Annotated in this window: 114 protein-coding genes and 3 pseudogenes (1 of these 117 running past the window's edge); 75 read left to right on the top strand and 42 right to left on the bottom strand. The window is 37.3% G+C overall.

Annotated features, from left to right (window positions below; all coding sequences use genetic code 11):
* From CVT18_RS07515 to mrdA, 11 genes and pseudogenes are all read left to right on the top strand, one after another.
* Positions 1-1,127, top strand: the 3' portion of a protein-coding gene (locus tag CVT18_RS07515; RefSeq protein WP_107824398.1) for a diguanylate cyclase. 130 nt of this gene lie to the left of the window's left edge; 1,127 of the gene's 1,257 nt are visible here — the last part of the coding sequence; its start codon lies beyond the left edge, outside the window; the stop codon is at positions 1,125-1,127.
* Positions 1,124-1,909 (top strand): TatD family hydrolase, encoded by a 786-nt coding sequence (locus tag CVT18_RS07510; protein ID WP_107824397.1) that lies wholly within the window; start codon positions 1,124-1,126, stop codon positions 1,907-1,909. Before CVT18_RS07515 ends, CVT18_RS07510 begins: the two co-directional genes overlap by 4 nt.
* Before the next feature lie 65 nt (positions 1,910-1,974).
* A complete protein-coding gene (locus tag CVT18_RS07505) occupies positions 1,975-3,186 on the top strand; it encodes a lytic transglycosylase domain-containing protein (RefSeq protein WP_084040887.1) in 1,212 nt (403 codons plus the stop codon).
* 127 nt (positions 3,187-3,313) lie between these two features.
* Positions 3,314-4,030, top strand: a pseudogene (locus CVT18_RS07500) (septal ring lytic transglycosylase RlpA family protein); the annotation flags it as partial.
* Between the two features lie 15 nt (positions 4,031-4,045).
* Complete coding sequence (gene hisB, locus CVT18_RS07495) at positions 4,046-4,621, top strand: imidazoleglycerol-phosphate dehydratase HisB (RefSeq protein ID WP_199907366.1); 576 nt, start codon at positions 4,046-4,048, stop codon at positions 4,619-4,621.
* Positions 4,618-5,106 carry a KdsC family phosphatase gene (locus CVT18_RS07490; protein ID WP_087584728.1) on the top strand — a complete coding sequence of 163 codons (489 nt, stop codon included), beginning with the start codon at positions 4,618-4,620 and terminating at the stop codon, positions 5,104-5,106. Before hisB ends, CVT18_RS07490 begins: the two co-directional genes overlap by 4 nt.
* Positions 5,097-5,624, top strand: coding sequence for an LPS export ABC transporter periplasmic protein LptC (locus CVT18_RS07485; protein WP_021090489.1), 528 nt, complete (start codon positions 5,097-5,099; stop codon positions 5,622-5,624). The genes CVT18_RS07490 and CVT18_RS07485 overlap by 10 nt, the downstream gene beginning before the upstream one ends.
* On the top strand, positions 5,597-6,073 hold the full coding sequence (gene lptA, locus CVT18_RS07480) for a lipopolysaccharide transport periplasmic protein LptA (protein WP_103628619.1): 477 nt from the start codon (positions 5,597-5,599) through the stop codon (positions 6,071-6,073). The genes CVT18_RS07485 and lptA overlap by 28 nt, the downstream gene beginning before the upstream one ends.
* On the top strand, positions 6,070-6,681 hold the full coding sequence (gene yihA, locus CVT18_RS07475) for a ribosome biogenesis GTP-binding protein YihA/YsxC (RefSeq protein WP_103628618.1): 612 nt from the start codon (positions 6,070-6,072) through the stop codon (positions 6,679-6,681). Before lptA ends, yihA begins: the two co-directional genes overlap by 4 nt.
* 1 nt (position 6,682) lies before the next feature.
* Positions 6,683-7,174: a hypothetical protein gene (locus CVT18_RS07470; protein WP_103628644.1), complete on the top strand. Its 492-nt coding sequence runs from the start codon at positions 6,683-6,685 to the stop codon at positions 7,172-7,174.
* Positions 7,171-9,009, top strand: coding sequence for a penicillin-binding protein 2 (gene mrdA / locus CVT18_RS07465; protein ID WP_107824394.1), 1,839 nt, complete (start codon positions 7,171-7,173; stop codon positions 9,007-9,009). The genes CVT18_RS07470 and mrdA overlap by 4 nt, the downstream gene beginning before the upstream one ends.
* Before the next feature lie 220 nt (positions 9,010-9,229).
* On the opposite strand, the gene queC is transcribed toward mrdA, so the two are convergent.
* The gene (queC, locus tag CVT18_RS07460) at positions 9,230-9,943 is read right to left on the bottom strand and encodes a 7-cyano-7-deazaguanine synthase QueC (protein ID WP_107824393.1); all 714 of its coding nucleotides are present in this window, start codon (positions 9,941-9,943) and stop codon (positions 9,230-9,232) included.
* A gap of 24 nt (positions 9,944-9,967) precedes the next feature.
* Here queC and ybeY point away from each other — a divergent pair, with 24 nt between their 5' ends.
* Positions 9,968-10,411 carry an rRNA maturation RNase YbeY gene (gene ybeY / locus CVT18_RS07455; RefSeq protein ID WP_103628615.1) on the top strand — a complete coding sequence of 148 codons (444 nt, stop codon included), beginning with the start codon at positions 9,968-9,970 and terminating at the stop codon, positions 10,409-10,411.
* Here ybeY and CVT18_RS07450 read toward each other — a convergent pair.
* The 5 genes from CVT18_RS07450 to mobB are packed head-to-tail and all read right to left on the bottom strand — an operon-like array spanning position 10,408 to position 14,890.
* Positions 10,408-11,391: a ferrochelatase gene (locus CVT18_RS07450; RefSeq protein ID WP_107824392.1), complete on the bottom strand. Its 984-nt coding sequence runs from the start codon at positions 11,389-11,391 to the stop codon at positions 10,408-10,410. The genes ybeY and CVT18_RS07450 overlap by 4 nt on opposite strands.
* On the bottom strand, positions 11,392-13,314 hold the full coding sequence (gene metG, locus CVT18_RS07445; protein WP_103629397.1) for a methionine--tRNA ligase: 1,923 nt from the start codon (positions 13,312-13,314) through the stop codon (positions 11,392-11,394).
* A 15-nt stretch (positions 13,315-13,329) separates the two neighbouring features.
* The gene (locus tag CVT18_RS07440) at positions 13,330-13,548 is read right to left on the bottom strand and encodes a hypothetical protein (protein WP_103629396.1); all 219 of its coding nucleotides are present in this window, start codon (positions 13,546-13,548) and stop codon (positions 13,330-13,332) included.
* Complete coding sequence (locus tag CVT18_RS07435; RefSeq protein WP_234410305.1) at positions 13,548-14,411, bottom strand: class 1 fructose-bisphosphatase; 864 nt, start codon at positions 14,409-14,411, stop codon at positions 13,548-13,550. The genes CVT18_RS07440 and CVT18_RS07435 overlap by 1 nt, the downstream gene beginning before the upstream one ends.
* On the bottom strand, positions 14,411-14,890 hold the full coding sequence (gene mobB / locus CVT18_RS07430; protein ID WP_103560611.1) for a molybdopterin-guanine dinucleotide biosynthesis protein B: 480 nt from the start codon (positions 14,888-14,890) through the stop codon (positions 14,411-14,413). The genes CVT18_RS07435 and mobB overlap by 1 nt, the downstream gene beginning before the upstream one ends.
* A gap of 120 nt (positions 14,891-15,010) precedes the next feature.
* Between mobB and CVT18_RS07425 the strand changes: the two genes are divergently transcribed.
* Entirely contained in the window at positions 15,011-15,490 is a 480-nt protein-coding gene (locus CVT18_RS07425; protein WP_103629394.1) for a hypothetical protein, read from the top strand.
* Here CVT18_RS07425 and CVT18_RS07420 read toward each other — a convergent pair.
* From CVT18_RS07420 to gltX, 3 genes are read right to left on the bottom strand one after another with little or no spacing between them, the layout of a single operon-like run.
* The gene (locus tag CVT18_RS07420) at positions 15,411-17,048 is read right to left on the bottom strand and encodes a lytic transglycosylase domain-containing protein (protein WP_103629393.1); all 1,638 of its coding nucleotides are present in this window, start codon (positions 17,046-17,048) and stop codon (positions 15,411-15,413) included. The genes CVT18_RS07425 and CVT18_RS07420 overlap by 80 nt on opposite strands.
* A complete protein-coding gene (locus tag CVT18_RS07415) occupies positions 17,026-17,319 on the bottom strand; it encodes a YggT family protein (protein WP_107824391.1) in 294 nt (97 codons plus the stop codon). The genes CVT18_RS07420 and CVT18_RS07415 overlap by 23 nt, the downstream gene beginning before the upstream one ends.
* 8 nt (positions 17,320-17,327) lie before the next feature.
* Complete coding sequence (gene gltX / locus CVT18_RS07410; protein WP_107824390.1) at positions 17,328-18,623, bottom strand: glutamate--tRNA ligase; 1,296 nt, start codon at positions 18,621-18,623, stop codon at positions 17,328-17,330.
* 145 nt (positions 18,624-18,768) lie between these two features.
* On the opposite strand from gltX, the gene mscL reads away from it, so the two are divergent.
* The 6 genes from mscL to CVT18_RS07380 all read left to right on the top strand — a co-directional run bounded on the left by mscL (position 18,769) and on the right by CVT18_RS07380 (position 24,114).
* Positions 18,769-19,176, top strand: a complete 408-nt coding sequence (gene mscL, locus CVT18_RS07405) for a large-conductance mechanosensitive channel protein MscL (protein ID WP_107824389.1) — start codon at positions 18,769-18,771, stop codon at positions 19,174-19,176.
* 98 nt (positions 19,177-19,274) lie between these two features.
* Positions 19,275-19,913 (top strand): Crp/Fnr family transcriptional regulator, encoded by a 639-nt coding sequence (locus CVT18_RS07400; RefSeq protein ID WP_012001401.1) that lies wholly within the window; start codon positions 19,275-19,277, stop codon positions 19,911-19,913.
* A gap of 120 nt (positions 19,914-20,033) precedes the next feature.
* Positions 20,034-20,606, top strand: coding sequence for a cytochrome c3 family protein (locus CVT18_RS07395; RefSeq protein ID WP_107824388.1), 573 nt, complete (start codon positions 20,034-20,036; stop codon positions 20,604-20,606).
* 9 nt (positions 20,607-20,615) lie between these two features.
* Positions 20,616-21,983 (top strand): multiheme c-type cytochrome, encoded by a 1,368-nt coding sequence (locus tag CVT18_RS07390; protein WP_107824387.1) that lies wholly within the window; start codon positions 20,616-20,618, stop codon positions 21,981-21,983.
* Positions 21,984-22,205: 222 nt separating this feature from the next.
* A complete protein-coding gene (locus CVT18_RS07385) occupies positions 22,206-23,318 on the top strand; it encodes a metallophosphoesterase (RefSeq protein WP_107824386.1) in 1,113 nt (370 codons plus the stop codon).
* 1 nt (position 23,319) lies between these two features.
* Positions 23,320-24,114, top strand: coding sequence for a phosphatidylserine decarboxylase (locus CVT18_RS07380; protein WP_107824385.1), 795 nt, complete (start codon positions 23,320-23,322; stop codon positions 24,112-24,114).
* A gap of 437 nt (positions 24,115-24,551) precedes the next feature.
* Here CVT18_RS07380 and ychF read toward each other — a convergent pair whose 3' ends face one another.
* From ychF to rpiB, 6 genes are read right to left on the bottom strand one after another with little or no spacing between them, the layout of a single operon-like run.
* Positions 24,552-25,655 (bottom strand): redox-regulated ATPase YchF, encoded by a 1,104-nt coding sequence (ychF, locus tag CVT18_RS07375; RefSeq protein ID WP_107824384.1) that lies wholly within the window; start codon positions 25,653-25,655, stop codon positions 24,552-24,554.
* The gene (locus tag CVT18_RS07370) at positions 25,655-27,106 is read right to left on the bottom strand and encodes a leucyl aminopeptidase (RefSeq protein ID WP_107824383.1); all 1,452 of its coding nucleotides are present in this window, start codon (positions 27,104-27,106) and stop codon (positions 25,655-25,657) included. The genes ychF and CVT18_RS07370 overlap by 1 nt, the downstream gene beginning before the upstream one ends.
* Positions 27,087-27,692 (bottom strand): DedA family protein, encoded by a 606-nt coding sequence (locus tag CVT18_RS07365; protein WP_021083652.1) that lies wholly within the window; start codon positions 27,690-27,692, stop codon positions 27,087-27,089. Before CVT18_RS07365 ends, CVT18_RS07370 begins: the two co-directional genes overlap by 20 nt.
* Before the next feature lies 1 nt (position 27,693).
* Entirely contained in the window at positions 27,694-28,242 is a 549-nt protein-coding gene (gene apt, locus CVT18_RS07360) for an adenine phosphoribosyltransferase (RefSeq protein ID WP_002939787.1), read from the bottom strand.
* Between the two features lie 20 nt (positions 28,243-28,262).
* On the bottom strand, positions 28,263-28,595 hold the full coding sequence (locus CVT18_RS07355) for a hypothetical protein (RefSeq protein ID WP_002939538.1): 333 nt from the start codon (positions 28,593-28,595) through the stop codon (positions 28,263-28,265).
* Positions 28,592-29,035, bottom strand: coding sequence for a ribose 5-phosphate isomerase B (rpiB, locus tag CVT18_RS07350; protein ID WP_103628126.1), 444 nt, complete (start codon positions 29,033-29,035; stop codon positions 28,592-28,594). The genes CVT18_RS07355 and rpiB overlap by 4 nt, the downstream gene beginning before the upstream one ends.
* A 110-nt stretch (positions 29,036-29,145) precedes the next feature.
* Here rpiB and CVT18_RS07345 point away from each other — a divergent pair, with 110 nt between their 5' ends.
* Positions 29,146-30,531 carry a DUF4139 domain-containing protein gene (locus CVT18_RS07345; RefSeq protein WP_107824382.1) on the top strand — a complete coding sequence of 462 codons (1,386 nt, stop codon included), beginning with the start codon at positions 29,146-29,148 and terminating at the stop codon, positions 30,529-30,531.
* Positions 30,532-30,549: 18 nt separating this feature from the next.
* Here the strand turns inward: CVT18_RS07345 and CVT18_RS07340 are convergent, their stop codons facing one another.
* Genes CVT18_RS07340 through folD form a run of 3 tightly spaced genes read right to left on the bottom strand, consistent with a single transcriptional unit; the run spans position 30,550 to position 32,964 of the window.
* A complete protein-coding gene (locus tag CVT18_RS07340) occupies positions 30,550-31,209 on the bottom strand; it encodes a site-2 protease family protein (protein WP_107824381.1) in 660 nt (219 codons plus the stop codon).
* The gene (lepB, locus tag CVT18_RS07335; protein WP_107824380.1) at positions 31,196-32,101 is read right to left on the bottom strand and encodes a signal peptidase I; all 906 of its coding nucleotides are present in this window, start codon (positions 32,099-32,101) and stop codon (positions 31,196-31,198) included. The genes CVT18_RS07340 and lepB overlap by 14 nt, the downstream gene beginning before the upstream one ends.
* A 2-nt stretch (positions 32,102-32,103) precedes the next feature.
* On the bottom strand, positions 32,104-32,964 hold the full coding sequence (gene folD / locus CVT18_RS07330) for a bifunctional methylenetetrahydrofolate dehydrogenase/methenyltetrahydrofolate cyclohydrolase FolD (RefSeq protein ID WP_107824379.1): 861 nt from the start codon (positions 32,962-32,964) through the stop codon (positions 32,104-32,106).
* Positions 32,965-33,047: 83 nt separating this feature from the next.
* Here folD and CVT18_RS10815 point away from each other — a divergent pair, with 83 nt between their 5' ends.
* The 9 genes from CVT18_RS10815 (at position 33,048) to CVT18_RS07285 (ending at position 40,355) form a co-directional block, all read left to right on the top strand.
* Positions 33,048-33,653: a c-type cytochrome gene (locus CVT18_RS10815; protein WP_107824378.1), complete on the top strand. Its 606-nt coding sequence runs from the start codon at positions 33,048-33,050 to the stop codon at positions 33,651-33,653.
* Positions 33,650-34,933, top strand: coding sequence for a glutamate-1-semialdehyde 2,1-aminomutase (hemL, locus tag CVT18_RS07320; protein WP_103628120.1), 1,284 nt, complete (start codon positions 33,650-33,652; stop codon positions 34,931-34,933). Before CVT18_RS10815 ends, hemL begins: the two co-directional genes overlap by 4 nt.
* A complete protein-coding gene (locus tag CVT18_RS07315; protein WP_012001455.1) occupies positions 34,933-35,214 on the top strand; it encodes an AtpZ/AtpI family protein in 282 nt (93 codons plus the stop codon). Before hemL ends, CVT18_RS07315 begins: the two co-directional genes overlap by 1 nt.
* A complete protein-coding gene (locus CVT18_RS07310; RefSeq protein ID WP_103628119.1) occupies positions 35,195-35,716 on the top strand; it encodes a hypothetical protein in 522 nt (173 codons plus the stop codon). The genes CVT18_RS07315 and CVT18_RS07310 overlap by 20 nt, the downstream gene beginning before the upstream one ends.
* Positions 35,706-36,950, top strand: a complete 1,245-nt coding sequence (locus CVT18_RS07305; protein ID WP_103628118.1) for an MFS transporter — start codon at positions 35,706-35,708, stop codon at positions 36,948-36,950. Before CVT18_RS07310 ends, CVT18_RS07305 begins: the two co-directional genes overlap by 11 nt.
* A 21-nt stretch (positions 36,951-36,971) precedes the next feature.
* Positions 36,972-38,603 (top strand): flagellar hook-length control protein FliK, encoded by a 1,632-nt coding sequence (locus tag CVT18_RS07300; protein WP_180999653.1) that lies wholly within the window; start codon positions 36,972-36,974, stop codon positions 38,601-38,603.
* Positions 38,603-38,863, top strand: a complete 261-nt coding sequence (locus CVT18_RS07295) for a FlhB-like flagellar biosynthesis protein (RefSeq protein ID WP_103628116.1) — start codon at positions 38,603-38,605, stop codon at positions 38,861-38,863. Before CVT18_RS07300 ends, CVT18_RS07295 begins: the two co-directional genes overlap by 1 nt.
* 111 nt (positions 38,864-38,974) lie before the next feature.
* Entirely contained in the window at positions 38,975-39,544 is a 570-nt protein-coding gene (locus CVT18_RS07290; RefSeq protein WP_103576374.1) for a CheB methylesterase domain-containing protein, read from the top strand.
* On the top strand, positions 39,531-40,355 hold the full coding sequence (locus CVT18_RS07285) for a CheR family methyltransferase (protein WP_081370920.1): 825 nt from the start codon (positions 39,531-39,533) through the stop codon (positions 40,353-40,355). Before CVT18_RS07290 ends, CVT18_RS07285 begins: the two co-directional genes overlap by 14 nt.
* Before the next feature lie 49 nt (positions 40,356-40,404).
* Here the strand turns inward: CVT18_RS07285 and CVT18_RS07280 are convergent, their stop codons facing one another.
* The 3 genes from CVT18_RS07280 to CVT18_RS07270 are packed head-to-tail and all read right to left on the bottom strand — an operon-like array spanning position 40,405 to position 43,282.
* The gene (locus CVT18_RS07280; RefSeq protein ID WP_107824377.1) at positions 40,405-41,601 is read right to left on the bottom strand and encodes an MFS transporter; all 1,197 of its coding nucleotides are present in this window, start codon (positions 41,599-41,601) and stop codon (positions 40,405-40,407) included.
* A 1-nt stretch (position 41,602) separates the two neighbouring features.
* On the bottom strand, positions 41,603-42,805 hold the full coding sequence (locus CVT18_RS07275; RefSeq protein WP_103628114.1) for a copper resistance protein NlpE: 1,203 nt from the start codon (positions 42,803-42,805) through the stop codon (positions 41,603-41,605).
* Positions 42,806-42,853: 48 nt separating this feature from the next.
* Positions 42,854-43,282: a copper resistance protein NlpE gene (locus CVT18_RS07270; RefSeq protein WP_103628113.1), complete on the bottom strand. Its 429-nt coding sequence runs from the start codon at positions 43,280-43,282 to the stop codon at positions 42,854-42,856.
* A gap of 80 nt (positions 43,283-43,362) precedes the next feature.
* On the opposite strand from CVT18_RS07270, the gene CVT18_RS07265 reads away from it, so the two are divergent.
* Together CVT18_RS07265 and CVT18_RS07260 are read left to right on the top strand one after the other, a co-directional pair.
* Positions 43,363-44,277 carry an SPFH domain-containing protein gene (locus tag CVT18_RS07265; RefSeq protein WP_103600497.1) on the top strand — a complete coding sequence of 305 codons (915 nt, stop codon included), beginning with the start codon at positions 43,363-43,365 and terminating at the stop codon, positions 44,275-44,277.
* Complete coding sequence (locus CVT18_RS07260) at positions 44,274-44,666, top strand: NfeD family protein (protein WP_103628112.1); 393 nt, start codon at positions 44,274-44,276, stop codon at positions 44,664-44,666. Before CVT18_RS07265 ends, CVT18_RS07260 begins: the two co-directional genes overlap by 4 nt.
* Before the next feature lie 20 nt (positions 44,667-44,686).
* On the opposite strand, the gene CVT18_RS07255 is transcribed toward CVT18_RS07260, so the two are convergent.
* Positions 44,687-44,899 carry a hypothetical protein gene (locus tag CVT18_RS07255; protein ID WP_103628111.1) on the bottom strand — a complete coding sequence of 71 codons (213 nt, stop codon included), beginning with the start codon at positions 44,897-44,899 and terminating at the stop codon, positions 44,687-44,689.
* A gap of 132 nt (positions 44,900-45,031) precedes the next feature.
* Here CVT18_RS07255 and CVT18_RS07250 point away from each other — a divergent pair, with 132 nt between their 5' ends.
* The 3 genes from CVT18_RS07250 to recG are packed head-to-tail and all read left to right on the top strand — an operon-like array spanning position 45,032 to position 49,115.
* Positions 45,032-46,078 carry a dehypoxanthine futalosine cyclase gene (locus CVT18_RS07250; RefSeq protein WP_107824376.1) on the top strand — a complete coding sequence of 349 codons (1,047 nt, stop codon included), beginning with the start codon at positions 45,032-45,034 and terminating at the stop codon, positions 46,076-46,078.
* Positions 46,079-47,308: a M16 family metallopeptidase gene (locus CVT18_RS07245; RefSeq protein ID WP_103628109.1), complete on the top strand. Its 1,230-nt coding sequence runs from the start codon at positions 46,079-46,081 to the stop codon at positions 47,306-47,308.
* A complete protein-coding gene (recG, locus tag CVT18_RS07240) occupies positions 47,298-49,115 on the top strand; it encodes an ATP-dependent DNA helicase RecG (protein ID WP_107824375.1) in 1,818 nt (605 codons plus the stop codon). The genes CVT18_RS07245 and recG overlap by 11 nt, the downstream gene beginning before the upstream one ends.
* Before the next feature lie 71 nt (positions 49,116-49,186).
* Here the strand turns inward: recG and CVT18_RS07235 are convergent, their stop codons facing one another.
* The 4 genes from CVT18_RS07235 to CVT18_RS07220 all read right to left on the bottom strand — a co-directional run bounded on the left by CVT18_RS07235 (position 49,187) and on the right by CVT18_RS07220 (position 52,315).
* Positions 49,187-49,393: an excalibur calcium-binding domain-containing protein gene (locus CVT18_RS07235; RefSeq protein WP_103628107.1), complete on the bottom strand. Its 207-nt coding sequence runs from the start codon at positions 49,391-49,393 to the stop codon at positions 49,187-49,189.
* Positions 49,394-49,475: 82 nt separating this feature from the next.
* Positions 49,476-50,249, bottom strand: a complete 774-nt coding sequence (locus CVT18_RS07230) for an ABC transporter ATP-binding protein (RefSeq protein WP_103628106.1) — start codon at positions 50,247-50,249, stop codon at positions 49,476-49,478.
* The gene (locus tag CVT18_RS07225; protein WP_103628105.1) at positions 50,249-51,256 is read right to left on the bottom strand and encodes a FecCD family ABC transporter permease; all 1,008 of its coding nucleotides are present in this window, start codon (positions 51,254-51,256) and stop codon (positions 50,249-50,251) included. The genes CVT18_RS07230 and CVT18_RS07225 overlap by 1 nt, the downstream gene beginning before the upstream one ends.
* Positions 51,257-51,259: 3 nt before the next feature.
* Complete coding sequence (locus CVT18_RS07220) at positions 51,260-52,315, bottom strand: ABC transporter substrate-binding protein (RefSeq protein WP_103628104.1); 1,056 nt, start codon at positions 52,313-52,315, stop codon at positions 51,260-51,262.
* A gap of 217 nt (positions 52,316-52,532) precedes the next feature.
* Here CVT18_RS07220 and CVT18_RS07215 point away from each other — a divergent pair, with 217 nt between their 5' ends.
* Positions 52,533-54,764: a nitric-oxide reductase large subunit gene (locus CVT18_RS07215; protein WP_021090748.1), complete on the top strand. Its 2,232-nt coding sequence runs from the start codon at positions 52,533-52,535 to the stop codon at positions 54,762-54,764.
* 71 nt (positions 54,765-54,835) lie between these two features.
* Positions 54,836-55,378 carry a DUF1523 family protein gene (locus CVT18_RS07210; protein ID WP_103624045.1) on the top strand — a complete coding sequence of 181 codons (543 nt, stop codon included), beginning with the start codon at positions 54,836-54,838 and terminating at the stop codon, positions 55,376-55,378.
* Positions 55,379-55,837: 459 nt separating this feature from the next.
* Here CVT18_RS07210 and hpf read toward each other — a convergent pair whose 3' ends face one another.
* The 6 genes from hpf to fliW all read right to left on the bottom strand — a co-directional run bounded on the left by hpf (position 55,838) and on the right by fliW (position 63,232).
* A complete protein-coding gene (hpf, locus tag CVT18_RS07205; RefSeq protein ID WP_021090930.1) occupies positions 55,838-56,365 on the bottom strand; it encodes a ribosome hibernation-promoting factor, HPF/YfiA family in 528 nt (175 codons plus the stop codon).
* An 80-nt stretch (positions 56,366-56,445) separates the two neighbouring features.
* A complete protein-coding gene (locus CVT18_RS07200) occupies positions 56,446-56,868 on the bottom strand; it encodes a hypothetical protein (protein WP_072594818.1) in 423 nt (140 codons plus the stop codon).
* Entirely contained in the window at positions 56,868-57,884 is a 1,017-nt protein-coding gene (locus CVT18_RS07195) for a type II secretion system protein (protein WP_234410304.1), read from the bottom strand. Before CVT18_RS07195 ends, CVT18_RS07200 begins: the two co-directional genes overlap by 1 nt.
* Positions 57,881-58,576, bottom strand: coding sequence for a type II secretion system protein (locus CVT18_RS07190; protein WP_103579514.1), 696 nt, complete (start codon positions 58,574-58,576; stop codon positions 57,881-57,883). The genes CVT18_RS07195 and CVT18_RS07190 overlap by 4 nt, the downstream gene beginning before the upstream one ends.
* On the bottom strand, positions 58,570-62,787 hold the full coding sequence (locus CVT18_RS07185) for a hypothetical protein (protein ID WP_159071493.1): 4,218 nt from the start codon (positions 62,785-62,787) through the stop codon (positions 58,570-58,572). The genes CVT18_RS07190 and CVT18_RS07185 overlap by 7 nt, the downstream gene beginning before the upstream one ends.
* 61 nt (positions 62,788-62,848) lie before the next feature.
* Complete coding sequence (fliW, locus tag CVT18_RS07180; RefSeq protein ID WP_054196362.1) at positions 62,849-63,232, bottom strand: flagellar assembly protein FliW; 384 nt, start codon at positions 63,230-63,232, stop codon at positions 62,849-62,851.
* A 112-nt stretch (positions 63,233-63,344) separates the two neighbouring features.
* Between fliW and CVT18_RS07175 the strand changes: the two genes are divergently transcribed.
* Positions 63,345-63,992: an outer membrane protein assembly factor BamD gene (locus CVT18_RS07175; protein WP_021091013.1), complete on the top strand. Its 648-nt coding sequence runs from the start codon at positions 63,345-63,347 to the stop codon at positions 63,990-63,992.
* 8 nt (positions 63,993-64,000) lie between these two features.
* Positions 64,001-66,418: an endopeptidase La gene (lon, locus tag CVT18_RS07170; RefSeq protein ID WP_103628101.1), complete on the top strand. Its 2,418-nt coding sequence runs from the start codon at positions 64,001-64,003 to the stop codon at positions 66,416-66,418.
* A gap of 602 nt (positions 66,419-67,020) precedes the next feature.
* On the opposite strand, the gene CVT18_RS07165 is transcribed toward lon, so the two are convergent.
* Complete coding sequence (locus CVT18_RS07165) at positions 67,021-67,479, bottom strand: methylated-DNA--[protein]-cysteine S-methyltransferase (protein ID WP_103628132.1); 459 nt, start codon at positions 67,477-67,479, stop codon at positions 67,021-67,023.
* A gap of 127 nt (positions 67,480-67,606) precedes the next feature.
* Here CVT18_RS07165 and CVT18_RS07160 point away from each other — a divergent pair, with 127 nt between their 5' ends.
* Genes CVT18_RS07160 through ilvA form a run of 6 tightly spaced genes read left to right on the top strand, consistent with a single transcriptional unit; the run spans position 67,607 to position 76,241 of the window.
* Positions 67,607-70,192, top strand: coding sequence for a bifunctional aconitate hydratase 2/2-methylisocitrate dehydratase (locus tag CVT18_RS07160; protein WP_103628100.1), 2,586 nt, complete (start codon positions 67,607-67,609; stop codon positions 70,190-70,192).
* Between the two features lie 36 nt (positions 70,193-70,228).
* Positions 70,229-71,440 carry an ankyrin repeat domain-containing protein gene (locus CVT18_RS07155; protein WP_103628099.1) on the top strand — a complete coding sequence of 404 codons (1,212 nt, stop codon included), beginning with the start codon at positions 70,229-70,231 and terminating at the stop codon, positions 71,438-71,440.
* Between the two features lie 8 nt (positions 71,441-71,448).
* Positions 71,449-72,195: an SDR family NAD(P)-dependent oxidoreductase gene (locus CVT18_RS07150; RefSeq protein WP_072594826.1), complete on the top strand. Its 747-nt coding sequence runs from the start codon at positions 71,449-71,451 to the stop codon at positions 72,193-72,195.
* Positions 72,196-72,204: 9 nt separating this feature from the next.
* Positions 72,205-73,899, top strand: coding sequence for a Na+/H+ antiporter NhaC family protein (locus tag CVT18_RS07145; RefSeq protein ID WP_107824372.1), 1,695 nt, complete (start codon positions 72,205-72,207; stop codon positions 73,897-73,899).
* A gap of 2 nt (positions 73,900-73,901) precedes the next feature.
* Entirely contained in the window at positions 73,902-75,005 is a 1,104-nt protein-coding gene (gene trmA / locus CVT18_RS07140; RefSeq protein ID WP_107824371.1) for a tRNA (uridine(54)-C5)-methyltransferase TrmA, read from the top strand.
* A 24-nt stretch (positions 75,006-75,029) separates the two neighbouring features.
* Entirely contained in the window at positions 75,030-76,241 is a 1,212-nt protein-coding gene (gene ilvA, locus CVT18_RS07135; protein ID WP_107824370.1) for a threonine ammonia-lyase, read from the top strand.
* A gap of 45 nt (positions 76,242-76,286) precedes the next feature.
* Here ilvA and CVT18_RS07130 read toward each other — a convergent pair whose 3' ends face one another.
* Complete coding sequence (locus CVT18_RS07130; protein ID WP_107824369.1) at positions 76,287-79,478, bottom strand: S8 family serine peptidase; 3,192 nt, start codon at positions 79,476-79,478, stop codon at positions 76,287-76,289.
* Positions 79,479-79,758: 280 nt separating this feature from the next.
* Between CVT18_RS07130 and CVT18_RS07125 the strand changes: the two genes are divergently transcribed.
* The 15 genes and pseudogenes from CVT18_RS07125 to CVT18_RS07065 all read left to right on the top strand — a co-directional run bounded on the left by CVT18_RS07125 (position 79,759) and on the right by CVT18_RS07065 (position 94,576).
* Complete coding sequence (locus tag CVT18_RS07125) at positions 79,759-80,454, top strand: DUF4230 domain-containing protein (RefSeq protein ID WP_084040760.1); 696 nt, start codon at positions 79,759-79,761, stop codon at positions 80,452-80,454.
* A gap of 20 nt (positions 80,455-80,474) precedes the next feature.
* The gene (locus CVT18_RS07120) at positions 80,475-81,398 is read left to right on the top strand and encodes a Dyp-type peroxidase (RefSeq protein ID WP_107824368.1); all 924 of its coding nucleotides are present in this window, start codon (positions 80,475-80,477) and stop codon (positions 81,396-81,398) included.
* A gap of 39 nt (positions 81,399-81,437) precedes the next feature.
* Complete coding sequence (locus CVT18_RS07115; protein ID WP_413784333.1) at positions 81,438-81,866, top strand: EamA family transporter; 429 nt, start codon at positions 81,438-81,440, stop codon at positions 81,864-81,866.
* 208 nt (positions 81,867-82,074) lie between these two features.
* Positions 82,075-82,854 (top strand): annotated as a pseudogene (locus CVT18_RS10810) (cache domain-containing protein); the annotation flags it as partial.
* An 816-nt stretch (positions 82,855-83,670) separates the two neighbouring features.
* Positions 83,671-84,042, top strand: a pseudogene (locus CVT18_RS10805) (methyl-accepting chemotaxis protein); the annotation flags it as partial.
* Positions 84,043-84,239: 197 nt separating this feature from the next.
* The gene (locus CVT18_RS10515; protein WP_234410303.1) at positions 84,240-84,680 is read left to right on the top strand and encodes a hypothetical protein; all 441 of its coding nucleotides are present in this window, start codon (positions 84,240-84,242) and stop codon (positions 84,678-84,680) included.
* Positions 84,568-86,193 (top strand): methyl-accepting chemotaxis protein, encoded by a 1,626-nt coding sequence (locus CVT18_RS07105; protein WP_413784332.1) that lies wholly within the window; start codon positions 84,568-84,570, stop codon positions 86,191-86,193. Before CVT18_RS10515 ends, CVT18_RS07105 begins: the two co-directional genes overlap by 113 nt.
* Positions 86,194-86,731: 538 nt before the next feature.
* Positions 86,732-89,512 (top strand): nitrate reductase catalytic subunit NapA, encoded by a 2,781-nt coding sequence (gene napA, locus CVT18_RS07100; RefSeq protein ID WP_103629222.1) that lies wholly within the window; start codon positions 86,732-86,734, stop codon positions 89,510-89,512.
* Between the two features lie 9 nt (positions 89,513-89,521).
* The gene (gene napG / locus CVT18_RS07095) at positions 89,522-90,280 is read left to right on the top strand and encodes a ferredoxin-type protein NapG (protein WP_103629246.1); all 759 of its coding nucleotides are present in this window, start codon (positions 89,522-89,524) and stop codon (positions 90,278-90,280) included.
* The gene (gene napH / locus CVT18_RS07090; protein ID WP_103629223.1) at positions 90,277-91,068 is read left to right on the top strand and encodes a quinol dehydrogenase ferredoxin subunit NapH; all 792 of its coding nucleotides are present in this window, start codon (positions 90,277-90,279) and stop codon (positions 91,066-91,068) included. The genes napG and napH overlap by 4 nt, the downstream gene beginning before the upstream one ends.
* A complete protein-coding gene (locus CVT18_RS07085; RefSeq protein ID WP_021090505.1) occupies positions 91,065-91,592 on the top strand; it encodes a nitrate reductase cytochrome c-type subunit in 528 nt (175 codons plus the stop codon). The genes napH and CVT18_RS07085 overlap by 4 nt, the downstream gene beginning before the upstream one ends.
* A complete protein-coding gene (locus CVT18_RS07080) occupies positions 91,592-92,059 on the top strand; it encodes a 4Fe-4S ferredoxin (RefSeq protein WP_103629224.1) in 468 nt (155 codons plus the stop codon). The genes CVT18_RS07085 and CVT18_RS07080 overlap by 1 nt, the downstream gene beginning before the upstream one ends.
* Positions 92,056-92,991, top strand: a complete 936-nt coding sequence (locus CVT18_RS07075) for a WD40 repeat domain-containing protein (protein WP_103629225.1) — start codon at positions 92,056-92,058, stop codon at positions 92,989-92,991. The genes CVT18_RS07080 and CVT18_RS07075 overlap by 4 nt, the downstream gene beginning before the upstream one ends.
* A complete protein-coding gene (locus CVT18_RS07070) occupies positions 92,988-93,329 on the top strand; it encodes a chaperone NapD (RefSeq protein WP_103629226.1) in 342 nt (113 codons plus the stop codon). Before CVT18_RS07075 ends, CVT18_RS07070 begins: the two co-directional genes overlap by 4 nt.
* A 284-nt stretch (positions 93,330-93,613) precedes the next feature.
* The gene (locus CVT18_RS07065; RefSeq protein ID WP_103629227.1) at positions 93,614-94,576 is read left to right on the top strand and encodes a TerB family tellurite resistance protein; all 963 of its coding nucleotides are present in this window, start codon (positions 93,614-93,616) and stop codon (positions 94,574-94,576) included.
* A gap of 41 nt (positions 94,577-94,617) precedes the next feature.
* Here CVT18_RS07065 and CVT18_RS07060 read toward each other — a convergent pair whose 3' ends face one another.
* The 3 genes from CVT18_RS07060 to CVT18_RS07050 are packed head-to-tail and all read right to left on the bottom strand — an operon-like array spanning position 94,618 to position 96,059.
* Positions 94,618-95,160: an SCO family protein gene (locus tag CVT18_RS07060; protein WP_103629228.1), complete on the bottom strand. Its 543-nt coding sequence runs from the start codon at positions 95,158-95,160 to the stop codon at positions 94,618-94,620.
* 9 nt (positions 95,161-95,169) lie between these two features.
* On the bottom strand, positions 95,170-95,583 hold the full coding sequence (locus CVT18_RS07055) for a hypothetical protein (RefSeq protein WP_199907365.1): 414 nt from the start codon (positions 95,581-95,583) through the stop codon (positions 95,170-95,172).
* A gap of 53 nt (positions 95,584-95,636) precedes the next feature.
* Positions 95,637-96,059 carry a copper chaperone PCu(A)C gene (locus CVT18_RS07050; RefSeq protein WP_072594846.1) on the bottom strand — a complete coding sequence of 141 codons (423 nt, stop codon included), beginning with the start codon at positions 96,057-96,059 and terminating at the stop codon, positions 95,637-95,639.
* A 137-nt stretch (positions 96,060-96,196) separates the two neighbouring features.
* On the opposite strand from CVT18_RS07050, the gene CVT18_RS07045 reads away from it, so the two are divergent.
* Genes CVT18_RS07045 through CVT18_RS07025 form a run of 5 tightly spaced genes read left to right on the top strand, consistent with a single transcriptional unit; the run spans position 96,197 to position 99,243 of the window.
* Positions 96,197-97,162, top strand: coding sequence for a L,D-transpeptidase family protein (locus CVT18_RS07045; protein ID WP_021090919.1), 966 nt, complete (start codon positions 96,197-96,199; stop codon positions 97,160-97,162).
* Positions 97,163-97,164: 2 nt separating this feature from the next.
* Positions 97,165-97,404, top strand: coding sequence for a CmeU family protein (gene cmeU, locus CVT18_RS07040; RefSeq protein ID WP_107824366.1), 240 nt, complete (start codon positions 97,165-97,167; stop codon positions 97,402-97,404).
* A complete protein-coding gene (locus CVT18_RS07035) occupies positions 97,397-98,410 on the top strand; it encodes an alanine racemase (RefSeq protein WP_107824365.1) in 1,014 nt (337 codons plus the stop codon). Before cmeU ends, CVT18_RS07035 begins: the two co-directional genes overlap by 8 nt.
* A gap of 9 nt (positions 98,411-98,419) precedes the next feature.
* Positions 98,420-98,851: a peptide deformylase gene (locus CVT18_RS07030; protein WP_103629232.1), complete on the top strand. Its 432-nt coding sequence runs from the start codon at positions 98,420-98,422 to the stop codon at positions 98,849-98,851.
* Positions 98,842-99,243, top strand: coding sequence for a flagellar protein FlaH (locus CVT18_RS07025; protein WP_103629233.1), 402 nt, complete (start codon positions 98,842-98,844; stop codon positions 99,241-99,243). Before CVT18_RS07030 ends, CVT18_RS07025 begins: the two co-directional genes overlap by 10 nt.
* 238 nt (positions 99,244-99,481) lie before the next feature.
* Here CVT18_RS07025 and htpX read toward each other — a convergent pair whose 3' ends face one another.
* The 5 genes from htpX to ribA are packed head-to-tail and all read right to left on the bottom strand — an operon-like array spanning position 99,482 to position 102,041.
* Positions 99,482-100,351, bottom strand: coding sequence for a zinc metalloprotease HtpX (gene htpX / locus CVT18_RS07020; protein WP_103629234.1), 870 nt, complete (start codon positions 100,349-100,351; stop codon positions 99,482-99,484).
* Positions 100,338-100,724 carry a hypothetical protein gene (locus CVT18_RS07015; protein ID WP_103629235.1) on the bottom strand — a complete coding sequence of 129 codons (387 nt, stop codon included), beginning with the start codon at positions 100,722-100,724 and terminating at the stop codon, positions 100,338-100,340. Before CVT18_RS07015 ends, htpX begins: the two co-directional genes overlap by 14 nt.
* Positions 100,721-100,915, bottom strand: a complete 195-nt coding sequence (locus tag CVT18_RS07010) for a hypothetical protein (RefSeq protein WP_009294554.1) — start codon at positions 100,913-100,915, stop codon at positions 100,721-100,723. Before CVT18_RS07010 ends, CVT18_RS07015 begins: the two co-directional genes overlap by 4 nt.
* Positions 100,912-101,478, bottom strand: a complete 567-nt coding sequence (rsmG, locus tag CVT18_RS07005) for a 16S rRNA (guanine(527)-N(7))-methyltransferase RsmG (RefSeq protein WP_103629236.1) — start codon at positions 101,476-101,478, stop codon at positions 100,912-100,914. Before rsmG ends, CVT18_RS07010 begins: the two co-directional genes overlap by 4 nt.
* Positions 101,478-102,041: a GTP cyclohydrolase II gene (gene ribA, locus CVT18_RS07000; RefSeq protein ID WP_103629237.1), complete on the bottom strand. Its 564-nt coding sequence runs from the start codon at positions 102,039-102,041 to the stop codon at positions 101,478-101,480. Before ribA ends, rsmG begins: the two co-directional genes overlap by 1 nt.
* Before the next feature lie 68 nt (positions 102,042-102,109).
* Here ribA and hemB point away from each other — a divergent pair, with 68 nt between their 5' ends.
* The 11 genes from hemB (at position 102,110) to CVT18_RS06945 (ending at position 115,005) form a co-directional block, all read left to right on the top strand.
* A complete protein-coding gene (hemB, locus tag CVT18_RS06995; protein ID WP_103629238.1) occupies positions 102,110-103,081 on the top strand; it encodes a porphobilinogen synthase in 972 nt (323 codons plus the stop codon).
* Position 103,082: 1 nt separating this feature from the next.
* A complete protein-coding gene (gene argF, locus CVT18_RS06990; protein ID WP_107824364.1) occupies positions 103,083-104,000 on the top strand; it encodes an ornithine carbamoyltransferase in 918 nt (305 codons plus the stop codon).
* A complete protein-coding gene (locus CVT18_RS06985; RefSeq protein WP_084040706.1) occupies positions 103,997-104,482 on the top strand; it encodes a DUF2603 domain-containing protein in 486 nt (161 codons plus the stop codon). Before argF ends, CVT18_RS06985 begins: the two co-directional genes overlap by 4 nt.
* Positions 104,475-105,836 carry an oxygen-independent coproporphyrinogen III oxidase gene (gene hemN / locus CVT18_RS06980; RefSeq protein WP_103629240.1) on the top strand — a complete coding sequence of 454 codons (1,362 nt, stop codon included), beginning with the start codon at positions 104,475-104,477 and terminating at the stop codon, positions 105,834-105,836. The genes CVT18_RS06985 and hemN overlap by 8 nt, the downstream gene beginning before the upstream one ends.
* 116 nt (positions 105,837-105,952) lie before the next feature.
* Positions 105,953-107,623 carry a TolC family outer membrane protein gene (locus CVT18_RS06975; protein ID WP_103629241.1) on the top strand — a complete coding sequence of 557 codons (1,671 nt, stop codon included), beginning with the start codon at positions 105,953-105,955 and terminating at the stop codon, positions 107,621-107,623.
* Between the two features lie 20 nt (positions 107,624-107,643).
* Positions 107,644-108,300 carry a transglutaminase-like cysteine peptidase gene (locus tag CVT18_RS06970; protein ID WP_021090757.1) on the top strand — a complete coding sequence of 219 codons (657 nt, stop codon included), beginning with the start codon at positions 107,644-107,646 and terminating at the stop codon, positions 108,298-108,300.
* Complete coding sequence (locus CVT18_RS06965; protein WP_103629242.1) at positions 108,297-110,246, top strand: LapD/MoxY N-terminal periplasmic domain-containing protein; 1,950 nt, start codon at positions 108,297-108,299, stop codon at positions 110,244-110,246. Before CVT18_RS06970 ends, CVT18_RS06965 begins: the two co-directional genes overlap by 4 nt.
* A 3-nt stretch (positions 110,247-110,249) precedes the next feature.
* The gene (locus CVT18_RS06960) at positions 110,250-112,388 is read left to right on the top strand and encodes a type I secretion system permease/ATPase (RefSeq protein ID WP_107824363.1); all 2,139 of its coding nucleotides are present in this window, start codon (positions 110,250-110,252) and stop codon (positions 112,386-112,388) included.
* Positions 112,389-112,390: 2 nt separating this feature from the next.
* Positions 112,391-113,857 carry an HlyD family type I secretion periplasmic adaptor subunit gene (locus CVT18_RS06955; RefSeq protein ID WP_107824362.1) on the top strand — a complete coding sequence of 489 codons (1,467 nt, stop codon included), beginning with the start codon at positions 112,391-112,393 and terminating at the stop codon, positions 113,855-113,857.
* Entirely contained in the window at positions 113,857-114,348 is a 492-nt protein-coding gene (locus CVT18_RS06950; RefSeq protein WP_103629244.1) for a DUF5416 family protein, read from the top strand. The genes CVT18_RS06955 and CVT18_RS06950 overlap by 1 nt, the downstream gene beginning before the upstream one ends.
* Positions 114,349-114,366: 18 nt before the next feature.
* Positions 114,367-115,005, top strand: a complete 639-nt coding sequence (locus CVT18_RS06945; RefSeq protein ID WP_107824361.1) for a response regulator transcription factor — start codon at positions 114,367-114,369, stop codon at positions 115,003-115,005.
* Positions 115,006-115,343 lie beyond the last annotated feature (338 nt).

Below are 115,343 nucleotides of genomic sequence, written 5' to 3'. Positions count from 1 at the left end.
ATGAGCATGATAAAGATTATTTTATGACTATTTTGGATTTAAATTTGCCAGATGCTCCAAATGGCGAGATCGTTGATTATGCACTTTCCAAAGGGCTTTCAGCTATTGTTTTAACAGGTAGCATTGATGATGAAACAAGGCAAAATTTTATAAATAAAGATATTGTGGATTATGTTTATAAAGGAAATATGGACGATATCAACTATATCTTCCAAATGATAAATAGACTGAGCAAAAATAGACAATACAAGGTTTTGGTTGTTGAAGATTCACTTCCTTTTAGAAATATGATAAAAAAGATATTAACTAGCCTTCAGTTTAAAGTTTTGGCTGCGGCTCACGGCGAAGAGGCGATGAATTATTTTGCAGATAATCCTGATATAAATCTTATAATAACTGATTATAGAATGCCGGTAAAAGATGGCCTTGAGGTTTTAAAAGAGGTTAGAAAAGAAAAAGATAAAAATAGTCTTGGCGTAATCGTTATGACATCTCCTAGCGAAAAGACTGACGCATCAATATTCTTAAAAAATGGTGCGAGCGATTTTATAGCAAAACCATTTTCAAAAGAAGAGCTAATATGCCGTGTTAATAATACGATCGAAGCGATGGAAAATATAAACAAGATAGCAAATTTTGCAAATCGCGACTTCTTAACCGGAGTTTATAATAGAAGATTTTTTTATTCTGACGTGGAAGAGTATGTCCAAGCAGCTGAAGAGACCAATGAGCCTTATGCTTTTGCAATGATTGATATTGATTATTTTAAGAAGATAAATGATACATATGGCAATGATGGGGGAGACAGGATACTAAAATCAATCGCAAAAATTTTAAATGACAATACAAAAGGAAGTGATATTGTTGCTAGATTTGGCGGCGAAGAATTTTGCGTTGTGCTTAAAAAGATAAGCCAAGAAGAAGCTGTTAAATTTTTTGTAAATTTACGAGCCAAAGTGGCTGAAAATGAAGTAACTATAAAAAAGGAAAAAGTAAAAGTTACTATATCAATAGGTGTATCTTTTGGCAATGGGCATTGCGAGATAGACGATATGCTTGAGGCTTGCGATTCAGCACTTTACACCGCAAAAGAAAATGGTAGAAACAGAGTAGAAATAGCTTTATGATTATAGATACGCATTGTCATTTAGATAGTAAAGTTTATGATCCTGACCTTGATAAAATTTTAGATGAAGCTAGAAATTTAGGGTTAAAAGGCTTTATTATCCCGGGAGCTGATATCAATGATTTACCAAAAGCGGCTAAAATAGCACATGAAAATTCTGATATTTTCTTTGCCGCCGGAGTTCATCCATATGATAAAGAGAGTTTTGATATTAAAATTTTAAGAAATTTTGCTAAAGATGAAAAGTGTGTGGCGATTGGTGAATGTGGTCTAGACTACTTTCGCTTACCAAAAGATGAAAATGAAAAGATAAAAGAAAAAGAGGATCAAAAACGTATTTTTTTAGCTCAACTTGATTTAGCTGTTGAGTTAAAAAAACCCGTTATTCTTCATATTAGGGAGGCTAATGAGGACTCTTTTAATATCTTAAAAGAGTATGCACCAAAGTTTGAAGCTGGAGCGATTTTGCACTGTTATAATGCTTCGCCACTTCTTTTAGAGCTTTGTAAATTTGGGAATTTTTACTTTGGCATAGGCGGTGTTTTAACATTTAAAAATGCTAAAAATTTAGTCGAGATTTTGCCAAAAATCCCATTTGATAGGATAGTTATTGAAACTGACGCTCCTTATCTCACGCCAGAACCAAATCGTGGCAAGAGAAATGAGCCGGCGTTTACGACATTTGTTGCTAAAAAGATAGCTGAAATTTTAAACCTTGAATCTGAAGTTGTTTGTGAAAAAACTTCAAATAATGCCAAAAGGTTGTTTAAGTGCTTTGCTTAAATTTTGGGCGTTGCACTTGTTTAAGATGCTAGCATCTTAAGTTTTGACACGAAAAAAGGATAGAAATGAAAGCAATGCTTAAAATATTTTTAATGTTTGCATGTAGTACCTTGCTACTGGCAAATACCCCTGAAAAAAGCTCATACGATACTCAGGTAAAAATTTTAAAAGAGCTGGATATTGACGCTAGCTTTATGAAGACTTCTCACTATGCAAAGATGAGACAAGGTATCAAACAATCACAACTTGAAACATTTACAGAAGCTCTAAAAAATGGTTATATGTATATACCGATGGTAAAAGAGCAGATCAAAAAATCCGGCGTACCTGAGTCATTCTTTTATCTAGCTATGATAGAATCAGGCTTTTCAAATCACACAGTATCAAACGCAAAAGCTACTGGTATGTGGCAGTTTATGGAGCAAACGGCTAGACTGCATGGTCTAAAGGTAGGACAGTATGTCGATGAGAGAAAAGATCCAGTAGAGTCTACTATTGCAGCAACAAATTATCTAAAGTCGCTTAAAAATCAATTTGGCAAGTGGTATCTAGCAGCTATGGCCTATAACTGCGGCGATGGTGCGTTAAAAAGAGCTATACAAAAAGCTGGTACAGATGACCTTGTAACGCTTCTTGACGCAGAGAAAAAATACCTTCCAGCCGAAACTAGAAATTTTGTTATTAAAATTTTAAGAGCAGCATATACCGCAAAAGACGCAGACTTCTTGATGTCTAAAGATTCATCTTTGTTAAACATAAACGGAGGACTAAAGCTTGTAAAAGTAAAAGTACCTGGCGGTACAAATTTAGCTCAAATAGGCGATAGTATCGGTCTTAGTACAAAAAAGATGAAAAATAACAACCCGCATTTAAAATTTGTATTTACTCCACCAACCTTAAAAGATTATTATGTTTATATCCCTGAAAACAAAAAACAACTTTTTGCAGAAAATTTCAAGCCATTTAATGGTAAAAATAATTTTTATGCCTATGTCGTAAAAAAAGGCGAAACACTACTTTCTATCTCTAAAAAAACGGGTGTTAGTCATAGAGCGATCAAGGACTACAACGAGCTTAGCACAAATGCCGTAAGCTATAATCAAAAACTAATTATTCCATTTTCTGCCCAAAATAAATCTCAAAACTATATAGTTCAAACTGGTGATACGATAGCTTCTTTATCTAAGAAATTTAATGTGAGCGAAAAAGATTTAAAAGATGCAAATTCTTTTGCTAGTTCAAATTTAAATGTTGGAGCAAATATTGTCATACCATAAGAGCCTAAAATTTTATATAGGACTAAGTTTTACTCTTCTAGTTACCGGTTGCTCTTGGAACGGGGCACCGTTTACACCAAGTGGTCCAACTAATGTAAAGGGCAACAATTCAGCTTCTATCCAAAAAGCAACAATGAGACCTTACACGATAAATGGCAAAACATACTACCCAACCGTTGTAAGTGTGGGTGATAGGGCAAGTGGCACAGCGAGCTGGTATGGTCCAAATTTTCATGGTAAAACAACCTCAAACGGCGAAATTTATAATATGTACAACATGACCGCAGCACACAAAACTTTGCCGATGAATACGATCCTTAAAGTAACAAATTTAAGAAATCAAAAAAGCGTCATTGTGCGTGTAAACGATCGTGGACCTTTTGTGGCTGATAGAGTTTTAGACCTTTCAAAGGCGGCTGCAACTAAACTTGATATTATCGGTACAGGCACAGCTCCGGTCAGTATGGAAGTCATAGGCTTTAATGAAGATATAAATGCTGTTGCTAGCATTAATACCCAAACAAAACCAACAAGTACTGGTATAAAAGTGCCAAATCCAGTCTCTCCGACAGCTCCAACTGGAGGCATTATTATTTCGTCAGAGCAACGGGTCGTAGGTGGAGATTTTATGGTGCAAATTGGCTCATTTAAAAACCTTGAGGGCGCAAACAGATATCAAAGAGAGCATCAAAGCATAGATGGTTACAAGTCAGTAGTTAAGACATTTACTATAGATGGATCTACCATTTATAGAGTATTTTTAAATGGCTTTAGAAGTGAGGACGAGGCCAGGGATTATGCAAGAAGCGGTAAATTCCAAGGTGCATTTATAGTAAGAGGTTAGGGCGTGAGAGAAGAAATTTTAGAGCTAACTAGAAATACAAAAGAGACACAAATCTCAATGAAGCTTAAAATTTATGGCTCTGGGGTTGCAAAGATAGATACTGGCATTGGTTTTTTTGACCATATGCTTGAAGCTTTTACAAAGCATTCTTTGCTTGATCTTGAAATTTCATGCAAGGGCGACACGCATGTGGATTTTCACCACAGCGTTGAGGATGTAGGCATAGTTTTGGGTCAGCTTTTAAAAGAGGCCTTGTATCCTTTAAGTGGTGTTGAGAGATTTGGTGAGGCAAGCGTTGTTATGGATGAAGCTGCTGTTTTTTGCGTGCTAGACCTTAGCAATAGAGCCTATCTTGTATATGAAAATTTTAATGAAAATGCCAAAGTTGGCGAGTTTGATACTGAGCTTGTGGAGGAGTTTTTTAGGGCAGTTGCTATAAATTCAGCCATCACGCTTCATCTAAATCAAATTCGTGGTAAAAATACTCACCACATCATCGAAGCAACGTTTAAATCATTCGCTGTCGCACTTCGTAGAGCGCTTGCTAAAAACGCAAGGATAGGCACACCAAGCACAAAGGGTGTTTTATGATAGAGATTATATTTTTAGATGTTGATGGCTGCCTGACTGATGGCAAGATTATATACAATGCAAATGGTGAAGAGCTTAAATTTTTTGATGTAAAAGATGGCTACGCGATAGAAAGCTGGCTAAAGCTTGGCAAAAAAGTAGCTATCATCACTGGCAGAAAGTCAGCCATCGTTGAGCGAAGAGCAGAGGATCTAAAGATAAATCACGTCTATCAAGGAGTTGGTGATAAATTTGAAGTGGCGAGTGAGATATTAAAATTTGAAGGGCTTAGCTTTAAAAATGCAGCAGCTATAGGCGATGACTACAATGACTATAAAATTTTAAATGCAGTTGCTTGGAGCTTTAAGCCAAAAGACGCGATAAAAGAGCTTGATGTAAAGACAAAACTAAAGCATAAAGGTGGCAATGGCGCGGTTAGAGAGATGATCGAGCTTATTATAAAATCAGAAAATTTATATGACGAGTGGTCTAAGCGTTGGTTGTAAAAATTTTCTACTTCGTCGTGGCTATTTTTAGTGTCGTGATGATATTTTTGGCAGCTCAAGATCCATACCTTGCAAATGTTTTAAAGATCGACACAAAGATATCAAATATGCAGATAAATGATGTGATAGATTATGAGATAAATTCCACGAAAATAAGCGGAGTCTACGAGGCTGATGAGCTAAATAGATACAATGATAAAGATGAATTTTTGAGTTTTAAAGCAAAAATTTTAAGAGGAAATTTAAAACATTTTTTAAGCTCAGACAAAGCAATCTCACAAAATGACGAAATTATCTTTCAAAAGAATGCGAACTATGAAAACAACGATAGTTTGAGATTTATAAGTGACGAAGTGATATATGGAACAAAAACAAAGATAGTAAGATCTGAAGCAAATTTCACGCTCATAAGAAATAATGATAAGGCACTGGGTGAGAGTGGAAGCTATGATCTTGCTAAAAAACAAACGCAGGTAAAAGGGTTAAGGGCATGGGTAGAAGAAAATCAGCGATTTTAGCGGTGATATTGGGTTTTACATTTTTAAATGCAGAGCAAGTTGAAATCACATCAAATGATTTTTTTGCAGATGAGAATAAGCAAACTAGTGAATTTATAGGTAATGTAAATATCAAAAAGGGCTCATTTGATGAGCTTAAGGCAGATAAGGTGGTTGTCTATTTTGACAAAAAACGCCAGCCTATAAAATATGTGGCCACTGGCAATGCAAGAGCTAAAATTTTTATAAAAGATAAGCACTATGATGGCAAAGGCAATACTCTTATATACGAGCCAGCAAAACAGATCTATACTGTTAGTGGAAATGGCTATTTGCATGAGGTAGAAACTGATAAGAATGTTTATGGTGAAAAGATAGTTGTTAATCAAAAAGATGGCACATATAGTGTAAATAGTGATGAGAAAAAGCCTGTTAAGTTTATCTTTCAGGTAGAGGAAAAAGATAAGTGATAAGGCCACTAGGTGCTAAATTTATCACATCAAGTCCAAGTATAAAAGAGGCTCCAAGCTTCGTAACAAGCGAAGTTGTCTTTTTAGGCAGATCAAATGTTGGTAAAAGCAGCCTCATAAATACACTTGTAAATCAAAAAAATCTAGCCAAGAGCTCATCGACTCCTGGCAAAACTCAGCTTATAAATTTTTTTGAGGCCGAGTTTTGTGAGGAAAAAGAAGTGGGCGAAAAAGATAAATTTAAGCTCATTTTGGTTGATTTGCCAGGCTTTGGCTATGCAAAAGTGGCAAAGTCAAAGCATGATGAATGGCGTAAAAATTTAGATGAGTTTTTGAAATTTAGAAGCGACATTAGACTTTTTATACATCTAATTGACGCTAGGCATTTTGACTTAGACATTGACGTGAACGTGGATTCTTACCTAAAAAGCTTTTTAAGAGCTGACCAGAAAATTTTAAATTTATATACAAAAAGCGATAAGCTAAATCAAAGCCAAAAGAGTGCGGTAATGAAATTTGATCCGAGCGGCATCTTGGTCTCAATTCTTAATAAAAGCGGTATCGAAAAGGCTAGAGAAGCCATCATAAATAACGCTCTTGGTAGATAAAATGCAAACCATAAGCAGCTTAGATATTAAAATTTTTAAAGAATTTTGGTGGGCTGTTTTTTTATTCTCATATGAGATTGCAACTACGCAATTTGGCTTTTTGCCGCCACTCATTGGCATTTTTTTTACTTATATGATTTTGGAGTATTCAAGAAAACAAAAGCAATACGATGAGTTTAAGCTTAATTGGTACTTTGCGATAATTTTTATAATATTTGCTGAGCAAATTCATGGATTTTATCTTTTTTCAACGATTATTGCATTTTTGCTTTTTTATAATTTTATTCTAGACTGGCTATATACCACGATGAAGTGGCGAAATTGCCTACTTATCATCTTTGTAGCAGCTGGATACGTCTTGACTTTTCTTGTAAATAACCTATTTGCTTATGTTTTAAATGAGCAAAATTTAGCATTTTCGACTGAATATCTATTTTTTATAGCATTTGAATGTATCCTTGCTATCGTTCTTTTTAGGGATAAAGTGCTATGAGGATGCGCATCGTCTTTAGTGTGATCGCTCTTTTTTGGATTATACTTTTGGGACGAATTTATCACCTAAGCATAAACTCAAATACTTACTACAACGAAATTGCAGAACAAAACGCGATAAAAACTATTTATATTCCGCCAGTTAGGGGTATCATTTTTGACGTACATGATAAGCCAATGGCTGTTAATCGTCTTGGTTTTTCAGTATCCATTAGACCTCATTTAAGTGCTAATAAAAAGGTAAAAATTTTAGATGATGAGCTAGCTTACATTAGCTCACTATTTAGCGATCTAAATGTTACAAAGCTTAAAAATGAATACATAAAAAACGACTCAGCTTATAACCAAGATTTTATAAATGTGGTCGAATTTATTGATTATGATAAATTTTTGCCATTTTTTGCATCACTTTCTTTGCGTGAAAATTTAGAGATAAGGCCCGCTTCAAAACGCCACTATCCGTATAACGATCTGGCTTCTCACATTATCGGCTACGTTGGTAGGGCAAATCAAAAAGATATGGATAATGATCCTTTGACAAAGCTTACAAATTACATCGGAAGAAGTGGCGTGGAGCGGTTTTATAATCCGATCCTACAAGGAATTCAGGGTTTTAAAAAGATAAAGGTAAATGCCTTAAATGAAGAGATCGAACAGATAAACTATCAAGCACCACAAAGTCAAAATATCAAGCTTGCAGTCGATCTTGAGCTTCAGCAGTTTGTGGCTGATGTCTTTGGCAAAGATGCAGGAAGCGTCATAGTCATGAGTCTAAAAGACGGTGCTATCATCGCAGCAGGAAGCTTTCCTGAGTATGATCTAAATCCATTTGTGCTTGGAATTTCTCAGCCTGAATGGGAAGAGCTTGTAAAAAACGTCGATCATCCTTTTACAAATAAGCTAATAAACGGCCTTTATCCGCCAGGTTCGGTCGTAAAAATGGGTATGGCGCTTGCGTTTTTGGATAATGGCATGAGTAAATACGATAGCTTTTTTTGTAGTGGCTCGTATGAGCTTGGAGGGCGTAAATTCCGCTGCTGGAACTCTCACGGACATGGAAATGTTAATATGAATACGGCAATTAGAGAGAGCTGTGATGATTATTTTTATAAAGGTAGTCAAAAGATAGGGATCGACGCTATTGTGCCGATACTTGAACGTATGGGTTTTGGTAGAAAAACCGAGGTTGATTTGCCAAATGAGTTTGTGGGGACTTTGCCAAGTAGAGAGTGGAAGATGAGGAAGTATGGCAAAGCGTGGTTTCAAGGTGAGACCCTTATCACTTCTATCGGGCAGGGAAATTTCTTGGTCACGCCTATGCAAGTGGCAAAATACACAGCAGGCCTTGCAACTGGGCTAAATGTGACTCCACATTTTTTAAAGAGCATTGATGACAAGGATGTTGATTTTACACCAACAGATGATGCTTTTACTCCGTTTGAGAAGTCACAGTTACCAGCCATTAGGCATGCAATGTATGAAGTGGCAAATCACCCAAGAGGAACGGCAAATAGGCATTTTATTGGAAGCCTAGTTAAAGTTGCCGCAAAGACAGGTACTGCCCAGGTTGTTGGAATTTCTCAAACTGAAAAGAAACGTATGAAAGAAGAGGATATGGCGTATTTGCAAAGATCCCATGCATGGATGACTACTTATGCGCCTTATGAAGATCCGCAATATGTCATCACAATAGTTATCGAGCATGGTGGCCATGGCGGAAGTGCGGCTGGGCCAAAAATCGCTCAAATTTATAATAAACTCGTTGAAATGGGATATATAAATTTAGAAAAAATCCAAAGCGATCAAAATAAGAAACAAGACAATAAGAAAAAATAAGATCACTAAAAAGCCGTGGTAGTGACCACTTATTTAAAATTTTTACCTTGTGCTTGGAGCGTTTTGGCTAAAATTATCAACTAAGTTTTAATCCTCTTTATTAAATTTTGGCAAGGTTGACTGAGAATTTATATTTTTGGTAGGTAACAAGAGTTTAAGCGTTGATATATCTTTAAATCAGTTAAATACCCTTGCTTAATAATTTGCTACTTTTAGAGGCTCATAAGGAAAATTTTTGATTTTTATATACGATTTTATCAGTGACGTTTGCCTTTTTAAAGCCATTTAGCCTTAGTCTGCAGCTATCACAAAGTCCACATGCTTCGTCCTCACTCTCATAGCAGCTCCAGGTTAGCTCTATCGGTGAGTCAAGCTCTAGCGATTTTAATACAATGTCAGCCTTGCTTAAATTTACAAGAGGCGTGACGATCTGGCAAGAAAAGCCATCTGATGTGCCTAAATTTATAGCTTCGTTTATGCTTTTTATAAAGCTCTCTTTGCAGTCCGGGTATCCTGAGCTATCTTCTTCTACGACACCGATATAAATAGCTTCTGCTCCTTCTTTTTCAGCAAGTGCGGCAGCGACAGAGATAAACACGCCATTCCTAAAAGGTACATAGGTGTTTGGCACGTCTTTTTCTACCCCATCTTTTCTTATTTTCATGCTGGTATCTGTTAACGAATTTCCACCAATTTGTGCTATGAAACTAACATCAAGGCTTAGTTTTTTAACAATGCCCAGTCGCTCACATATCTCGTCAAACGCACGCTTCTCACGCCTCATCGTCCTTTGACCGTAGTCAAAATGAAGTGCCACTATCTCATAACCAGCCTTTTTTGCCATTACAGCACAAAGCGCACTATCCATGCCACCACTCATTATACAAACCGCTTTTTTCATATTTTGCCTTTTAAATTTGCTAAAATTATACAAAATTTTACTAAGGACAAGCCAAAAATGATACTTTGCGAAGAGAGTTATCCAGAAATTTTAGATGAAATTTGCTCATATTTGACGCCAGGCGAAGTTGAGCTGGTGTTTATAGATGAAGATGAAATGAGAGAGCTAAATAGATCCAAGCGAGGTATCGATAAAACTACAGATGTTTTAAGTTTTCCACTTGAGCTTGTCATTCATGCACCACTTGGTTCAATCGTCATAAATAAAGATATGGTAAAACAAAAGGCAAATGAGCTAAATCACAGCGAAGATGCTGAGACTGCACTACTTTTTACGCATGGCTTGTTGCACGTATTGGGCTACGATCATGAAAAAGATGATGGAGAAATGAGGCAAAAAGAGTGCGATGTTATCAATAAATTTGAGCTGCCCAAAAGCCTAATCGTAAGAAGTGAGGATGTTAGGCTGATTGATCTAATAAATAAAAAAGAGCTAAATTAAAATAGTGAATTTTCCTCGGTAGTTTTGTGAAGTTCTTCTAAAAGCTCTTCTTTTTGGCATAAGATCAATATGTAAACAAAGTTTTTGAGTTTTTTAATCTCGCCTAAATTTTTAAAATAAATAGCATTTTGCACTTTTAATAAAGAACCTTCAGGCAAGCAAATTTTTATCTCATCAGGGCTAAATTTTTTATTTAAAAATATACTTTGACTTACAAATAGATCTTCATCGCTTTCGGTGATTATGGCTCTAAAGCTATTTCCAAAGCTTGTTGGAGAAAAATTTTTATCTATGAAAATCGGATCAAAGTGCCCATTAATCCTACCTTCATAAGGCTTAAATGAAATTTTATTTTTATCAAGAAATTTTAAAAGTCCATAAAACATACCGGCAAAAACTCGTGGTATGTTTAAGTTTTGATAGTAAGTTTGCTTAAAAACTGTATTTGTAAAAAAGATCGAGCTTGGATTTATCTCGTGCATCGTCGTGTCTGTGTAAATAGTCTCAAAAAGAGGTGATATGCGTTGGAGTGTCCTTATGTCATCGCCAAAAAATATATCAAAGACCTTTGCATGAAAAATTTGATTAAAAAACTCAGTTATGTTTTTTGACATGACATGTGCATTGGAGCCAAGTTTTGATTTTTCTAAAAAGTCATTTATATAAGGATTTACAGCACAAAATTTCAAATCTTTGTGAGTTGACTCAAATCTCATAAGCTTTATCATGGCAGTTTGTAAACTGCTAACTTTCAAAAAAGCGATCTCTTTGTCGATAATTGGTACATTATCTTCGCTAATTATGGCGTATGCGCCTTGTTTAATCGCTGTTTCTATGTCGCTATCGTTTGCGTTTAAGCAAATATAGGCAAAGCCACGTTTTACATGCTTTAGCTCGAAAACAAACTCGCTTACACTAGTTATCGTCGGTGCATTCAGAGCCTCGGCATTTATTAGACGAGTTAAATTTTCTATTGTCATTTAACCAACGATCGCGCCATTTTTGACCTTGCCCTGCGTGCCAAGAAGCGTTAGCGAGCTGTCTGATGCGCTTAGAATCATGCCTTGAGAGACATATTTTTTCATCATCGTTCGCTCTTTTAAATTTGCTAAAACGCAAACTTGTTTGCCGATAAGCGAGCTAGGCTCGTAGTATTTGGCGATACCAGATAAAATTTGACGCGGCTCATCTTCACCAAGATCTATCTTAAATTTAAGCAGCTTCTCACTGCCCTCGACCCTCTCGCACTCGAGCACTTCGCCTACTTTTATTACTATCTTGGCAAAATCATCAATGCTAATGATCTCGTCCTCTTTTTTATCCTCTTTTGGCTCAGCTTTTACCTCAACCTTTGGCTCATTTGCCTCGCTCATTAGCTCTTTTTCTATTCTTGGGAAAAGTGGCTCGGTAGCTTTTGCCACAAAATTTGAAATTTCATTTTTCAAAACAAGGCTTTCATAAGATACTGTGTCTATGCTAAAGCCAAGCGTGTCAGCTATCTTAGCACAAGTTTTTGGCATAGCAGGGCTAAGTAGTATCGCCACTTTTGCAAGTAAATTTGCGCAAAGTGCCACAAGCGCGTTTGCCTCGTCAGTTTTGCCAGCTTTTACAAGTGACCATGGCTCATACTTCGCAACGGCTGTATTTGCAAGAGTTACGACCTTCCAAAGATCCTCTAAGTAGCGGTTTGTAGCTAAATTTTCTAAATTTTTAATAGCCTCATCAAGATAGCCTTTTGCCTCGTCAAGCTCAGCTTTGTGAAATTTGAGTACATCTTTTGAGCCAATTTTATAGTCGCTATACTTTGCGCTCATGCCAACTATTCGGCTTAGCAGGTTGCCAAGACCGTTACCAAGTTCTGAGTTTATGCGCTCGATCAAAGCTTTTTGGCTATAATCGCCATCTTGTCCAAACGGCACTTCTCTAAGTAAAAAGTATCTGAAATTTTCAAGTCCATAAGCGCTTGCGACCTCTCTTGGGTTAATGACATTGCCCTTGCTTTTGCTCATTTTTTCACCATTTATCGTCCACCAGCCGTGAGCTGCTACGTGTTTTGGTAGTGGCAAGCCAAGGCTCATCAAAAATGCCGGCCAGTAAACTGCGTGGAAGCGTAAAATATCCTTGCCAACGATGTGAGTAGTGTATGGCCAAAGATCCATTCTAGCGTCATCTCTTGAATATCCTAGTGTTGTTAGGTAGTTTATAAGCGCGTCAAGCCAGACGTACATAACGTGCTTTTCATCGTTTGCGCTCTTTGGTAGCTTTATGCCCCAGTCAAAGCTCGTTCTAGTTACTGAAAGATCTTTTAGTCCACCTTTTACAAAGCTTACGACCTCGTTTTTCTTTCCCTTTGGGATAACGCAAAGCTCGTCATTTTCGTACCATTTTAAAAGTGCATCTTCATATTTTGAAAGCTTGAAAAAGTAGCTCTCTTCTTTGACTAAAGATGTCACTCGGCCGCAGTCTGGACAGTGATTGTCTTCTAGCAGGTCTCTTTGATTAAAAAAAGTTTCGCAGCTAACGCAGTAAAATCCCTCATATTCGCCTTTGTAAATGTCGCCATTTGCTTGCATCTTTTCAAAGACATTTTGCACGGTTTGTTTGTGCTCTTCGTCGGTCGTTCTTATAAAATGATCGTAGCTTATCTCAAATTCATCCCAAAGTGACCTAAATTTCGCGCTGATCTCGTCGGCGTACTCTTTTGGAGTCTTGCCTCTAGCACGAGCTGCTTGCTCGATCTTTTGTCCGTGCTCGTCTGTACCTGTCATAAAGTAAGTCTCTTTGCCTTGTAGGCGGTTAAATCTAGCAAGCGTATCAGCGATTATAGTCGTGTAGGCGTGACCGATGTGTGGCACGTCGTTTACATAGTATATTGGAGTCGTTATATAAGCTTTTTCTTTCATATCTTTCCTTTAATTTTAAAAATCAAATCCACCATCACTGCCAGTATTGCCCTTTGACATCGAGTTGTAGCAGCTATTTACGTACTCTTTTCTTGTCTCGCAGTCAAAAAATACTTCGCAGCTAAAGCAGCTTTTTTGCCCTTTTTGGCTTTGGCACTCTTGCATGATTTTAGCCTTTTGCTTTAGGGCTAGCTCAAATGCGTCAAGTGGCTCGTTTGTTTGTGCTTCTTGCATTATTTTTGCTCGTAAAATTTATGTAAAAGTGAAATTTCATCACGTGAGCCAAAAAAGCATGGCGTTGTTTGGTGAATTTTTTCTATTTTTATATCAAAAAGTGTTTGATTTTCGCCGTTTGTCGTTGCACCCTTTGCGTTTTCATATATGAAGGCAAATGGTAATACTTCAAAGACTACTCTTAGTTTGCCATTTGGATGATCGCTCGTTGCTGGGTAGCTAAAAAGACCGCCACCTTTTAGTAAAATTTGATGCAGATCGCTCACCATCGCACCTGAGTATCTTAGTCTGTAGCCCTCGTTAAATAGCTCATTTATAAAATTTCTATGCGTTTGGCTCCAGCCTTTTTGCGTGGCTCCCGTGGCATTTAGCTTGCCTTTTTCTTTTAGCTCAAGCTCTTTTACAAATTTAAACTCGCCATCTTTGCCAAGTCTATAAAATTTAGGCAAAGCGCCCTTTTTCTCAGCAATTACAAGCTCAAGCCTTGGGCCATATATGCTGTAAGCTGCGGCTATTAATTTTTCTGGTTTTACCTCGTCTTCGTAGATGCCAAAGATTGAGCCAACGGCGAAATTTACATCAACTAAGCTTGAGCCATCAAGTGGATCGTAAGCGATTATAAATTTAGCATTTTTATTTATCTCAAGAGCGTCCTCTTTTTCCTCGCTAATTAGCGCTTTTACGCAGGCAAGCTCCTTAAATTTAGCTGTGATGATCTCGTCGCTTTTGACATCAAGTTTTAGTTGCGTGTCGCCAGTAGCGTTTTCGTGGGTTGTGTAGCCAAGATCGGCGTATTTTATCACTTCGCTTATCTCTTTTGCGATCTCTTTTATGGTGTTAAAAATTTGGTTTAATTCTTGCATTATACAGCCTTTGCATTTTTGATTATCCACGCACAAATGGCGTTTGTATCATCTAAATTGAGATTTGTTATTTCGTATGGAATTTGTTCTTTATAAGTGGCGATTGCATCTGAAAAACTAAGATAAGCTTCGTCGATCTCGCCTTTAAAAACGCTTAGTCTTGGTAGCGGCAGAGTCTTTAGCCCCTCGACTAAGAGCATGTCAAACTCGCCGAGCATTTTAATGACGTCACTAATTTCTTGTGGATTTTGTGAAAAATAAGTTGTTCTAGTTGGGCTCATTACGACAACATCAGCCCCAGTTTGAGAAAATTTAAAGCTATCCTTACCCTCGACATCAAACCTTGCCTTATCGCCAGGGTCGTGTTTTACTATCGCGACTTTCAAACCATCGTCTATAAATTTCTTTGCAACTTTTAAAATAAGAGTCGTTTTTCCGCTATTTGAAGGGCCAGAAAAAGCGATAGCAAGTCTTTTCATAAGAGCCTTTTTTATTAAAATTTCCTGCGATTATAGCTTATGTTGGCTTTAAAATTTATGAGTGAAATTTAAAAATTAAAATGCTAAAATGCAAGAAATTTTAAAAATTTAAGAGTTCTTATGAGTAAATTTATATCTTTTTTTGTACTGATTTTGATGATATTTGGTTGTGCTGAGCACAAGGTGATTGTACACGAGCCATTAAAAAATGAGCTTCTAGCTTACACGAGCAAAAGTGAGATTATTGATGGTGCTGACAGGACGCTCATCATTGCTACCTATTTAAATCCGATCTACAATTCAAATTTAGACCAGAACAAAGAGCACTTTTTGGTGGCTATAAATCCAAAAGAGCACGCTAGTGAGCTAAAAAATATCAAGGTAAATAACGACTCAAATGCCACAAATGCAAGGCTGCTTGATGAAAATGATAAGATGCTAAAATTTGCTGGATTTTCGATGCCTTGGGCGCTCTATTATGAAGTGACCGCACCAAGTAAGCAAAGCGATGATCTCACTCTTAGTTTCGAAATTTATCAGTCAAAGCCGGTTTTGTTAAATTTTCGAAAAGTTGCGAAATCTTTATATTGGAACCAGTAAGCGCCATATAGATCACGTAGTTGGCAAGCACCTTTTTGCCGTAGTTTCTAGTTTCTCCGACTGGGACAAGCTCGATCGACAAAAATGGCTCAAATTTTCCCTCTTTAAACATATCATCTCTTGTGATAAGCTTTTTAGTAAAGCCAATACCGCCGTTGTACGCGTATGCGGTAAAGAGCGGATGATAGAGAAATTTATCAAGATAGTTTAGGTGGTGATTTGCAAATTTAAAGGCAACATCAGTTTTAAAAAGATCGTCCTGGTCAAAATTTGGAATTTTTAGCTCTTTTTTGCCGATCGCATTTGCAAGAAATGGCATAAACTGCATCATTCCAAGGGCATATGAAGTAGAAACTACGCTTGGGATAAAGAGACTCTCTTGTCTAGCCAGAGCGTAGATCATTGACTTTCTCTCGTTGCTGATGCCCTCAAGCTCAGGAGAGCTTGGCATTAAGAAGTATTGCTTCTCCCAGCCATGCGCCTTTTGCATGAAGTATGCATAGGCACCGATACTTTCGTTTGTATAAAATTTCTTCGCAAATTCGCTTGCTTGCGTGGCATTCATATCCTTTGCAAGGGCTGCAGTTTTGTTCCATAAAAACGGATCGCTTACGTCAAAATTTTCGATATTTTGCTTATTAGGCCTTGGCACGATGACTTCAAGTGGTTCGCCACCGATCAAATCTCTTGCGTAAAGCGAGTAGATATTTGCATCCTTGCTGGCACCTAGCTCTTTTAAAAAGCTTTCGTTTTTGCTTATCTGGTACTGCCAAAAGGTCGCATTATCCCTTTGCCAAGCTCTTTCAAATGTGCTCTTGGCTCTTGCAAAAAGGCTAAAGGCGATATCGTCTTGTCCTAGTAAAATCGCATTTATTCCAAGCGTAAAAGCATCACTTTTTTCGGTGACAGCTGGATCAATACTTAGTAAATTTCTTCTAAAGCCTTCATATTTTTTATTAAAAACAATATCGTTTAATAAATTTGTAAAGCCCTTTTGTGAGTAGAGCTTGGTCATGAAATTTGCATCAAAGCTTTCACTAAAAAGTGTACTTTTATTTTGCGGGCTAGAGGCGTTAAATAGCTCTAAAAAGCTCTTTGTATCGTTTAAATTTGCAAAAGCTTTAGCCGGATTTGTTTCATTTAATGCGAGTAAAATTTTTGATTTTTCTGGATTTGTCTTTGCAAGATTAGCTGCTAAAATTTCACGAGTGTGATTATCAAGCTTTAAGCTAAAAGCAATAGATGTTAGAAAATTTTGGCAGATTAGATTTGCCTGGGTGATATTTTTTGCATTTACACCAGGACATTTGCTAGGAGCCGCTTTTGGAGGTAAAATTTTATCGATTGATTTTTGAACAAGGCCTGCTTTTCTAAACACATCACGCGAAAGATCTGCGATCTGCTCTTTTGTGTAACTACCCTCGTTAATAAGACGGTTGATGTAGTAGTCTTTTGCTAGACTTTTTGGCTCGTTTTTTAGCTCTTCGTAGGTATAAATTTTAGCCAAAAGAGCAACACAGGCAAGAGAGAGAATACTAAAGTGACGCAGCAAAACCAAATAAAAGCCTTATTAAAAATTGATCTAAAAATTGAAGTGCTAAAAGCACAATAAGCGGAGTAAAGTCGATACCACTAAAATTTGTTTTTATGTAGCGCCTAATAAAGCTATAAACCGGCTCAGTTAGCCTATAAAGTAGCTGCACGACTGGCGAGCCAAGATCAGGTCTGACCCAGCTAATCAGAGCTGCTGCGATGATAACCCAAGTATAGACCGTGATAATAAGGTGCAAAATGTTTGCGATCGCTGAAAATAGGGTGGAAAGTATCATTTTTGCTCCTAGATTAAAATTTTCGCGAGATCATCTTTGATAAGAGGATAGAGCTCGCTTAGCTCAGGACCGTGAAGGTCGTTCGTAAGAAGCGCACGTAGTGGCATAAAAAAGTTTTTACCTTTTAAATTTGTAGCGCTCATAAGCTCTTTTTTAAACTCATCAAATGTTTCGCACGCTTTTAAATTACGAGCTGCTTTTTTGATGATCTCAAATTCATTTTTGTACTCATCTGGAGCCATTTTTGGTGAGTATATAGCTTCTACTTTTGCTTTTATCTCAGGTACTAGTGAGCTTTCTTGAGTGTAAAATTTAACTAACTCAGCCAAATTTTCATCTACGCCAAAAATTTCTTTTATACGCTCTTTTGAAGCAAGCTTGATGTGTTCTCTATTTATCTGCTCGAGTTTTTTTACGTCAAATCTAGCCGGCGAGCGTGAAATTTTGGTTATATCAAACCACTTCACCGCCTCTTCGATGGTAAAAATTTCAGTCGGAGTTTTGTTGCCAAGAAGTATCAAATAGTTTGCGATCGCCTCAGGTAAAAATCCCTGCTCAAAGAGCCATTTTACACTTGATTCGTTCTCGCGCTTGCTCATTTTTTTACCTTCAATATTTAAAAGTATAGGCAAATGAGCGTAATTCATCTTACCGGTGTAGCCAAGACCCTCGCGTATGAGGTCTTGCTTTGGTGTATTGCTCACGTGATCCTCGCCACGTATGACAAAGGTCACGCCCTCAAGCATATCATCAACCGCGCAGGCGAAGTTGTAAGTTGGAGTCTTGTCTGCTCTCATGATGACAAAGCTATCAACAGCGTCTGGCTCGAAGCTTAGCTCGCCTTTGATCGCATCTGTAAAACTCATCGTGCGTGTTGGTTTTTTCATGCGGATGACAAATGGCTTCTCGCAGTTTAAAACTTCGGCGTCACTTAATCTCTCGCAGGTGCCGTCGTATCTATATGCCACACCTTGCTCTTTTGCTTTTTGTTTTTTTGCCTCGAGCTCTTCTTCGGTGCAAAAGCAAGCAAAGGCCTTTTTGTCAATGAGGAGCTTTGAAGCTAGCTGCCTGTGGAATTTTAAATTTTCACTTTGGATATAAATTTGCTCTGGCTTTATACCAAATTTGCTTAAAATTTCTAAGATATCTTTCTCTTTTCCCTCAATATTTCGCTCTTTGTCGGTATCTTCTATGCGTAAAATAAAGCCACTTTTATCTTGCAAAGAACAAATATAATTAAAAATAGCGGCACGTAAATTTCCTATGTGCATATCTCCTGTTGGAGAGGGTGCAAAACGATACATAAGCTCATTCCTTACGTTAAATTTTGAGTTTGGATTATAACACCAGCTTGATAAATTTAAAGTTATGTAATTTGATTTTTTTAGCCGAAGCAAAGCATTTCTTGAATAAAATCCGAACAAAAATTTAACATTTTTAGGAAAAACAATGAGTTTTATAAGCGAATTTAAAGAATTTGCGATGCGTGGAAATGTCATAGATATGGCAGTTGGTGTTGTTATAGGTGGTGCGTTTGGAAAGATCGTTTCATCACTAGTTGGTGATGTTATCATGCCTGTTGTTGGCGTTTTAACTGGCGGTGTAAATTTCACTGATCTTAAGCTTACACTAAAAGAAGCAGTTGATAGTGCACCTGCTGTTACGATAAACTATGGCTCATTTATACAAACAATGGTTGATTTTTTAATAATTGCATTTTGTATTTTTTGCGTCATCAAGGCTTTAAATACACTTAAAAATAAACTACCAAAAGAAGAAGAGGCAGCTCCTGCAGAGCCTGAAACTCCAGCTGATATAGCACTTCTAACTGAGATCAGAGATCTTCTTAAAAAATAAATTCTTAAATCAAAGGGAGAAAGCTCCCTTTGAAATCCGTTAAATTTTGTCCTATTTTTTATGCTAAAATGCTTTTTTATCTTAAAAGCGAGTGAAATATGATAGAACAAATCCCATTTTTTCAAGGTCTTAGCGCCGATGACCTAGCCAAACTTGAAGCAATAAGTGTTGTTAAAAAATACAAAAAAGGCGAGTTTTTATTTATAGAGGGCGAGGAGCCAAAGTGGCTTACATTTTTGATAACTGGCTCGGTTAAGCTTTATAAAACTACGGCAAATGGCAAGGAAATTTTTATCCATCAGCTTGCACCTATGAATTTTGTAGCTGAAGTTGTAAATTTTGAAAATATCCCTTATCCAGCAAGCGCCATTTTTACTATCTCTGGCGAGGTTTTAAAGATAAATTATGAAAAATTTGAAGCACAATTTTTAACAAAGCCAGAAATTTGCATGAAATTTCTAAAATCAATGGCACAAAAGATAAGAATAACTACAAATTTACTCCACCAAGAACTAATACTAAGCTCCGAAGAGAAGGTGGCTAGGTTCATTTTAAATCATGAAGATCTATTTAATGAGCTAAAGCATACAAAAATTTCATCAATACTCAATATGACTCCAGAAACTTTTTCGAGAATTTTAAATAAATTTAAAACAAATGGTTTAGTCAAACTTGATGAGAAGAACCAAATTTTGGAAAAAGATGTAGGTGGACTACAAGAAATTTATTCTTATTGAAAGTTAATATCAAATAAATATTTTCATTTACTTAAAGAAAAAATTTATATATTTTTGGATAGTATTCGTCTAAAATTTTCGTAAAAATTTACGATATATTGATAAATTCAGGAGGAAAATTTGGCTGAAGTTAAGAAGAAATTTTTTGTTTGGTCATCTGTTATTATCGGCATTGTGATCGGACTTATTGCGTCTATGGGTATAGCTGATGTACTTCATGCGACTGGTAGTGGATTTGTCTGTACCATGTGTCACACGATGGATCCTATGATGCTGCAATATCATGAAGATGTACATGGTGGCAATAACAAGCTTGGCATAAAAGCTGAATGTTCAGCCTGTCACCTGGACCACACAAGTGCCTATACCTATGTACTTACAAAACTTAAAGTATCGATAAATGATGGCTATAAGACATTTTTTACAGATACAGACAAGATCGACTGGCATAAAAAACGCGAGCATGCATCTCACTTTGTCTATGATAGTGGTTGTATGACTTGCCACTCAAATTTAAAAAATATTATTCAAGCTGGTAAATCATTCTTGCCACATAGAGATTATTTCGTTCTTGGAAATCCTAATAAGAAATCATGTGTTGATTGCCATGAGCATGTTGGCCACAAGAATTTAGGACTACAAATGGATAAATTTGAAGCAATTAAAAAACAAGAAAACAATAAAACCAAGTAAGGAGGAGAGATGTTTAAAAAGTCGCTAATGTTATTAGCCTGTCTAATGTCTTTTGGCTTTGCCGCAAACATGGATGCAAATAAATCTGACGCTTTAAACCTTAATGTTGTAAAAAACATTAAAGTTGCTCACAAAATGTCAGACTTATCAAAAAGCTGTGTTGAGTGCCACGCTAAAGAGACACCCGGCATAGTTGCCGATTGGAAAAATAGTCGCCACGCTCACGTTGGCGTAAGTTGTATGGATTGCCACTCTGTAAATGCAGATAATCCTATGGCTTCAGTTAAGGTGCATCCAAAAGATTCTAACAACCATGTTTCAATGCTAGTTAGCCCAAAAACTTGTGCTAAGTGTCACGAAAATGAGGTTGAAGAATTTGTTAAGAGTGGTCACGCAAGAGGTGCTATGCAAATGTATGCTAACCCTGTGATAGTAAAACTAATGTATCACTATGAAGGTATGGATCATCCAGAATACAAAATGGCTCCAGACGCTACTGGTTGTACACAGTGCCACGGAACCGTCATCAAACTAGACGCTGATCACAAACCTACAAAAGAGACTTGGCCAAACTACGGTATAGGTAATGTTTATCCTGATGGTGGCGTAGGCGGATGTAAATCATGCCACAGCGCGCACACATTTAGCATAGCTGAAGCTAGAAAACCAGCTGCTTGTGCATCTTGCCACCTTGGACCTGATCACCCAGATATTGAGATCTTTAACAACTCAATGCACGGACATATCTATAATAGCGAAGCTCACAAATGGAATTTTGATGCTGCTCCTGATACATGGGATGTACCAGACTTTAGAGCTCCAACTTGTGCAGCTTGCCACATGAGTGGTGTTGGTGAAACAACAACAACTCACAATGTTTCAAGAAGACTAAAATGGAACCTATGGGGCGTCAGCAGTAAGCTAAGAACAGCTGGTGATGAACAAGCTGCTGTTGTTTACGAAAAAACTGGCAAACTAAACGTAGGAACACCTCTAGCAGGTCATCCAAATGGACCAGAAGCAGCAAGAGCTGAGATGAAGCTAGTTTGTAAAGCTTGCCATACATCAACTCATACAGATAACTTCTTCATTATGGGTGATAAACAAGTAGAGCTTTATAACGTTTACAATGCTGAAGCAACTAAGATGCTTGAAGAGTTGAAAGCTAAAAACTTACTACTCGCAGACGCTTGGGAAGATGAATTCCAAGATGTTTACTATCATATGTGGCACCACGAAGGTCGCCGTATGAGACAAGGCGCTCTAATGGGTGGCCCTGACTATTCACACTGGCATGGTGTATTCGAAGTTAAAAATGATATAAGAAAACTTCGCAAAATCTATAAAGAAAGAATTGAGTCTGGCAAAGTCCAGTAATTCTTTTTAAGGTGGGAGTTTTCCCACCTTTTTATTTTTAAATTCCAAAATTTTATCTTTTAGTTATTATCCTAATGTAAATACCTTTTAACAATTATTTTTTTGTAAATTTAAATTATAAAATCATACGGCTTAGCACTACAAATTGTTCTAAATAATTAATAAAATTTATAATGTAAATTTAAAAATATAAAATATAATCTTTGTTTTTAAGGAGATATTTTGGGACTTTTTCGGATTATTATCGGGGCACTTATCTTTAGTGTTCTTACAAATTTATACTCATACAAACGTTTTATTAAAAAGGTATCGTTTTTTACACCGCATCTTAAAAAAATTCGTATATTTTTCTATATTATTAGTGTACTTGAGTTTGTATTTGTTCTTCAACTAAGATTTTCTTTTTTAAATATAGAACTCTATCTGATAGCAGGAACGCTCATTGGTTTTTCTCTTTTTTTATTTGGCGTTAGTTTGTTTTATGATGTTGTTAGATCCATTTGCTCAAAAGCTCATTTTAATCCCACAAGACGAAAATTTATTAAATTTTGCTTTGATGTGACATTTGTCATTTTTGTAATTGCTTGTTTTTTAAAAGGTATTTTCAATGCTTTAATGCCACCAAAGATAAGGCAAGTAGATATAAAAATAAAAAATTTACAAAGCAGCCTAAAAATAGCCATGATAACGGACGTGCATATAGGAGAATTTTTACAGAAAGACTTTATTAAAAAACTCGTCAATGACATAAATTTGGCAAATCCTGACATCGTAGTGATAGTGGGTGACTTAGTTGATGTAAATGCCGCTTTTATAGAAGATTTTCTAGAGCCATTAAAAAGTCTTAAAAGTACTTATGGGACTTTTTATGTACCTGGCAATCATGAATATTATCACGGAATAGATGGCATTTTAGAAAAGATCAGTTCTCTTGGCATAGAAATTTTAGGTAATAAAAACAAAAAAATTGCGAGTATAAATCTAGCTGGCGTTTACGATTTGGCTGGCATTAGGTTTAAACATTTAGAGCCAAACTTAGATGAGGCATTGACAGGACGTGACCCATCGCTACCCACTATCTTGCTCTCTCATCAGCCAAAATTTATAAAATCAATGCAGAAAGATGTTGATCTAGTGCTTTGCGGACATACGCACGCTGGTCAAATTTTTCCTTTTGGTCTTTTAGTATTACTTGATCAGGGATTTTTACATGGCCTTTATAAGATTAATGATAAAATGCAAGCTTATGTTAGCAGTGGTGCTGGATTTTGGGGGCCTCCTGTTAGAATTTTTGCTCCAAGTGAGATTGCAATATTAAATTTAAGCAAGGAATAAAATGAATAAAGACAATCTGTTTTCTCAATTTTTTGGAAAGGTTGCAAGGATTAACTTTTTCAAACCACTTCAAGAGGTCATAAATTCTTTTTATATAAAGATGTTTAAGATAGATATGAGCGAGTTTAAACCAGCAAATGAATATAAAAATTTAAATGAGCTTTTTACTAGAAGGCTCATAAAACCAAGAGATTTTGATGCAGCAGATGAGATGTTTATAAGCCCAGTTGATGGTACTTGTCTTAGTTTTGGTAGCACAAAGGAACTAAAGGCCTTTAGTATAAAAGGCATGGAGTATAGTGTAAGTGAACTATTGGGGCAGAGTGAGCTTGAGGGCGAATATGACTTTGCAAATATCTATCTTAGCCCAAAAGATTATCATCATTATCATGCGCCTTGCGATATTGCCATTAAAAAAGCCATATACATTCCGGGTAAGCTTTACAGCGTGGCTGCAAAATGGCTTGCAAAAGTAGACAGCCTTTATACAAAGAACGAACGCGTAGCGCTATCTTGTGAGATAAAAAATGGTAAGAAACTTTGGCTTGTTTTTGTAGGTGCGTTAAATGTCGGAAAGATGAAATTTTGTTTTGATGAGCGTATACAGACAAATGCGATGGCAAATTTTACACAAATTTACGAGTATGAAAATTTACATATCAAAAAGGGCGAGTGCCTTGGGAATTTTGAGCTTGGCTCAACTATTGTGATGCTTAGCGAAAAAGATGCGATCGAATATAATCTCTTTGAAAATAAAGAGCTTAAATTTGCTGAGACTATCGGGCTTATAAAATAAATACGCTTGGCATATAAGTAAAATTTTTATACCTTACTTGGCTGGTGTCTTATTGCTCAGACTTTGGTTGTAAGTTTTATACAGTCTTTAAAAAAATATTATAGATTTAAAAGTTTGTAAAAGATGATGAATATATTATTTTATCTATCGAAATCTTTCTTGCTTTAATTGTGTTCTTCATTAAACCATCAACCTCTGCAACTAAGAGCTATTATCTTTACTTATAAAACCCATATTGATATCACAGAGCTGATAGCATTTACATCATTGCTTGTATAGAGAAGCTTATGTATCAATAAAGATATTAATAAGACGATATAACTTAGTATATTTTTCAAAAGAATTTTTATCAACTATAATAAGGAAGTTTTAATTCACCTTATACAGCCCAAGGATTAAATATTTTTTTGACTATTTAGCCCAAAAGAGGGCTAAAATTAAACATTAAATCTAAAGTGCATAACATCGCCATCTTGTACGATGTAGTCTTTACCCTCAAGTCTCATCTTGCCAGCCTCTTTGGCTCCGTTTTCGCCGCCATGTGCGATGTAGTCGTCGTAGCTTATCACTTCAGCCCTTATAAAACCTCTTTCAAAGTCGTTGTGGATGACGCTTGCTGCTTTTGGTGCTTTCCAGCCCTTTGTGATCGTCCAAGCTCTTACTTCAACGACGCCAGCGGTGAAATAGCTTATCAAATTTAGCTTTGCAAAAGACGTTCTTATGATCTTTTCAAGACCACTTTCGCTCGTGCCAAGAGAGGCTAAAAACTCGTGAGCCTCTTCGTCGCTTAGTCCGATTAGCTCCTCTTCTACTTTGGCGCAAAGCTTGATCACCTCGTGATCTGAGGCTTTTGCGTACTCTTTTAGTGCTTTTACAAATTTATTATCTTCACTAAGTCCTTCTTCATCGACGTTCGCACCATAAACTACCTCTTTGGCGCTTAAAAGTCTTAGCTCTTTGTTTAGTGCTAAAAATGTCTCGCTATCTCTTTGCTCAAAGCTGCTTGCGCTTTTACCTTCATTTAGGTGAGCAAGGAGTAAATTTGCTATCTCAAGTGCCTCTTTAGCGCCTTTTGCATTTGCCTTCGCCTCTCTTGTGAGCTTTTCTATCTTTTTGTTTAGTTGCTCAATATCAGCTAGTATCAGCTCGGTTTGGATGATCTCTATGTCTCTTACTGGATCGACGCTACCCTCGACGTGAGTGATGTTCTCATCCTCAAAGCAGCGAACTATGTGCAAAATAAGCTCGGTCTCTCTGATGTTTGATAAAAATTTATTGCCAAGACCTTCGCCAGAGCTAGCCCCTTTTACAAGGCCTGCGATATCAACAAATTCGATGGTTGAATACTGAATTTTATTAGGACTAACTATCTTTGCAAGCTCATTTAGGCGCTTATCAGGCACTGGCACGATGGCTTTGTTTGGCTCGATAGTGCAAAACGGATAGTTTGCACTCTCGGCATTTTGCGCCTTTGTAAGTGCGTTAAATGTCGTTGATTTGCCCACATTTGGTAGGCCTACTATTCCAACTGAAAGTCCCATCAATTCTCCTTACTAAGTGCTTGTAAAAAGTATAAATTCATCCTAACGCCCGCTCCGCTTGCACCTGCTTGGTTGTATCCCCAAGCCTTTTCGCGGTATGCTGGGCCTGCAATATCAAGGTGTAGCCACTTATCTTTGTACTCATCTTTGATAAATTTGGCTAGAAACATACCAGCTGTGATTGCGCCGCCATATCTGCTTGAGGCGCAGTTGCTAACGTCTGCGATCTGGCTTTTGATAAGCTCGCTAAGATAAGGGTTAAAATCAAGCGTAGTCGCTAGCTCGCCACTATCTTTTATCTTGTTTTTAAACTCGCTTTTTAGGCTCTCGCTGTTGCCCATGATGCCTGTTGTGTATTCGCCAAGTCCCACGACGCAAGCGCCAGTTAGGGTTGCCATGTCGATTAGGATGTCTGGCTTAAAGTCTTGCGCGTAGCTTAGGCAATCAGCCAGCACTAAACGTCCCTCTGCATCGGTGTTTCTAACCTCTATGCTAACGCCACTTCTTGACATTAGCACGTCATCAGGCTTATAAGCGTTGCCACCGATCATATTTTCAGTTGCGCCTAAAATGGCGTGAATTTCAAATGGTAAATTTAACTCCGCTGCACCTTTTATGATGCCTAGAGCTGCTGCTGCACCGCTTTTGTCTGATTTCATAGTGAGCATATAATCAGCAGGCTTCAAGCTAAGGCCGCCGCTATCGTATGTTAGGCCTTTGCCAACAAAGATGATGCGTTTTTTAGACTTTTTAGGCTTGTAGGTTAGATGGATAAGCCTTGGTTTATGTACGCTCGCACGATTTACCGCTAAAAATGCATTCATGTTCTCTTTTGCAAGAAATTTCTCGTCATAGACCTCGCACTTTATGCTTGCGATATTTTTGGCTAAATTTTGCGCGTCCTCGGCCATCTTTTGTGGTGTATAAATTTCTGGGATTTCATTTACGATATCTTTTGCGAAATTTGTAGCATTTGCTATTATCTCTGCCTCTTTAAAGCCCTCACTCGCGACTTTTAGATCGATCTTTTTGCCAGCAAATTCTTCAGTAGAAAAGATGATCTCTTTTAGGGTGTATTTCTCTTTTTTCTCTTTATACTTGTTAAATTCATAGCTCCCAAGCAAAAAGCCCTCAGCTAGCGCCTCAAAGCTTAGTTTTTGACACTCTGCTACGTAAGAAGCTAGCTTTATGCTCTTGATATTTAGCGATTTTAGCGCATTGTAAGCTTTCGCAGCTGCAACTCTAAGTTCATCAAGATCAAGCTTAGAAAGTGGCACGTAAGCCCTTTTTGCCTCGCTTAGGATGAGGACGCTATCGCCCTTGTAATTGTTAAATTTAATAGCCTCTTTATCGCCTATAAATTTATGTTTTAACTCCTTATCTACTACGAAAATTAGTTCAATATCAGCTTTTATATCTTTTAATTTTTTATCAACTATTTGAAACTGCATGTCTTCTATCTCTCCTTTCGTTTAAAATTTTATTTTCGATGCGCTTAAATGTATATATCAAAAGCCCCATAAATATGGCAACCACTGGGATAGCGACGTACCAGTGCTCTTTTGCTTTTTGAAGCAACACTAATATATGCTCGCCAAGTATCCAAGCAGGTATGGTGGTGATCGCCGCCCAGCACCAAGCGCTGATTAAATTTATAAAGGCATATTTTTTAGCGTCATAACCAGTAAGTCCTATACAAAGCGGTATGATGACGCGAAAGCCATACATATAGCGTTGCAAAAAGATGATCGGCCAGCCGTATTTTTTCAGCATTATGTGCGCCACTGCAAATTTTCTCCGCTGCGTGTGAAGCCTTTTTGCGATGTATTTTTTATTGTAACGGCCAAGGTAGAAGTAAATTTGATCACCCACAAAGCCTCCAAGTCCAGCCACAAAGATAGCAAGCGCGATGTGCATGTGCGTGGTGTGAGCGAGAATTCCAGCCATTATTAAGGCCATCTCGCCCTCCATGATACACCAGACAAAAAGTATGATGTAGCCGTACTCTTTAAGCAGTTCTATAAAAAACTCTTCCATTCTAAACCTCTAAAACGCTGTAAATTTTAGTAAGCGACTTTAGCTTTTCGCTACCTTTTAGATCGACTAGATCTATGAGAAAGCACGCTTCTACGCAGGTTGCGTTAGTTTGATTGATAAGCTCAACTGAAGCCTTTGCAGTGCCTCCTGTGGCTATGAGATCGTCCATCAAAAGCACTCTAGCGCCTGCTTTTTCTCCAAAAGCATCGATGTGAATTTGCACTTCATCTACGCCGTATTCTAGGCTATATTTTTGAGAAAGCGTGATAAAAGGCAGTTTTTTTGGCTTGCGAATAGGCACAAAAGGCAGCCTTAGTCTTGCCGCAAGCGCCGCGCCAAAGATAAAGCCTCGTGACTCGATGCCAGCGATATAGTCGATATTTGCGTCCTCATATCTAGCCACCAAATGGTCTATCAAAAAGTTAAATGCTTCTTTGTTGTTTAGTAGTGTCGTGATGTCGCGAAAGACTATGCCAGGCTTTGGAAAGTCGTTTATGCAGCGAATAGAGTTTAGTAAAAATTCTTTGCCTTTTTGATCTAAAATTTTCATAAATTTCCTTAAATTTGATGTTAAAGTAGCGCTTCGATTTTGCCTTCAAGCTCACGTATGCGTTGTCTTAGCTTGTCGTTTTCTAAGCGGTACTGGGAATTTCTTGTGCGAAGCGAGGTCACGTCGTTTTTAGTTTTGTTTAGCTCGTCTGTTAAGATGTCGATGTTGCCGAGGCTTCGTTGAAGTTGGATCTGAAATTTTCTTATGACGACCTCGGTGTCTTGGAGGTTATTTTTCATAAAATCTTTTGTCGCACGCTCTTTTTTTAGAAGCGTTTTGAAGTAAAAAACCATGACAGTTAGGTAGATCGCAGCACAAACAAGAGCAGTAAAAACGATCCACTCGCCTATCATTTGGCTTCCTTAAGCTCTATTTTTTTGATTCTTCTTTCATGTCTGCCGCCTGCAAACTCTGTCTTTAAAAATGTTTCAAGTGCTGCTGTAGCCACGCCAGCTCCAATAACCCTTGCTCCAAAAGCGATAACGTTTGCATCGTTATGTTCTCTTGCAAGTCTAGCGGTAAATTCGTCGTGACAAAGGGCACACCTTACGTTTTCATGCCTGTTTGCAGCGATTGATATGCCAATACCTGTGCCACAAATGAGCACGCCGTAGCAGTTAGACTCAAGCTTGCTTGCTAGCAAATGCGCATAGTCAGGGTAATCAACGCTATTTTTATCGTTTGTGCCAAGATCAACCACTTCGTATCCAAGCTCTTTAATAGCCTCTTTAAGCTCGTTTTTTAGCTCAAAACCAGCGTGATCGCTAGCTAAGAAAACTTTGTCTATATTCATGAAAAGTCCGTTAAATTTTTTGTTAATTATAGTCAAAGTTGCATTAAAATAAAATTTTGCTTGCATGTGAGAAAAGGCTATAATTTGTGAAATTTTTAAAAGGGAAAAATATGAAAAAGACGCTCTTTTTAATGGCTTCAGTGCTAGCCTTTGCAAATGAAAATTTGATAGAGATCTACACAGATCAAACCATCATCACTCAAAAATTTAGCGACGCAAATAGCTCTTTTAGCGCCTTTGTACCAGAGGGCGTGCAGAGTGAGAGTATCACTATAAATGGTGATTGTGACGTGAATGCTAATCTAAAAAAGATCAGCGAAGAAAATATTCCAAGTTACATAAAATGGAAGCAAGAAGTTATAAATTTAAGTAGCAAGCTTGAGGCACTAAAAGCAAGAGGCAGGTTTATAGAGCAGGCTTTGATAGGAGAAAATAAAAGTAACGATGTGACAAATAGAGCTGATGAGTTTTATAAATTTAGCTTAGAAAATATCGAGAAAATCTCAGCTGCTAAAAGTGAGCTTGAAGTGCTTAAAGAAAACGAGCCAAAGAGCGAGATGGCTGGGTTTTTGCAGATTGATATGAAATTTGCTTGCAGTCCAAAAGAGGTAACGCTTTCATATATAGATGATGAGCTCCCAAAGGCACTAAATGAAATTTATGCAGATACAAAAAATAAAAATATCTTAATAAAACAAGAAATTTTGCTCACCAACCCATATGCTAGAGATGTTAAAAATTTAAAACTAGCCATCTATCCGACCAGATACCAAAAAGCGCTTGCTCCAAGCAAGTTTTACCCTTGGTATGAGGAGAGCGAGGTGGAGGCTGAAGGTTACGGTGCTTCAAAAAATATGCTAAGAGCTGCGAAAGTCACTGCTGAGGTAGCTGATATGCGTGTGCAAAGAGATGAGAACGAATTTGCCAAAATTTGGAAGATAGATGGGATAAATTTGGCAAAAGGCGAGAGCAAATATATAACTTACGATACTCAAAAAATGGATGCAAATTTTAGTGTTTTTGCTGATTTTTATGGCTCGCTAAAGGCATATAATGTAGCTAGCTTTAAGCTAAATGACGACCTAACGCCAGCTAAAACGCAGTTTTATGTTAATGGTGTGAGTGTCGGTAGTTCTGGCGAGTTTGAGATGAAAGCAAAAGATGAGCCATCACAGCTATTTTTAGGACAAAACGAGCTAATTGAGCTTAAAAAAGAGCGATTAAATAAATTTAAAAAGAGCTCGCTTCTTGGCAAGGAGCGCATAAGCGAAGAGGGCTATGAGATAAGAGTCAAAAATAACTCAAGTAAAAGTGTCGATGTCACTTTGGTTGATCGCGTGCCAGTATCTGCTGACGAGGCGGTAAAGATCGAGATAAAGGGCTTTGACAAAAAAGATATTAGTAAAGATGGCAAGGTGGAGCTTAAATTTAGCCTTGCTCCAAAAGAGGAATTTAAAAAAGAGTACTCTTATAAGATCACAAAGCCAAAAATTTAGAGCAAATTTGCTCTAAATTTAGCCGTTTATAAATGCGCTTGCGATATCTAAAACGTATCTTGTCGGATAAAAGATAGTATCTTTTAAAGGCGAGATGAGGATGATGATAAGGATGACAAAGCCATATCGCGAGATGCCCTCTAGCTTTTCAGCCAGTTCGTGAAAGCCAAAATTTCTAAGCGCGTACTCGAGCGCGTGAAAGCCATCAAGTGGCGGGATCGGATAGAGGTTAAAGATGGCTAACATCAAATTTAAAAGCGCAAGCGTAAATAAAAGCTGAAGTAAAATTTCAAAGGTTTCTATGTTTAGCAAGGCCTTTAACACAAAAAGCGACAAGATACCTAGGATGATGTTGTAGCAAATGCCAGCTAGACTTACGTAGATAGCAGCCTTGTAGCCACCATTTCGCACAACTGTGTAGGTATTTACAGGCACTGGTTTTGCCCAGCCAAACATCATGCCAGTGCTTAGATAAAGCACCAGTGGCACGACGATAGTGCCAACTGGGTCGATGTGTTTTATGGGATTTATGCTAAGCCTGCCAAGGTTTTTTGCAGTGTTGTCGCCAAATTTATAAGCGACATATCCGTGAGCGATCTCGTGGCCGACGATGGCGATTATTAAAGAGATAACGATAGTGATGACTTTAACTATGTCTATGTTATCAATGAAGCCCATCTACTTCGCCTTCTTTTAGAGCTTTGTTAGTGAAAAATTCGTCATTTTCTATCGTATCTACAAAACGCCCGATACGCTCCCAGCGCACATTGTAGTTCTTGTCCCAGCTAAAATATATAAACCAAGGCTGACCAACTATATCTTTATAAGCCACGCTTCCCCAAAAACGGCTATCGTTTGAGTGATCGCGGTTGTCGCCTATCATGAAGTATTCGTCTTTTGGCACTTTTACGTAAAATGCATTAAGGTTAAAATTTGGATTTTGCGGTAGTGAGCTAAATAGCACTGGCTTCATAAAAACACTATCTTTATTTGTATTTAGCATGAAAATCATCTGCTCAAATAAATTTACATTTTCATCATAGTGGATGCCGCTAAATCTATATGGCTCTTTTATGAAAAGCTTACCATCAAGCTCGGCTATATCGCTACATGAGTAGCCAAATTTACTTTCTTTACCATTTAAATTTTCACGGCAGTTTGCCTTTATGAAATTATCTCCCTCTTTTGGACGCAAATACAAGGCTTTTTCGGTAAATACTATCTCATCTTCGCTTGTGGCAAAGCAGCGTTTTACAAAGTGGGTCTTTTCATCTTTTGGATAACGAAAGACGACTATATCGCCTCTTGCCGGACCATCGCCTGTTATGAGATGTCCATTATCGTTTAGCTCAGGTAAAATTTTTACTTCAAGCCATGGAATCCTTGGTGTTGGTATGCCATAAACAAATTTTTTGGCAAATAAAAAATCACCAACTAAAAGCGTATTTTTCATCGAGCCTGAAGGGATAACAAAGGCTTGAGCTACAAAAAAAATGACTAGTAAAACAATGATAATAGTGCCAGTCCAGCTCGAGCAAAAGTCATAAAATTTAGTAAAAAATTTTTTCATTATTACACTCTTTTGTGGCTAGCTATCTTAGCTTGGGCTGCAAGGATTGTATTGTTTAAAAGCATCGCAATCGTCATCGGGCCCACGCCTCCTGGAACTGGCGTGATATATGAGCATTTTGGTGCAACCTCATCAAAGTCCACATCGCCTACAAGCCTACCATCATCAAGTCTATTTATGCCCACATCAACGACCACTGCGCCTTCTTTTACCATATCAGCCTTTAAGAAAAATGGCTTACCAATGGCCGCGACGATGAGGTCAGCGTTTTTGCAAATTTCTTTTAAATTTTTAGTCTTGCTGTGAGTGGTCGTAACTGTTGCTGAAGCGTTTAAAAGTAAATTTGCCATAGGCTTTCCAACGATATTACTTCTACCTATAACAACCGCGTTTAGCCCAGCCACGTCAATACCATACTCTTTTAAAATTTCCATAACTCCAAGCGGTGTGCAAGGTACAAATCCATCTAATCCACTAACAAGTTTTCCAACATTTACAGCATGAAAGCCATCTACGTCTTTTGTTGGATCGATCGTTGCCAAAATGGTGTTCGTATCTATATGTTTTGGAAGTGGTAGCTGCACCAAGATGCCGTGGATGCTATCGTCTAAATTTAGCACATTTATAAGCGCTAGAAGCTCTTCTTGGGTTGTATTTTCGCTTAGGCGGTGAGCTACGCTTTTTATGCCGTATTCGTTGCAGGCTTTTTCTTTGGCTCTAACGTATGTTTGAGATGCTTTATCTTCGCCCACTAGGATAACAGCCAATGTAGGCTCTACGCCAAATTTTTTTAGTTCTTCAGCTCTTACTTTTACGTTTTCTTTGACCTTTAAAGATACGGCTTTGCCGTCTAAAATTTTCATATTGGATCCTTATTTAAAAGCTTTTTTAATCACAAGGGTGGTATCATACCTAAAATTAAATTAAATTTTTAAAAGAGAGGTTTATGCGGTCTGTTTTTTTGATTTTGCTTTTTTGTGTGGCGATTTTTGGTGCTGATTTTATCACAAAAACCGAGTACGCCAAGATGCTATACCTAAATCCACGAGGCATAGGATGCGACAAATGCCACGGTGCAAAGGGCGAGGGTAGTTTAATCTCCAAATACAAACACTTTGACAAAAAGGCAAACAAAACGGTTGATGATGAGCTTAGGGCACCAAAGATAAGTGATATAGATTTTGAGAGCTTTAAAGCCGCTTTAACAAAGCCCAAAGGTGTCATGCCAAGCTATTTTTTGACAGACGAGGAGACTACGATTCTTTATGAATACATTACAAATAAGATAAATACTCCTTCAAAAGCAGCAAAAGTGCAAAATTTAAGCAAGCCAGTTGCTGCTGATACGACGCAAAAACAGCCAGAGCAATCTGCCAAAGCCGCCCCTGCTACAAAACCAGCAGAACCAGCTAAAACTACCACAGCTAAGCCAGCTGAGTCAGCAAAAACTGCTACTACGCAAGCCCCAAAGTCGCCAGTAAAACCAGTAACAAATCAAAAAGATAATCAAAAGACAAATTTAAAAACACAAAATCAAAAGGATAAAAAATGACAAATAAAGAGGCATTTAGCGAAGCCAAAAAATATATCCCAGGCGGCGTAAATTCGCCAGTACGTGCATTTGGAAGTGTTGGTGGTGAGCCTGTAATGATCGATCACGCTAGGGGTGCTTATATCTATGATGTCGAGGGCAAAAAGTATCTTGACTTTATCCAAAGCTGGGGACCGCTCATATTTGGCCACTGCGACAAAGATATCGAAGAGGCGATCATCTCTGCTGTAAAACAAGGCGTATCTTACGGCGCTCCCTCTCCAAAAGAGACCGCTCTAGCAAAGCTAATATGTGATGAGTTTAAACAAATAGATAAAATTCGCTTCGTTAGCTCTGGCACAGAGGCCACTATGAGCGCTATCAGAGTAGCTAGAGGATATGCTAAAAAGGATGGTCTAATAAAATTTGAAGGCTGCTATCACGGACACAGCGATGCACTTCTTATAAAAGCAGGAAGTGGCGCTACGACATACGGCAACGCTTCAAGCAGCGGCGTGCCACAAGATGTTGTGAAAAACACTTATCTAGCAGTTTATAACGATATCGAGAGCGTAAAAGCCATCTTTGAAAACAATAAAGACAAAATCGGCGTCGTCATAATCGAGCCAATTGCAGGAAATATGGGGCTTGTGCCAGCTGATAAGAAATTCTTACGTGAGCTTAGAGAGCTTTGCGATAAATTTGGCGCTGTGCTCATTCTTGATGAGGTTATGAGTGGTTTTAGAGCTTCTCGCCTTGGCTCATATCCATTTCACGAAGTGGATGCCGATCTTGTCACATTTGGCAAGGTCATAGGCGGAGGAATGAACGTCGCTGCATTTGGTGGCAAGGCTAAGATCATGGACTGCCTAAGCCCAGAGGGCGCTGTTTATCAAGCAGGCACGCTAAGTGGTAACCCAGTGGCGATGAGCGCTGGTATAGCGGCTATTTCAAAGATAAATAGCGATGTAAATTTATACGCTAGACTTGAAAAACTAGCTAAAAAACTAATGGACGGCTTCAAAGAAGCTGCAAAAAGCGCTGGCATCACTATCCAAACCGAGGTTCGTGGCTCGATGTTTGGCTACTTTTTTACAGAGCATGCAGTAAAAAACTACGACGATGCGCTAAAGAGCGATACAAAACTCTTTGCTAAATTTCACCAAGCGATGCTTAAGCGTGGAATTTATCTTGCACCTAGCCAGTTTGAGACGGGATTTATCTGCGATGCGATGAGTGAAGCTGATATCGATCTAGCGGTAAATGCAGCTAAAGAGGCATTTTTGGAGATAAAAGCTTAATGGCAAAATTTAAGATAAAAGATATCGTAGCAGGGGCTGAGCAGCTAAGCCTTGGCGTTTCAATCGTAGTTGCGATCTTGCTTGGCACTGGGCTAGGATATCTTGTAAAAAAGGCTACAAATTTCACGCCAGCGCTTTGGATAGGCTTTGCTATTGGCATCGCAGCTGCCATTTTAAACGTTTATAAGGCATACAAAGCGCAGGTTAAAAGCCTAGATGAGCTAAAGGACGAGACAAGGTATAAAGGCTACACAAAAGACGATGATGACGAGGACGATTAGCAGGCTTTTTATTTGCTACTTTGCGCTTTGGCTAGCACTTAGCGTGGTTGGCAAATTTATATCAAATCAATTTTTTATAAGCTCGCAAATTTCATTTTTTGCCTCGCTTATCATCCTAACGGCTAGCTTTTTTGCCTATAAAAACCGCATAAACTCAAGGCTAGAAAATGCAAGAGAGGAAATTTTAGCCAAGATAGAAGAAGAGGACGAAGAGGATGATGAAATTTTGCCCCAAAATGAGGCAAAAGAATTTAGCCTAAAAGATGAAAAAGCAAGGCTAAAAAAGCAGAAATTTTCATTTAAAGATAGAAGCTTTGTAGCGGCTTTTATGCCTTATCGCTTGGTTGCTTACGCGATACTTTTTTTTGGATTTATATTTTTAAAAAATGAAAATTTACTAAACGTGCCCGGCTTTTTAGTGGGGCTTGCTCCGATGCCTATTGGAGCTTTTATCTTTGGGATAATGGAGAATAATTTGAGAAAGGACGCAGATGGCAAGTAGCTTTAGGATCATCCGCTCGATGGGACCGCTATTTTTGGGCATGAGTTTGCTTTTTATCGGAAATGGCCTAGTCATCGCATCTTGTAGTGCACTTCTTAAGCAAAATGGAGTGGGCGAGCTAGAGATTGGATTAATCAACACGGGCTTTTTTGTGGGTGCATTAATTAGCACCATTACAGCCCACAGAGTCATCTCAACTACTGGTCACATAAGAGCCTTTGCCATCTTTTCAGCCATTTTTGCAGTCTCAGCTATGCTTCATGCGGTAAATCAAAATTTAGTATTCTGGGCGATCTTGCGTGCATTTTTGGGATATTGCTACTACGCACTTTTGATGGTTATAGAAAGCTGGCTAAATGCAAAAATTCCAAATAAAATAAGATCTCGCGTGATAGCCTTTTATGAAGGCGTTTTTTACACGAGTTTTGGACTTGGCATTTTGATCTTGGCGCTTAATCTTAATACCTTTGAAATTTTCATCATAAGTGCAGCTTTTATCATGCTCTCAAGCATTCCATTAAATTTGATCCGTATAAATCAGCCTCAAATCCCAGAGCGTCAGCCCATAAATATCCCAAAAATTTTTGGTATCGTCCCGCTTGCTCTTGTTGGCGCGCTCATTGCAGGCTTAGCAATAAACGGCTTTTTTTCGATGGCAAGCCTTTTTGTTTTGCTTCAAGGATACGGCACAAAAGAGGCATCGTTTTTTATGACGGTTGCGATGATTGGAGGCTTTTTAGCTCAAGTTTTTATCGGTAGTTTCTCTGATAGATATGGCAGAAGGCCAGCTATTTTGCTTTGTAGCAGCGTAGCTTTAATAAGTGCGGTTTTGTTTTTACTAAATGGCAAAAATTTAATGGTTGAATATCTGCTTTCATTCTTTTTTGGAGCTGGAATTTTTTGCACATATGGACTTTCTTTAGCTAGAGCAAATGACGAGATCACAGATAAGACAAAGAGTGTGCAAGTCGCACGTGCTTTGCTATTTAGCTACTCTTTGGCTTCGCTTTTCTCGCCGCTTCTTATGAGCTATGCGATGAAAATTTTTGGAGCATTTGGCTTTATCTATGTTTATTTGGTGCTTTTTGCTGGGCTTATTTTATTTGCGCTAACGCAAAAGACAATACCACAGCACATGAGAAAAGAGTATAACGACAGGCTCGTTGCAAGGACGGCTGGCATAGCTACTATTGAGCAAAATGGAAATTTTGCCGATAGAAAAAATAAAAAGTAAAAAATGGACGTAGGAAATTCCTTGAATATATCAAATACTTCGGTTCAAACCGGGCAAAATGCTACTCAAAATGTACCAGTTCGTAAAAATGAAGGCTCGCTTTTTAAAAATCAGCCAAGCGTACAAACGTCTAGTGAGCAGAGCATTTCAGAGACACTTGATAATGTTGGAAAACTCGTTGCAAGAGTGCTTGATGATCTAAAAAGCGCTTCAAGTCTTAGCAAGGCTGAGCAAATTTTATCTCAGGCAAAAGATACAAAAATCGCTCCAAATTTAGCAGGTGAGCTATCAGACCTTGCAAAAAGCTTAGAAGCAGAAGCAACGCAAAATGAAAATAGTGAGATAAAGAGCCTTGCTCTAAAGCTAAAAGAATTTCTAAAACCAATAGCCGATCTAAAAGCTGGCTCACTAAATGATCAGATCAAAAACTCAGGCGTAATGCTTGAAGCAAATTTAAAAGATGCACTTAGTCCAGAAAAGCTTCCAAGCTCGGTTCAGAAGCTACTAAGCGATATAAAAAATCTCTCAAGCGGGAATTTACTAAATCAAATTTTAACCCTAAATGATGAAAAATTAGACAATCAAAACTCTTTTTCAAAACTTGCTTCTATACTTGAAAAAGCGAGCAATGACGCAAAAAACATCCTTGATAACTCAAGCATAAAAACGCTTTTAAAAGATGTTGATAAGCTTGATAGTGTGGTTAAATTTTTAGATAAAAATTTTTCAAAAGATCAAAATGGCGAGCTAGTAAAAAATCAAATAGGCAAAATGCAAAATTTCATCTCAAATTTAAGCGAGAAAGTCGCAAGCCTAGCAAATGAAAAGCTAAATCAAAATTTTGGTTTTAGCCAAAATCACAAAGAGCTAAAAACTATCCTTGATAGCATAAAAAACGATCTAAAAACGCTAAATAACATAGGCGATGAAGCAGGGCTTGTAAAAGCGTTTAATGAGATGAGCGATGTCTCAAAGGATGGTAGCTTGCAAGATAAGCTCCAAAGCGCGGCGAGACGTCTTGCTCATAGCCTAAGTCTTGCTGATGCTAAGGCAAGTTTGGCTAAAAATGAACTAAGTGAGAGCAAGGCGCTTTTAAAGCAGCTAAATCTTGCTACAAACGATATAAATAACATTACGACTAAAAATAGCAGCGAAATTTCAAAGGTGCTAAGCCAAGATATAAAAAGCACGCTTTTAAATATTAGTGAAAAGAGTCAAAACCCGCAAAGCGTAAATGCTGCAAATAAGATGATTTCGCAGATCGAGATGCATCAAATGATATCAAGCCTTCAAGGCGGGATCCAAACCTATATGCCTTATATTTGGGACGGCGTTGAGGGTGGAAATATCGCATTTAAGCAAGGCAAAAAGGATAAATTTTACGCTCAGATTGATCTAAATTTTAAGAAATTTGGACAGATAAATGTGATGGTTGGACTTATTGATAAAAGGTACATTGATCTTTCGGTAGCTACGCAAACAAATGAGTTTAAGGAGCTAATCCTCTCAAACTCTAGCGAATTAAAACAAGCAATATCAAAGCTTGGACTTATAGTTTCAAACTTTAATATCAAAACTTTGTCAAAAGTGAAGCTAAATGATAGATTTAAAAAATTTGGTGGCCTTGATGTGGGCTTTGATAAGAAAATTTAATGCAAGTAAATAAGAAAAAAGCAGTAGCTCTTGGCTACAACAGATCTAAAGATAATGCTCCAAGAGTGCTGGCTAGTGGCGCTGGCGAGATAGCAAATAGAATAATTGATCTTGCAAAAGAGCATGATATACCGATCAAAGAGGATCCTGATCTTATTGAAATTTTAAGCAAGGTTGAAGTTAATCAAGAAATTCCACCAAATTTATATAAAGCTGTTGCTGAAATTTTTAGCTTTTTGTATAAGATCACAAAGAAATGATCTATAAATTTGCTTAAAAATTAGCAAGACATATAAAGAGTGGCGGGGATATTGACGATATACAAAAAGTGGTGTAAGCTAAATATTAAATTAAAATTTTAAAGGCTATTTGTGGCACAAAAATTAATATTAATAGGGGCGTCTACTGGCGGGCCTGGGCATTTAAAAAAGTTACTAAAAAACGTAAAACTAAATGGAGCTATCATCGTGATAGCCCAGCACATGAATAAAATGTTTATAAACTCTTTTGCTATGCAAATTGGAAAAGAGTGTGGCTTGGATGTTGAAATTTTAAATGAGAGGAAAATTTTAAAAGAAAATACCGTATATGTCTGTGAACAAAATGTAGTGGTGTCGCCAAATTTACCAATCAGCGCAAAGCCAAATACAGAAGAAAAGACTATATATACGCCAAATGTTGATGTGTTGTTTAAATCTGGAGTTGGAATTTGCAAAAGTGCAAATGTCTTAGCTATCTTGCTAACTGGCATCGGAGACGATGGTGCATCTGGGCTTGATAAGCTTTATAAGGCTGGAGCAAAATGTATAGCTGAAAATGAAGAGAGCGCGATAGTTTATGGTATGCCAAAACGTGCAAAAGAGCTAAATCAAAGCTTAAAATCATTAAATCTAACTATGATAAAAAAAGAGCTGGAGGATTTTTTAAATGCTACTAACTAATGACGCAAAAGATACAAAAACAATGCAAACAAATACTCCACAAGATATGGATAGTTTTAATGAATTTATGAATGTTATCAAAACTCTTTGCGGAGTTGATCTGGAGCCAAAAAGAGATATTACGTTGCAGCGAATTACCATTTTTATTAGAGATCGCCAGATAAAAAGTTTTAAAGATCTTGTTTCGATGATAAGATATAACTCAAGCTTGCGACAAGACATTTTAAATCTAGTAACTGTAAATGAGACTTATTTTTATAGAGAGTTGCCTCAACTTAAAGATGTGATATATTACGCAAAGGAGCTTGGAGGAGCTAGAATTTTGTGTGCTCCTTGCTCTACTGGAGATGAGTCATATTCGCTTGCAATGCTTGCTTATGAGATGGGATTTAAACAGCATGAAATTTCAATCGTAGGTATAGACATAAACTCAGAAGCCATAGCAAGCTGTCAAAATGGTATTTTTAGTGAGAGGAGCTTGCATAGATTAAGCGATTTTCAAAAAGAGAGATTTTTTACAAAAGTCGATGATAAATTTAAGATAAAAAAAGAAATTTTACCAAGGTGTGAGTTTAAAATTTTAAATGTTTTTGATGATGCTATTTTTAATCTAGGAAAATTTGATATTGTGCTTTCAAGAAATATGATGATCTATTTTGATGATGATTTTAGATTAAAATGCGTTGAGAGGCTTCATAAATTGCTTAAGCCAGATGGTAGGCTTTACGCTGGGCACGCTGATCTTGTTCCTTACACTCCAGCTTATGAAAAACGCTTTTCAAATGGAACTACTTACTATCTAAAAAAATAAAAATTTGCCAAGTCGCCTTTTGAGCTTAGGCGACTTAATTTAAAATTAATCACCTTATTTTGTAGCTTTTTAATACGATGTGATAGTAAAAAGCCCCTACAAAAAAGAGACTTCCCATAAAACTTGCAATCATCTCAACGCTAAGTCCAATATCATAAAGCAGACCAATGATAAATGAAATGAGAGCGCTAAAGCCAAGAAAAATCATATCGTTATATGCAATCACTCGGCCATAAAATTCTTTTTTGCAGTTTTGCTGAAGCATTGTATAGGTGTAGCTCCAAAGGCTTGATGTACAAAATCCAGCAAAGATAATACCAATAAGCGATAGATAAAAATTCCAAAGCGATAAAGCCCAAATAATGATACCAAGGCCTTGACCGATATATACGAAAATAAGCGTATTTTTATTTATAAATTTACTAAGTATGGCTGGAGCAAACATAAGTGAAATGGATCTTGAAGTATTTAATAGTCCTATAATTAATGATGTCGAGAGTAAATTTGCATATTTGTAATCAGCCAAAAGTGCGATCAATGCGTCATAAGCGGTAATGCCAACAAAGGCGTGCAAAAATATAAGGTGCACGATAAGTCTGTTTTCTTTTAAATACATAAGGCCATTTTTTAGCATTTTTAGTGGTTTTTCTATAAATTCTGGCTTTAGACCTTGTAAATTTAAAAAATATAAAAATCCAAAGCTAAGAATGTATAGTATGCCATCAAGCAAAAAGGCGCTTTTTATCCCAAAAAAGTGTATATAAACTCCAGCTAGCCCCATACCAGCGGTGTATGAGACTGCCCAGATGATAGAGTGGATCTCGTTTGCGAGTTTGAGATTTTCTTTGCTTAAAATTTTTGGCAGTACGCTCATCTCTACTTGAAAATACATTCCACCGGTGCCATTTCTAACAAAAATAATAAGTAAAAGTAGCCATAAAAAATCAAGTGAGTCTATAAAAAGAAGCATGAAAACGCTTATCGTCTCAACTGCCATCATGATGACAAGTATTGGCTTTGGGCTAAATTTATCAACTAAAATTCCACTAAATGGAGCTATGACAACACCTGGGATAAATGCCATCGCCGCACTTAGCGTGATAGCCCAAACAGGAGCGTCAAGCTTGATAAGAAGGGTAAAAATACCTGTGTGTGAAAACCATACGCCAAAATAGCATATAAGCTGAATGATGCTTAAAAGGCGAAAATTTCTCTCTTCTTTTAAAAGTTTAAGATATTCTTTCAACTTATTGATTCCACATTAGCGTTATTTGCTCTATTTTCGTTTCATCTGGGATATCGTTTAGGCTTGTTACCTCTTTGGTAAGTGGATTTTTTAGTGTGATTAGCATATCGTGGCTATCTATTTTTACATAGATATTGTTTGCGTCGCTTTGAAATTTAGAAATAACAAGAGAATTTTTTATATCTTTGAAATTTGATTTAAGGCTGATATTTTCTGGAGTTTTAAACTCGTTTGAGTAAATCTCAATGCTTGTGATAATGCCATTTAGCAAGGTATATTCAAAAATTCTTTCATTTTTGTTTGTTACGATGTAGCTGTTTTCTTTTTTTGTGTTATCTCGTTTTATGTTTTTTGAGCCATAAATTTTTATCACATCTCTATTTGCTGATTCGTTTGTCAGCTCTGCAAAAAAGCTTTTGCCAAAGAGATTTTTTTGATCTTTATCTTTTTTATATCGTCCGCTTATGTGAGCATTTTTACAAATTTTATCGTTTGCTACTAGAAAAATTGTATTATTTATCCTGTGTATGCTTAGAGCAATGCCTTTTTCATCTAAAAGGTAAAAAATTCCTTTGTCGTAAAGTAGCTCAGAGCTAAACTCGCAAAGTGGCGAGCCATTTTTTAATGATGAATAAAAACTTATTTTCGCACCATTTTTGCTTGGTACGATTACAATGTCTAAAAAGTTATCTTTGTTTTTAAATTTATAAAATTTAGCAAAAAAACTATCTTTGTAAGCTTTATTTACCGGCTCGAAATTATAAATTTGAGCTAGTACGCCAACTCGCTTATTTTTCTTATCATCAAGCTGAAGAAGTGAGTTTTTATTTGGTGCGAAGTAGCTAAGATTGCCATTTTCATCTTTTAAAATGATAGCACTATCATCAACATCAAATGTGCCATTTTTTTCAACCAAGCTTGTTTCTTTATCCATAGTAAGCATTGTTTTTGTATAGGTTTTGTCTTTATTTAACGTAATGATAGTTTTTATGCCTTCGCAGTTTGGGCAAGGCAAAATAGTATGAAAACTACTATAAATTGAGTTTGGAAGTATTAGCTTTTCTGGCTTTTTGGGTGTATTTGCCTGAACTAGCGGTTTGTCTTCTTTTACTGTATTTTGTGTGTTTTGCTTTGGCTCTAAATTTTCATTTTTTGCGCAGCCAAGGATGAAAAATGAGATAAGTATGGCAAAAAGATATTTCATTTGCAACTCCTTAAAAATTGCAAAATTATATCATTTTGCCTTTAAAATTTATTTTACGCGTTTAAAGATGTATTTATCTTTTAGCTCGCCAGTGACCTCTTTTTGATCCATATCTAGCATTTTTAGGTTCTCGCCCTCTATTTTATAAAAGCTCTTTTCTTTATACTCATCAATCGTTGTTATCACACCATTTTCGATTGAGTATTTGCCTTTACTAACGGCTTTGTAGTTGTCTTTTGACTTGTAGTTCATCACACTTTCAAATGTGCCGTCCTTTTTTAGTATAAGGGTTGAGTCTATGCCCATGCAGCTAGCGCAAGGTAAAAATGCCTTGTAAGTGCCCTCGATGCTGCTTACTGGAGCCATGCAGCTACCTTTTACTTCACATTTGCCTTGTGGGACGTTTGCGTTTTGGCTAGATGAGGCACAACCTGCCAAAAGTAGAGCTGCACTTAGTGCAAATATAAAATTTTTCATGCTAATCCTTTTTGAAAATAAAATTTAAAATGTATTATAATACTTGAGAAAATAACAAATTATAAATTAAAGGAGTAAAAATGCAAATCGAAGCATTTGGCGTTTTAGTCGTAGTTCTGGTTATCTTTGCGTTCTTGTTTTTAAAGGCTGGCATCAAGATCGTCTCACAAGCTGATAATCTACTCATCGAGCGACTTGGTAAATTCCATAAAGTGCTTGACGGCGGATTTCACATAATTATCCCATTTGTCGATCAAATAAGAGCGATAATCACCGTAAAAGAGCAGCTTGTAGACATCACAAAACAGCAAGTCATTACAAAAGATAACGTTAATATAAGCGTCGATGGTATCGTCTTTTTAAAGGTCTTTGATGCAAAAATGGCGGTTTATAATGTAGATAACTACAAGCGTGCCATAGCAAATTTAGCCATGACTACGCTTCGTGGCGAGATAGGTGCGATGAATCTTGATGATACACTAAGCTCACGTGACCGCCTAAATGCCGCACTTCAAGTGGCTCTTGGCGACGCTGCTGGCAACTGGGGCGTAAAGATCATGCGCGTAGAAATTTCTGAAATTTCTGTCCCACTTGGCATCGAAGAGGCGATGAATATGCAGATGAAAGCTGAGCGTGAAAAACGTGCGATCGAGCTAAAAGCCTTGGCTGAAAAAGAGGCACTAATACGCAACGCAGAGGCGCTAAAACAAGAAAAAGTACTTCAAGCAGAAGCGATCGAGCGTATGGCTGATGCGAAAAAATACGAGCAAATCGCCATCGCAACGGCTCAAAAAGAGGCTATGGATATGATAAATGATAGCATGAGCAAAAACGCAAATGCGGCTGAATTTCTGCTCGCTCGCGATAGAGTCGGGGCATTTAGCGAGCTAGCTAAAAACAGCTCAAAAGATAAAATTTTAGTCCCTTATGAGGCGGCCGAGCTTATTGGCTCCCTTAGCGTTTTGAAAAATTTCCTAGCTAAGGATAAGGCGTGATCAGCCCTTTTATAATGATAGCAATCGGTGTGGTTTTGTGCATCACCGAGTTTATCTTTTTTTCGTTTTATTTGCTATTTTTTGGCATAGCTTTTATAGTAGTTGGAGCTATAAATTTTGGTTTTAGTTTTGCTTGGAGCTATCAAATTTTAATTACAGCAGCGATTGCGATCGTACTCCTTGTGCTTTTAAAAGCACCGTTAAAGAGTAAATTTATGTCCAGAAAAGAGAGCTTTAACGAAGAGTTTTTAGATGAGCCTGGAGTTGGTGAGATCAGAGAAAATATGGTCTATTTTAAAGGCACTCTTTGGAAGTATGACGGAGCGCTAAAAAATGGCGAAAAAGTGCAAGTTTTAGGCACTAAAGGCGACAAAGTTATATTAAAATAAAGTGCCATCTGGCACTTTATCTATTTTGCGTGGGCTGGGCAGCCTGCTGGCATTTGCCCATGCATCCCTCCTTGCATGCCGTGATGAGGGCAGCTTGGTATATTTTCTTGCATCATTTTTTGATGATGAGCACATCCGCAACTTGCACCTTGAAGCCCTGCTGGCTTTGGCTCGTTTTTAGCACAACCAACTAAAAATAGCCCGCAGATAACGGCAAATATCACCTTTTTCATAACTCGCTCCTTTAAAAAATTTCTCACATTTTAGCCTTTAAAAATTAATTTTTCATAACGCCTGATTTATCATATTTAAAAGCATTTTTGGCTAAACTCTCGCCCAAAAATAAGCAAAATAAAAGGTTAAATTTGAAAAGACTTAGTGTAAATGAGGCCATCGATCTTATAGAAAATGCACCGCTTCATGAGCTTGGTAAGATGGCGCTAGCTAGAAAAAAAGAGCTTCATCCAGAGGGCATTACGACCTTCATCGTAGATCGCAACATAAACTATACAAACGTCTGCTGGGTGGATTGTAAATTTTGCGCATTTTACCGCCATGCAAAAGAGGAAGACGCATACGTACTAAGTTTTGAGGAGATCGGCAAAAAGATCGAGGAGCTAATCGCCATCGGCGGCACGCAAATTTTATTTCAAGGCGGCGTTCATCCAAAGCTAAAGATCGAGTGGTACGAGGAGCTAGTAAGCTACATCAGCAAGCACTATCCAAGTATTACGATACATGGTTTTTCGGCCGTTGAGATCGACTACATCGCAAGAGTTTCAAAAATTTCTACAAAAGAGGTGCTAAGACGCCTAAACCAAAAGGGTCTATACTCGATGCCAGGGGCTGGAGCAGAAATTTTAAGCGATAGAGTGCGTGATATCATTGCGCCAAAAAAATGTGACACTGCAGACTGGCTTCGCATACACAAAGAGGCGCACGAGCTTGGCATGAAGACGACTGCGACGATGATGTTTGGCACGGTTGAGAGAACTCGTGAGATCGTGGAGCACTGGGAGCATATCAGAAATTTACAAGATGAAACGGCTGGATTTAGAGCCTTTATACTTTGGAGTTTTCAGGGGCTAAATACAAAGCTCATGCAAGAATTTCCAGAGATCAAAAAACAAAGTTCAAACGTCTATCTAAGGCTTCTTGCCGTCTCAAGGCTCTTTTTGGATAACTTTGAAAATATCCAAAGCAGCTGGGTCACGCAGGGTAGCTACATAGGCCAGCTAGCGCTTCTTTTTGGCGCAAACGACCTTGGCAGCACGATGATGGAAGAAAACGTCGTAAAGGCCGCAGGGGCTAGCTTTAGGATGAATCAAGATCAGATGATCGAGCTTATAAAAGATGTCGGAGAAATTCCAGCTAAGCGCAACACAAACTATGATATTTTGGAGAAATTTTAGATGAAAATTTTAGATATCAATGTAAAAAATATAAAAATTCCAGTCGTTTTTGAAAACTCAAAAGCGATGCCGGTAGTGAGCCTCAGACTTGTTTTCAAAGTAGCCGGTAGCTCTCAAAATGGCAAGCTTGCAGGACTAGCTAGACTAAGCGCAAATTTACTAAACGAGGGCGATATAAAGCTAGGATCGGCTAAATTTGCCAAAGAGCTTGAGGTAAGGGCTATTAGCCTAAACGCAAGCTGTGGCTTTGAGACATTTTGCATAGATATAAACTGCCTAAAAGAGCACTTTGCCTTTGCGTGCGGCAAGCTAAAAGAGCTCTTGAGCGCTCCAAATTTAAGAGATGAGATCCTAAATAGGTGCAAAACCGTCACACTTGGCGAGATCGCAGCAAATGAAAATGATTTTGACTACGTGGCAAGGCAGGGGCTCTTTGAGCTTTTGTACCCAAAAAGCGTGCTCTCTCTGCCAAGTATCGGCACGAAAAAGAGCGTAAAAGCGATCACACTTGAAGATGTAAGAAAATTTTTAAATGAGCACTTAGACCTTTCAAATTTACTCTGCGTGCTAGGCGGCGACATCGATGAGAAGCAGACAAAAGAACTGGCTAAGGTTTTAGAAATTTTAGAGCCTGGCAAGGTGCGAAAGCTAGAGCGTTTTAGTCCAAGCAACAAGTGCGAAACCAGCGAGATAGTAAGGCAAAGCGAGCAGGCATATATCTACTTTGGTGCACCATTTAACGTAAAACCTGAAGAAAAATACAAGGCCGCAGTGGCGACATTTATTTTAGGTGAGGGCGGTTTTGGCTCAAGGCTCATGGAGGAGATCCGCGTGAAAAGAGGGCTTGCATATAGCGCCTACGCTAGAAATTTGCTAAATCTCTCTTATAGCCAGCTATACGGGTACATGCAGACAAAAAATGAGAAAAAAGATGAGGCCATCGCTGTTATAAAAGAGGAAATTTTAAAATTTAGTAAAAAAGGCGTTAGCAAGACCGAGCTTGAGCAGGCGAAGAAATTTTTACTTGGCTCGTTACCACTTAGGCTTGAGACGCTATTTAAACGCCTTGATATCGCGCAAAGCGAGTTTTATGAGCATGGCGAGCTTGGGGGATTTTTAAAGGATCTGGATAAAATTTCAGCCCTTTCGCTAAACGAGCTAAATAGCTTCATAAAAGCTCACACAGAGATAAACGAGCTAAGTTTTTGCGTTTTAAAAAATGAAATTTGAAGCAAGCGACAGAGCAAAACTTCTAAAAATAGGCGTGCTTAGCCTGCTTGACCTTGCTCTTGTGCTACCAAAGGGCTTTGAGGATACGACTATCGCTAAGAGCCCAAGAGAAGGGCAGATCTGCATAAATGTAAAGATCACCTCGCTCGCCTCGCGTCCTGGCATGCTAACGGCGCTTGCCTTTTGCGAGCAGTGGCAAAGTAGCGTAAAGATCGTCATTTTTAACGCAAAGTCCTGGCACTACGGCGCTTTTAAGGTGGGCAAAGAGATGGCTATATATGGGCTTTGCTCCTACGCCTTTGGCTCTTGGCAGATCGTAAATCCAAAAATCACCACAAAAGTAGGCCAGATCGTGCCTAAATTTAAGACCGAGCTAAAAGATGATGAGGTCAAAAAACTTGTTTTAAAATATATAAATTTACAAAATTTACTAGCTGAGGGTTTAAATGAGCGAGAGGCTAAATTTCTAGCCAACTTACAAAGGCTAGATGAGCAAAGCGTACAAATTTTATACCGCCTGAAAAACGACAATGAGGGTGCGCACATTTTAAAATTTGTAGAAATTTTTAACTACATAAAAAAGCTAAGCGCAAAAAAAACCTACTTTAAAAGTCCTAAGATCAAGCTTTTTGATATAAGCTCTTGGCTAAAGGGCTTGCCATTTATGCCGACAAACGATCAGATAAACGCGATAAATGATATAAGAGACGACCTTAGTGCTGTGCAGGCAAAAAGGCGCGTCATAATGGGCGACGTGGGAAGTGGCAAGACGCTAGTGATCCTAGCAGCCGCGCTTAGCGTATATCCTCAAAGTGCCATTTTGATGGCGCCAACAAGTATCTTAAGCGAGCAAATTTTTAACGAAGCAAAGAGGCTATTGCCGTCTTTTGTGAATGTGATGTTGGTTCAAAGCGGAGAGAAAAAGATAGACTTTAGCGGGGCAAATTTGATCGTTGGTACGCATGCGCTGCTCTTTCACGAGCTACCAAATTCGCCGCTTGTCATGGTCGATGAGCAGCACCGCTTTGGCTCAAATCAACGCAAAAAGATAGAGGAGCTCGCCTCAAACGAGAATGAGCGGGCAAATTTTGTGCAGTTTTCAGCTACGCCGATACCAAGGACGCTAAGTTTGATCCAGTCATCTATCGTAAATTTTAGCTTTTTAAAGCAGATGCCATTTAAAAAAAATATAACGAGCCAAATTTTAGGCGCAAGCGAGTTTGGCTACCTGCTCGCTCACATCAAAAGGCAGCTTGAAGGTGGCTTTCAAGTGGCCATCATCTATCCTCTAGTTGAGAGCAGTGAGAGCTCAAACTACCAAAGCCTAAGCGAGGCGCAGGGCTTTTGGCTAAAGAATTTCAAAAATGTCTTTGTCACGCACGGCAAGGACAAAGAGAAAGAAGAAATTTTAAGACGGTTTAGAGAAGAGGGCGAAATTTTGCTCTCAACAACCGTTGTTGAGGTTGGGATCTCGCTGCCAAGGCTAAATACTATCGTCATCGTGGGCGCTGAGCGGCTAGGGCTTGCCACGCTTCATCAGCTGCGAGGCAGAGTGGGGCGAAACGGCGGTGATGGATACTGCTTTTTATTTACCAAGCTAAAAGAGGCACCAGCTAGGCTAAAGGAATTTTGCGCGACAAATGACGGCTTTAAGGTGGCCGAGCTTGATCTGAAAAACCGCCAAAGTGGCGATATACTAAATGGCTTTTTCCAGCACGGAGCAACATTTAACTTTTATGACTACGAGGATGATATCACGCAGGCTGCAAAGGCTAGAGTGGCAACACTTGCTAAAAATAATGCCTAGTTGCTTTTAACTTAACTTAAAATTTTTGATTTTGTTGGCTTTAAAATTTAGCGGAGTAAATTTTAATAAAGTTATTTTTCTACTCTTCGCTCTTTGCATACATTCTCGCATGGTATGCCGTCACGATCACGGTCAAATCCACTGCGTCCGCATTTTCTTAGATAGTGATATGCTTCTTCGCAACTTTTCATCTCTTTGCAGTAGCGTTTAGAACAATCAAATTTATCCGCCGCATTTGCTATCAATGCAAAAAATAAAATCAAAACTACTTTTTTCATTTTTACTCCAAAGGCAGTATTAAATAAGAAAAATAATACAAAAAAGCGCTCTCAAAAGAATTTCTCTTTTGAGAGTATAAATTTAAAGAGGATATGTTAAACAGCACTCTCTTTTTACTTCGTCGATGTAGCTTACGTTTAAGCTTAGTCCGTAAAGCTTGCTTAAATTTTCGCTTCTTATGATCTCATTGACTGTGCCAAACTCAACATTTCCATCACCTCTTACAAGTGCGACATATCCGCCAAGAAGCACAGCAAAGTCAGGGTTGTGAGTGGTTAGCACGACCGAGTAGCCAAGCTCTTTTAGCCACTTGACGGTGCGTAGGAATTTATACTGGTTGCCAAAATCAAGCGCGCTCGTTGGCTCGTCAAATATAATCATCTTTGGCTGCGCAGCCATCGCACGTGCGATCATACACATTTGCTTTTGGCCACCACTCATCTGCGTGATAAAGCGATCTTCAAGATACTCGATCTCAAGTTTTTTAGTGTAAATTTTAGCGATCTCCTCGTCCTCTTTACTAGGCCTTGCAAAGATACCAAGATGTGCAGCACGCCCCATCGTGATAAACTCAAGCCCTGTGTAGTCATACTCTGTGATCTCGCTTTGAGCCACATATGCCATTATTTTTGCTCGGTCTTTATTACTTAGGCTCTCTACGTTTTTGCCATCGAGAAAAATTTCTCCAGATACTGGCTTTAGTGAGCCACTTATCAGCCCAAGGGTTGTTGATTTGCCGGCTCCGTTTCGCCCAAGAATGGTTAAAATTTCCCCAGCGCCTATCTTTAAATTTACATTTTCTAGTTTGCCAGCTCCATTTGGGTAGCTAAAGTTTAAATTTTTAACTTCAAGCATCACGCAACCTTTTTATTTCGCCACAAGACCCAGACGAAAAATACTGTGCCGATAAAGCCGGTAAGTACGCCAAGAGGCACTTCGCTCACGCTTATGCTACGTGCTAGAGTATCGACAAATAGCAAAAATATCGCACCCATAAATATGCTTGCTGGCATGCTTTTTATGTTATTTGCACCAACTAGCATCCGCGCTAGGTGCGGCATGAGAAGTCCCACCCAAGCGACTATTCCGCTTATGCAGACGCTGCATGCTGTAAGAAGCGTAGCGCAAATGATAACGATAGCACGCTCAAAAGCGACATTTACGCCAAGTCTAGCCGCACTCTCGTCGCCAAGAGAGAGCAAATTTATACGCCAGCTCATAGCGATTAGTAAAATGGCGCAGATGATCATAACCGGGGCTATAAATTTTAAATTTTCGCTATCAAGCTTTGCAAGGCTACCAAGCTGCCAGTAGACGATGTCAGGTAGCTTTGTTTCAGGATCAGCGACATATTTTAAAAAGCCGATCATCGAGCCCATTAGGCCACTTACGATGATACCAGAAAGAACCAGCATAAGTGTGCTGGTGCGCCCCATCATCTTTGGTATGGCTAGAGTTATAGCAACAGCTGCTAGACCAAAGCCAAATGCAAAAGCCTGCACCCAAAATAGCGATAGATCAAAGATAATGGCAGTTGCAGCTCCCACGCAAGCACCAGCCGAGACGCCAAGAAGATCAGGGCTTACTAGCTGGTTTTTAAAGACGCCTTGATAGGCAGCACCGCTCACGCTAAGAGCGGCTCCAACAAGGATAGCTGCGATGATACGAGGTATACGCAAATTTTCTATCACATTTGTGATGTTGCTAGCTGCACCCTCGCCGTAGCCAAAGCTGTGAGCTAGCACGCTAAAGACGTCGTTAAATGGTATGTAAAATCTACCAACGCCAAGTGCGACAAAGGCGCAAACAAGCGTTAGTAGAGCTAAAAAGATAACGACTAGTGAAAAATTTGCGTTTTTCATATATTATTTGCTGCTACCGTCTGGATTTAGAGCTTTTAAGATATAGCCATACTCTTTGTCACTAAGATCGTGATTTAAAAACTCTTTATAAAACTCTTTTGTTTTTACTTTCATATCGACATCTTTAAATAGATCTGGTTGGATAGTTTTTGCTGCCCATAAAATTTGAAGAATGCTTTCAGCACCATATCTATCCCAGCTCCATACACCTTTTGGGTTGCCGTAAATTTTGCCGTTTTTAACAGCGTTTGAGCCAGAGAATGCAGGGTGCTCTTTTATCTTTTTGATCTGTGCGTCTGTGTCATTGCCGCCAACGATGATGATATCAGGGTTTGCATTGATGATCTCTTCAGCGCTAACTTCGATCATAAAACCCTCAGTATTGATAGCATTTACGCCGCCACCTAGCTTGATCCAAGTGTTTTGGATGGTATTTGTACCATCAACTTTTAGCAAATTTGCGCCACCAAGAAGGTGAAGTACTTTTGGACGTTTAGCGTCAGGGATGTTTTTTGTTCTTGCTGTTACAAACTCAGAGTTATCGTGGATTTTATTAGCAAGTTTTTCAGCTTTTTTTCTAGCATCATCAGTGCCTATGACTTCAGCTGTTGCATAGATGCTTTTCTCCATATCTGGATAGTCTCTAAAGATCAAATTTACCGCGCTAAAGCCATTTTTGATAAGTTCATCTTGAAAATTTTTGTTATACACTATGATAACGTCAGGTGCAAGTTTAACAAGCTCTTCGATCTGAAGGTCTTTGCCATTTAGTGCAGCTGGTAAATTTTTAAGTTTTGGATAGACGTGCTCAAACCACTTGTTGTTTTTGATCAGATCAGTTGTGGCTACAACCTTATCCATACCGCCAAGTGCTAGGATGATCTCGTTGTTTGCATTCCACAGTGCTGCGATCTTCTCAACCTTCTCAGGCACGCTTACTTTGACGCCTTTCATATCTGTGATGCTTCTAGCAGACTCAGCTGCGCTTAGGCTAAGAGCCATAAATAATGAAGCGACAAGGCTAAATTTGGTTACTTTATGCATAAAATTTGTTTGCATATTTTTTCCTTTATTTTTGAAGTATAAACATGTATATTAATAATATTTATATTAATTCTATGTAAATTTTGCATATACATTATGAAAAATTTGCATATCTTGTAAATTCTTATAAATCTAATAGGATAAATTCTCTCCTTTTGTTGACATATGTCATTATTTGTTTTTTTAAAATGGGATAAACTTCGCCTTAAAATTTTTAAAAAAAGGAGAATCAATGCGTGAATACAAAAAGTATTGGCTAGCACTTGTTGCAGTACTAGTAATTTGCTTTAGTATTTTAGGCTACTACGGCGTTGAGGTTTATAGAAGCTCGCCACCAGTTGTAAATTTTACAGATGAGAATGGCAATGTTGTGATCGACAAAGAGAGCATCTATAAAGGTCAAGAGGCCTGGCAAAGCATAGGAGGTATGCAAGTTGGCTCTGTTTGGGGACACGGCGCATATCAAGCACCTGATTGGAGTGCGGACTGGCTTCACAAAGAGTTAGTTATATTTTTAGAGTTAAAAGCAGATGAAATTTATCACTCAAAATATGCTGACTTAAATGATGAGCAAAAGGCAAATCTAAAAGTTCTACTTAAAAAAGAGTACCGAGAAAATGGCGTAAAAGACGATAAGATCGTACTTAGCAGCGATAGATTAAAGGCTATGAAACAAGTAAGCCAAGAGTATTCATCACTTTTTGGAAATGACCCTAAGTTTAAATCTTTAAGAGAAGCTTATGCGATGAAAGAAAATACTCTTCCAAATGCTTCTGATAGAGATGATCTTAATAACTTTTTCTTCTGGTCAGCCTGGGCAACCGCAGCAAATAGACCTAACAGCGATGCTACATATACAAACAACTGGCCACACGAGCCACTAATCGATAATGTACCAACAAGCGAAAATATTTTTTGGTCAATCGCAAGCGTTGTAATACTTATTGCTGGTATTGGATTTCTTGTTTGGTTTAGCTCTTTTTATGGCAAAAAAGATGATGAAAAGTTGGAAGCTATTAGCGAAGATCCACTTAGTAAATTAAGCCTAACTCCATCTCAAAAAGCTCTTAAAAAATATCTTTTTGTAACTTTGGCTCTTTTTGCATTTCAAATTTTAATAGGCGGCTTTACGGCTCACTATACAGTAGAAGGACAAGAATTTTACGGTATAAATTTATCAGCTTATATTCCTTATTCACTTGCTAGAACATGGCACATTCAGGCTAGTATTTTCTGGATTGCAACAGGATTTTTAGCAGGCGGTCTTTTCCTGGCACCTATTATAAATGGCGGTAAAGATCCAAAATTCCAAAAGCTTGGCGTAGATTTATTATTTTACGCACTACTAATCCTTGTGGTTGGCAGTTTTGCTGGTGAGTATTTAGCGATCGCAAATATTATGCCTATAAATTTAAGCTTCTGGTTTGGACACCAAGGATACGAATATATCGAGCTTGGACGTGTTTGGCAAATTATTTTATTTGTTGGTCTTGTCATTTGGATGCTACTTTTACTTCGCGGATTTATCGGCGGATTTAAGAACAAAGGTGACAAAAATTTACTTGCTATCTTTGCAGCTTCAGCTGTTGCAGTTGGATTATTTTACGGAGCAGGATTATTTTACGGCCAAAGAAGTCCACTTCCAGTAATGGAATACTGGCGCTGGTGGGTTGTACACCTTTGGGTTGAAGGCTTTTTTGAGGTCTTTGCTACCGCTTCACTTGCTTTTGTGTTTGTTAGTCTTGGTCTTGTTTCAAAGAGATTTGCTACGTTTTCAACACTTGCGAGTGCATCACTTTTCTTAGTAGGCGGAATTCCAGGAACTTTCCACCACTTATATTTTGCAGGCACTACAACACCTATAATGGCAGTTGGCGCTAGCTTCTCAGCACTTGAGGTAGTTCCTCTTGTATTGCTTGGCGCTGAAGCTTATGAGCATTATAGACTTCAGTTTGCTCAAACTTGGGCTAAGACATTAAAATGGCCACTTTACTGCTTTATCGCAGTTGCTTTCTGGAATATGTTAGGTGCTGGTGTATTTGGATTTTTAATCAATCCTCCGATTTCACTATTTTATATCCAAGGCCTAAATACGACTCCAGTTCACGGACATGCTGCACTATTTGGTGTTTATGGATTTTTGGCACTCGGATTTGTTTGGCTAGTAGCTACTTATCTATTCAAAGGTCAAGAATTTGATGAAAAACTTATGAAAGTAGGTTTTTGGGGCCTAAATATAGGTCTTATGCTAATGATTGTGCTTTCACTACTTCCAATAGGAATTTATCAAGCATTTGCAAGCCTAGAGCATGGTATGTGGTATGCAAGAAGCGCTGAGCTTTTACAACAATCACACTTACAAAATTTAAGATGGGTAAGAATGATTGGTGATACGATTTTAATAATCGGTGGAATCAGCTTCCTTGCACAACTTCTAAAATTTATGCTTAATAAAAAAGCTTAAAACTAAAGGGGTATTTTGCCCCTTTATTAAGCTATCTTTTCATAAAATAACGCAAATTTAAAAGGAAAGAAATGATTACATTTTTTAAAAGAATTTGCGTTATTTTTATTGTACTCTTACACTCTTTTTTGGCTCTTGTAGTTGATTATTCGTTTCCACACTATGCAAATGTGCAAATCACAGGTGGCGATGTCAAACGTATGGACAAAGATGGTATCATCGACGCTAAAAATCCGGCAGATGGTCCTACCAGAGATGTTTATTTTATCTATACTAAAGATTCTAATAATTCAAATAAGGTCATGGCTTATAGAAATGAAGATACTGCATGGGGATTTCCGTTTTATTTTAAATTTAACTCAGCTGATGTACAAGCCAAAGCTCAAGGCTTTGCAAATAGCGATAAAAACGTAACTGTAAAATATTATGGATATAGAATTTCTATGCTTCAAGAGTTTAGAAATGTCATCTCACTAAAAGAAAGCGGTACTGATACTAGTTGGCCTGTAGCTAGCTATGTATTTTACTTTATCTTGTTTATCTCGCTAATAATTTGGACAAGAAAGATAAACAAGGCCTTTAGACCAAAAGCTAGTGAAAATTTAGAGAAATAGATAGTATTTGTTTTAACTATTTGATATTTTAAAAATCAAAAAGAGAGCTTTGTCTCTCTTTTATCCTTAAAAATTTCTAGTGCTATCAAGCATTTTTAACTCGTTTGCTCTGCTATGCCTTTTATCATATTTATCTATGCTGCCAGCTCACAAAATAAAATTCCATGCTTTGATACTTGCAATTATTTTTTTTAAAAAATACTTACTTCTTTGCCGTACTCTCCACTAGCTGCAACCTAGTTTATGTCGTTTTAATTTAGTTCGCCAAGATCTTCTTAAAATGGCTTACAGAGAAGCCTTCTTGCATATACATCTATCTCACGCAAGGATATCTATTCTATTTTTGAAAATTTAAAGCCATTTGCTGGCGTAGTAGTCTTTGTAAGTAGGGTTTTGGACTCTAGGAAAAAAATTTATAGTAGATTAGCATAAATTTTAGGGGCAAAGCTGCCCCTGTTTTTAGTAAAGACCGAAAGTTCCGTCTGTTCTTTTGTAGATCACACGCATTTTTGCGTCAACATCGTTAAATACGTAAAATTGTTTATCGCTTGATTTTAGTTTTTCAAGTGCTTCTTCAACTTCAAGTGGTTTATAAATTTCAAGCTCCATAGGCACGATCTCTTCAACGCCTTCGATCTTTTCTTCGCCTATTCTTGAGCGAAATTCTTTATCATCAGCCTTGCCCTTAACAGTAAATTTCTTATCATGCTCTCTTCTTAAAACTTTTGATGCTTTTTCGATAGCAAGATCGATCGCAGCGTAAAGATCTTTATCTTTTTGGCGAACGACTATGGTGTCTTTATGGGCCATATTTAGAGAAAATTCTGCGTTAAAGCCTTTTTTTCCTTGTTTTTCATCGGCTGCTACAACACATCTTGCTGAGATGATGTCGAGATTGTATTTGCCAAGAGTATCAAAAGCGTCTTGGATATAGTTTTTGATTGGCTCTGTTAGCTCAAATTGTTTTCCTACAATGCTTATGTTCATCGTAATCTCCTTTATAGAAAGTAAGATGATTATAACACGCTAAAACTAAAAACAAATTAAACTAAAATCTTTATAAAATTTTAAAGTTTCTGAAGAGTGCGCTTGTGGAAATTTATAGGATTTGGCGTTTTTTTATCTTTTGATGTTACAAAAACATCAAAGATCATGTTGCCAGTACTTGCGACTCCGTTTGTTCCTGGCATGATGGTTGGTGGAGTGCATATACCGATATCGCCAAAGTAAGTTATTTTTACTTTAAAGTCGAACATATCGTTAAATTCTCCATTTACTTTATCTAAGCATTTATTTGAGAAATCAGTTCTAAAAATTTCAAACATCGCATACTCTGCTGCTGCTTGAGCAACGAGTTGCGCTTGCTCTCTTAGATAAATTTCACTACTTTGTCTAGCTGATGTGCTAGCTATCGAAAGGGCAAGAGTGCTGATAGAAGCTGCCACAACTAGAAAAAATATCGCCGCTATTAACGTAAATCCTTTTCTCATTAATAAACTGCCTTTGACTTGCAAATGGTTATTTCTGATTTTTCTGCTTTAAGGCAAAGCTTTAGCGCGATGACTCCATTTTTTTCTGTAAAGACAAATCTTGTTACGTGTTTAGCTAGTGTTGCACTTTCGGCTTTGATAGCTTTTGTAGATGTTGAGTTAAATTTTTTAAAGCTTTCATTTAGCCATGGCCTATAATTGTAGTAAATTTTAAGGTCAAAAGAGCTGTTTTGTATATCCTCGGCACTTTGTTCAGCTGGTGCTATGGCAATGGCTGTATAAGCTAGCTTATACTGCTCTGAAATTTTTTTATTTTTAAAATCACTTGAAATTTTAAGCGTATCGATTGATTGTATGCCAACTTTTGCGATATCTAAGTGCCTTTGGTCTAAATTTTCTTGATAGCCAAAGCTACTACCAACTCTATAAAGTATGCTAGAAAATATCGCTACTAAACCACCATTTTCATTATCGGCGTTTATGCACCTAGAGCCACTATTTACATCTTCTTCATTGCTATCATTTTCGCAGGTTAAGTCCATTACACCATTTTTAAAAGCTTCATTAAATTTGCTTCCAGGGCTTTTTAATCCATTTACAACAGAGCTATTTGCAAGATCTACATATCCGCTATATATGCCTTCTTCGAAGATGGGATCTCCGTTAGTATCATCTCCTTTATATTCGTTTATGCCATCAAATAGTTCATAAGCAGCTGGGATAAATTCTAAAATTTCAAAGTCGCTACTTAAATTTACGCCACTATCATTTAGAGCTAGGTAATCTCCATTTTTTTTCCTAGCGATAACGCTTTGTTTGATTCTGTGGCTAAGTAGCATTGAAATTTGCTCTAGAGCGATTTCGCTTTGTGTTTCTAGTTCGTTTATTACTTTGCTTTGAAAATAGTTTTGATATAAATTCATAAGCGTGTTAAAGCTCATAAGTGAGATGACGCCAAGTACGGTGATGACTATTATTAGCTCAATTAATGTAAAAGCTTTTTTTGTTTTTTTCATTTCCATTCTTTTACACTTAGAGTACTGCTTTCACCTATATTAAAGGCATATCCATAAAGTACGCTTTTGCTCTCTTTTGTAGTTTTCATAGTCGTATCTAGCTTTATTTGTAAAACGTCGTTATCGTTTAAAGGAGTGCTAACTACAAATTTATCAGCTCCATTTGTTATGGTTGGAGTCGTCTCTGTATCTATGATAAAGTCGCGTTTAGTAGTGCTAGCGGTTGGTGAGATGGATTTTTGAGTATTGAAATTTTTGATAGACTTTACTTTAAAATTTACGCTTTTGATTGATTCTGGAAGCTTTGAGTCACTAGGCCTTGTGGCACATGCAGATGAATTTTGCACCGGATATGCAAGTATCCTATGTCCTTCACCTTTTACACCGCTTTTTTCATAAAAATCTGGATTTGCCCCTTGCTCGCAGATAATAAGAGGAAAAATTATAGCTTCTTGAGTAGTTATAGATGATGGCATGGTATTTTTACCAGCTATTAAGACTTGATCACTAAATGGTGCTTTTAATATTAATGACATATAAGTTTTAGCATTCATTAGTCCTTCTTGCATTAAGGACTGCTCGCTTAAATTTGAAGTAGTTCTTACCGCTAGTGGCAGGCTTGCACTTACTATGGCTACTACAAGCACTGACAAGATGAGCTCTATCAATGAAAAGCCACCCCTTTTTACCACTCTATTCTCCTGTTTGTCTTGTCGCTTATATCTAGGTTACTATCGCTATTTGATTTTACTCCTATAAAACCTCCAACTGCACCGCTTGTCTTATCTTCTATGTTATTGCTTTTTAGGACTTTACCAGCCCATTCGCCATTTGGTACTAGAAAATTTAGATTGAAATTATTTGTTTCGGTTTTCTCATCAAATTCACTATAAAGAAGCCAGCTGGGTGCTCTCATTTTAGCCACATCGGTAACTGCTGAAGGGTTTCTTATAAAAATTATTTGCTCGCCATTGCTTATGCTGCTTACATCATTTCTTAAAACAGTGCCGCTGTAAGTATTTGTAAAGCTAAAGTCATGATAGTTAAGTACTCCTGCGCTATGTTTTGGATTGGTAGCCCAAAATGGTGCAGCTGGAAAGTCTTGCCATAGTTTGCCATTATCTTTCATATAGATATTTTTATTGCACCCATCGCAGTAGGCACCATAATAAATTTTGGCGTAAAAGCCGCTATAAAGCCCTTCATAAAATGGTGCATAAACCCTACCAAAGTAAAATTTTGCCGTTGTTTCTGTTGCTGGTTTTTCATATTTTTTTACTGTATCGGTACTATCTGACATGCCGCTAAAGCTAAAATCATTACTTGAAATAGTAAAAGGATTTTTAGCATGATTTACTTTTCTTTCAAAATTAAAATATACTTCACCTTTGCCTACGCCATTTACAAAAGTATTTTTCTCTACATAAAATGTTGATTTTGTGGCACTTGGATCTATTGCTTTTCTAGTGTTTGAGCCAGGAATTTCAAAAAATAAAATTTCTTCATTTGCTTTTGCTAATGTGCCGGCATTACCATCATTATCTGTAAAATTTAAAGGAACTCTATCTAGCTTTATGTCAAAGTTCATATTCTTTGCATAGCAATCTTCATTATAAAGTTTTGCAGGGTCATCGTTAAACAACCTAGCAGTTACTTCAAAGTCAAGCTTTGCTTTTTGTATGCCTTCATTATCAAGGTATGTTATATCGCTATCTTTTGTTATCTTTAGCTTGCTTATTTGTATATCTTTTGGTCTAAATAAATAATCTCTATTACCTTCTAGCTTTATACTACATCCGATCCTTCCTTCTTGAGCAGTGTCTTGTGACGGATCGTTACTAATTGAGTTTTTTACACAATCATCAGCTCTTGATGGTGTATGTTGATCAGTTGCTGTATAGTCTTTGTCTAATACATAAAAATATGTATCGCCTATATCTGAGTAAGAGAAGCCAACAGGTCCACTTGATGTGTGACGGAAAATTTTACCCAATGCTTTATTTGGATCGTTAAAATCTACGCTTAGTTTGTTCTCGCTCTCTATAATGCTAGGATCGCAAGTCGCACTATATGCTGGTACAAGTTTTATCTCTCCATTTGAGCCACTTATGTTGTTTATATATCCATTTGCTAAGCTACTATCAAGAGGTTTCATAGCTGCAAGAGCAATGTTATTATAAACTTTGCCGCCTATTAAAACATTGTTATTATTTATCGTATTCTTGTCGGTATCCCATAGCCTAAAGTGACTTGGTCTTATAGCAAAATCATCTAATTTTTCGCATTCAACCTTTGTAGTATTTGTCACTGGATCAAGATGAGAAATTCTAAATTTTACGCTTTTATAGGCTCTGTCAATACTAATGCCTGACAACAAAATATCAGTTACACCATTAAATGTTATATCTTGTTCATATAAATTTGTTGGAGCACTGCAAGACTCGACCAACTCTACTTTTACATCTACTGGGGCATCTGGTACTTTTTTGTTGCCATCTGTATCATAGTTCGTGATATAGACATTAAATGACGTAGAAACGATTTTAGTTAGAAGTCTATTTTTAAATTTAGTTTTAAAAGCTGCCGAGCCATCGTCTTGTCTATTGCTTGCGACGAAATTATTTGGACTGGCACTAACACCTAAAGTAATGTTGTAATTTTGATTGCTACATCTTCTTATGTATGTGTCATAGGGCTGTAAATTTATATCAGCATTTGCAACTGTGGCTTTGTAACTATTTGGCTCAAATTTAGACTTAAGGGTCGTTTCATATATGGCATAAGCGTAGTTGCCTTGATGAATTAGCATTTCTCCACCCTTATTTGCAGCAGCACCTTGTCCTAAATAAAAAGTTAAGTCATTTCCACTTAGTTGCTGCAAGCCTGTGTTGTCGTTATAATGTACCTGTCCTGACATAGTAAGCAAGTCACTAGGCCCTTGTGATGATTTATTTGCGTATATGTAAGTTGAGTTTGGATTATAAATTTGGCTTGGATCTATTGTAGCTTTTAGCGCAAAGTCTTGGGCAGCTTCATTGGTATTGTTTGTAACTTCAACGAAGGTTTTTAAAATAGTATTTGCTGGCACTACCGTTGGGGTATTTTCTTGCACCTTTGTAAAAGTACTATCGCTAGGTTTTTTTGCATAAATATATTCCATATAGCAAACATCTGGTTTATATATACGAGTAGAAAAGCCTACCATAGCCAAATTTATACGGTCAGCACTTACAACATTAGCACTGCCTGAATTTTTAATTGTTGTAACTGTAAATTTTATATCTGCTTCTTTTTGGGAATGTGACATTTTGTCTGATATATCAAATATATCTAAGTCTGCTTGAGAGTGAAATTTTTTGCCTGGATTTATAGGTTGTCCAAATTTTGTCATGGTTGAGTTAAATTGATCACCTTTTGCATTGTATTTGCTGGTTATACTCAGATAGCTACCTTCGTTTTCTATTTCAATATTCTCACCTTTTGTTTCTGGCTTGCCACCAAAAGAAAACATTGTAAGCGTAGCATTTATATCGCCTGCTTTTGGTGTATAGATATTTTCAAATTTTACATCTACGGTTGAGCTCTTTATAGTACCAAATGGATCGCTTGACTTCATCCAGTCTGCTGCAAGCCTTTCTAGTCCATCAAATATACTAACAAGTTTTGGCTCTATATTGTTTGCTGCAGCGGTTTTATCATCAAAGTCATAAATGATGACCAAACTCCAAGCAGCAAATTGTGGTGCGATGGATTGTATCCAGTAGCCATTTTGTCCTTGAACTGGTGAGAATAGTAGCGTGCCGTATGTTTTTTTTAGTTTTCTATTAGTAGAGTTGTTTACCTTATATGTGCCATCATTTGGGTCTATAAATTCATCACTAAAGGGAATCGTAGTGGATCTGATATTGCCAGCATAAAATGTCCTATCTGACTCACTAGTACCAAGAGAATCTTTAACTATATCTGTTACATCAGCACTTGCTACATATTGGTAGTTTATTCCAGCCTTTACATAGTAGCTATTAGACTCGTTTTGATTGTATGATTCAAGAGTCATTGATTTTGGTTTATACTCACTAAATGAACCAAACCAAAAGACATCTTTTGGATCAGCATCTATTGTAATTACATTTTTTCCAGGAGCTTTAAAATCAATCCTGCTATATCCTTTTATGTAATTTAAAGCACTTACATATAAATTTGACCCAAGATTTTTTATTGCCCAGTTTTGATAAAGAGAGCCGCCCCAATAAAGCCTGGCATAGACTACGTTTTTGCCTTTTAAATTATTTTGTATAAAGGTATTTTTCTCACTAAAATCAAATGTGGAAGAGGATGAATTTTGACAATAAGGATACTTGCTAGGATTATAAATATATGTTTTTTGGCAAAGCGTGTAATTACTAGACGTAAAGCCACCATCATTTAAAAATATTCTATCGGCTGTAGATGATGTTCTTGTTACGTTAGATGGATCTGGAACAAAATTATATCCAGCGTATTGTGGAATCATAATAGTAGCACCAATGGTAGCTATATCTCCATTTACTCTGGTATTTAGATTTCCATTTATTGATCTTTGTCTTAAGCCTTTAGAGTGATCATCCCACATACCTATTAATGATCGTTGATTCCATGGAGAAAATTGCTCAACATAAATATGATAGTGGTCTTGTGCTAAGCCTGAAGAAAAGCTATTGGTATCTATCGTCCAAGTTCTATCAGATTTTCTTATGCAATGTGGGATATTTTTAGAAGAGTTGTCTTGGTACTCTTCAGCGTCTATAAAGCAAGAATAATTTGCTCCACTACAACCAATAGATGCTGCTTCTGCTGTCGTACAAGCTCTGGGTGCACAAAAACCAAACGTGACAATAAAACAGAGTAAGTATGCTATCTTCACAACAAATCCTCTAAATAACAATAAAAAATCTCTCCTTAGATTTTCTAAAAGCTTTTAGCTACTATTTTTGTATAAAATTTTCTATCATTTCAGCTTGCCCGTACTGAGGATATTTGGCAATGTCTAAAACGACTTGGGATAAGGTCATATTGTCCATATTGCAAACGATAGGAGCTATAAAATTTACAGTTGATTTTTCAAGCGGGAGTGCAACAACGATAATGTTATAAATTCTAAGTTGAGAGCTTTCTTTAATCTCCATAAGATCTTCATAATAGCTTGGAATATCGAATTCGTAGCTTCTTAATGCAAAAGGATTTATCATTGTAAAAGATGTCTCATCATCTTTACTTGCTAGCTTAACAAAAAATTTATCAAGTTCAATTAACTCCATCGTCTTGATATGCTCAAAGCCTAAAATAGGGCTTTTAACACTAAAAATCATACTAACTCCTATTTTGTAAAGTTGCCGTATTTTATCATAGTTTTAAAAAATTTATACAAAAATAATGCCAAAAAATGTAGAATACGAGGATTTAAACTTTTTAAGGAAAAGCATGAAAAGATTTTCTAAATTTCTAGCAGTTGTGGCTCTTTTGGGGCTTTTTAGTGGTTGTGCTGAAAAATATACCGAGCTTTACAATCTAACTCCTGATGAGTGGTATGCTCAGGTTATAGCTGATATAAAAGATGGCGATCTTGAAGCGGCCGATAAACACTATGTTTCAATGGCAAGCGAACACGTAGCAAGCCCACTTTTGGAGCAAATTTTACTTATCCTTGCCCAAGCTCACGCAAATGATGAAGAGTATCTAATGGCAAATCACTATCTTGACGAGTACATTAAAAGATACGGCGATAACGGCCCAAAAACAGAGTTTGCTCAGTATCTAAAGATAAAAGCAAATTTTGACTCATTTACTCAGCCAAACCGCAACCAAAAGCTTATGGAAGATAGCGTAACAGAGATCGAGAAATTTCTTTATATGTATCCAAATACCGAGTATAAGCCTCTTATCGAGACTATGCTTATTAAATTCAAACTCGCGCTTTACTTCCTAGATATGCAAATAGCAGATCTTTACAATAGAACCGGCCGTGATGTTTCGGCTAAAATTTACGAGCAAAAGCTTGAAGAGTCGCCGTTTAAAAACTCAGATCTTATCAAACCTGACGTGGCATGGTATAGAAAACTGTTTGAATAGGAGAAATTTTGCAAATAAACGAAAATAAAGGCTTCCCAACCGAAATTCCCATCATCGTTGAGGACGAGCTATTTTTATATCCATTTATGATAACTCCGCTCTTTTTAAGCGATGATGAAAATTTAAAGGCACTCGAACTTGCCATACAAGAAGAGACTCCGATCCTTGTGGTGCCCACAAAGCCTCAGCAAGACGGCGCTAGAGACTTTGATGGCATCTATGATGCTGGCGTTATCGGCACGATAATGCGCCGTGTGCCACTACCTGATGGACGCGTAAAAGTACTATTTCAGGGCATCGACAAAGGTAAAATTTTAAAACAATCAGGTATAAATCCACTCCGTGGTATCGTCGATATGCTCCACGTCAAGCGCCCATCGCAGGTCAAAACAGACGCTCTTATCGTGGTTTTAAGAGAAAAAGTGAGAGAGCTTTCGCAGTTTAGCCACTTTTTTCCACCAGATCTTTTAAAAACTATCGAAGAGAGTGCTGAAGCGATCAGGGTTTGTGACCTAGTCTCAAGCGCGCTTCGCTTAAAAAAACAGATCGCTTATGGCTTTTTTGTCGAGGAAAATTTAGAGCAACGCCTACTAAAGCTCATCGACTACGTTATCGAAGAGATTGAGGCAAATAAGCTTCAAAAAGAGATAAAAAATAAAGTCCATTCAAAGATCGATAAGACAAATAAAGAGTACTTTTTAAAAGAGCAGCTAAAGCAAATTCAAGCTGAGCTTGGAGCAGATACGAGCCGTGAAGAGGAGCTTGAAGAGTACCGCAAAAAGCTTGATGCGAAGAAGAAATTTATGGCCGAGGACGCCTACAAAGAGATCAAAAAACAAATAGATAAACTTAGTCGTATGCACCCAGACTCAGCTGACGCAAATACCTTACAAAGCTATCTTGACTGGGTTTTAGAAATTCCATTTGAAAATATAGCTAAGAAAAAGTCCTCTATCGCCGAGGTGAGCAAGCATTTAAATGCCGATCACTACAGTCTTGAAAAGCCAAAAGAGCGCATAGAGGAGTATTTTGCTTTGCGTGAGCTTTTGGAGCTTAGAGGCGTTGGCGAGAAGGTAAATAATGGCGCTATTTTATGCTTTGCAGGCCCTCCAGGTGTGGGTAAAACAAGCCTTGCAAACTCGATCGCAAAGGCGCTAAAGCGTGAACTAGTTAGGATCGCTCTTGGTGGACTTGAGGATGTAAACGAACTAAGAGGCCACCGCCGCACCTACATAGGCGCTATGCCAGGGCGTATCGTGCAAGGGCTCATAGAAGCCAAGCAGATGAACCCAGTGGTTGTGCTAGACGAGATCGACAAGGTTAGCAGAAGCTACAGAGGCGACCCGACCGCGGTTTTGCTTGAGATTTTAGATCCTGAGCAAAATAATAAATTTAGAGATTATTACCTAAATTTCAACATCGATCTTAGCAAGATCATCTTCATCGCTACAGCAAATGACGTGAGCATGATACCAGCTGCACTTCGTGATAGGATGGAGTTTATCGAGCTTAGCTCATACACACCACAAGAGAAATTTGAGATCGCTAAAAAATATCTATTGCCTCAAGAGCTTAAAAAGCACGGCCTAAAACCAAGCGATGTTAGCATCAGCAAAGAGGCACTTGAGCTAATTATCAGCGACTACACAAGAGAGAGTGGTGTGCGAAATTTACGCCGTAGGATCGCTGATATATTAAGAAAGGTCGCCAAAAATATCCTCACTAAAAAAAATGAGGGCAAGATCAGCGTTACGGCTAAAAATTTGAAAGAATTTTTAGAGAAAAAGGTCTATGAGATCGAGCCAGCGGACAAGAAAGATCAGATCGGCTTAGTAAATGGCTTAGCCTGGACAAGTGTCGGTGGCGATGTGCTAAGGATCGAGGCTATCAGGATCCAGGGTAAAGGCAGCATGCAGATCACAGGTCAGCTAGGCGACGTGATGAAAGAGAGCGCTCAGATCGCATTTAGCGTGGTAAAAGTGCTGATAGACAACAAAAAAATAAAAGTACCGATGACTATCGTGCCAAAACTAGATGACGATAAGCGTAAACTCGAAGCTAGCGATGTTTATAGGCGCTATGATCTTCACTTGCACGTACCAGAGGGCGCTGTACCAAAAGACGGCCCAAGTGCTGGCATCACGATGGCAACTGCGATCGCGTCTATACTAACCGACACAAAGGTAAAACACGACATAGCAATGACTGGTGAGATTACGCTAACTGGTAGAGTTCTGCCGATTGGTGGTCTAAAAGAGAAGCTAATCGCCGCGCACAAAGCTGGCATCAAAACAGCCCTGATACCTCGCAAGAACTACGACCGCGACCTAGTAGATATCCCAGCCGAAGTAAAGGCTGATATGAAGATTATCGCCGTAGATACGATCGATGATGTGCTAAAAAACGCTCTTGTAGCTAAAAAATAATCTTTCCCTAGTCCTAAGTAAGATTAGGTCTAGGGAAATTTATAAATTTGACGATTCTAAAATCCAAACAAAAAGCCATATAACGCATAAAAGCAATTAATAATTTAAACATTATAAGCACATGCAGCACATTAGAGAAAAACAAATTTTAAAATTTATGAGCGAGTATATCACGCTTCGATTTCAGCAACAAGTGAGTAAAGTTTTAAAATTTGTAAATTTGCTTTGTTAAATCAAGTGAGTGTCAAGTAAATTTTAAAATTTCATAAACGAGTAATTTTGGCTCTAAAATTTGAGCTAAGTAGTAAGCGAATTCAGATTTTAGTAGTCAGCTCTTGCAAGTGAATGAAGTTTTAAAATTTGTAAAGACAGCTTGATTAAATTTGTAAATTCCTTTTTATTCAAAAGAGAGACAATGGGGCTTGAATTACGAGGCCGTCCTCTTCTCTTACTTTTTTTAAATCCGCTAAATCACTCACGTTCAAGGTGCATTCAATGGCGCTAAAGCACTGCATACGTTTCAAATACTCTGATAAATTTTAAAAATGTTCGCTTGTAAATTTTAAAATTTGATAGACTTTTATTTTGCTGTAAATTTTTAGCTATTTATGCTTTGCCTCATGCTCTAAGAGCCAAATTTTAGTTGGCAAGCCTTCGCCGCCAGAGTAGCCACCAAGCCCACTGCTAGCTAGCACTCTGTGACAAGGGATGATGATAGGCAGTGGATTTTTGGCATTGGCTGATCCAGCTGCTCGGTAGGCATTTTTGTGACCTACAGCAAGTGCTAAGGCCGCGTATGTGGTCGTTTCTCCGTATGGTACTTTTTGTAAGGCCTCATAAATTTTTGCTCTAAAATTAGTTGTTTTTATATCAAGCTTCACGCTAAATTTTTTAAGGTTGCCATTAAAATAAGCCTCTAGCTCATCCAAACAAAGCTTTAGATTTTCATCTTTTACTGCAATTTTTTCAAATTTATCTACAAAATTTATCTCGAAAATTCCATTTTTATTGGCAACGATCTCCAAAATTCCGATAGGCGATTTTAGGTAAGCTTTTGACACATTTGCTCCTTTAAATTTGAAAATTTGGGCAAATTTTACTTTAGTTTGTTTTGCTTTTTGATAAAATGCAAGCAAACTAGCGATTTTTAGGCTAAAAATAACGAGCAAAAAACCACAAAGGAATTTTATGAGCTTTTTTACCGACTACGAAAAACACGTGAGCGAGCGAGAAAAAGAGGGCGTGCCACCGCTTGCGCTAAATGCCAAGCAAACAAGTGAAGTTTGCGAGCTAATAAAGCTTGCCAGCAAGTCTAGTGGAGATGAAAAGGCACGAAGCGAGCTAAAATTTCTTATAAGTTTGCTTGAAACTCGTATCAATCCCGGCGTTGATGACGCAGCGAAGATAAAGGCAAAATTTCTTGGTGAAGTGATAGATGGACTTGCTGTTGGCGGTCTTGACGCTATGCGTTCCATTAAAATTTTAGGCAAGATGCTTGGTGGATATAATGTGGAAATTTTAGTGCGAGCTCTAAAAAATAGCGATGAAAATATTGCGTGTGCTGCAGCAAATGAGCTAAAAAATATCATCCTGGTGCATGAATATTTTGACGAGATAGTAAAACTAAGTAGCAACAATAAATTTGCAAAAGAGGTGCTTGTTTCTTGGGCAAATGCGGAGTGGTTTACGCATAAAAAGCCAATTGAAGCCTGTATAAACGCTGTCGTTTTTAAGGTACCAGGTGAGACAAATACTGATGACCTAAGTCCAGCGAGCGAGGCATATACAAGGGCTGACATACCACTTCATGCAAAAGCAATGCTTGTAAAAAAGATGCCTGAGGGTTTAGAAATTTTAAAAGAGCTTAAAGCTCGTGGTAAAAAAGTGGCATATGTTGGCGACGTGGTTGGCACTGGCAGTAGCAGAAAGAGCGGTATAAACTCGATCCAATGGCATTTGGGCGATGAGATAGAGGGTGTGCCAAACAAAAAAACGGGCGGCATCGTGATCGGCACTACTATAGCTCCGATATTTTTTAACACAGCAGAAGACAGCGGTGCAATGCCGATAGTTGCAAATGTAAATGAGCTTGAAATGGGCGACGAGATAGAAATTTATCCATTTAAAGGCGAAATTTATAAGCTTATTGGCACTGAGAAAAAGCTCGTGGCAAATTTCAAACTAAACCCAAACACTCTAAGTGATGAGATAAGAGCAGGTGGCAGGATACCGCTGATGATCGGTCGCCAAGTGACTAAAAAGGCTAGAGAAGCACTTGGGCTTGGAGAGGAACAAATTTTTATAAAACCAGATCAGCCAAAAGAGCAGGGAGGTGGCTATACGCTGGCTCAAAAGATGGTCGGCAAGGCTTGTGGCGTAGCTGGTGTTAGAGCTGGGGCTTATGTGGAGCCTGAAATTTTAACTGTTGGCTCGCAAGATACGACAGGGCCAATGACTAGAGATGAGGTAAAAGAGCTTGCAAGCCTTAGTTTTGGGGCGGATTTTGTTCTGCAAAGCTTTTGCCACACGGCCGCTTATCCAAAGCCAAGTGATCTTGTGATGCATGAGAGCTTGCCAAAATTTATAAATTTACGTGGCGGTGTGAGTCTAAAGCCAGGTGATGGCGTCATCCACTCGTGGCTAAACCGCATGGTACTGCCTGATACGGTGGGCACTGGCGGCGATAGTCACACGAGATTTCCTATCGGTATCAGCTTCCCTGCTGGTAGCGGCCTGGTCGCATTTGCAGCAGTACTTGGAATGATGCCACTAAATATGCCAGAGTCAGTTTTGATCAAATTTAAAGGCGAGCTAAAAGAGGGTGTGACGCTTCGTGATCTTGTAAATGCGATACCTTATTTTGCCATTAAAAAAGGGCTTTTAAGCGTTGAGAAGAAAGATAAAAAGAACATTTTTGCGGGTAAAATTTTAGAGATAGAAGGACTTGAGAATCTAAAAGTAGAGCAAGCGTTTGAACTAAGTGACGCTTCAGCTGAACGCTCGGCTGCGGCTTGTGTGGTAAATTTAGGCGTTGATAGTGTCGTGGAGTATGTTCGCTCAAACGTTGCGCTAATTGACGCGATGATAAAAGCTGGTTACGAGAGCCGTGAGACTCTGCTTAGACGAAAAGAAAAAATGCAAAAATGGCTTGAAAATCCAACTCTTTTAAGAGCCGATAAAAATGCAAAATACGCTGAAATTTTGGAGATCGATTTATTGCAGATAGATGAGCCGATTTTGGCGTGTCCAAATGACCCAGACGATGTGGCAACGCTAAGTGAAATTTTAGCTGATAACAAAAGAGTGCATAAAATTGATGAAGTTTTTGTGGGAAGCTGTATGACAAATATCGGCCATTATAGAGCACTTGCTAGAATTTTGGAGCATGAGAGCAAGCTTACAACTAGGCTTTGGATCGCACCGCCGACAAAGATGGATAAAAACACACTTGAAGATGAAGGCGTTTATGAAATTTTTAAAAGATTAAATGCAAGAACAGAGGTGCCAGGCTGTTCGCTTTGTATGGGCAATCAAGCAAGAGTAAACGACAATGCAGTAGTATTTTCTACTTCAACTAGAAATTTTGATAACAGAATGGGAATGGGTGCGAAGGTCTATCTAGGAAGTGCCGAGCTAGCTGCTGTTTGTGCGCTACTTGGGCGTTTGCCAAACATCGATGAGTACAAAAATATAGTAAGAGAAAGTCTTAGTTTAAACAAAGATAAAATTTATAAATATCTAAATTTTAATGAAATAAGTGAGTTTAGTATATAAATTTGTTACAATATCGCGAAATTTTAAGGAGCTTTGATGAAAAAAGTAGTTTTTTTTCTCTTTTTTAGCGTTTGTTTTTTGATAAATTTACACGCTTTAGAGTGCAGTGATCTTGCCAAAAAAGAGAGCTTTAAAACTACTCCAAACGATCTTGCTTACGCGAATGAGGGGCTATTTTACTGTGATGGTTCGCTTTTAAATTTAAAAGAGGTGAAAGAGCTTTTTGACGCGAGTGTGGCTGTGAGAAGTGAGTCTCAAAGTTGCGTTGGTGATAGAGTTTATAAAGAAAATTTAAATAAGCTTAGATGGCTTTTGCTAAAAGCGTCATTTGCACCTGAGCTTTATCAAAAAGAGCTTGCAAAGCCAGAGGTTGCTGAGGGTGAAAAAGACGCTAGAATGGAGTATCTTAGATACTGGGCAAACGAGAGCTTGTTTAATTTTTTAAAATATAAAAAATTTATCGAAGCTTACAAAAACGCTCAAACTCCGCTTGTAAAATTTTATGAAAGCCTGGGACTTGATACGGCAAGTGCTGCTTACTACGCAACTAGCGTGGTAAATGAGTTTTTGACTTTTGGCGTTGGTAAAAATGTAAATAAAGCTAAAATTTTAACACCTGAGCAAAATATGATGGCTCAAAGGATAAATTCCGATGAGCTGGCAAATTTGCTCTACTCGAAAAATTTCAGTACCGCTGAGCTTACAAATTTGCTTAATATCGCACTTTTAAACGAAAAAAGTAGTGACATGATAAAAGAGATCATAAGGCGCGGTGCCGATGTAAATTTGGGTGATGAGACGCCGCTATTTTTTGCTTTAAAAAATATAGAAAATGTAAAAATTTTACTTGCAAATAAAGCCGATGTAAATCACAAAAATTTCTTTGGAAAAAGTGTACTTTTTTATGCTGTGCAGTTTAGCGATAAGCCACTTTGTGAGCTTTTGCTAAAAAATGGTGCCAATGCAAACGAGAGCTATATAGACGAAAATGCCAAGATGAATATGATAAATTTGGGTATGACGCAAGTTGAAGATACATGCGGTCTAGAGCATACAAACAGAAGCGTTTTTATGCATGCAGCAGCTCACGCAACGCCAGAAATTTTAAAACTCTTGATGGATAACGGCGCTGATATTAACGCCACTGATGACGCTGGATTTAACGCGCTTGACTATGCCATGAAAGAACAAAACGAAAAGACGATCAAATTTTTAGAAAATTTGGGTTTAAAACCAAATTTCAATTAGGAAAAACCATGAAAAAGACAGCTTTTGTAACCGGTGCAACATCTGGATTTGGCGAGGCGATCGCCAGAAGACTCTCAAAAGAAGGCTACAAGATAGTCGCTCTTGCAAGGCGAGAAGATAGGTTAAAGAAGCTTGCAAGCGAGCTTGGCGATACGCATATCATCGTAGCTGACATACGCGATAAAGAAGCTGTTTTTGACGCAGTTGATAGCTTGCCTGAAAATTTTAAAGACATCGAAGTGCTTGTAAATAACGCTGGTATGGCTCTTGGACTTGAAAAGACGATAGATGCGAAGGTGGAGGACTTTGAGGCGATGATAGACACCAACGTCAAGGGTCTTATCTACTCAACAAAGGCGGTTTTGCCGCTACTTTACAAGCAAGAAAAGGGCTATATCTTTAATATTGGCTCAACAGCTGGCTCATGGCCGTATCCTGGAAGTAACGTTTATGGTGCCACAAAGGCCTTTGTTAAGCAGTTTAGTTTAAATTTAAGAAACGATCTAGTCGGCACAAATATCAGAGTGACAAATATCGAGCCAGGACTTTGCAAGACTGAATTTAGCGAGGTTAGGTTTAGAGGAGATAAAGCAAAGGCAGATAGTCTTTATGAAAATACAAATTTCATCACATCTGAGGATATAGCGACGATTTTGGTAAATTGTCTAAATATGCCTGGAAGTGTCAACATAAATAGGGTCGAAGTCATGGCAAATACGCAGACTTGGGCTGGGCTTGCGATAGAAAAATTTTAAGGAGTTCTTGTGAGACAAATTTTATTATTACTTTTTTTTAGCGTTGCGCTTTTTGGTGTCGATCCAGAAGTGGCAAAGAGAAACGCTGAAATTTATGGCGTATTTACGCTTATACCACCTGTTGTGGCAATAGCACTTGCTTTTATCACAAAAGACGTTATATTGTCGCTATTTATAGGTGTTTTTAGCGGAACATTTCTCATAAATATCATCAATGAAAACATCTTTATGGGTATCGTAAAAGGCTTTACCGGCATCGTTTCAAGGGTCGTTGAATCAATGGCTGATAAGACTGATTCAGGCATCTTACTTCAAGTGCTTTGTATCGGCGGCGTGGTCGCACTCATTACAAAGATGGGTGGCACAAAGGCGGTTGCTCTTTGGCTTAGCAAAAAGGCAAAAACAGGTATCTCAGCTCAAATTTCAACATGGCTCATGGGAATTTTTGTATTTTTCGATGACTACGCAAATGCCCTAATCGTTGGCCCTATTATGAGACCAATAAGCGATAAATTTAAAATCAGCCGTGAAAAGCTAGCCTTCATCATAGACGCTACTGCGGCACCGATCGCTGGTATTGCTATCATCTCGACATGGGTTGGCCTTGAGGTTTCACTCATTGAAAAGGGCTATGAACTAGTTGGAGAGACTGGAATTAATGCTTATTCTATATTTATTGAGACAATTCCATATAGATTTTATAACCTTTTTATACTGTTTTTCATAGTTTGTACCGCCTTGATGCAACGTGAATACGGCCCAATGCTATTAGCTGAAAGACGTGCTAGAAAGGGCGAACTTCACTCTGGCAAAACTCAGATCCAAGACTTAGAAGATAAAACACTTGAGCCAAAAGAAGGCGTAAAACTAAGCGCCTCAAACGCTGTTGTGCCACTTCTTGTGCTAGTTATTGGTGCTTTTACTAGTTTTTACTTTAGTGGTCTTGCTGCACTTGAGGGCGATGCTCTTAAAAACGCACTTGCCAATCCGCTTGCTTTTTCTACTTTTAAAGACACTTTTGGTGAAGCAGACTCAGCTACATCGCTATTTCAAGCAGCGTTACTTGCTAGCATTGTAGCTATCACAATGGGCGTTTGGCGTAAAATTTTTGACGTAAAAGAGGCTATCAGCACATGGGTAAAAGGCTGGAAAACTATGATAATTACAGTTGTGATTTTGCTTCTTGCGTGGAGTCTTAGTGCTGTTATAAAAGAGCTTGGCACATCAAGATATTTGGTTGATCTATTAAGCTCTTCAACACCTAAATTTATCCTTCCAGTAGCTGTTTTTATCCTTGGCTCGTTTATAAGCTTTTCAACTGGAACAAGTTACGGCACGATGGGAATTTTAATGCCTCTTGCTATCCCGCTAGCCTATGCGGTCGGCAAAAACTACGGACTAGAGGGTGATGCTATGCATGCATACATGATCGTAAATATCTCAGGCGTGCTCACAGGCGCAATCTTTGGTGATCACTGCTCGCCAATCTCGGACACTACGATTCTTTCATCGATGGGCGCAGGATGTAATCACATCGACCACGTATCGACTCAAATGGTCTATGCACTTAGTGTTTGTGCGGTTTGTGTGCTAGTTGGCTACTTGCCAGTTGCACTTGGTCTTAGCGTTTGGATCGCACTTCCTTGCGGTTTTTTAGCGATTTGGGTGCTAGTTAGATTTGTTGGAAAGAAAGTAGAAGCATAAATTTGGATTGCAATTATTTAAAAGAGTGCGGTTCTTGCACTCTTTTTATTCCTTATGATGAGCAAATTTTATTTAAAACTGATCTTATAAAACAAAATTTTTCAGAGTTTTATGATAGTGAGTTTGATGTTTTTAGCTCAACACCAAAGCACTACCGCACAAGAGCTGAGTTTGGCATCTGGCATGAAGGTATAAAGCTTTACTATACGATGCATGCAAGCGAAAAGGGCAAAAAGCTCTTTATAGATGATTGCCCAAAGGTTTGCGAGCAAATTTCAAAGCTTATGCCAAGCTTGCTTTATAACTTACAAGAGAGCGAAACACTGCGTGCAAAGCTTTTTGGAGTGGAATTTATCTCTTGTAAAAGCGGTATCTTGATCACGCTTCTTTATCATAAAAGGCTTGATGGTGAGTTTGAAATGGCTATGAAAATTTTGGCTAACAAGCTTGACGTCACCATACTTGCTAGATCGCGTGGGCAAAAGCTACTAAGTGGTGAGCTAAATTTGATCGATGAGCTAGATGTTGGTGGTGAAATTTATAAATTTAGCCTATCTGAAAATGCCTTTATCCAGCCAAATAGAGCCGTAAATGAAAAGATGATAGCTTGGGCTAAAGAGTGCGTGCAAAGCGGCGATGACCTCCTTGAGCTCTACTGTGGACATGGAAATTTTACCATTCCGCTTTCGTTTAAATTTAAAAACGTTCTTGCCACTGAAATTTCAAAAAGCTCGATCGCAAATGCCCTTAAAAACTGCGAGTTAAACAAGGCTAATAACATCAAATTTTTACGAATGGATGCTGATGAGCTTATGAGCGCATTTGCTGGCGTTAGGGAATTTAACAGGCTAAAAGAGATAAATTTAAGCGACTTTAACTTCTCGCATGTCCTTGTCGATCCGCCTCGTGCAGGACTAAGTGAAAGTGTCGTAAATTTCATCAAAAATTTCAAAAATATCATCTACATCTCGTGCAACCCAGAGACTCTAAAAGAAAATTTAAAAGAGCTTTGTAAAAGCCATAAAGTGATAAAATTTGCCATTTTTGATCAGTTTGCAAACACTTATCACATTGAGTGTGGCGTGCTACTAAGGGCAAAAGAATAATTTTAAAAAGGAAAATTTGAAAAAATGGTTTCACTAAATAAAATCATCCAAGCAAAAATCACGATCGGTCATTTTGTGACTAAGACCCCATTTGCGCTAAGTGCAAAGCTTAGTAAAATTTTAGGCGCAAGTGTTTACCTGAAAGAAGAAAATTTACAAAGAACCGGCGCATATAAGATAAGAGGCGCATACAATAAAATAGCTAGCCTAAGTGATGAGGAGAGAAAACGTGGCGTTGTGGCTGCAAGCGCTGGCAACCACGCTCAAGGTGTTGCTATAAGCGCAAAGGAATTTGGCGTGCATGCTTGCATCATCATGCCAGAATCAACCCCACTTCTAAAGGTTGCTGGCACGAAGGACCTTGGTGCAGAGGTCATTTTAAAGGGCGATAACTTTGACGAGGCATACGCTTTTGCGGTTAATTACGCCAAAGAAAAGAGTATGACCTTTGTTCATCCATTTAACGACGAGTACGTCATGGCAGGGCAGGGCACTGTGGGGCTTGAGATGCTTGATGAGATAAGCGACCTTGATATAGTCATCGTCCCAGTTGGCGGCGGCGGATTAGCTAGTGGTGTGGCTAGTTGTATAAAGCAGGTCAATCCAAAGACAAAAGTAATCTGTGTCGGTGCAAAGGGTGCTCCAGCTATGTTTAATAGCTATGGTGCCAAAAAGAGCATAAACTCAAAATCAGTCCGTACCATAGCAGACGGCATAGCTGTGCGTGATGCGAGCGAGATCACGCTGGCAAATATCGTAGAGTGCGTGGATGAGTTTGTGCAAGTCGATGACGAGGAGATCGCGACTGCGATTTTGTTTTTGCTAGAGACGCAAAAGATCGTAGTTGAAGGTGCTGGTGCAGCAGGTGTGGCAGCACTCATGCATGATAAGATCAAATTTAAAAAAGGTGCAAAGATAGGCGTGGTGCTAAGTGGCGGAAATATCGATGTACAAGTGCTATCTATCATCATCGAAAAAGGTCTTATCAAGTCACACCGCAAGATGACCTTGCAAATAACGCTTGTGGATAAGCCAGGAGCGCTCATGAGCTTAACCGACAGCCTAAAATCAGCAAATGCAAACATCGTGAAAATCGACTACGACCGCTTCTCAACAAGGCTTGACTATGGCGATGCAAGCATTACGATCACGCTTGAGACAAAGGGTCTTGAGCATCAAGAAAAGATCAAAGAAGTGCTTACTAAAAACGGTTTTTCTTTCACTCAACTATTTTAATTTAATGGCTCGCTACTATTTAAAGTAGCGAGCACGATTTACCTATTAAAACAAAATTTCAAATTTTGCATTTATGCTGTTTGACTTCACGTCTTTAGCAAAAGCACCTGTGTAAGATAAACCTAAATTTATATTTTTATAAACATTAGCTTTTACACCAAGGCTAGCTGTGCCAAGATTGTGCACCTCTTTTCCTTCAAGCTCCAAGTATCCAGCATTTGCGATATTTACGCCGATATTTGGTCTTGTATCGCCAACTAGTCTATTGTAGGCTAGATCAGCTTCGAATTTCATCTTTGTGCTACCAAGACTAAATGGTACGCTAGGGTTTAGACCTATGCTAAATACACCTAAATTTCTAGCTTTTTCATCAACATCCATTCTGAAAATCCCTACATTTTGGCTGGTAATATCAGTTTTCATACGTAGATAGCTTGCGCCCACATAAGGATTTAGTGAGAAAGTTGAACTTTTAAAGCTAGTTAGTGCCAAATTTGCGTAAGTAGTAAGTGCTTTTTCTTTGCTTTTTACATGCTCATTTGAGTAAAAGCTCGCGATTGTAGCACCATTTTGTGTTTTTCGTTTTGCATTTGTGTATATGAGACCGAGGTCTAGTTTTGTGCTAGAAATTTGGCTTTTTGAGTAGATACCGACACTTGTACCTTTTGTTTTGTAAGCATTTTCGCCATCTTCTTTTACTTTTTCACTACTGGCACCAAGCACACCACCAAGCGTTAAAGCGTCATTTACGCTACCGTCAAATCCAAAAAGCTGAGTGAATGAGTTTGCTTTTACATCATCAAATTTCATAGCATTAGCCATGGTATTTGACCAAAATTTCATGCCACTTGCATCGATTGCTTTTGCACTGAATGGATCAAATTCATGGTTGATGATGGCATTTTTGAGCAAAATATTTTCTAATAAAAATGCATTATGTTGAGCTAAATTTGCATTATTTGCAAATGTTTTTAGCGTATCACTTGCTTCTTTTGGTGTAGCGTAGATGAAGTGTCTGTATAGATCACTCGTAATAACTGCTGGTCTACTTCTAAACGGCGAAGCAAGGAGTGCTGGTCTGCTGGCTGTACTCTCTATGAGCTGTGCTACTCTTTTTTGGTTGTCACTAGCTGCTATACTTGTTATTGTATTTTTTGATTTTTTTAGTGTTAGCTCTAGCTTGTTGTCACTATAATTTCTAGTAAGGTCAAAAAATGCGTATTTTTTTGAGATGGTATCGTTGTAGCCACTAAAATTTCCAGTTACGGCGTAAGTTTTTGCCTTTGAGCTATCATCATATAGTCTTTTCATGACATCTACATCTGGCTCACTTATATCTATAATAGAGTTCTTCTCAAAATTTAGATTTAAATTTGCTGCGTTATTTGAGATGATATAACTACCGCCTGTTTTTATAGTAGCTTTTACTGTGTCATTTGTACTTTTTCTAGTTACATCTTTAAAAGATAGCTTTTGAGAAAATTTATTTCTATCAATCTCTCTAACGCTCATCTCTTTAACAATCTCAAGTGTACCACCATTTTCAACTACTACTTCGCTTGACTTTAGTGATTGATTTAGTGCTGTGATCTTGCCACTTTTTATTATGGTTTTGCCAGTGTATGAGTTGGTTCCTGCTAGTTTTAGAGTGCCTAGACCTCTCTTGATAAGAGTTCCTTCATAGCCCTCGCTCGCTCTTTGCTCTCTTGCTTTTTCTCTAGCATTGCCTATATCAAGTTCGGCCCTTTGCTCGGCTGTTAAATTTGACATTTTCTCAAGCTCAGCCTTGCGATTAGCCCAAATTTGCGCCTCTGCTTCATCTTCAGTCTTTCTGTATTTTATAGCTACATCGCTGATATTATTTGAGTAAAGATCGTCCGTGTCTAGACTTACATCAAATACACCTAGTAGCTGTCCTGGCCCAAACATAGCCTTTGACATATCAAGTGCTCCCCAGCCCCAGCGCTCATCAGGTACACCAAGTGGCGCAGTAAAGCCAGAAATTTTTCTTGTATCGGCTGGCTTTTTAAACTCATCTCTAACTTGTCTTGCGGTAGTTAGTAAAACATCTCTTGCTTGAGAGTTGCTCATATATGGATATCTTTGCATGACAAGACCAAGTGCGCCAGTGACGTGTGGAGCTGCCATTGATGTACCATCCCAGCTCTCGTAACCAGCCTCTCCATTTTTAGGATCAACCGTGCTTGATTTTATACTTTTACCAGGTGCTGCGATACTCCACCATTTTGAGTGTCCTGCGGTGTTAAAATGTTGTGCATCGCCATCTGTCACTCCAGTGACGTTTATCCAGTATTTTTCAGCATCTGGACGAAAATATGGAAGCATTGCTCTTGTGTATGACTCTTTCATGCCATTTCTATTTCCGGCAGTAAAGACTTGAATAATGCCGTATTTTTTGGCGACTTTATAAGCGGCATCCATGAAATTTTTACCATTTGTGACAAATGGATAGTAGCTTTTATAGGCTGCGTCAAGGTCTTTTATATCTAAGCTATTGCCGCCATCAAATCCAGTTGCCCCCTCGTAAGCTTTATAAAATTTGCGGTTTGAACCCCAACTATTATTTATAGCTCTTGCACCACCTTTGGCTAGTCCCTCATAAGATGCTAAAAAGAAGTTGTAGTCTTGGCTTGGTCCATATGTCATACCATCTGTTCCGCCAGTATTTCCTACTATAAGTTTTGAGTCAAATGCTACACCATGCATCCCTTTACCATCTCTTGAGCCAGCAATTGTGCCAGCTACGTGCGTGCCGTGCGAGTCGTTTACACCAGCGATCCAGTTGCCATCAGCTTCAAATTTATCACCTTTTTTAAAGTCGCCAAAGTCAGCTCTATTTTTATCAGTGCTTCCCTTTTTTAAAAAAGGAGAGTTGCCGTGCTCAGTATCTGGATATTTTTGTCCGTCTTTGTAGTAGCTACCAGAAATTTTTAGTGCGCTTATCCTACCGTCACTAAGTTCAGGGTGGCTAAGTAATGCGCCAGAGTCCATAACACCAAGCGTCACACCTTTGCCCGTCACTCCAAGAGCATATGCGATAGCTGCATTGATACGCTTTAGTCCCCAGTATGCTTTATACTCAGTGCTCTCCCAGCTACTTATGTCACCAAATTTGCCACTTTCTTGATCGTTAGCATTTAGTGAATTTGCAAACAAAAGAGTACAACAAGCCGCGCTTATCAAAATACATTTTTTGTTTAAAATGGATCTTTTCACATCTTATCCTTTTGCATAAAATTTAAATAGATTGTAATATTCTTAAAATAAATTATTAATTAAAATATTAAAATTTATGATAAAAATTTACTTTAATAATCCCTTTTTTACGCTATTTTTACTATAAGATATGAAAAAATGATCAAGATAATATCACTTAAATATTATTAATTACGATTTTACTTTAAAACAATTATTTAAATATAATTTTTAATAAAAGTAGAATTTCACCTTTGCTTTACAAATTTAAGCTAAAATAGCAAGCTTTAAAGGAGAAAAAATGAGCGAATATGCAAATTTGATATTAGCTATCTTACTAGCTGTTTTGGCATTTGCATTTTATAGGTCAAATAAGGCGTTAAAAAAGGCAAAAGATGATAGCGAAAATCTCTCAGTCAGCACTGAAATTTCACAGCTAAAAAGCATCGGCGAGCTATCTGTTTTTCAAGTTTATAGCAAAGAGATCGTCACAAAAACTGATCATGCGTTTGGAAATTTTGGCAAAGAGTATCTAAGATGGCTTATAAGCGAGAAGAAGCTTTCGATGATATTTGAGTTTGAGATAAATTTCATATACGATCTAACTAGCCCAAAGCTCGAGATCACGCAGATCGCAAACTCTAGCTATAAGATAAAAATGCCTCCTTGCAAGTATAAATTCTCAATCGCCGATATGAAATTTTACGATGAGAAAAACGGCAAATTTATACCATTTTTACTGCCTGACTCGCTAAATGGCTTTTTTGGTAGCACTTTTACAGAAGAAGATAAAAATAGACTAATAGAAGAAGCTAGAAACGAAGTCAAAAAGATGAGCGTTCGCCTTATCTCGCAGCTTCAAAGCAAAATTCATAAATCAGCTCGCGATACGCTTGAAGCGATCGCAAAGAGCTTTGGGGCAAACAAAGTTGAGTTTATTTTTGACGATAATGATGAGCAGATCAGCTCACAACTAAATTTAGAAAATATTGCATAAAACTTTAAAAAGGAGAAAAAATGAGCGTAAATTCACAGGAAGTCACGCAGACACCAGGCAACAACACAGTATTTCAAACATGGGTTTTAACAGCTGACAAAAAGGCTTGTAAAGAGGGTTTTGCCGAGCTTTGCACCTTGGTTGTAAATTTAAATAAAACTGCCAAGATCAGATTTGGCGCAAATGAAAATGTAAACTGCGTTCTTGGTGTGGGTCATGATGCTTGGAAAAAGCTTGAAATTTCAAAAGAATTGCCAAAAGAGCTTGTAAATTTTAAAGCGATCAAAGGTGATAAACACGAGGCTGTTAGCACAAAGGGCGATATTCATATCCATATCCGCGCCTTAAATGCGCCCGATTGCTTCGATATGGCTCAAGCGATAAAGTCTGTACTTTTTAAATTTGCAGAGCTTACAGACGAGACGCAAGGCTTTAAGTATCATGACGGTAGGGCGATAATAGGCTTTGTTGATGGCACTGAAAATCCTGAGGGCGAGGAGAGAGACTTCTTTGCTAAAGTTGGCGATGAGGACGCTAAATTTAAAGGCGGTAGCTACGTTTTTGTACAAAAATACTTTCATAATATGAAAGAGTGGAACGCTACAAGCGTAAGCGAGCAAGAAAAGGTAATAGGCCGCTCAAAAGAGCTTGACATCGAGATGAGCGAGGATGTAAAACCTACAAATTCACACTCAGCCGCTGCAAACGTAGGAGACGATAAAAAAGTCGTGCGTGGCAATATGCCATTTACTGAAGGTAGTAAAACTGGCACTTACTTCATCGCTTATGCGAGCACATTTTCAACGGTTGAGCTTATGCTTAAAAAGATGTTTATCGGCGAGCCAAAGGGCAATTCAGATAGGTTGCTTGACTTTAGTACACCAGTAACTGGTGCCTTATATTTTGTGCCAACAGTTGATATGTTAAGCGATTATGAGGGCTAAATTTAAATGGGTGAGGCAACTTGCCCTTTTAAATTTTAAATAAAAATGCCAGAGTGGTTTATTTACGCAGCTCTTTCGGCTGTTTTTGCTGCACTTACAGCGATCTTTGCAAAGCTTGGCGTAAAGGACATCGACAGCGATTTTGCGACATTTATAAGAACGATCGTTGTCATTTTGATGCTTGTTTTGCTTTTAAGCGTGGCTAAAAAATGGCAGCCATTAAGCTCTCTAAGTCATAAAAACTGGCTCTTTCTCATACTTAGTGGCATAGCTACTGGACTATCTTGGCTTATGTATTTTAAAGCTATGCAGGCAGGCAAAGTTTATCAAGTGGCTTTGGTTGATAAATTTAGCGTTGTGCTTGCTATTATTTTGGCTGTCATCTTTCTTGGTGAGAGGTTAAATTTAAAAGAAATTTTAGCCATTTGCCTTATTATTTTAGGCGTTATTTTATTGATTTTCAAGTAAAAATTTATACTCTATGTCTAGCAAAAGAATAAAAAATAAAACTAGCTTATTTAATGATATTTTTTGATCTAAAATTTATTCAAAAATTTTTAATTGTCAAGATGTCTTTATTAATTTTTAAAAAGCATTAAATAGAGAGTAAATTTAATACTAATTTTAATTCTTTTTCGATAAATTAAAGTGATTTTAACTTTTTAAAGGAGGAAAGATGAAGTCCATAACTTCAAAGATAGCGATGATTATCATCTCATTGCTAGTTATTTCGTTTGCTGCTATTTCAGCAGTCAGCTACTATACAGCGGAAAGTAAGGTAGTAGAGTTGGTCAGCCAGACCCAGGAACAGATTCTAAGTGACATCAAAGCCACTACGGATTCTTTTTTTGAAGAATATTTAGGTGTAGCCAAAAAGTTAGCTTCAGACATAGAAAATACACCAAATAATGATGACTTGTATATAGAAAAAACAAAAATGCAAAAAGATAACGCTAGCTCGCTAGTTTCTTATGTATTTTATGGACGTGAAAGCGATGGACATTTTTTCCAGTCTGACGGCACTAGAATGACTCCAGCTGATAACTACGATCCTAGAACCAGAGGTTGGTACAAAGCAGCCAAGAGCGCAAATGGTGCTATCTATACCGAGCCTTATTTAGCAGCTACATATAATGCTTTGGTAGTTAGTTTTGCCGCTCCTGTAAATAAAAATGGAAATTTTGCTGGTGTTTTGGGACTTGATTTAAAGATAGATACTTTAAGTAAAAAAATTCTCGAAATGGGTAAAACAAAATACGGCTACGTCTTTTTAATGAACAAAGACGGCGTAATGCTAATGCACAATGACCCAAACAATGTTGGTAAAACCGTTCCTGCTAGCAAATATATTGCTGAGGCTTTTGCGGCTAAAAAATTTGATGAAAATGGACTTATTCCCTATACAAACTATAAAGGCGAGAACGTAACCGCCAAAGTCCTTCCTATAAACGACCAAGGCTGGTTAGCCGTAGCCGCTATCGGAGCAGATACTTTTTCGTCTAATACCTTGCCTTTATTAAAAGCTCAAATAATTCTAGCCGTAGCTTTTATAGTCATACTTTCGGCTATCGTATTTACTCTTCTTAAAAAATCTCTTAGTCCTATTAGAACTATTCAAACCAAGCTTGAAGACGCGTTTAAATTTATCACTTACGAAACCCCTAACGCTCCGGAAAAGCTAGTAGTAACTACGCAAGACGAATTCGGCAGAATGAGCGAATCTATTAACGAGAATATAGAAAAAGTCCTTAACGGCGTTAAAAAAGACAGCGCCTTAATAGACGAGATGAACGGTATAGCAAATCTCATGATAAAAGGCCACATGGGAGCTAAGATCAACTCCGTCCCTAATAATCCGGCTTTAGTTCAGTTAAAAGATCTACTAAATAAATTCTTTGCATCAATTTCTGAAAATTTAAAAGGTATAGCCGTAGTTTTAGCTTCTTACAATAAAAACGACTACACTCCTAGACTAGAGCTAAAACCGGAGCTTGAAAGCGATCTAAGAGATATGATAGTAGGCCTTCAAAGCGCGGGCGACGCCGTAAGCAATATGCTAAGGGAAAATTTAAAAGAAGCTCAGGTTCTAGAAGAAAAAGCTAAAATCCTAGCAGAATCTATGAGAACTCTAACCGACGGAGCCCATAAGCAAGCAGACTCTATCCAAGAAAGCGCGGCTGCTATAGAAGAGATGAGCAGTTCTATGAACGCCATTAGCCAAAAAGCTAGCGACGTAACTAGACAAAGCGAAGAGATTAAAAACATCATCGTTATTATTAGAGATATAGCCGATCAAACAAATTTACTTGCTCTAAACGCCGCTATCGAAGCGGCACGCGCCGGCGAACACGGAAGAGGATTTGCCGTAGTCGCCGACGAGGTTAGAAAACTAGCAGAGCGAACTCAAAAGTCACTTGGTGAGATCGAAGCTAATGCAAATGTTCTAGCTCAAAGCATCAATGAGATGAGTGAAAGCATCAGAGAGCAAAGCGAAGGTATAAATATGATAAATCAAAGTGTAAGTCAGATCGACAGTATTACAAAACAAAATATTAATATTGTTGGTAAAACAAACGAAATTACTGACCAAATAGACGATATGGCCAAGACGATAGTAGCTGACGTTAGAAAGAATAAATTTTAATCTTAGACCGAATTTAGGGGTTTACTTCCCCTAAATTCTAATTTTATCTCACTTACTTTAACTATCTAAAATGAAAAAATAATTCAAAATTATTATTTAATGTATACATCACTATTTTGTAATTAATATTATTTAATACTATTTAATATAAAAAAATATACAATCGCACCTTAAAAATTTTTGTAAAAGGAAAGTAAATGCGATCAATTGCAAACAAAATATCTTTAATGCTCATACCGGCATTATTCATATCATTCTCACTAATATCTTTAGCCAGCTACAATACAGCTCATGATAAAGCCATTGAGTTAGTAATACAAACTCAAAAGCAAATCTTAAAAGATGTGAAAATCGCACTAAATAGCTTTTTTACTAATAATCAGTATGCTATAGAAAAAATGGCTGAGACTCTTAGTAAGATAAGCGAGAAAAGTGGTGGCTCGATGAATGCTGATGGTATAAATTTAGCTTTATCTCAAGCAAAAGCTATATCTGGAAAAGAGATCACTCTTGTTTATGCTGGATATGAGGATGGGGCTATGTTTAGATCAAATGGGCAAAATAAAGCTGGATATGATCCAAGAGTTAGAGGATGGTATAAACAAGCTAAAGCCGAGAATAAACCAAGTATATACTGATCCATACATGGCAGCTTCATTAAATGCGATGGTTATAACTTTTGCTGCACCTATTAAAAATATTGGAGTTACGGGCATAGATGCGTCTATTGAGGAATTGAGCAATAATATATCGCAAATCAGTAAGACTGAGTACAGCTATGCTTTTGTTACAGATCAAAATGGCAACGTTATAATGCACCCAAATAAAGAATTAGTCGGTAAACCTCACGAGATCGCTAAAAGCCTGATAAAACAATATAATGAAAAGAAATTTGATGAAAATGGATTAATAGCATATAAAAATACAAAAGGCGAAGATGTCTATGCCTATATGTTAGAGATAAATGATAAAGGTTGGTTGGCAATAACAGCAATGGATCAAAATATCTTTAGCTCGCATACTTTACCTATTTTAAAAGTTCAAATTATTTTAGCCTTTATATTTATAGTTGTCTTGTCTGCATTTGTATATTTCTTGCTAAAAAGATCGCTTAATCCGATTAAAAATATTACAGATGCTTTGGTTAGTTTCTTTAGGTTTTTAAATTTTGAGATAAAAGAGCCAGTTGTTTCAAAGGTGACAACAAAAGATGAATTTGGCGTAATGAGTAAACTAATAAATGATAATATTGCTAAAATTTTTGACAATGCCGATCAAGACTCTAGAGTGGTATCTCAATCTGTTGAGACTGCAAAGGCAATAGAAAATGGAAATTTAAAAGCAAGGATAGTAGATGTTCCAGCTAATCCAAAACTAATTGAATTAAAAGATGTCTTAAATAAAATGCTAGATGTTTTGGAAAAAAGAGTCGGTAGCGATTTAAATATGATCCAAAAAACTTTTAATGATTTTAGAAATTCTGATTTTACTTCAAGAATTTTGGATGCTAAAGGCAATGTCGAACTAGTAACAAACGAGCTTGGCGAAGAGATAGCTAATATGCTTGCATTTAACCTAAAACAAGCACAATTCTTAGAAGAAAAATCCAAAAATTTAGATGCATCAATGAAACAAGTAACTCAAGGTGCTAGCACACAAGCAAATTCTCTCCAGGAAAGTGCTGCTGCGATCGAGCAAATGAGTAGCTCAATGAGTGCAATTAGCCAAAAGACTGTAGATGTTATAAAACAATCTGAAGAGATTAAAAATATCATCGTTATTATTAGAGATATAGCAGATCAAACTAACTTACTTGCCCTAAACGCCGCTATCGAAGCAGCACGTGCTGGTGAGCATGGACGAGGCTTTGCCGTAGTTGCCGACGAGGTGAGAAAACTAGCCGAGCGCACCCAAAAGTCACTTGGCGAGATCGAAACTAATGCAAATATACTTACTCAAAGTATCAATGAGATGAGTGAGAGCATCAGAGAGCAAAGTGAAGGCATAAATATGATAAATCAAAGTGTAAGCCAGATAGATAGCATTACAAAGCAAAATGTTGATATCGTGAGCTCAACGAATGAAATCACTGCCCAAATCGATGAAATGGCTAAGACGATAGTAGCCGATGTTAAAAAGAATAAATTTTAACCTTGCGGCTTGATATTTAAAATTTCATTAATATTTCATCCTCAAAATTTGAGGATGAAAATAACTCCTTTTTATCTCTAATCTTAAAATTATTTTTTGTTTTATAAATATAATAAAGTTTTTAAAAATAATCTAATATTTATAGCTTTATAGTGATATTACTAGTTAAATTTTTATAGATTATGTTTGCTGTAATGTAATGAAAATTATTAGAATATATCCTTGTAATTATTGATATTTCAGTAAGGATATAAAATTTTTAATAATACTTTATGTTACTTTTTTACTCAAATATTTAAAAACAATTTTACTTTGTTTTCTTTAGCTTTTTGATAACTACTCTAAAATTTTTAAATTTTATTAAATAGTATTTTCTTTTAAAATCGTACTTTGTGAGAAAATTAATATTTTTATGTAGAAAAATATTTACATTTTTAGCTTAAGTTTTTTGAAATTTTTGTAAATGTAAATCAGTTGTAAATAAGTTTTACAAGGTTAATATCAATTAAATTTGTTTTAAATCTTTAAAGGAGAAAGAATGAATCGACGAGAATTCATAAAAAGTGCTGCAGCTAGTGCTGCTTGCGTTAGTGCTGGTATAGCCGTACCAAGCTCGCTAAGTGCAGCAAGCGAAGCCGAAAAAGGCTGGCGCTGGGATAAAGCCGCTTGTAGGTTTTGTGGGACAGGCTGTGGTATCATGGTCGCTACAAAAGAAGGCAAGATAGTAGCTGTAAAAGGTGACCCAGAAGCGCCAGTAAACCGTGGTCTAAACTGTATCAAAGGCTACTTTAATGCTAAGATCATGTACGGCGAGGATAGGATCACTCATCCGCTTTTGCGTGTAAATGAAAAAGGCGAATTTGATAAAAAAGGTAAATTTAAGCAAGTAAGCTGGAAGCAAGCATTTGATGTTATGGAGGCTCAGTTTAGAAAAGCGTATGATGAACTAGGCCCTCACGGTATCGGAGTTTTAGGTTCTGGTCAATATACTATTCCAGAAGGTTACGCTGCCATTAAGCTTATAAAAGGTGGTTTTAGAAGCAACAGTATTGATCCAAACGCAAGACACTGTATGGCAAGTGCGGTCGTTGGCTTCATGCAAACATTTGGTATAGACGAGCCATCAGGCTGTTTTGATGACATTGAGCTTACAGATACTATTGTAGCTTGGGGCGCAAACATGGCTGAGATGCACCCAATCCTTTGGGCGCGTGTAAGCGATAGAAAGCTTAGTGATCCTGATAAAGTAAAGGTAGTAAATTTAAGTACATATTCAACTAGAACTTCAAACCTAGCTGACATCGAGATCATTTTTGCTCCATCATCTGACCTTGCTATCTGGAACTACATTGCTCGTGAGATAGTTTATAACCACCCAGAGATGATTGATGAAGAATTTGTTAAAAAACACTGTGTATTTACAACCGGTCCAGCCGATATCGGATATGGTCTTCGCACAGACATTAATCATAAAAAATATGCTCCAAGTGAGCTAGACACTGCTGCTACTGAGAAGTCAAAGGTACTAAGTGAGGCTGAGGGTGTTACACTCGCATATCTTGGACTAAAAGCTGGCGATACACTAGAAAATAAAAATGCTGCAAAAGCTGGCGCACATTGGCAAATAACATTTGAAGAGTTTAAAAAAGCTCTTGATCCTTACACACTTGACTTTACTGCAAAGGTAGCCAAGGGCGATCCAAACGAAGATATAGAAGAATTTAAGAAAAAACTAAAAGCACTTGCTGATCTTTATATAGAGAAAAACCGCAAAGTTGTTAGTTTCTGGACGATGGGCTTTAACCAACACCAACGTGGTACATGGGTAAATGAGCAAGCTTATATGGTTCACTTCTTGCTTGGTAAACAAGCACTTCCGGGCTCAGGAGCGTTTTCTTTAACTGGTCAACCAAGTGCGTGCGGTACAGCAAGAGAGGTTGGAACATTTGTTCACCGCTTGCCAGCTGACATGGTTATTGATAATCCAAAACATAGAGAGATAACTGAAAAAATTTGGAAACTTCCTGCCGGAACACTAAGTGGTGTACTCGCTTCTCACTACGTAAAAATGATGCGTGATCTTGAAGATGGTAAGGTTAAATTTATCTGGGTTCAAGTAAACAACCCATGGCAAAATACTGCAAATGCAAACCACTGGATCAAAGCGGCTCGTGAGATGGATAACTTCATCGTTGTAAGTGATCCTTATCCAGGAATTTCTGCAAAAGTAGCCGACCTTATTCTTCCAACTGCGATGATCTATGAAAAATGGGGTGCTTACGGTAACGCTGAGAGAAGAACGCAACACTGGAGACAGCAAGTACTTCCTGTTGGTGAAGCGATGCCTGATATTTGGCAAATGATGGAGTTTAGTAAGCGCTTTAAGCTAAAAGATGTTTGGGGTGAGAAAAAAGTAAATGACAAAGTTACACTTCCAAACGTGCTCGATGCTGCAAAAGCTATGGGATATAGTGAAGAAGATACGCTATTTGATGTACTTTTTGCTAACGAAGAGGCTAAGAAATTTAGTGCAAACGATCCTATTATGGAAAACTATGACAATACAGAAGTATTTGGCGATAGCAGAAAAGTGATAGGTTCAGATGGCAAAGAATTTAAAGGATATGGATTTTTCGTTCACAAATATCTTTGGGAAGAGTATAGAAAATTTGGCGTTGGACATGGTCACGACCTAGCCGACTTTGACACATATCATAAGGTAAGAGGTCTTAGATGGCCGGTAGTTGATGGTAAAGAGACTCAGTGGAGATTTAACACTAAATTTGACCCATATGCTAAAAAAGCTGCTCCAAATGAGAAATTTGCATTCTATGGTAACAAAAATGCAGCACTTCCAACAGGAGATCTAAAAGGCGTTACAAATAAAGATAAAGCATCTCTTGCAAATAAAGCAAAAATTTTCTTCCGCCCTTATATGGATCCATGCGAGATGCCAAGCAAAGAGTATCCATTCTGGCTATGTACTGGTCGTGTTCTAGAGCACTGGCACTCAGGCACTATGACTATGCGTGTTCCTGAGCTTTACAGGGCTGTTCCAGAGGCACTTTGCTATATGCACGAAGATGATGCTAAAAAACTTGGCGTAATGCAAAACGAGATCGTTTGGGTTGAATCACGTCGTGGCAAGGTAAAAGCAAGAGTCGATCTAAAAGGTAGAAATAAGCCGCCAGTAGGTCTTATCTATGTGCCTTGGTTTGATGAAAACGTATTTATCAATAAAGTAACACTAGACGCTACTTGCCCACTCTCAAAAGAGACTGACTATAAAAAGTGTGCGGTTAAAATTTACAAAGCATAGGTGAGCGATATGGGATTTTCAAGTAGGCGAGAGGCTTTAAAATTTGGAGCAAAAGTAGCGCTTTTAGCTCTTGGCGGAGGCTTTGTTTGGTCGCTTAGTGCCAAAGCTTCGCCACTTATGCTTCTTAGGCCTCCTGGTGCAAAAGAAGAGAAGCAATTTTTACAAAGCTGCATTAGGTGTGGGCTTTGCGTAGAGGCTTGTCCATTTGATACGCTAAAGCTTTCATCGCTAGAAGATGGCATAAGCATTGGAACGCCTTATTTTGAGCCTAGAAAAATTCCTTGCTACATGTGTGAAAATATCCCTTGTGTGCCAGCCTGTCCGACTGGAGCTTTGGACGTAAATTTAGTAAGCACAAAAGGTAAGCTTGACATAAATAAGGCCAAAATGGGTGTTGCGGTGGTCGATATGAAAAACTGCGTGGCATACTGGGGCATACAGTGCGATGCTTGTTACAGGGCTTGTCCTCTTTTGGACAAAGCCTTGTATCTTGAATATCGCCGTAACGAAAGGACGCAAAAGCATGCCTTTTTGCTTCCAGTGGTCGATAGCGACATTTGCACCGGATGTGGTTTATGTGAGCGAGCCTGTATCACTAAAAAAGCAGCCATTACCGTGCTAAACCGTGACGCTGTGCTTGGCAAAGTAGGCGATAACTACGTCAAAGGCTGGATCAAAGAAGATGAAAGACGCATAGACGATGCAGACAGCAAAATAAAGCTTGACATTAAAAAAGCGACTGATTATCTAAATGGTGGTGAGCTATGAAATTTTTAATCTTAAGACGAATAACTCAAATTTCTATCCTAGCGCTATTTATTCTAGGAAATTTTTATGGAGTTAAGATACTTAGCGGAAATTTAAGCTCATCTTTGCTTTTTGGAAAAATTCCACTAAGCGATCCATTTGCTTTGGTTCAAATTTTACTTGCAAGCTTTAGTGCCGGCATAAATGCAATTATTGGAGCTGGCATTATCTTTGCATTTTACGCACTGGTTGCTCCAAGAGCGTTTTGTTCGTGGATATGCCCAATAAATTTACTAACCGATATCGCTTTTAAACTAAGAGAAAAATTTGGCTTTAAGGGCGAAAAAGTCTTAAATGTGAGTAAAAATTTACGTTATTACTTACTGGCTCTTGCTCTTATATTAAGCCTTGCTTTATCTTATCCAGTATTTGAGAGCATTAGTTATATTGGCATTATTCAGCGTGGCATTATTTACGGCTCAGCTAGTGCTTTAGGCATAGCGGTTGCGATCATTGCTTTTGATATGTTTGTGTTAAAGCGTGGCATTTGCTCGCACATTTGTCCACTTGGTGCCTTTTATGCCATCATCTCAAAATTTGCCCTAATTAGAGTAAAACATGATGCCCAGGCTTGTACAAAATGTATGAAATGTAAGCTTATTTGTCCAGAGATGCAAGTGCTTGATATGATCGGTAAAGAGAGCCGCTCGGTAAGCTCAAGCGAGTGCATAAGCTGTGGCAGGTGCATTGATGTTTGTGGAGACGGGGCTTTGAAATTTAGTATTAGAAATTTAAGGAGAGAAAAATGAAAATAAAAATAATGATGCTTGGAGGATTGTGCGCTGCGTTTTTTGCGGCATGTGCTTTTAATAATCCAAGCATTAGTGATTCGCAAATCGGCTTTAGAAATATCGATTTGCTAGACGATAAAGACGTTGTATTAAAAGATGTGAACTACACAAAAGAGCCAGCTGGTATGTCAAAGAAATTTGATAGGTCTTTTGAAAATGCACCGCCATTTATCCCACACGATACTGAGGGTTTAGTGCCTATCACAAAGGATATGAATATGTGCGTAACCTGCCATATGCCTGAGTTTGCAAAAGATAGTGGAGCAACACCGATACCATCATCTCACCTTTATGACATCAGAAATAAAAAAGATCTTGCAGGCAAGCTTGATGATGAAAGATATAACTGCACAACATGCCACGTTGAGCAACAAACTGGCTTAACTCAGCTAGTCGGTAATAAATTTAAGCCTGATTTTAGAGATAAAAACGGCACTCATAAGTCAAACTTGCTAGATGTTTTAAACGATGGTGTTAAATAATGCAAAGCAGGCGAGAGCTTTTTAGTAAAATTTTGGGGGCAAAATCTGCTCCCAAATTTATAACTCCACCATTTTTTAGCGGAGAGTTTGACTGCGGTGGATGCGATGCTAGCTGTGTAAATGCTTGTGAAAAAGAGCTTCTTAGCTTTGAAAATGAAAGAGTAATTTTTAAAGTTAAAAAGCTGGGCTGTGACTTTTGTGAAGAGTGTGCAAAAGCCTGCCAAAGCAGTGGCAAAACGACATTAAATTTAAACTCGCCAAAGAGTATAAATGCAAAAGTTAGCATAGATGTTGGTAGCTGTCTAGCGTGGAATGATACGATCTGCTACAACTGCCTTGACGTTTGCAAATTTAAAGCAGTCGAATTTCTTGGCGTTTTTCGTCCTATTGTTAATCAAAACTGCGTGAGCTGCGGCGAGTGCTTTGATGTTTGTTTTAAAAATTCACTTCAAATGGAGGCTTTATGAGGGCTTTGTTTTTTCTTTTTTGTATTTTAGGTTTTGCTTTTGCAGGCGAGATCACGACGCCATATAAACAAATAGAGGCTAGTGCAAATGTGCTTAGCACTACGCTAATAAATGGCAAACTTTTTGTGGCAACTGATGGTGGAACGGTCGAAATTTATAATCCTAAAGAGTCTAAATTTGAAGAGATCATCAAGATGGATGATATAAAAACCTACGTTAGTGATCATGAAAGACCAAAAATTTTAAGTATTGATGAATTTGATGGCAAAACTCTTATACTTAGCGAAGGTGATTACGCTACAAAGGTGCTTCATCTAAGAGAAAATGGACAGATGAGAAGCATAAAAGTGGATAATCAAGCGATAAAAAAGGCATTATTTTTAGATAATGAGCATGTTGCGCTTGCTTCAATTAGCAATGAAATTTATTTTTTAAATCTAAAAAATGGCGAAATTTATGATAGCTTTAAAATTTCAATTGCGATGCTTTCAGATATGGAGATAAGCGAAGATAGAAGCACGCTAGCTATCGCTTGCGAGAGTGGGAAGGTCTACTTTTATAACATAAAAGCTAAAAAAATGGATCAAATTTTAGATATTCATACAGATAATATCTACGACGTCTCATATAAAAATGGCGTCATGATCAGTGGAGGTACCGACAGGATCGTGGGGATATTTTCAGCTGGAAGCCTAAAAAAGATAAATACTGGCTTTTTGGTCTATGGCGTCGGCCTTAGCGATGATGGTAGAGTGGCGGCTTATATGAGCGATGAGATGAGTGATGTAAATTTAGTTGATAGTAAAAGCTTAGAAAATATCGCAATGCTAAAAACTGGACAAAGTACGATAAATAGCATAGTTTTTATAAGCGATAACGAAGTCGTAACTTCAGCCTATGAGAATAAAATTTTGTTTTGGAGAATTAAATGAATATTTCAAGTTTGATAGTTTATACGGACAATAAAAATGAAAGTGTAAAAAATGAGATAAAAAAGCTAGAAGAGTGTGAAATAATAACTGACGCAGACGATAGAATCGTAGTGGTAGTTAGCTCAGATAGTATTGAAGATGAGATAAAAAATTTTAAAAAGATAGAAGCTATCAGTGGAGTAGTGAGCGTTGCGATGGTTTATAGCTATCAAGAAGATGCCGAAGAAAATAGGAAAAAGCTAGAAGAAAATGGCAAGATAAGTGAAATTTTAACAAGTGATGAGGTAAAAGCTGAAGATATTACTTATGGCGGCAGCGTGCATCATAGAGTGAAATAGTAAAACTTAAATTTTTAGCTTTTGCATTATGATTAAAATTTATAGCGCAAAGGCCTACCTTTCGTATAGATCTTCTTAATAAATTCGTTGCTAGTACTGCTTATATTTAATTAACTTTGTTTGGCTTGTAGATTTAAGTATAAAAAGATAAATTGCCCTTCAGAAAAAAACGATTTACTTCATAAATCTTTTAAAGGAGCAAAAATGCTAGATAAAATAGGCGAAGGGATAAATGAAGGTCTGCAAAATGCAATTTCAAGTGTTATTGTAAGTAAGCAAGCAGATTGGAAAAAGGTGGTGTACCAACAATTAGCAGTATAGAAAGCATTATAGATAAGTATAGCTACCTAAATGCAAGTATTTCAGGTGGTGCAGGACTTATTCCTGGGCCTTTTGGTATGGCAGCTGCAGTACCTGAGATTGTTTCAATTATTAGAAATCAGATAGCAATGACTGCAGATATTGCGAGGGCTTATGGTTATAAAGAGCCGCCAAAGGAGATTATTATGGAGGCTTTGTTTGCAGCCTCAGGTAACATAGCAACAGGTCTTATAGTAATTCAAGGACAAAAGTTAATTGTAAAGCGTGCTAGTCTTAGTGTTCTACAAAAGTTAATACAAATTTTGGGTGGAAAAATTACTCAGCAAGCATTAAAATCAATGGCAGCAAAGTGGATACCCCTTGCAGGTGCTACAGCAATGGCTGCTTGGAGTAAATATAGTACAAATAAAATTGGCAAAAAGGTAAAAGAGCTTTTTAGTAAAGAGATAGCTTTTGATGAAGATTTGGTAGAAACTGAACTTACTGCAGTAGAAAAAGACGAGATTTTATCTCAAATTCCAAATTTCATAAATGGTCTTGAAAAGGCAAATGCAGAGCTTGCAAATTTTATAGATGAGAAACAGCAAATTGTAAAGTCTAAGATTGAAATTTTTATAAATTTAATGAAAATTGATGGATATTGCGACGAAAGAGAGAAGAAAATCATTTATGAGTTTATAGATGACGCCAAATTAAATAGTGATGAAAAAGCTAGATTGCTATCTCTTACAAATAGTAACGAAAAGGTAGAAGTAAATCTTGATGTATTTAAGGGCAATGCTCTTGAAATTTCAACACTGATGATAGACCTTGTGGCGATCGCTAAAGCTGATGAAAAAATAGAGATGAGCGAAAAAATATATTTAAAAAGTATAGCAAGTGAATTAAATTTTAGTTTAGAAGATCTTGAGATGATGCTTGCATAAAGAATTTTAGTAGGCCAGTTTTGGCTTACTAAATTTATAGTCTAAGGTCTATCTTTAATCAAATTTAATAAATTTTCTCCAATGTTTTCATTTGTTAGGTTTGAAATTTCTTTATAAAAATTTCCTTTTTTGTCTATTAAATATATTGAAGAGCTGTGAGCAACAGAGTAGCCCATGGCTGAGTTTTCAAGACGGACTTTTTGAAATTTTACACCATAGGTTTTTGCCACTTCTTTTAAGGTATTTAGTTTTAATCCATCGGCATCTTTGTAGAAATTTTTTGCCATTAGAGTTAAATTTTCAGGAGTGTCGCGTTCAGGATCAAGCGTAATAAAAAGTAGCTCAAAGTCATCTCTTTTTAGTTTATTTAGTTCATCGCCAATCAAAGAGAGTGCAGTAGGGCAGACATCGGGGCAAAAAAGATAACCAAAATATATAACTTTGTACTTTCCGTCGTAATTTTTAAGACTTACTTCACCATTTTGTGAAAGTGCCTTAAAATCATACTTGTTTGGCTTTATTAGCAAAAGTGCAACACCTATACAAATTAAGATTATTATTAAGCCCCAAAATGCCTTTTTCATCGTTACCCTCTATAATTTTAGATCAAGATCTACAAAAAAACCAGTTTCTTTTTCGCCATCAAGCACTTTAAATCTATATCTCATAAGCTCGACAACGCAAGCACTTAGCACTACTTGAGCAGTTAAGTTATCGCCTCTTGGCTCAAGTCTTGCTTTGATCGATCCCATATTCATATTTATGCCGTCTATCTCAAGACTAGGATTTTTTAGCCCTAAATTTTTACCATTAATGATTTTAAAGCTAAAAGGCCTCATAGCATAAATAGGTCTTGGCGAGATGTCTATTTTTAGCTTTACGCCTTTAAATTCCATCTCACAAGATTTATTGTTTAGATCACATTTCAAAGGATCTAGCGATGTGTTTACATCGGCAAATTCAGGTGGATCTTCCTTGCTTGTTGTCATAAGCTTATAGCCTATCAAAAAAGCACCTAGAACAATAAAGATAAATGAAAAAATAATTATGATTTTTTTCATTATTTAAAGTTTTTAGTTACTCCGATATTATCAAGCTTTATGCTCTCGCCATTGCTAAATTTTAGCTCTAAATCAACTTTATCACCATCTTTTAATGGTTTATTTAGATCCATAAGCATAATGTGTAAACCGCCAGGAGCTAGTTTTGTTTCGCCATTTTTTGGGATCACAGCATCTTCGATTTGAACCATAGCCATCATACCATCATTCATTTTGTGTGTATGAATTTCTGTACTTTTGCAAACGCTTGAATGAGCACCGATGAGCTTTACATCAGAATTTGAAGCATTTTTTATATCCATAAAAATTGCACTATTGTTTGTGCCAGGTTTTGTATCTCTAGCTCTAACATTTTCTAGGCTGATATCAGCCGCCATAAGAGCAGAAGCTGCAAGCATCGCACCAAAAACGATTTTTTTCATATTTTTCCTTTGTGATAAAATTAATAATGGTTTTCACATTATACATTTAGAACTACTTAATTTACCTTTAAAATCTAAAAATATAAATTTTTTAGGATATAATTACGGACTAAATTTTACTTTTTGGGATATTTCACTTGAAAAAAATTATATTTTTCTTCATCGCGTTATCGCCTTGTCTTTTTGCCCAAAATTACGAAGAAATTTACTTAAAAAATGGCTCAGCTGCTGTTATTGATGCCATCGAAAAAAATATTTTAAGTAAGGATTACTGGCTAAAAAAGCTTGAAGGCAAGGATGTAAGATATGGATATTATGACAATGAGATACTTCTAAGTGTAGTTGATAAAACTAAAAAGAAGCTCGAAGTGATCTCTTATAATGGCGGCATTACAAAAAAGCTTTTTAGCTCAAGCGTTATAGTTGGCAAAAATGGCGATAAGCTTCTTGAAGGCGATCTAAAAACACCGGTTGGAGTGTATCAGCTTACACGTAGATTTACGCCAAATGATAGATATCTTGGACCGCTTGCATTTTCGCTTTCATATCCAAATTTACTTGATAAGCTTGCAAAGCGAAATGGTGGCGGTATTTGGATACATGGCTATCCGCTTGATGGTCAAAGGACAGATGAGCTAAAAACAAAAGGCTGCGTGGCTATGCAAAATGATACTTTGATGAAATTTGATGATGTAGTGGATCACAAAAAAACACTTGCATTTATTTATGAAGATAAGCGTCCAGAAGCTAGTGCAAAAGATATTGCAGTGATCATTTCTGGGCTTTTAGGCTGGAAAAAGACCTGGAGCGAGAGCGACATTGAAAACTATCTTAAATTTTACGATAAAAACTTTGAGCGATACGATGGTATGAGCTTGGAAAAATTTAAAAGTATGAAGCGGGCTATTTTTTCTAAAAAAGAGAAAAAACGCATTAGTTTTTCAAATTTTCTCATCACGCCTTATCCAAATCTTAAAAACGATAGGCTTTTTCGTGTGAGTTTTTATGAGGATTATGTTTCAGATACGCACAAATTTGCTGGGCAAAAGACGCTTTATGTGAAGCTTTATAACGATGATATGAAAATTTTTATAGAGGAGTAAAAGTGGAAAAATCTCAAGAAGTAAAAGAAAAAATCGAAAAAATTTTAGAGGCAAGAGCTGCTTTTTTTGCTGAGCTTGACCGCCAAGTTCCAAAGAAATATGGTACTGATGTTTTTGATTTTAGCAAAGTAAAAGAGGCTGATCTGAAAGAAATTTACGCTAAATTTTATGCATTTGACTACAACGTAAGAAAACTTTTACCGGATGTTTATACTGCCTTTAATGTGAATTTTAATGTCTGAAATACGCCTAAATAAAGCTTCATATATCCATAACCTCACTCAAATTTGTGCTAAAGCTGGTGGCAAAGAGAAAGTAATAGTTGTATTAAAAGACAATGCTTATGGCCATGGCGCAAGGCTTATTGCTAGTGAGGCTAAAAAATTTGGCATAGAAATTTGTGCTGTAAAAAGTGAGTTTGAAGCAGATGAAATTTCTGACATATTTGAAAATATTCTCATTCTCTCACATATCCCAACCGGAAATGAAAGTAGTAAATTTATCTATGCGATAAACGACATAGACGCACTTTTAAAGATAAAAGAAAATACAAAAATCAACCTTGCAATCGACACTGGTATGCATAGAAATGGGCTTGATATAAGTGAGCTTGATTACGCGTTTGAAATTTTAACAAGAAAGAATTTAGAGCTTCTTGGAGCTTATACTCATTTTCGTGCAAGTGATGAGCTAAATGCTGATTATTTTGTGCAAAGAGAAAATTTTAGGGCTGCAAAAGAGAAAATTTTAGCTCTTTGCGATGAGTTTGGTATAAAAAAACCGATCTTTCACTCTCACAACTCAGCTGCTCTTGAGAGAGCAGCAGAGCTTGAAGATGATATGGTGCGTATTGGTATTGCCCAGTATGGATACTCTCAGTTTAATGATAGTTTGGGGTTAAAGCCGGTACTTTCGCTATGGGCAAGAAGAGTTAGTAGGCGTATTTTAAAAAGTGGTCAAAGTGTTGGATATGGCGCTAAATTTAACGCAAAAGAAGATATAAATGTAGCCACTTATGATCTTGGATATGGTGATGGATTGCTAAGATACAATGGATGTGGCGAGCTAAGACTTGCCAATAACGAGCCAATACTGGGCAAAATTTCAATGGATAGCTTTAGTTGTAAAGATAGCGGCGAGTGGGTCTGTGTCTTTGAGGATGCAAATGTTTGGGCGAAATTTTTTGATACGATAAGTTATGATATTTTAGTAAAGCTCTCGCCAAATATAACTAGAAAATTTATATAAAGGTAATGTGTGAAAAAGATTGTTTTATTAGCTCTTGCTAGCCTTGCTTTTGGTGTGCAAGAGAGTGAGTTTAAAATTTATGAGCAGATACTAAATCAGCTTGATACTAAGCAGATCCCAGCCTTTGTCGTCCAAACTGCAAAGCCAAATTTACCAAGCAGAGTCGATGAGATGATCACGCTAAAAGATGTAAGTAGCAGTGGGCTAAACATACATGGTGAGTTTGTTTTAAACGAGACCAAGACAAAGAGGATAAAAGGCTACAACAAAGCTCAAATTTTAGCTTTAAAAGATGAGTTTTATAAAAATGGAAAAGATGCGCTTTGTAACTCAGGTATGGCTAGAGCTGTGCTAAATCGTGGCATCACACTAAGTGGTAGTTACGGCTTTGAGGATAGGCATTTTTTTGATATAAATTTGGATAAAAGTAGTTGCGAGTAGCACTTTTTTTACTATTTTTTTACTCGCTTGCCCTAGCTCTTACACCAGATATAGCAGCGAAAAATCACGCAACTTACTACAAAAAAAAGCTTCCATTTATCTGCACGCCAACACTGACACTTAATGATATCTTGAATGTCGGCGATACGCTCATTTATAGATATGCCATCAAACACGCAAGAAAGCAAGAGATCAAAAGGCTTGAAGAGAAAGAGCTTTTGGAATTTATCGAAGCTATCAAAAAGGAAAATTTACGAACCGCTTGCAAAGATAAAGAGATCTTAAATATGCTAAGCATCGGTGTCACCTTGGATGAGCTTTTTTATTCAGAAAATGGTGAGTTGATCTTTGAGTACACTATAGAAGATCGCGACTGCAAGAAATTGCAGTGAAATTTGGGGTTAAATTTTGGTTTTTTGGTTGTAAATTTGATATTTTTGTAAATTTTAAATTTTATTTACTTGCAAGAATCGACTACTAAAATTTGATTTTGCCCACCGCTTGGCTCAAATTTTAGATCCGAGATTACTCGCTCATAAAATTAAAATTTCTTGTAAATGTCTAAATTTAAAGCCAAAAAAGATGGTAAAAAGAAGAAATTTAGCCCAAATTTTACTAGAACTAAATTTTCTACATGCCTCTTTTTATCTCTTGTTCAAGTCTTTCAAGCTCAGCGATCCTATCGCTAGTGCTTGGATGCGTTCTAAAAAGTACGCCAAGCTTGTTAGTTAGCGAGCCAAATGGATTTACGATAAACATATGAGCGCTTTGCTCGCTTGCGTTTTGCATAACGTAAGAATTTGAGTAGCTCTCAAGCTTTCTTAAAGCACTTGCAAGCCACTCTGGATGTCCTGTTAGATAGGCTGCGCCTTTGTCCGCCTTGTACTCGCGCTCCCTTGAGATCGCCATTTGGATGATTGTGGCAGCTATTGGCATGAGTATAGCAAGTGCTAGCATAACGATGGCATTACCGCCGCCTCTTCTTGAACCGCCACTCTGCCCAGCAATACCGCCAACTTTAGCAAAATTTGCAAGCATTGCGATAGCACCAGCTAGTATGGCAGCGATTGAGCCAGTTAGGATGTCGTAGTGTCTTACGTGGCTTAGCTCGTGAGCTAGCACACCCTCGATCTCGTTTTCATTTAAAATTTTTAAAAGCCCCTCGGTGACCGCGACAGCTGCATGGCTTGGGTTTCTGCCCGTGGCAAAGGCATTTGGTACCTCTTCTGGTATGATGTAAATTTTTGGCATAGGCAAATTTGCCTTTTGTGTGAGGCGAGATACGATCTCATAAAGCCCGTGAGCGTTACTATCATCGACTGGAATGGCGTTATATCTTTTTAGTACGAGTTTGTCGCTAAAAAAATATGAGAAGATATTTGCGCCAGCTGCCATCAAAAAGGCGATCATCATGCCTTGTTCGCCACCAACATATCCGCCAACAGCGATAAAAATTAACATTAAAGCAACCATTAAAAAAGCAGTTTTAAAAATTTCCATTTTTGTCCTTATTTTTTATAGCGTTTGGCAAGATTGCAGCATCGATGTTAAATTTTGTAAGCTGTGTAAGCTCGCTTTCATCTTTTATCAAAACAGCTATAAGCGCGTCAAATAGATAACTCTCAGCAATCTTTGCTAGATCTTTTGCAATGTCAATATCTGCGATAATAAATTTTGCTCTAGCCGCGTTTGCGATAATGGCTTCATTTGCATCCGTCACAAAAACGCTAAAACTTGCTTCAACTTCTAGTGCCCTTTTTATGAAATTTCTATCAAATTTAAAGAGATTTTGCCTGCCGTTTGAAATCTCATCTTCACTTTTGCAAAGAAATAGCGGCTCAAATTTGATCAGTTCATCGCCTAAAATTTTCATCTCTCACCCTTTATGCACTCTTTGCAGATGTATTTTCCGTCTCTTAATACCATTTGGTCGATGTCACTAAAGACACCGCATTTGCTACACTCTTCGAAGTTGCTGGTGCTTATCTTGTCGCTTTTTTTTCTATTTTTAAAAAATATGATGTAAATCGCAACCAAAATCGCTACAAAAAGCAAGTATTTCAATGTTTTTCTCCATGATTTTTTAGATTAAAAAATATGTAATTTCTATTTTTTTCATTATAAATTTTTGCGTCTATGCCTGAAATTTCCTCCATGACGCTTGAGCCTTTGTAAATGAGAAAGTTGGTCTTTTCATCGTAAAACCCATCGCAAATTCTTATAAGCTCTTTTGTCTTGCTAAGCGCCCTTGAAGTGATGAGATCAGCCGTAAATTTATCTGCAAGCTCGATCTTTTGGCTATGAACTTCTAAATTTTGCAAGCCAAGCTCGATCTTAGCATAGCTTAGAAATGATGACTTTTTGGCTATTGGCTCAAAAAGATGCCACTTCGTTTGAGACATCGCAAGGGCTAAAAATATCGCTGGAAAGCCAGCCCCACTACCAACATCGATCGCCGTTTTGGCGCTTAGGTCAAAAATTTCAAGCGGTCTAATGCTATCAAGCACCTGTTCGCTTATATCTTTATAGTTGCTTAAGCTATGAACCTTGTTAAATTTAGCAAAAATTTGAGCGTAAGCCTTTACTTTTTCGTCAAATTCTGCCGGCAAGCAAAGCTCATTTTTCATTACAAAATATGCCCCATTTGCTCTTTTTTGACCTTTAAGTAGCCTTCGTTAAATTTATTTGGTTTGATGACGATAGGCACGCGTTTTACGATCTTTACTGAGCTTAGTCCGTGAAGTTTTAAAGGGTTATTTGTGAGTAAATTTACCTCTTTTATGCCGTAGTGATTTAGGATAAAATCAACCACTTCGTAAGTCCTCTCATCAGCCTTAAAACCTAGCTGGTGATTAGCCTCAATGGTGTCAAAGCCCTTATCTTGCAGGCTATAAGCGTTTATTTTGTTTAAAAGCCCGATATTTCTGCCCTCTTGACGCAGGTAGATGACCATGCCACCATTTTCTTCGATATATTTTAGGCTCGCTTCAAGCTGGTCGCGGCAGTCGCACTTTAGGCTTCCGATCGCATCGCCAGTTAGGCATTCGGAGTGAATTCTAAGATTTACCACCTCACTCAAAGGCTCTTTGTAGATCACGAGGTGCTCTTTTGCCCCTTCTTTGAAGGCTTGAACCTTATAAGTGCCAAATCTTGAGGGTAGATTTGCGACATTTGAAATTTCTATTTTCATTTTAAATTTACTCCAACTGTGCTAAACTAGCTAAAAATCACGCATTTTAACAAAGAAAAGGCAAAAATATGTTTAAACGTTTTAGAAGATTAAGAATAAATCCAGCCCTAAGAGACATGGTAAGAGAGACTAGCCTTAGCGTAAATGACTTCATCTATCCGCTCTTTGTGGTCGAGGGCAAAGGCGTTAAAAACGAGATCGCTTCGATGCCAGGCGTCTATCAAATGAGTATCGATGAAATTTTAAAAGAGTGCGAAGAGATAGTAAATTTAGGTATAAAATCGATCATTTTATTTGGCATACCAAGCCTAAAAGATAGCGTTGGCAGCGATGCACTAAGTAATGATGGCATCATCGCAACTGCACTTAGAGCCATAAAAGATAAATTTCCAAATTTGGTAGTCGTCACCGACCTTTGCTTTTGCGAATACACAGACCACGGCCACTGCGGCATAATCGACCATGTGCATAACACCATCGACAACGACGCAACGCTTGAAATTTCAGCCAAGCAAGCCTTGATACACGCTCAAAATGGCTCTGACATGATCGCACCAAGCGGCATGATGGATGGCATCATCGCAACGCTAAGAGAGGCGCTTGATAGCAATGGCTTTGAAAATTTGCCAGTGATGGCTTACTCAACCAAATTTGCCTCAGCTTACTACGGACCATTTCGTGACGTGGCGCAAAGCGCACCAAGCTTTGGCGATAGAAAGAGCTACCAAATGGACAGCGCAAACCGCTTGGAGGCAATCAACGAGAGCTTGCAAGACGAGGCGCAAGGCGCTGATATCTTGATGGTAAAGCCAGCGCTTGCCTATCTTGACATCGTTAGAGAGCTTAGGAATTTGACACTTTTGCCACTTTGCGTCTATAACGTAAGCGGCGAGTACGCACTGCTAAAAGCTGGCGCAAAAGCCGGTATCATCGACTATGAGCGCGTTATGATGGAGACATTAATCGGCTTTAAAAGAGCAGGGGCAAATTTGATCATCACCTATCACGCAAAAGAAGCGGCTAAAATTTTAAGGGGCTAAGATGAGGCACTTTTTGACGCTAAATGACTTTAGCAAAGATGAAATCGAGCAGATGATAAATTTAGCCCGCAAGATCAAAAAAGAGGCGAAGGCTAGAGAATTTAAGCCATATCTTAAAGACCAAAAGCTTGCGATGATATTTGAAAAAAGCTCGACTAGAACGAGAGTAAGCTTTGATGTGGGCATGTATGAGCTTGGCGGATATGCGCTATTTTTAAGTAAAAATGATATACAAATAGGCCGCGGCGAGCCAATCCGCGACACCGCTAGAGTGATAAGCAGGATGTGTGACATGGCTATGCTAAGGGTCGATAAGCACGAGACACTAGAAGAATTTGCTAAATTTTCAAGCGTGCCAGTGATAAACGGACTAAGTGATAAATTTCACCCAGTTCAGCTCATGGCGGACTATCTAACCATGCTTGAATTTGGTGTAGGAGAGAAGGTCGCATACGTAGGCGATGGCAACAATATGACTCACTCGTGGCTCATGCTAGCTAGCAAACTTGGACTTGAGCTAAGAGTCGCCACGCCAAAAGGCTACGATGTAGACGCTGAAATTTTAAAGATGGCTAATGAAAACGCGAAAATTTCAGGTGCGAAAATTTTTATCACAAATGATATAAAAGAAGCGGTAAATGGTGCCGATGTAGTGACTACAGATACTTGGGTATCGATGGGGCAAGAGGCTGAGAAAGAAAAGAGGCTAAAAGACTTTGCTGGATACTGCGTGAATGAAAATCTGATGAGCTTAGCTAAAAAAGATGCGATATTTTTGCACTGCTTGCCAGCTTATAGGGGCTACGAGGTGAGCGAGGCAGTTTTTGAGAAGCACGCAGATGAAATTTTTAGCGAGGCTGAAAACAGACTTCATGCCCAAAAAAGCGTGATGGTCTGGCTGGATGAGAGAAGAAGATGAGCAAAGAGAAAAATATATATGATGAGATAGATGAGATCGGCAATAACCTTGGGCTGAGTAGCCCTGAAAAGACGATCTTTGAGATAGTTTCAACAAAAAATCCAAATGAGCATATTTTAAATTTAAAAAGTGGCTCTTGGGACTCAAAAGAGCCGTGGTTTGGTATTGATGAAAATCAAAATTTACACACAGTAATCTCTGTAAAATCGCTTTCGGCTTTGATCGAGGCCTTAAAAGAGTCGCAAAAAGAAAATTTTGATCTAAGGCTTGAAAAGACGATCTGGCAAAATATACCGGTTGATTTTAGCGATGTTTGGGTGGTTGCTATGGATGAGATAAAAAAGATCGCAAGCGATAAAAAAAGTAGGCAATTTAATATTGATCTTGACAAACTAGTAAAAAATATCAAAAAAGAGCACCCAAATTTATTTGTAGACATAAAAGAGGTGATTCAAATGGCAAGGAGTAGGGCAGATGATTGATTTTAGTGCTTATGTGAAGTATTCAAGGCCAGGGCCAAGATATACTAGCTATCCGACAGCACCAGAGTTTAGTGATAAATTTAGCTATGAAGCTTATATAAAAGAGCTTGAAAATCGTGATTTGAATCGACCGCTTTCGCTTTATTTACACTTGCCATTTTGCAGAAGTGCTTGTTATTTTTGTGGCTGTAATGTCATTTACACGAGCAAAGAGGATCGCAAAGAGAAATATATAAGATATATAGAAAAAGAGCTTGAAATTTTAGCTCACCACCTGGACACTAGCGCTGAAGTCTTACAGATGCACTTTGGTGGCGGTACCCCGACATTTTATAATGCCGCTCAGCTTGATGAGATTATCAAACTTATCAAAGCTAAATTTAAAAATTTCTCAAAAGAGGCTGAGATAAGCTGCGAGATAGATCCGAGATTTTTAACAAACGAGCAGCTTGATGTGCTCATATCTCATGGCTTTAATCGCATAAGTTACGGCGTGCAAGACTTTGATGAAAAGGTGCAAAAAGAAATTCATAGAATTCAGCCCTATGAGATCACCCAAAATGCTGTAAAAATGGCTAGAGAGAAGGGTATAAAATCAATAAATATGGATCTGATCTACGGTCTGCCGTATCAAAGCCTAGAGAGCTTTAAAAAGACGCTTGAACTAGCCCTCACACTTGATCCCGATAGACTTGCGGTATTTAACTACGCTCATGTGCCATGGATAAAAAAATCAATGCGTAAATTTGATGAAACCACATTGCCAAATCCAGAAGTGAAGCTTGAAATTTTAAAATTTACAGCTGAGTTTTTAACCAAAAATGGCTATAAAATGATAGGAATGGATCACTTTGCAAAGCCAAATGATGAGCTTTTTGGTGCTCTTGCAAATGGTACTTTGCATAGAAATTTTCAAGGATATACGACAAAGGGTGGCGCTGATCTCATTGGCATAGGCATCACAAGTATTGGCGAGTGCAAAAGACACTACGCGCAAAATCATAAAGATATGGACGAGTATGAAAAGGCGATTGATGCTGGAAAATTGCCATATGCAAAGGGAATTTATCTAAACGATGAAGACTTGCTTAGAAAAAGTGTGATCATGAGTTTGATGAGTAATTTCGGGCTTAATATTAAGGCAGTCGAGGATGAATTTTATATAAATTTCTTTGAACATTTCAAAAATGAGCTTGAAGAGCTAAAGAATTTAAGTGAATTTGTCGATGTTACGGCAGATAAGATCAGCGTTAATGAGACAGGAACGCTGATAATACGAAATATTGCAATGTGTTTTGATGAATATCTAAAGAAAATTCCCGAGAATTTAAGGCGTTTTTCTAAAACTATATAAAAATTATTTTTTTGTCATAAGATATTTAAAATACATTTAATTTTTCTTGGTGTATAATTCGCATCAAAATTTAAGTATAGACTTAATAATAAAAATAAGGTAAAAGGATCTTAGTTATGAAAAAGATGTTAGCAATTAGTGCTTTGGCAGTAACTGTGCTGTCAGCTCAAGATGTTCCTTATAGGATTTTTCTAGCTTCATTTGCACAAGATGATAATCAGGCTAGAATTGATAGTGTTGTTAATAAAGTCAATAGCAAAATCTCTGACAGCAGACTAACTACAGGTATCTATGAGGTTGGTGGACGAAAATTTTTATATGTTGACACGACTCCAGTCTCTGAGGATGAAGCTAATAGTCTATTAGTTAAAGTTCAAAACGAATCAGGCTATAAAGATGCTTTAATGAGAGCAAAAGCACCTGTGGCTGATACTCAAACAACAAAAAAATCTAATATAGAACAAGCTATATCAACTGAAGTAAAACCAGTAGCACAAGTTGATGATGGAGTTTTGACTTTAGATCAAGTTATAAAGACTATTTTAAATGAAAATCCAAGTTTAAAAGCTACAGAATTTAACTATCTACAAGTTGGTAAAGATCTAAAAATAGCAAAGAATGCCTATTATCCAACACTTGACGCTGCTGCTAGAGTGGGATATGAGAAAAAACGCCTTGATGATGGAGTTTCTACAAGAAGAGGAGATGGAAGAATTTCTGGTACATCTCTAACTTTGGTTGAAAATTTATACAATGGTGGTGCTGATAAAAATAGAATAAATTCTCAAAGCGCAAGACTTGATTCAGCTGCTTATTCAGTAGCACAAGCTGCAGATAGACTTACATTAAATGCTGCAAATGCTTACTTACAAGTTCTTCAAACTAAGAGAATTTTAGACATTGAAGAAGAAAACGTAAAGAGTCATGAGGAAATTTATAGCCAAATTAAAGATAGAGCAAGGTCAGGTTATGGCGTAGCTTCTGAAGAGAGACAAGCTGGATCACGCTATACTTTAGCTCAATCAAACTATACAGCTGCTAAAAATAACTATGAAGATGCACTTTCTACATTTGAGAAATTATATGGAAAAAAAGTTGCAGCTAAAAATTTAGTAATGCCTGAGTTTAGCCTTCCTTTGCCTAGCACGAAAGAAGCTGTTTACAACAAAGCTATCCTTTGCAATCCGTCACTTTTGGTTCAAAAATCAAATATTGCTATGGCAGAGTCAGTTGTAAAAGAGAAAAATGCGCCATTCTTACCAAAGCTAGATCTTGTTGTATCTGGTGCGTATGATCATTCAAATGTTTTATATGATAATTATGAAGAACAAACATTTGACGCACTTTTAAGACTAAACTACAACCTTTACAATAAAGGTAATGATAAACTAGATAAAGAAAAAAGCCAACTTGCCGTTCAACAGGAGCAACAAACTTTGGACAATCTTGTAAGAGAGCTTAAAGAATCTTTGGAATTTTCATGGCAAAATTATGTTCTTAACCAAGAGAAAATGGGATACTTAAATCAACACGTTGAATATGCTAAAGCTACACTTGATGCTTATCAGGATGAATTTAGAATTGGTCGTCGTGATCTTATAAACTTGCTTGATGCTGAAAATGAATATAACTCTGCATTAAAAGAGATCGCTACAACTGAGACAGCGCTATCTTATGCGAAATACAGACTATTAGATAATATGGGAATGATCTCAGATAGCTTTGAACCAGGTTTTGCAAAGAGATACATTCAAGGTGCTTGCAGCATTCAAAACGATTTAAGATAAAAATGTAAAAAGTAATGACCATGAGGGTCAAGACAAATTTTTGGACGCTTATAGTAAGCGTCCTTTTTTTATTATTAGCAAGTGCTATTGGAGATTTTATAAAATCAACAACTATAGCAAAGGTAGCTAAAATTTATGGAGAAGATGCAAGAAGAAGGGCTTCTGCTCTAAATTCTTTAATGGCTTCATTGCAAGATGCAACTGAACAAGAGAAATTAATAAAAGTAAATGACTTTTTTAACTCTTTTAGATGGGTTGATGATATGCAGCTTTGGCACAAAAAGGATTATTGGGCTACTAGAATGGAATTTATAGGAAAAGGTGCTGGTGACTGCGAAGACTACGTTATCGCAAAATATTTTACACTAAAGCAGCTAGGAATTCCAACTCAAAAATTATACTTCACATATGTTAAAGCCTTAAGATACAATCAAGCTCATATGGTTTTAGCATACTACGATACACCAAAATCTATTCCATTAATTTTAGATAACATAAATGGTAAAATAAAAATCGCAACTCAAAGAACAGACCTTGTTCCAGTTTATAGTTTTAATGGTGATTCGCTATACTTGGCAAAACAAGAAGGTCTTGGTCAAGCAATACCAGGTGGAAATAAAAAACAAAATCCTAAGTGGATGGAACTAATAGATAGGATAGGAAAAGAGGATTTATGACGCTATTTAAACAAATTATGATCGCCGTGATAACTTTTGGTATCATGATTTTTATGGCTGTTGGCTACTTAAATTTTAAGAGCCTAAATGGATATATTAATGACCAGCTTGGTGAAAACGCAAGACATACAGCAAATTCGCTCGGACTTGCTTTAAAGCCTATTATCGATCCAGATGACATGTCCTTGGCTCAAACAATGATAAATTCTATGTTTGACAGCGGTAGATACAAGCTTATCAAGCTTGAAGATGTTGATGGCAAGGTTCTTATTGAAAATTCTCAACAAACAGTTGTTAAAGATATTCCTGAGTGGTTTTATAAAATAGCCAAGTTTGAAGCGCCAATAGCAGATAGCGAGATTATGACTGGTTGGGCAAAATTTGGCACGCTTTATGTTCAAGGCAGCACTGCACTTGCCTACAATGAGCTTTATACTAACTCAAAAAATATTTTTAATTTTCTTCTTCTAATGATAATTGCCACTCTTGTGGTGGCATATTTCGCTCTAAAAGCTATTTTTAGGCCGCTTATGAAGGTTCAAGATCAGGCTGAGGCCATACTTGATAATAAATTTATCATTCAAAAAAGAATTCCATTTACAGCTGATCTTAAAAAAATGGTTCTAGCTATGAACTCTATGGTTAGTAAGGTAAAAGACATTTTTGAGAGAGAGGCAGCTACACTCAGTAAATATCAAGAGCTTTTATATAAAGATACAATGAGTGGTGCTAATAACAGAAGATTTTTTCAAACTAAATTTAGTGAGTATCTAGCTAGTGAAGAATATTCAAGTGGTGTTGCTTTGCTTGTTAGTTTTAAAGATCTAATAAATTTAAAAAGTACGCTTGGCTTTGAAAAATGGCAAAGCGTTATAATGAAAATAGCTCAAATTTTACAAGAAAAATCAATCCATAATGATAAAAATGCAATTGTTGCAAGGCTTAACGATAATGATTTCATCGTGCTTTCGTATGGTAGAAATTCATCAAATTTCTTGGCTCTATGTGATGAAATTATGAACGAGTTTAAAAAGCTTTATGCAAATTTTGCGCTAAATGATAGCGAGTATCCAGTAAATGCTGCGATAGTTGAGTATTCACCAAATACTGATATCAAGACACTTCTTACTTCAGCTGATGTTACATTGGCTAGCTCAAGACTTGCTGGAAGCTTTACATATAAGGTATTTAATGAAAATCAAAATACTTTAGTGATTGGTAAAGAGAAGTACAAAGAGCTTATTTTTGACTCAATAAAAGAGGATGAATTTAAATTCGCAGCTCAAAAAGTGATTGATCTTAATTCAAATTTTGAGCAGTATGAGCTTTATTTGAGGCTTGTTGATAAAGATGGTGTATGGCGTATGGCCTCATATTTCATGCCGATGGTCAATGAGCTAAATTTAGGTGCGATGCTTGATCTTCACATCTTAAATAGGGTAGCCAGAATTTTACCGGAGAATATCTTACCAAGTGGCAACTTGGCAATAAATTTGGGCAAAGAGATATTAAACTCAGATGAAAATTTTTCAAAACTCGAAGCTACTCTTAAAAAGATAAGTCAAATTTCGAAATATAAAAACTATATAGAAATTCCAAATAAAGACGATATTAGCATAGAAAGTATAGTTAAGCTTACTAAAAAATTAAAAGAGCTTGGCTTTGGATTTGGTTTTGACCACTTCGAGCTTAATGCAAAAGGTATTGAGAAGCTAAAAGAATTTAACCCTGATTATGTAAAAATTCAGTCAAATGTTTTGATTGACTTCTTAAGTGATAAGTCAGGAGTAAACACAAAACAATCACTTGATGTTGTTTTAAGCTCAAAAGACATTATTTTAATCGCAATCGGTGTTGAAGGCGAAGAGCAGAAGAAAAAGTTAATCGATCTTGGCATTAAAAATATGCAAGGAATTTATATAGATGAAATCAAGAACATTGGATGATAGATGCATAGTGATAAGATAAAAGATGAGCTGCTTCAATGTTTGGTTATTTTTACCAAGCTTCATAATAATCCATACAGTGCCGATGCTTTAACTATTGGCTTGCCAGTAAAAGATGGCGATGAGATTGAGCTTTTTTCACTTAAAAGCTCAAGGTCTTTATTTTCTCGTGCTGCTTCTCGTGCTGGTTTTGCTTCTACCCTTGTAAGAAAAGATCTTGAACAAATCTCTCCTTTAGTTTTACCTTGCATTTTAATGCTTAGAGGCAAAAAAGCTTGCATCTTACAATCTTTTAGTAAAGATAAAAAGACAGCAAATATCATAACGCCAGAACTTTCAACTGGTACTAGCACGATAGAAATAAGTAAATTAAAAGAAGAATATTTAGGCTATGCATACTATCTAAAGCGCGAGTTTGTTCCAGAGGATACTAGCTCAACAAAGCTAATTGATGTGGGCAATGACCATTGGTTTTGGGGAACTCTAAAACGTTCAAAAAAGATTTATTTTGATGTTGTTCTTGCAAGTTTTATTATAAATTTATTTGTTCTTGCTAGTCCGCTTTTTACGATGAATGTATATGACCGTGTCGTGCCAAATAATGCGGTTGAGACACTTTGGGTCTTAGCACTTGGTGTAAGTGTAGTTTATGGTATAGATCTTTTTTTAAAATTTGTAAGATCATATTTTCTTGAGATTGCTGGCAAAAAGAGTGACATCATAATGAGCTCTATTTTATTTGAGCGCGTTATGGATATGAAATTTAGCAATAAACCAAAATCTGTTGGTTCATTCGCTAGTAATCTAAAAGAGTTTGATACGGTTAGAAATTTCTTCTCATCAGCTTCATTGGCAGCCATTGTCGATCTTCCATTTGCGATCATTTTCTTGATAGTTACTTATTTTATAGGAAGTTATATCGTACTCGTGCCAATTGTTATCATGATAGCTATTTTATGTTATACATTTTTTATAAAAGATCCACTTCAAAATGCTATTAAAAGTACATTTGAGGCTTCGGCTATAAAAAATGGAATTTTAATAGAGAGCCTTAGTAGTCTTGAGACCATCAAAACTCTTGGTGCTAGTGGACATATACAGTGGAACTGGGAAGAGGCAACCGGTGAGATAGCAAATAGAAGCATTAAATCAAAAATTATTACAACTTCGATAACGACTGTTACATCTTTTTTAGTGCAATTAAATACTATTGCCATCATCGTTCTTGGCGTCTATATGATACAAGATACGCATCTTACAATGGGTGGTCTTATCGCTGCAGTTATGCTTAGCTCTCGTGCTATCGCTCCTATGGGACAGGTAGCTTCACTAGCTGCAAATTTTGAGCAGACAAAAACAGCCTATCAAAGTCTTAGTAAGATTATGCAAATGCCTGTTGAAAGGCCAGAGGGTAAAAAATTTGTTAGAAGAAATTCTTTTGATGGAAAGATCGAGTTTAAAAATGTAAGCTTTACATATCCAGATACCACAAAAGGTTCGCTTGATAGGATAAATTTTGTTATTCAGCCAGGTGAAAAAGTTGGCATTATAGGCAAAAATGGCTCTGGAAAGACTACTTTACAAAAGCTCATTTTGGGACTTTACTCACCAACTGAAGGCTCAGTGCTAATTGATGGTATTGATATTAATCAAATCGATCCAGCCGATCTTAGGCGAAACATCGGCTATGTTCCGCAAGATGTTGTGCTCTTTAAAGGAACGGTTAGAGAAAATATTGTTCAAAAAGCACCATATGTTGATGATATTCAGATTATAAAAGCAGCTAAAGTAAGCGGAGTTGATGAATATGTAAATGCCCATCCACTCGGATTTGACATGCCAGTCTTTGAAAGAGGTGACGGCATAAGTGGCGGACAGCGTCAAAGTATAGCTGTGGCTAGGGCATTTTTGCTAGATAGTCCTATTATTTTGCTTGATGAGCCAACAAATTCTCTTGATAATACGGTTGAAAATAAGTTAAAAATAAATTTAAAGACAAATACAGCAAATAAAACGATGCTGCTTGTTACACATAGGACGTCGATGCTAGATCTTGTTGATAGGCTTATAGTTATGGATAATGGCAAAATTTTATTGGACGGACCAAGAGATGAAGTTTTAGCAAGACTTAGTGGGAAGTAATCATGCAAGAAGATATCAAGAATAAACAAAATGAAAATCCAAAAACTGAAAAAAGATTAATTTCTGAAAATAACATAAAAGAACAAGAGGAAGCTAGTAATAAAATTTTAAATAGTGTAGATGACATAAAGTCTAATCTTCAAACAAAAAATTATGATGCTTATGATTTGAAATTTATGTCAAGCCTTTCAGAAGCGGTTTTGGCAAAGGCTCCATCGACTTCAAAAAAGATACTTTATGCAGTTAGTATAACTGTATTTTGGCTTCTTATCTGGGCTTCGTGGGCGCAGATAGATGAGATAACAAGAGGTAGTGGCAAGATCATCCCTTCAGGTAAAAACCAAGCGATACAAAACCTTGAGGGTGGTATCGTGGATCAAATTTTTGTAAAAGAGGGCGATGAGGTTAAAAAAGATCAAATTCTAATCAGGCTTGATAATAAAAACTTTACAAGTAGCTACGGCGAGTCAAAGCTAAGGCTTGATGAGCTTCAGGCTAAATTTATGAGGCTTGACGCTGAAGCCAATGATAAAGAATTTGACTATAACGAAACAAGAGATGCGAACAATAGCAAGGCCGTAAGATACGAGATAAGCTTGCACAACTCAAACATCGATCACTTAAATGAGCAAATAGGAATTCTAACAGAGCAGATCCATCAACGCCAAAGTGAGCTAAATGAGCTTAGAAATAAAATTTCTCAAACTCAAAATAGCTACAACCTTGTTTTAAAAGAAAAAGCTATCATGGAGCCTATCTTTAAAAAAGGTCTTGTTAGCGAGGTCGAGTATATCCAGCTTCAAAGACGCGTAAATGACCTAAAAGGCGAGCTTGACGCATCTGTGCTTGCCGTGCCAAGGGTCGAATCGACCATAAAAGAGGCAAAAAATAAGATCGAAGAAGCAAAACTTGCTTTTAAAAACAATGCAAAAAAAGAGCTAAATGAGGTTTCGGCAGAGATTGCAAGGATAAATGAATCACAAATCAGTCTAAGCGATAGAGTAGAAAGAACATATGTAAGATCTCCAGTAAATGGTATTGTCAGCAAAATGATGGCTCATACCGTATCAGGAGTTATCAAGCCTGGTGAAAATATTGCCGAGATCGTTCCTCTTGAGGATAAATTGGTTGCTGAAGTAAAAGTAAAACCAGCTGATGTTGCATTTTTGAGACCTGGGCTTGATACGATGGTTAAATTTACGGCCTATGATTTTAGTATTTACGGTGGTTTAAAAGGCAAAGTAACGCAGATTAGTGCCGATACGGAGACTAATGAAAAAACTGGCGAGAGCTATTATTTGGTCAGGATAGAAACTGAGAAAAATTATCTTGGTAGCGAAGAAAAACCGCTTAGAATAAAAGTTGGTATGATAGTCTCAGCTGATATCATTACCGGCAAAAAGACAATACTTGATTATTTATTAAAGCCTATTTTGAAGGCAAAACAAAATGCCTTAACGGAGAGGTAATGGGCAAGATCGCTTTTTATGATAAGAAATTTGGTGAATACGACATTGAAAAATTTCAAAATTTACAAAATTTCTATCTCATAAAAGATGATTATTGCTGCGATATAGTTAATGATGAAATTGAACGATTTAAATTTAGTGATTGTGAAATAGAATTTTTACAATTAGTAGATGTTACTTGTAGACATAAAAAACTATTTGAAAATATAAAAATTCAAGATGATATAGTAAGAAACATTAAAATTTTAATAAAAGGCTTTGACCAGAGTTTGGATAAATTTGACTTTGATCCTGGAATTTTAAATTTAAATACTCCTTATAAATATGCTATATCACAAGATTTTTTTGAAATGACTATTTTTTTAGAAGAAAAATCCTCAGTGGTTACTAAATTTTTCTCATCAATAGATTACAAGATGCACAAAAATGGCGAAAGTCGTTATATAGAATTCTTTATAAATAGTAAAAAAATTTATGAAAGAATTATATAAATAATCCAAGGAAAGGTAATGCAAGTTATTTTATTTACACAAAATAGTGCATTAAACAATATTTGGAGAAGCTATTTTACTGGCAATAGCGATGTGAAATTTATACATAATAGAAAAGAGTTTTTTTCTCATATAAATGACAATGTTGATATTATAGGCATTGATATTGATGTTTTTAAAGATAATATTGATGATGTTATAAAAAATATAATTGAAAAGTCACCAAATATAAAAATACTCATACTCTCAAATAGACCAACGATAAACGAAGGCAAGCATCTGCTTACACTTGGAATCAAGGGCTATGCAAATTCCCACATGAGAAAGACTCACTTTGAAGATGCTTTTGAAACTATTTTTAATGGAAATATATGGCTTTACCAAGAATTTGTTCAGGCAATGATTAGTGAGCTAAGCGGCTCATATATTAATAGTGAAAGTGAAAAGGCAGATAAAAGGACTGATCTCTCTGAGCTTAGTTCAAGGGAAAGAGAAATTGCAGATTTAATCTATCAGGGTCTAACAAATAATGAAATTTCAGAAAAAACAGGTATTACACTAAGAACAGTCAAAGCACATACAAGCTCGATTTATAGTAAGCTAAATGTAAAGGATAGAATAGGGCTTGTGCTTTTAATGAAGCAGCTTGATGCATAAAATCTTGATTTATTTTTTTAAAAATTAAGATTCTTCTTCAAAAACTATAAATTTTTTATACATGCGCCCATAAGAAATACATACATAACTTTTACTAGCTGAAGAATACAATAAATATAAAATTTTCAAATAAAAAATAATTTGCTAAAATCTTAAATAAAAAATTCTAGCAAATTTATTAATAGCCGAGATAAGAAATCAGAAATTTTAGTCTTCCAAATCGATATCTACTTTTTCAACATTTGTTATGATGTCTTTTGTATTTTTTTCGATATCGTGTTTATTTTTTTCAATAAGTGATCTATTTTGTCCAATCAAATCCCTATTTTCTTTAATAC

Source organism: Campylobacter concisus (assembly GCF_003048405.1).
Lineage (GTDB): Bacteria > Campylobacterota > Campylobacteria > Campylobacterales > Campylobacteraceae > Campylobacter_A > Campylobacter_A concisus_Q.
The sequence above is the reverse complement of the archived record's forward strand: the minus strand, read 5'-3'. Positions and strand labels throughout refer to the sequence as shown.

Coding starts and splice junctions, on each gene's coding strand:
- apt (WP_002939787.1), bottom strand. CDS start 28,242: ATGAAAATTTTAGATCAAAAAGGCAAAGAATTTTTACTAAACTCTATT.
- CVT18_RS06965 (WP_103629242.1), top strand. CDS start 108,297: ATGACGCTATTTAAACAAATTATGATCGCCGTGATAACTTTTGGTATC.
- CVT18_RS07255 (WP_103628111.1), bottom strand. CDS start 44,899: ATGAAAAAGGTGATATTTGCCGTTATCTGCGGGCTATTTTTAGTTGGT.
- CVT18_RS07125 (WP_084040760.1), top strand. CDS start 79,759: ATGAGCGAATATGCAAATTTGATATTAGCTATCTTACTAGCTGTTTTG.
- CVT18_RS07230 (WP_103628106.1), bottom strand. CDS start 50,249: ATGCTTGAAGTTAAAAATTTAAACTTTAGCTACCCAAATGGAGCTGGC.
- ilvA (WP_107824370.1), top strand. CDS start 75,030: ATGGTTTCACTAAATAAAATCATCCAAGCAAAAATCACGATCGGTCAT.
- napA (WP_103629222.1), top strand. CDS start 86,732: ATGAATCGACGAGAATTCATAAAAAGTGCTGCAGCTAGTGCTGCTTGC.
- CVT18_RS07295 (WP_103628116.1), top strand. CDS start 38,603: ATGCAAGTAAATAAGAAAAAAGCAGTAGCTCTTGGCTACAACAGATCT.
- CVT18_RS07400 (WP_012001401.1), top strand. CDS start 19,275: ATGATAGAACAAATCCCATTTTTTCAAGGTCTTAGCGCCGATGACCTA.
- CVT18_RS06970 (WP_021090757.1), top strand. CDS start 107,644: ATGAGGGTCAAGACAAATTTTTGGACGCTTATAGTAAGCGTCCTTTTT.
- fliW (WP_054196362.1), bottom strand. CDS start 63,232: ATGATTTTTAGTGTTAAAAGCCCTATTTTAGGCTTTGAGCATATCAAG.
- CVT18_RS07035 (WP_107824365.1), top strand. CDS start 97,397: ATGTCTGAAATACGCCTAAATAAAGCTTCATATATCCATAACCTCACT.
- CVT18_RS07155 (WP_103628099.1), top strand. CDS start 70,229: ATGAAAAAAGTAGTTTTTTTTCTCTTTTTTAGCGTTTGTTTTTTGATA.
- CVT18_RS07390 (WP_107824387.1), top strand. CDS start 20,616: ATGTTTAAAAAGTCGCTAATGTTATTAGCCTGTCTAATGTCTTTTGGC.
- CVT18_RS07105 (WP_413784332.1), top strand. CDS start 84,568: ATGAGGATGGGGCTATGTTTAGATCAAATGGGCAAAATAAAGCTGGAT.
- CVT18_RS07080 (WP_103629224.1), top strand. CDS start 91,592: ATGCAAAGCAGGCGAGAGCTTTTTAGTAAAATTTTGGGGGCAAAATCT.
- CVT18_RS07415 (WP_107824391.1), bottom strand. CDS start 17,319: ATGATACTTTCCACCCTATTTTCAGCGATCGCAAACATTTTGCACCTT.
- CVT18_RS06975 (WP_103629241.1), top strand. CDS start 105,953: ATGAAAAAGATGTTAGCAATTAGTGCTTTGGCAGTAACTGTGCTGTCA.
- CVT18_RS07355 (WP_002939538.1), bottom strand. CDS start 28,595: ATGATAGGCGAGTGGATCGTTTTTACTGCTCTTGTTTGTGCTGCGATC.
- CVT18_RS07435 (WP_234410305.1), bottom strand. CDS start 14,411: ATGCAAGAATTAAACCAAATTTTTAACACCATAAAAGAGATCGCAAAA.
- CVT18_RS07315 (WP_012001455.1), top strand. CDS start 34,933: ATGGCAAAATTTAAGATAAAAGATATCGTAGCAGGGGCTGAGCAGCTA.
- CVT18_RS07120 (WP_107824368.1), top strand. CDS start 80,475: ATGAGCGTAAATTCACAGGAAGTCACGCAGACACCAGGCAACAACACA.
- rpiB (WP_103628126.1), bottom strand. CDS start 29,035: ATGAATATAGACAAAGTTTTCTTAGCTAGCGATCACGCTGGTTTTGAG.
- CVT18_RS07245 (WP_103628109.1), top strand. CDS start 46,079: ATGAAAATTTTAGATATCAATGTAAAAAATATAAAAATTCCAGTCGTT.
- CVT18_RS07235 (WP_103628107.1), bottom strand. CDS start 49,393: ATGAAAAAAGTAGTTTTGATTTTATTTTTTGCATTGATAGCAAATGCG.
- CVT18_RS07085 (WP_021090505.1), top strand. CDS start 91,065: ATGAAAATAAAAATAATGATGCTTGGAGGATTGTGCGCTGCGTTTTTT.
- CVT18_RS07220 (WP_103628104.1), bottom strand. CDS start 52,315: ATGCAAACAAATTTTATGCATAAAGTAACCAAATTTAGCCTTGTCGCT.
- mobB (WP_103560611.1), bottom strand. CDS start 14,890: ATGAAAAGACTTGCTATCGCTTTTTCTGGCCCTTCAAATAGCGGAAAA.
- CVT18_RS07285 (WP_081370920.1), top strand. CDS start 39,531: ATGCTACTAACTAATGACGCAAAAGATACAAAAACAATGCAAACAAAT.
- CVT18_RS06960 (WP_107824363.1), top strand. CDS start 110,250: ATGCATAGTGATAAGATAAAAGATGAGCTGCTTCAATGTTTGGTTATT.
- CVT18_RS07070 (WP_103629226.1), top strand. CDS start 92,988: ATGAATATTTCAAGTTTGATAGTTTATACGGACAATAAAAATGAAAGT.
- CVT18_RS06955 (WP_107824362.1), top strand. CDS start 112,391: ATGCAAGAAGATATCAAGAATAAACAAAATGAAAATCCAAAAACTGAA.
- ybeY (WP_103628615.1), top strand. CDS start 9,968: ATGATACTTTGCGAAGAGAGTTATCCAGAAATTTTAGATGAAATTTGC.
- CVT18_RS07150 (WP_072594826.1), top strand. CDS start 71,449: ATGAAAAAGACAGCTTTTGTAACCGGTGCAACATCTGGATTTGGCGAG.
- gltX (WP_107824390.1), bottom strand. CDS start 18,623: ATGTATCGTTTTGCACCCTCTCCAACAGGAGATATGCACATAGGAAAT.
- argF (WP_107824364.1), top strand. CDS start 103,083: ATGAGGCACTTTTTGACGCTAAATGACTTTAGCAAAGATGAAATCGAG.
- lepB (WP_107824380.1), bottom strand. CDS start 32,101: ATGAAAAAATTTTTTACTAAATTTTATGACTTTTGCTCGAGCTGGACT.
- CVT18_RS07275 (WP_103628114.1), bottom strand. CDS start 42,805: ATGAAATATCTTTTTGCCATACTTATCTCATTTTTCATCCTTGGCTGC.
- metG (WP_103629397.1), bottom strand. CDS start 13,314: ATGAAAGAAAAAGCTTATATAACGACTCCAATATACTATGTAAACGAC.
- CVT18_RS07160 (WP_103628100.1), top strand. CDS start 67,607: ATGAGCTTTTTTACCGACTACGAAAAACACGTGAGCGAGCGAGAAAAA.
- CVT18_RS07195 (WP_234410304.1), bottom strand. CDS start 57,884: ATGAAAAAAACAAAAAAAGCTTTTACATTAATTGAGCTAATAATAGTC.
- CVT18_RS07345 (WP_107824382.1), top strand. CDS start 29,146: ATGAAAAAGACGCTCTTTTTAATGGCTTCAGTGCTAGCCTTTGCAAAT.
- hpf (WP_021090930.1), bottom strand. CDS start 56,365: ATGAACATAAGCATTGTAGGAAAACAATTTGAGCTAACAGAGCCAATC.
- CVT18_RS10515 (WP_234410303.1), top strand. CDS start 84,240: ATGCGATCAATTGCAAACAAAATATCTTTAATGCTCATACCGGCATTA.
- CVT18_RS07470 (WP_103628644.1), top strand. CDS start 6,683: ATGCAAACCATAAGCAGCTTAGATATTAAAATTTTTAAAGAATTTTGG.
- CVT18_RS07050 (WP_072594846.1), bottom strand. CDS start 96,059: ATGAAAAAAATCGTTTTTGGTGCGATGCTTGCAGCTTCTGCTCTTATG.
- lptA (WP_103628619.1), top strand. CDS start 5,597: ATGGGTAGAAGAAAATCAGCGATTTTAGCGGTGATATTGGGTTTTACA.
- CVT18_RS07225 (WP_103628105.1), bottom strand. CDS start 51,256: ATGAAAAACGCAAATTTTTCACTAGTCGTTATCTTTTTAGCTCTACTA.
- CVT18_RS07265 (WP_103600497.1), top strand. CDS start 43,363: ATGCAAATCGAAGCATTTGGCGTTTTAGTCGTAGTTCTGGTTATCTTT.
- hemB (WP_103629238.1), top strand. CDS start 102,110: ATGTTTAAACGTTTTAGAAGATTAAGAATAAATCCAGCCCTAAGAGAC.
- CVT18_RS07490 (WP_087584728.1), top strand. CDS start 4,618: ATGATAGAGATTATATTTTTAGATGTTGATGGCTGCCTGACTGATGGC.
- CVT18_RS07210 (WP_103624045.1), top strand. CDS start 54,836: ATGATTACATTTTTTAAAAGAATTTGCGTTATTTTTATTGTACTCTTA.
- napG (WP_103629246.1), top strand. CDS start 89,522: ATGGGATTTTCAAGTAGGCGAGAGGCTTTAAAATTTGGAGCAAAAGTA.
- CVT18_RS07380 (WP_107824385.1), top strand. CDS start 23,320: ATGAATAAAGACAATCTGTTTTCTCAATTTTTTGGAAAGGTTGCAAGG.
- ychF (WP_107824384.1), bottom strand. CDS start 25,655: ATGGGACTTTCAGTTGGAATAGTAGGCCTACCAAATGTGGGCAAATCA.
- mrdA (WP_107824394.1), top strand. CDS start 7,171: ATGAGGATGCGCATCGTCTTTAGTGTGATCGCTCTTTTTTGGATTATA.
- recG (WP_107824375.1), top strand. CDS start 47,298: ATGAAATTTGAAGCAAGCGACAGAGCAAAACTTCTAAAAATAGGCGTG.
- CVT18_RS10815 (WP_107824378.1), top strand. CDS start 33,048: ATGCGGTCTGTTTTTTTGATTTTGCTTTTTTGTGTGGCGATTTTTGGT.
- CVT18_RS07060 (WP_103629228.1), bottom strand. CDS start 95,160: ATGAAAAAGGCATTTTGGGGCTTAATAATAATCTTAATTTGTATAGGT.
- CVT18_RS07215 (WP_021090748.1), top strand. CDS start 52,533: ATGCGTGAATACAAAAAGTATTGGCTAGCACTTGTTGCAGTACTAGTA.
- CVT18_RS07310 (WP_103628119.1), top strand. CDS start 35,195: ATGATGACGAGGACGATTAGCAGGCTTTTTATTTGCTACTTTGCGCTT.
- folD (WP_107824379.1), bottom strand. CDS start 32,964: ATGAAAATTTTAGACGGCAAAGCCGTATCTTTAAAGGTCAAAGAAAAC.
- CVT18_RS07340 (WP_107824381.1), bottom strand. CDS start 31,209: ATGGGCTTCATTGATAACATAGACATAGTTAAAGTCATCACTATCGTT.
- CVT18_RS07200 (WP_072594818.1), bottom strand. CDS start 56,868: ATGAGAAAAGGATTTACGTTAATAGCGGCGATATTTTTTCTAGTTGTG.
- CVT18_RS07450 (WP_107824392.1), bottom strand. CDS start 11,391: ATGACAATAGAAAATTTAACTCGTCTAATAAATGCCGAGGCTCTGAAT.
- CVT18_RS07510 (WP_107824397.1), top strand. CDS start 1,124: ATGATTATAGATACGCATTGTCATTTAGATAGTAAAGTTTATGATCCT.
- CVT18_RS06950 (WP_103629244.1), top strand. CDS start 113,857: ATGGGCAAGATCGCTTTTTATGATAAGAAATTTGGTGAATACGACATT.
- CVT18_RS06945 (WP_107824361.1), top strand. CDS start 114,367: ATGCAAGTTATTTTATTTACACAAAATAGTGCATTAAACAATATTTGG.
- CVT18_RS07075 (WP_103629225.1), top strand. CDS start 92,056: ATGAGGGCTTTGTTTTTTCTTTTTTGTATTTTAGGTTTTGCTTTTGCA.
- CVT18_RS07505 (WP_084040887.1), top strand. CDS start 1,975: ATGAAAGCAATGCTTAAAATATTTTTAATGTTTGCATGTAGTACCTTG.
- hemL (WP_103628120.1), top strand. CDS start 33,650: ATGACAAATAAAGAGGCATTTAGCGAAGCCAAAAAATATATCCCAGGC.
- CVT18_RS07270 (WP_103628113.1), bottom strand. CDS start 43,282: ATGAAAAATTTTATATTTGCACTAAGTGCAGCTCTACTTTTGGCAGGT.
- CVT18_RS07440 (WP_103629396.1), bottom strand. CDS start 13,548: ATGCAAGAAGCACAAACAAACGAGCCACTTGACGCATTTGAGCTAGCC.
- CVT18_RS07370 (WP_107824383.1), bottom strand. CDS start 27,106: ATGCAGTTTCAAATAGTTGATAAAAAATTAAAAGATATAAAAGCTGAT.
- CVT18_RS07175 (WP_021091013.1), top strand. CDS start 63,345: ATGAAAAGATTTTCTAAATTTCTAGCAGTTGTGGCTCTTTTGGGGCTT.
- mscL (WP_107824389.1), top strand. CDS start 18,769: ATGAGTTTTATAAGCGAATTTAAAGAATTTGCGATGCGTGGAAATGTC.
- ribA (WP_103629237.1), bottom strand. CDS start 102,041: ATGAAAATAGAAATTTCAAATGTCGCAAATCTACCCTCAAGATTTGGC.
- CVT18_RS07015 (WP_103629235.1), bottom strand. CDS start 100,724: ATGAAAATTTTAGGCGATGAACTGATCAAATTTGAGCCGCTATTTCTT.
- rsmG (WP_103629236.1), bottom strand. CDS start 101,478: ATGAAAAATGAGCTTTGCTTGCCGGCAGAATTTGACGAAAAAGTAAAG.
- napH (WP_103629223.1), top strand. CDS start 90,277: ATGAAATTTTTAATCTTAAGACGAATAACTCAAATTTCTATCCTAGCG.
- htpX (WP_103629234.1), bottom strand. CDS start 100,351: ATGGAAATTTTTAAAACTGCTTTTTTAATGGTTGCTTTAATGTTAATT.
- hemN (WP_103629240.1), top strand. CDS start 104,475: ATGATTGATTTTAGTGCTTATGTGAAGTATTCAAGGCCAGGGCCAAGA.
- CVT18_RS07425 (WP_103629394.1), top strand. CDS start 15,011: ATGAGTAAATTTATATCTTTTTTTGTACTGATTTTGATGATATTTGGT.
- CVT18_RS07305 (WP_103628118.1), top strand. CDS start 35,706: ATGGCAAGTAGCTTTAGGATCATCCGCTCGATGGGACCGCTATTTTTG.
- CVT18_RS07365 (WP_021083652.1), bottom strand. CDS start 27,692: ATGGAAGAGTTTTTTATAGAACTGCTTAAAGAGTACGGCTACATCATA.
- CVT18_RS06985 (WP_084040706.1), top strand. CDS start 103,997: ATGAGCAAAGAGAAAAATATATATGATGAGATAGATGAGATCGGCAAT.